The sequence below is a fragment of the Pseudomonas anatoliensis genome, assembly GCF_017976235.1.
GTDB classification, from domain to species: domain Bacteria; phylum Pseudomonadota; class Gammaproteobacteria; order Pseudomonadales; family Pseudomonadaceae; genus Aquipseudomonas; species Aquipseudomonas anatoliensis.
Genome location: NZ_JACVHC010000001.1, coordinates 690112 through 805454, shown reverse-complemented (window position 1 = coordinate 805454; position 115343 = coordinate 690112). Strand labels below are relative to the sequence as shown.

Annotated in this window: 97 protein-coding genes, 3 tRNA genes and 2 riboswitches (2 of these 102 only partly in view); of the genes, 56 read left to right on the top strand and 44 right to left on the bottom strand. The window is 58.4% G+C overall.

What is annotated here, in order from left to right:
• Window positions 1-243, bottom strand: the 5' end (the start) of a protein-coding gene (locus ICA16_RS03575; RefSeq protein ID WP_042559319.1) for a response regulator. It extends 459 nt beyond the left edge of the window; the window shows 243 of its 702 coding nt (coding positions 1-243); its start codon is at window positions 241-243; its stop codon lies off the left edge, out of view.
• 291 nt (window positions 244-534) lie between these two features.
• Here ICA16_RS03575 and ICA16_RS03570 point away from each other — a divergent pair, with 291 nt between their 5' ends.
• The 8 genes from ICA16_RS03570 (at window position 535) to ICA16_RS03535 (ending at window position 11113) form a co-directional block, all read left to right on the top strand.
• On the top strand, window positions 535-1692 hold the full coding sequence (locus tag ICA16_RS03570; protein WP_150603818.1) for an efflux RND transporter periplasmic adaptor subunit: 1158 nt from the start codon (window positions 535-537) through the stop codon (window positions 1690-1692).
• A gap of 15 nt (window positions 1693-1707) precedes the next feature.
• Window positions 1708-4809 (top strand): efflux RND transporter permease subunit, encoded by a 3102-nt coding sequence (locus tag ICA16_RS03565; protein WP_210699939.1) that lies wholly within the window; start codon window positions 1708-1710, stop codon window positions 4807-4809.
• 142 nt (window positions 4810-4951) lie between these two features.
• A complete protein-coding gene (locus tag ICA16_RS03560) occupies window positions 4952-5593 on the top strand; it encodes a DUF1345 domain-containing protein (RefSeq protein WP_150615511.1) in 642 nt (213 codons plus the stop codon).
• A 163-nt stretch (window positions 5594-5756) separates the two neighbouring features.
• Window positions 5757-6782 (top strand): LacI family DNA-binding transcriptional regulator, encoded by a 1026-nt coding sequence (locus tag ICA16_RS03555; RefSeq protein ID WP_338049893.1) that lies wholly within the window; start codon window positions 5757-5759, stop codon window positions 6780-6782.
• Window positions 6783-6943: 161 nt separating this feature from the next.
• The gene (locus tag ICA16_RS03550; protein ID WP_150603810.1) at window positions 6944-7726 is read left to right on the top strand and encodes a sugar phosphate isomerase/epimerase family protein; all 783 of its coding nucleotides are present in this window, start codon (window positions 6944-6946) and stop codon (window positions 7724-7726) included.
• Window positions 7719-8735, top strand: coding sequence for a sugar kinase (locus ICA16_RS03545; RefSeq protein WP_210699938.1), 1017 nt, complete (start codon window positions 7719-7721; stop codon window positions 8733-8735). The genes ICA16_RS03550 and ICA16_RS03545 overlap by 8 nt, the downstream gene beginning before the upstream one ends.
• A gap of 88 nt (window positions 8736-8823) precedes the next feature.
• Window positions 8824-10122: an MFS transporter gene (locus ICA16_RS03540; protein ID WP_042559329.1), complete on the top strand. Its 1299-nt coding sequence runs from the start codon at window positions 8824-8826 to the stop codon at window positions 10120-10122.
• A 13-nt stretch (window positions 10123-10135) separates the two neighbouring features.
• Window positions 10136-11113 carry a 2-hydroxyacid dehydrogenase gene (locus tag ICA16_RS03535; RefSeq protein ID WP_210699937.1) on the top strand — a complete coding sequence of 326 codons (978 nt, stop codon included), beginning with the start codon at window positions 10136-10138 and terminating at the stop codon, window positions 11111-11113.
• Window positions 11114-11255: 142 nt separating this feature from the next.
• Here ICA16_RS03535 and ICA16_RS03530 read toward each other — a convergent pair whose 3' ends face one another.
• From ICA16_RS03530 to ICA16_RS03515, 4 genes are all read right to left on the bottom strand, one after another.
• The gene (locus ICA16_RS03530) at window positions 11256-12443 is read right to left on the bottom strand and encodes a pyridoxal phosphate-dependent aminotransferase (RefSeq protein ID WP_210552821.1); all 1188 of its coding nucleotides are present in this window, start codon (window positions 12441-12443) and stop codon (window positions 11256-11258) included.
• Window positions 12444-12484: 41 nt separating this feature from the next.
• On the bottom strand, window positions 12485-14110 hold the full coding sequence (locus ICA16_RS03525) for a methyl-accepting chemotaxis protein (protein ID WP_210552822.1): 1626 nt from the start codon (window positions 14108-14110) through the stop codon (window positions 12485-12487).
• A 312-nt stretch (window positions 14111-14422) separates the two neighbouring features.
• Window positions 14423-15562 carry a glycerate kinase gene (locus ICA16_RS03520; RefSeq protein WP_210552823.1) on the bottom strand — a complete coding sequence of 380 codons (1140 nt, stop codon included), beginning with the start codon at window positions 15560-15562 and terminating at the stop codon, window positions 14423-14425.
• Window positions 15563-15821: 259 nt separating this feature from the next.
• Complete coding sequence (locus tag ICA16_RS03515; protein ID WP_150615503.1) at window positions 15822-16946, bottom strand: sugar diacid recognition domain-containing protein; 1125 nt, start codon at window positions 16944-16946, stop codon at window positions 15822-15824.
• A 171-nt stretch (window positions 16947-17117) separates the two neighbouring features.
• Between ICA16_RS03515 and ICA16_RS03510 the strand changes: the two genes are divergently transcribed.
• The gene (locus ICA16_RS03510) at window positions 17118-18428 is read left to right on the top strand and encodes an MFS transporter (RefSeq protein ID WP_210552825.1); all 1311 of its coding nucleotides are present in this window, start codon (window positions 17118-17120) and stop codon (window positions 18426-18428) included.
• Between the two features lie 212 nt (window positions 18429-18640).
• Here ICA16_RS03510 and ICA16_RS03505 read toward each other — a convergent pair whose 3' ends face one another.
• Entirely contained in the window at window positions 18641-20593 is a 1953-nt protein-coding gene (locus ICA16_RS03505; RefSeq protein WP_210699936.1) for a hypothetical protein, read from the bottom strand.
• A gap of 209 nt (window positions 20594-20802) precedes the next feature.
• Here ICA16_RS03505 and ICA16_RS03500 point away from each other — a divergent pair, with 209 nt between their 5' ends.
• The 3 genes from ICA16_RS03500 to rarD all read left to right on the top strand — a co-directional run bounded on the left by ICA16_RS03500 (window position 20803) and on the right by rarD (window position 25224).
• Window positions 20803-21816: an aldo/keto reductase gene (locus tag ICA16_RS03500; protein WP_210699935.1), complete on the top strand. Its 1014-nt coding sequence runs from the start codon at window positions 20803-20805 to the stop codon at window positions 21814-21816.
• A gap of 203 nt (window positions 21817-22019) precedes the next feature.
• Window positions 22020-24143 (top strand): acyltransferase family protein, encoded by a 2124-nt coding sequence (locus ICA16_RS03495; RefSeq protein WP_210699934.1) that lies wholly within the window; start codon window positions 22020-22022, stop codon window positions 24141-24143.
• 199 nt (window positions 24144-24342) lie between these two features.
• Window positions 24343-25224, top strand: a complete 882-nt coding sequence (gene rarD, locus ICA16_RS03490; RefSeq protein ID WP_150603801.1) for an EamA family transporter RarD — start codon at window positions 24343-24345, stop codon at window positions 25222-25224.
• A gap of 124 nt (window positions 25225-25348) precedes the next feature.
• Here the strand turns inward: rarD and hppD are convergent, their stop codons facing one another.
• Both hppD and ICA16_RS03480 read right to left on the bottom strand, forming a co-directional pair.
• The gene (hppD, locus tag ICA16_RS03485) at window positions 25349-26425 is read right to left on the bottom strand and encodes a 4-hydroxyphenylpyruvate dioxygenase (protein WP_150615500.1); all 1077 of its coding nucleotides are present in this window, start codon (window positions 26423-26425) and stop codon (window positions 25349-25351) included.
• 245 nt (window positions 26426-26670) lie between these two features.
• Window positions 26671-27618, bottom strand: a complete 948-nt coding sequence (locus ICA16_RS03480) for a DMT family transporter (protein WP_210699933.1) — start codon at window positions 27616-27618, stop codon at window positions 26671-26673.
• A gap of 76 nt (window positions 27619-27694) precedes the next feature.
• On the opposite strand from ICA16_RS03480, the gene ICA16_RS03475 reads away from it, so the two are divergent.
• From ICA16_RS03475 to ICA16_RS03465, 3 genes are all read left to right on the top strand, one after another.
• A complete protein-coding gene (locus tag ICA16_RS03475) occupies window positions 27695-28567 on the top strand; it encodes a LysR family transcriptional regulator (RefSeq protein ID WP_210699932.1) in 873 nt (290 codons plus the stop codon).
• A gap of 115 nt (window positions 28568-28682) precedes the next feature.
• On the top strand, window positions 28683-30218 hold the full coding sequence (locus tag ICA16_RS03470) for an EAL domain-containing protein (protein ID WP_210699931.1): 1536 nt from the start codon (window positions 28683-28685) through the stop codon (window positions 30216-30218).
• A 234-nt stretch (window positions 30219-30452) separates the two neighbouring features.
• The gene (locus ICA16_RS03465; protein ID WP_150603796.1) at window positions 30453-30818 is read left to right on the top strand and encodes a histone-like nucleoid-structuring protein, MvaT/MvaU family; all 366 of its coding nucleotides are present in this window, start codon (window positions 30453-30455) and stop codon (window positions 30816-30818) included.
• A gap of 214 nt (window positions 30819-31032) precedes the next feature.
• Here ICA16_RS03465 and ICA16_RS03460 read toward each other — a convergent pair whose 3' ends face one another.
• Complete coding sequence (locus ICA16_RS03460; RefSeq protein WP_210699930.1) at window positions 31033-31551, bottom strand: DUF4946 domain-containing protein; 519 nt, start codon at window positions 31549-31551, stop codon at window positions 31033-31035.
• A gap of 138 nt (window positions 31552-31689) precedes the next feature.
• On the opposite strand from ICA16_RS03460, the gene gloA reads away from it, so the two are divergent.
• Window positions 31690-32211, top strand: a complete 522-nt coding sequence (gloA, locus tag ICA16_RS03455) for a lactoylglutathione lyase (RefSeq protein ID WP_150603794.1) — start codon at window positions 31690-31692, stop codon at window positions 32209-32211.
• Between the two features lie 228 nt (window positions 32212-32439).
• Here the strand turns inward: gloA and ahpF are convergent, their stop codons facing one another.
• From ahpF to ICA16_RS03440, 3 genes are all read right to left on the bottom strand, one after another.
• Window positions 32440-34002, bottom strand: a complete 1563-nt coding sequence (ahpF, locus tag ICA16_RS03450) for an alkyl hydroperoxide reductase subunit F (RefSeq protein ID WP_210699929.1) — start codon at window positions 34000-34002, stop codon at window positions 32440-32442.
• Window positions 34003-34131: 129 nt separating this feature from the next.
• Complete coding sequence (gene ahpC / locus ICA16_RS03445; RefSeq protein WP_007958941.1) at window positions 34132-34695, bottom strand: alkyl hydroperoxide reductase subunit C; 564 nt, start codon at window positions 34693-34695, stop codon at window positions 34132-34134.
• Window positions 34696-34833: 138 nt separating this feature from the next.
• Window positions 34834-35772 (bottom strand): site-specific integrase, encoded by a 939-nt coding sequence (locus tag ICA16_RS03440; protein ID WP_210699928.1) that lies wholly within the window; start codon window positions 35770-35772, stop codon window positions 34834-34836.
• Between the two features lie 176 nt (window positions 35773-35948).
• On the opposite strand from ICA16_RS03440, the gene ICA16_RS03435 reads away from it, so the two are divergent.
• Window positions 35949-36965 (top strand): DNA-binding protein, encoded by a 1017-nt coding sequence (locus ICA16_RS03435; protein WP_210699927.1) that lies wholly within the window; start codon window positions 35949-35951, stop codon window positions 36963-36965.
• Here ICA16_RS03435 and gorA read toward each other — a convergent pair.
• On the bottom strand, window positions 36962-38320 hold the full coding sequence (gene gorA / locus ICA16_RS03430) for a glutathione-disulfide reductase (protein WP_150602360.1): 1359 nt from the start codon (window positions 38318-38320) through the stop codon (window positions 36962-36964). The genes ICA16_RS03435 and gorA overlap by 4 nt on opposite strands.
• A 129-nt stretch (window positions 38321-38449) precedes the next feature.
• Entirely contained in the window at window positions 38450-39289 is an 840-nt protein-coding gene (gene galU / locus ICA16_RS03425; protein WP_150591994.1) for a UTP--glucose-1-phosphate uridylyltransferase GalU, read from the bottom strand.
• A gap of 258 nt (window positions 39290-39547) precedes the next feature.
• On the opposite strand from galU, the gene ICA16_RS03420 reads away from it, so the two are divergent.
• Window positions 39548-39733, top strand: a complete 186-nt coding sequence (locus tag ICA16_RS03420; RefSeq protein WP_007912238.1) for a hypothetical protein — start codon at window positions 39548-39550, stop codon at window positions 39731-39733.
• A gap of 149 nt (window positions 39734-39882) precedes the next feature.
• Entirely contained in the window at window positions 39883-40170 is a 288-nt protein-coding gene (locus ICA16_RS03415) for a hypothetical protein (protein ID WP_080896026.1), read from the top strand.
• 3 nt (window positions 40171-40173) lie between these two features.
• Here the strand turns inward: ICA16_RS03415 and ICA16_RS03410 are convergent, their stop codons facing one another.
• A complete protein-coding gene (locus tag ICA16_RS03410) occupies window positions 40174-40404 on the bottom strand; it encodes a hypothetical protein (protein ID WP_150602362.1) in 231 nt (76 codons plus the stop codon).
• Window positions 40405-40475: 71 nt separating this feature from the next.
• The gene (locus ICA16_RS03405; protein ID WP_150602363.1) at window positions 40476-40832 is read right to left on the bottom strand and encodes a hypothetical protein; all 357 of its coding nucleotides are present in this window, start codon (window positions 40830-40832) and stop codon (window positions 40476-40478) included.
• 210 nt (window positions 40833-41042) lie between these two features.
• Here ICA16_RS03405 and ICA16_RS03400 point away from each other — a divergent pair, with 210 nt between their 5' ends.
• From ICA16_RS03400 to ada, 4 genes are all read left to right on the top strand, one after another.
• The gene (locus tag ICA16_RS03400; RefSeq protein ID WP_042559354.1) at window positions 41043-41345 is read left to right on the top strand and encodes a DUF1883 domain-containing protein; all 303 of its coding nucleotides are present in this window, start codon (window positions 41043-41045) and stop codon (window positions 41343-41345) included.
• Window positions 41346-41373: 28 nt separating this feature from the next.
• Window positions 41374-41550, top strand: coding sequence for a hypothetical protein (locus ICA16_RS03395; RefSeq protein WP_191626414.1), 177 nt, complete (start codon window positions 41374-41376; stop codon window positions 41548-41550).
• Window positions 41551-41591: 41 nt separating this feature from the next.
• Window positions 41592-42257, top strand: a complete 666-nt coding sequence (gene alkB / locus ICA16_RS03390) for a DNA oxidative demethylase AlkB (RefSeq protein WP_210699926.1) — start codon at window positions 41592-41594, stop codon at window positions 42255-42257.
• An 87-nt stretch (window positions 42258-42344) separates the two neighbouring features.
• Entirely contained in the window at window positions 42345-43412 is a 1068-nt protein-coding gene (gene ada, locus ICA16_RS03385) for a bifunctional DNA-binding transcriptional regulator/O6-methylguanine-DNA methyltransferase Ada (RefSeq protein WP_210552836.1), read from the top strand.
• Window positions 43413-43426: 14 nt separating this feature from the next.
• Here the strand turns inward: ada and acuI are convergent, their stop codons facing one another.
• Window positions 43427-44410: an acrylyl-CoA reductase (NADPH) gene (gene acuI, locus ICA16_RS03380; protein WP_210699925.1), complete on the bottom strand. Its 984-nt coding sequence runs from the start codon at window positions 44408-44410 to the stop codon at window positions 43427-43429.
• Between the two features lie 187 nt (window positions 44411-44597).
• Between acuI and ICA16_RS03375 the strand changes: the two genes are divergently transcribed.
• The 15 genes from ICA16_RS03375 to ICA16_RS03305 all read left to right on the top strand — a co-directional run bounded on the left by ICA16_RS03375 (window position 44598) and on the right by ICA16_RS03305 (window position 57964).
• Complete coding sequence (locus tag ICA16_RS03375; protein WP_210699924.1) at window positions 44598-47057, top strand: autotransporter; 2460 nt, start codon at window positions 44598-44600, stop codon at window positions 47055-47057.
• 112 nt (window positions 47058-47169) lie between these two features.
• A complete protein-coding gene (locus ICA16_RS03370; RefSeq protein WP_210699923.1) occupies window positions 47170-48234 on the top strand; it encodes an NAD(P)H-dependent flavin oxidoreductase in 1065 nt (354 codons plus the stop codon).
• A 168-nt stretch (window positions 48235-48402) separates the two neighbouring features.
• On the top strand, window positions 48403-49170 hold the full coding sequence (gene modA, locus ICA16_RS03365) for a molybdate ABC transporter substrate-binding protein (RefSeq protein WP_210699922.1): 768 nt from the start codon (window positions 48403-48405) through the stop codon (window positions 49168-49170).
• Window positions 49171-49851 carry a molybdate ABC transporter permease subunit gene (gene modB, locus ICA16_RS03360; protein ID WP_047301428.1) on the top strand — a complete coding sequence of 227 codons (681 nt, stop codon included), beginning with the start codon at window positions 49171-49173 and terminating at the stop codon, window positions 49849-49851.
• A 3-nt stretch (window positions 49852-49854) separates the two neighbouring features.
• Window positions 49855-50934: a molybdenum ABC transporter ATP-binding protein gene (gene modC / locus ICA16_RS03355; RefSeq protein ID WP_210699921.1), complete on the top strand. Its 1080-nt coding sequence runs from the start codon at window positions 49855-49857 to the stop codon at window positions 50932-50934.
• Window positions 50935-51006: 72 nt separating this feature from the next.
• Window positions 51007-52044 carry a DNA topoisomerase IB gene (locus tag ICA16_RS03350; RefSeq protein ID WP_210699920.1) on the top strand — a complete coding sequence of 346 codons (1038 nt, stop codon included), beginning with the start codon at window positions 51007-51009 and terminating at the stop codon, window positions 52042-52044.
• 144 nt (window positions 52045-52188) lie between these two features.
• Entirely contained in the window at window positions 52189-53826 is a 1638-nt protein-coding gene (locus ICA16_RS03345; protein WP_210699919.1) for an ABC-F family ATP-binding cassette domain-containing protein, read from the top strand.
• Window positions 53827-53897: 71 nt separating this feature from the next.
• Window positions 53898-54128 (top strand): hypothetical protein, encoded by a 231-nt coding sequence (locus tag ICA16_RS03340; protein ID WP_150615478.1) that lies wholly within the window; start codon window positions 53898-53900, stop codon window positions 54126-54128.
• Between the two features lie 121 nt (window positions 54129-54249).
• The gene (locus tag ICA16_RS03335; RefSeq protein ID WP_150615477.1) at window positions 54250-54480 is read left to right on the top strand and encodes a hypothetical protein; all 231 of its coding nucleotides are present in this window, start codon (window positions 54250-54252) and stop codon (window positions 54478-54480) included.
• Window positions 54481-54740: 260 nt separating this feature from the next.
• Window positions 54741-55025, top strand: a complete 285-nt coding sequence (locus ICA16_RS03330; RefSeq protein ID WP_210552845.1) for a hypothetical protein — start codon at window positions 54741-54743, stop codon at window positions 55023-55025.
• 450 nt (window positions 55026-55475) lie between these two features.
• Complete coding sequence (folE, locus tag ICA16_RS03325; protein WP_210699918.1) at window positions 55476-56033, top strand: GTP cyclohydrolase I FolE; 558 nt, start codon at window positions 55476-55478, stop codon at window positions 56031-56033.
• A gap of 82 nt (window positions 56034-56115) precedes the next feature.
• Entirely contained in the window at window positions 56116-56658 is a 543-nt protein-coding gene (locus ICA16_RS03320) for a DUF3833 domain-containing protein (RefSeq protein ID WP_210552846.1), read from the top strand.
• Window positions 56655-57365, top strand: coding sequence for an SDR family oxidoreductase (locus tag ICA16_RS03315; protein WP_210552847.1), 711 nt, complete (start codon window positions 56655-56657; stop codon window positions 57363-57365). Before ICA16_RS03320 ends, ICA16_RS03315 begins: the two co-directional genes overlap by 4 nt.
• Window positions 57366-57379: 14 nt before the next feature.
• On the top strand, window positions 57380-57685 hold the full coding sequence (locus ICA16_RS03310) for a DUF6482 family protein (RefSeq protein ID WP_150602380.1): 306 nt from the start codon (window positions 57380-57382) through the stop codon (window positions 57683-57685).
• Between the two features lie 36 nt (window positions 57686-57721).
• Window positions 57722-57964 (top strand): hypothetical protein, encoded by a 243-nt coding sequence (locus tag ICA16_RS03305; protein ID WP_228734121.1) that lies wholly within the window; start codon window positions 57722-57724, stop codon window positions 57962-57964.
• A gap of 40 nt (window positions 57965-58004) precedes the next feature.
• Here ICA16_RS03305 and ICA16_RS03300 read toward each other — a convergent pair.
• From ICA16_RS03300 to ICA16_RS03270, 7 genes are all read right to left on the bottom strand, one after another.
• Window positions 58005-58091, bottom strand: a tRNA-Leu gene (locus ICA16_RS03300).
• Between the two features lie 196 nt (window positions 58092-58287).
• A tRNA-Cys gene (locus tag ICA16_RS03295) sits at window positions 58288-58361 on the bottom strand.
• A 45-nt stretch (window positions 58362-58406) separates the two neighbouring features.
• Window positions 58407-58482 (bottom strand) — tRNA-Gly (locus ICA16_RS03290).
• A 60-nt stretch (window positions 58483-58542) separates the two neighbouring features.
• Window positions 58543-59103 (bottom strand): CDP-diacylglycerol--glycerol-3-phosphate 3-phosphatidyltransferase, encoded by a 561-nt coding sequence (pgsA, locus tag ICA16_RS03285; protein WP_150592577.1) that lies wholly within the window; start codon window positions 59101-59103, stop codon window positions 58543-58545.
• A gap of 32 nt (window positions 59104-59135) precedes the next feature.
• Complete coding sequence (uvrC, locus tag ICA16_RS03280) at window positions 59136-60959, bottom strand: excinuclease ABC subunit UvrC (RefSeq protein WP_042562105.1); 1824 nt, start codon at window positions 60957-60959, stop codon at window positions 59136-59138.
• A 1-nt stretch (window position 60960) separates the two neighbouring features.
• Entirely contained in the window at window positions 60961-61602 is a 642-nt protein-coding gene (gene gacA / locus ICA16_RS03275) for a response regulator transcription factor GacA (RefSeq protein WP_016984198.1), read from the bottom strand.
• A 127-nt stretch (window positions 61603-61729) separates the two neighbouring features.
• Window positions 61730-62173, bottom strand: a complete 444-nt coding sequence (locus ICA16_RS03270) for a GNAT family N-acetyltransferase (RefSeq protein WP_210552850.1) — start codon at window positions 62171-62173, stop codon at window positions 61730-61732.
• Window positions 62174-62811: 638 nt separating this feature from the next.
• Between ICA16_RS03270 and ICA16_RS03265 the strand changes: the two genes are divergently transcribed.
• A complete protein-coding gene (locus ICA16_RS03265; RefSeq protein WP_210552851.1) occupies window positions 62812-63888 on the top strand; it encodes a 3-deoxy-7-phosphoheptulonate synthase in 1077 nt (358 codons plus the stop codon).
• Window positions 63889-63942: 54 nt separating this feature from the next.
• Here ICA16_RS03265 and ICA16_RS03260 read toward each other — a convergent pair whose 3' ends face one another.
• Window positions 63943-65034: a hypothetical protein gene (locus ICA16_RS03260; protein ID WP_228734120.1), complete on the bottom strand. Its 1092-nt coding sequence runs from the start codon at window positions 65032-65034 to the stop codon at window positions 63943-63945.
• 324 nt (window positions 65035-65358) lie between these two features.
• On the opposite strand from ICA16_RS03260, the gene ICA16_RS03255 reads away from it, so the two are divergent.
• From ICA16_RS03255 to ICA16_RS03210, 10 genes are all read left to right on the top strand, one after another.
• The gene (locus ICA16_RS03255; protein WP_150615471.1) at window positions 65359-66228 is read left to right on the top strand and encodes an esterase/lipase family protein; all 870 of its coding nucleotides are present in this window, start codon (window positions 65359-65361) and stop codon (window positions 66226-66228) included.
• Window positions 66229-66324: 96 nt separating this feature from the next.
• The gene (locus ICA16_RS03250) at window positions 66325-66606 is read left to right on the top strand and encodes a peptidylprolyl isomerase (protein ID WP_150615470.1); all 282 of its coding nucleotides are present in this window, start codon (window positions 66325-66327) and stop codon (window positions 66604-66606) included.
• A gap of 133 nt (window positions 66607-66739) precedes the next feature.
• Entirely contained in the window at window positions 66740-68608 is a 1869-nt protein-coding gene (locus tag ICA16_RS03245) for an extracellular solute-binding protein (RefSeq protein ID WP_210699917.1), read from the top strand.
• Entirely contained in the window at window positions 68608-69669 is a 1062-nt protein-coding gene (locus ICA16_RS03240; protein WP_150602444.1) for a microcin C ABC transporter permease YejB, read from the top strand. The genes ICA16_RS03245 and ICA16_RS03240 overlap by 1 nt, the downstream gene beginning before the upstream one ends.
• On the top strand, window positions 69669-70691 hold the full coding sequence (locus ICA16_RS03235) for an ABC transporter permease (protein ID WP_150615468.1): 1023 nt from the start codon (window positions 69669-69671) through the stop codon (window positions 70689-70691). The genes ICA16_RS03240 and ICA16_RS03235 overlap by 1 nt, the downstream gene beginning before the upstream one ends.
• Window positions 70692-70700: 9 nt before the next feature.
• The gene (locus ICA16_RS03230; RefSeq protein ID WP_210699916.1) at window positions 70701-72275 is read left to right on the top strand and encodes an ABC transporter ATP-binding protein; all 1575 of its coding nucleotides are present in this window, start codon (window positions 70701-70703) and stop codon (window positions 72273-72275) included.
• A 166-nt stretch (window positions 72276-72441) separates the two neighbouring features.
• Window positions 72442-73857: a sigma-54 interaction domain-containing protein gene (locus ICA16_RS03225; RefSeq protein WP_210552855.1), complete on the top strand. Its 1416-nt coding sequence runs from the start codon at window positions 72442-72444 to the stop codon at window positions 73855-73857.
• A gap of 283 nt (window positions 73858-74140) precedes the next feature.
• Window positions 74141-75532 (top strand): GntP family permease, encoded by a 1392-nt coding sequence (locus ICA16_RS03220; protein WP_150615464.1) that lies wholly within the window; start codon window positions 74141-74143, stop codon window positions 75530-75532.
• A gap of 7 nt (window positions 75533-75539) precedes the next feature.
• Window positions 75540-76313, top strand: a complete 774-nt coding sequence (hbdH, locus tag ICA16_RS03215) for a 3-hydroxybutyrate dehydrogenase (RefSeq protein WP_210552857.1) — start codon at window positions 75540-75542, stop codon at window positions 76311-76313.
• A gap of 156 nt (window positions 76314-76469) precedes the next feature.
• Window positions 76470-78425 carry an acetoacetate--CoA ligase gene (locus tag ICA16_RS03210; RefSeq protein ID WP_210699915.1) on the top strand — a complete coding sequence of 652 codons (1956 nt, stop codon included), beginning with the start codon at window positions 76470-76472 and terminating at the stop codon, window positions 78423-78425.
• A 56-nt stretch (window positions 78426-78481) separates the two neighbouring features.
• Here ICA16_RS03210 and ICA16_RS03205 read toward each other — a convergent pair whose 3' ends face one another.
• Together ICA16_RS03205 and ICA16_RS03200 are read right to left on the bottom strand one after the other, a co-directional pair.
• Window positions 78482-82174 (bottom strand): hypothetical protein, encoded by a 3693-nt coding sequence (locus ICA16_RS03205; RefSeq protein WP_210699914.1) that lies wholly within the window; start codon window positions 82172-82174, stop codon window positions 78482-78484.
• Between the two features lie 146 nt (window positions 82175-82320).
• A complete protein-coding gene (locus ICA16_RS03200) occupies window positions 82321-83427 on the bottom strand; it encodes a PilT/PilU family type 4a pilus ATPase (protein ID WP_210699913.1) in 1107 nt (368 codons plus the stop codon).
• 127 nt (window positions 83428-83554) lie between these two features.
• Here ICA16_RS03200 and ICA16_RS03195 point away from each other — a divergent pair, with 127 nt between their 5' ends.
• A complete protein-coding gene (locus ICA16_RS03195) occupies window positions 83555-86092 on the top strand; it encodes a PAS domain-containing hybrid sensor histidine kinase/response regulator (protein ID WP_210699912.1) in 2538 nt (845 codons plus the stop codon).
• Between the two features lie 51 nt (window positions 86093-86143).
• On the top strand, window positions 86144-86419 hold the full coding sequence (locus ICA16_RS03190) for a peptidylprolyl isomerase (RefSeq protein ID WP_007912322.1): 276 nt from the start codon (window positions 86144-86146) through the stop codon (window positions 86417-86419).
• A gap of 130 nt (window positions 86420-86549) precedes the next feature.
• On the opposite strand, the gene kdgK is transcribed toward ICA16_RS03190, so the two are convergent.
• From kdgK to cobW, 13 genes are all read right to left on the bottom strand, one after another.
• Window positions 86550-87485, bottom strand: a complete 936-nt coding sequence (gene kdgK / locus ICA16_RS03185; RefSeq protein ID WP_150602453.1) for a 2-dehydro-3-deoxygluconokinase — start codon at window positions 87483-87485, stop codon at window positions 86550-86552.
• 135 nt (window positions 87486-87620) lie between these two features.
• Window positions 87621-88835 carry an amino acid deaminase gene (locus ICA16_RS03180; protein WP_210699911.1) on the bottom strand — a complete coding sequence of 405 codons (1215 nt, stop codon included), beginning with the start codon at window positions 88833-88835 and terminating at the stop codon, window positions 87621-87623.
• 43 nt (window positions 88836-88878) lie between these two features.
• The gene (locus ICA16_RS03175) at window positions 88879-89643 is read right to left on the bottom strand and encodes an IclR family transcriptional regulator (RefSeq protein ID WP_150602502.1); all 765 of its coding nucleotides are present in this window, start codon (window positions 89641-89643) and stop codon (window positions 88879-88881) included.
• Window positions 89644-89773: 130 nt separating this feature from the next.
• Window positions 89774-90163, bottom strand: a complete 390-nt coding sequence (locus ICA16_RS03170; protein WP_007912330.1) for a RidA family protein — start codon at window positions 90161-90163, stop codon at window positions 89774-89776.
• 21 nt (window positions 90164-90184) lie between these two features.
• Window positions 90185-90982 carry an amino acid ABC transporter ATP-binding protein gene (locus ICA16_RS03165; protein ID WP_210699910.1) on the bottom strand — a complete coding sequence of 266 codons (798 nt, stop codon included), beginning with the start codon at window positions 90980-90982 and terminating at the stop codon, window positions 90185-90187.
• Window positions 90979-91641: an amino acid ABC transporter permease gene (locus ICA16_RS03160; RefSeq protein WP_150615455.1), complete on the bottom strand. Its 663-nt coding sequence runs from the start codon at window positions 91639-91641 to the stop codon at window positions 90979-90981. Before ICA16_RS03160 ends, ICA16_RS03165 begins: the two co-directional genes overlap by 4 nt.
• 9 nt (window positions 91642-91650) lie before the next feature.
• Complete coding sequence (locus ICA16_RS03155) at window positions 91651-92313, bottom strand: amino acid ABC transporter permease (RefSeq protein WP_126362776.1); 663 nt, start codon at window positions 92311-92313, stop codon at window positions 91651-91653.
• A gap of 51 nt (window positions 92314-92364) precedes the next feature.
• Window positions 92365-93213: a transporter substrate-binding domain-containing protein gene (locus ICA16_RS03150; protein WP_150615454.1), complete on the bottom strand. Its 849-nt coding sequence runs from the start codon at window positions 93211-93213 to the stop codon at window positions 92365-92367.
• A gap of 656 nt (window positions 93214-93869) precedes the next feature.
• Window positions 93870-95429 (bottom strand): TerC family protein, encoded by a 1560-nt coding sequence (locus ICA16_RS03145; protein WP_150615453.1) that lies wholly within the window; start codon window positions 95427-95429, stop codon window positions 93870-93872.
• 428 nt (window positions 95430-95857) lie between these two features.
• The gene (locus ICA16_RS03140) at window positions 95858-96598 is read right to left on the bottom strand and encodes a vWA domain-containing protein (protein WP_210699909.1); all 741 of its coding nucleotides are present in this window, start codon (window positions 96596-96598) and stop codon (window positions 95858-95860) included.
• Window positions 96523-97524, bottom strand: coding sequence for a magnesium chelatase ATPase subunit I (locus ICA16_RS03135; protein WP_210699908.1), 1002 nt, complete (start codon window positions 97522-97524; stop codon window positions 96523-96525). Before ICA16_RS03135 ends, ICA16_RS03140 begins: the two co-directional genes overlap by 76 nt.
• Before the next feature lie 254 nt (window positions 97525-97778).
• Entirely contained in the window at window positions 97779-101627 is a 3849-nt protein-coding gene (gene cobN / locus ICA16_RS03130; protein ID WP_210699907.1) for a cobaltochelatase subunit CobN, read from the bottom strand.
• 3 nt (window positions 101628-101630) lie between these two features.
• Window positions 101631-102701: a cobalamin biosynthesis protein CobW gene (gene cobW / locus ICA16_RS03125; protein WP_150602463.1), complete on the bottom strand. Its 1071-nt coding sequence runs from the start codon at window positions 102699-102701 to the stop codon at window positions 101631-101633.
• 101 nt (window positions 102702-102802) lie between these two features.
• Window positions 102803-103013, bottom strand: a riboswitch (cobalamin riboswitch).
• Window positions 103014-103797: 784 nt separating this feature from the next.
• Window positions 103798-104019, top strand: a riboswitch (cobalamin riboswitch).
• A gap of 121 nt (window positions 104020-104140) precedes the next feature.
• Here cobW and ICA16_RS03120 point away from each other — a divergent pair.
• From ICA16_RS03120 to cobM, 4 genes are all read left to right on the top strand, one after another.
• Entirely contained in the window at window positions 104141-104338 is a 198-nt protein-coding gene (locus ICA16_RS03120; RefSeq protein WP_150602464.1) for a CbtB domain-containing protein, read from the top strand.
• Window positions 104339-104349: 11 nt separating this feature from the next.
• Window positions 104350-105051, top strand: a complete 702-nt coding sequence (locus ICA16_RS03115; protein WP_150615448.1) for a CbtA family protein — start codon at window positions 104350-104352, stop codon at window positions 105049-105051.
• Entirely contained in the window at window positions 105048-105461 is a 414-nt protein-coding gene (locus ICA16_RS03110; protein WP_150602466.1) for a cobalamin biosynthesis protein, read from the top strand. The genes ICA16_RS03115 and ICA16_RS03110 overlap by 4 nt, the downstream gene beginning before the upstream one ends.
• Before the next feature lie 79 nt (window positions 105462-105540).
• Entirely contained in the window at window positions 105541-106287 is a 747-nt protein-coding gene (gene cobM, locus ICA16_RS03105) for a precorrin-4 C(11)-methyltransferase (protein ID WP_210699906.1), read from the top strand.
• 151 nt (window positions 106288-106438) lie between these two features.
• Here cobM and nfuA read toward each other — a convergent pair whose 3' ends face one another.
• Both nfuA and ICA16_RS03095 read right to left on the bottom strand, forming a co-directional pair.
• A complete protein-coding gene (nfuA, locus tag ICA16_RS03100; protein ID WP_042559410.1) occupies window positions 106439-107023 on the bottom strand; it encodes a Fe-S biogenesis protein NfuA in 585 nt (194 codons plus the stop codon).
• Window positions 107024-107274: 251 nt separating this feature from the next.
• Window positions 107275-109566, bottom strand: coding sequence for a fatty acid cis/trans isomerase (locus ICA16_RS03095; RefSeq protein WP_210699905.1), 2292 nt, complete (start codon window positions 109564-109566; stop codon window positions 107275-107277).
• A gap of 155 nt (window positions 109567-109721) precedes the next feature.
• Here ICA16_RS03095 and metH point away from each other — a divergent pair, with 155 nt between their 5' ends.
• Window positions 109722-113432, top strand: a complete 3711-nt coding sequence (gene metH / locus ICA16_RS03090) for a methionine synthase (RefSeq protein ID WP_210699904.1) — start codon at window positions 109722-109724, stop codon at window positions 113430-113432.
• A 67-nt stretch (window positions 113433-113499) separates the two neighbouring features.
• Here the strand turns inward: metH and ICA16_RS28155 are convergent, their stop codons facing one another.
• Entirely contained in the window at window positions 113500-114438 is a 939-nt protein-coding gene (locus ICA16_RS28155) for an NEL-type E3 ubiquitin ligase domain-containing protein (RefSeq protein ID WP_338049889.1), read from the bottom strand.
• A gap of 23 nt (window positions 114439-114461) precedes the next feature.
• On the bottom strand, window positions 114462-115343 hold the 3' end of the coding sequence (locus ICA16_RS03085) for a leucine-rich repeat domain-containing protein (protein WP_228734119.1). Its footprint extends 5352 nt past the window's final position; only the last 882 of its 6234 coding nucleotides appear in the window; its start codon lies off the right edge, out of view; it ends in the stop codon at window positions 114462-114464.

The following is a 115343-nucleotide window of genomic DNA, read 5'->3' as shown; positions in this document are numbered from 1 at the left end:
GGCGGTGAGCATCAGGATCGGCAGCGTCGCCGAATCGGCGCGCAGCAAACGGCAGACTTGCAGCCCGTCGAGCCCCGGCAGCATCAGGTCAAGGATAACCAGATCCGGCGGATTGACCCGTGCCCGTTCACGCACATGGTCGCCCCGACCAATGACGCTGACGGAATAACCGTTGCGTTCCAGGTAGCTGGAAATCAGTTCGGCGAGGGCGGTGTCGTCTTCGACCAGGAGGATGTTGGGCATGGGTGATCCAGAAAGTGCTGTGGCGACGGGTCGGGCCTCATCGCGAGCAGGCTCACTCCCACATTGGAACTGTGTCAGCCACAAATTCTGTGACCAACACAAACACTGTAGGAGTGAGCCTGGTCGCGATAGCTATTTAACTGTCGCAATAAATTTCAATGGCTTAAGGATATACGCCCTCAACCGTCCCTGAGTAAAACCCTTACACAATTTCACACAGCGCCTACAAAGCTTCACCGCTACTCTCGGCAACTGCCCGTAGGATGCGGGCATCAATATTGGGGGTAGTAAATGTCGAACAAACTGCTGGCCGGGCTCGGCCTGATCGCCGTGGCGCTGACGCTGAGCGCCTGTGACTCTTCTTCGAAGGCCGAAGAGCAGGCACCGCCAGCAACCGTGCGCATCGAAACCATTGAAGCGCGCCCACTGTCGATCAGCAGCGAACTCAGCGGCCGGATCGCTGCTCCGCGGATTGCCGAAGTCCGCGCCCGTGTGCCCGGCGTTGTGCTGCAACGTAACTTTCGCGAAGGCAGCGACGTGAAGAAAGGCGACGTGCTGTTCCGCATCGACCCGGCGCCGTTCAAGGCTGACCTGGACAGCGCCGAAGCAGCGTTGCGCAAAGCCGAGGCCAATGCGTTTCAGGCGAAGCTGCAGGAACAACGCTACGCCCAGTTGATCGACGACAAAGCCATCAGCGCTCAGGATTATGACAACGCCCGCGCCAATACCCGGCAAACGGCCGCTGATGTCGCCGGCAACAAGGCTGCGGTGGAACGGGCCAGATTGAACCTGGGTTACGCCACCGTCACCGCGCCAATTTCCGGCCGTATCGGCCGCGCGCTGGTCACCGAAGGCGCGCTGGTCGGGCAGAACGAAACCACGCCACTGGCGCTGATTCAGCAACTCAATCCGATCTATGCCGACCTCACCCAATCGACCCGCGAGCTCAACGAACTGCGCCGGGCATTCCGCTCCGGACAATTGCAGGAAGTCGGTCAGGATCAGGTCAAAGCGACCCTGATTCAGGATGACGGCAGCCTGTATCCGTTGCCGGGCAAACTACTGTTCAGCGACATCACCGTCGACCCGGGCACCGGCCAGATTATTCTGCGCAGCGAGTTCCCCAATCCCGATCTCGACCTGCTGCCCGGAAGCTTCATTCGCGTGCGCCTGCAACAGGCAACTATCCAGAACGGCATCACCGTGCCACAACGCGCCGTGCAGCGTGACAGCGCCGGTATTGCGCAAGTATTGACCGTCGATGAGCAAATGCGTGTAGCCGAACAAACGGTGCAACTGGGCGCCGTGCAAAACAATCGCTGGATCGTCACCGGTGGCCTCAAGCCCGGCGACCGCATCGTTATTGAAGGCCTGCAACACGCCCGCCCCGGTGACAAGGTGCAGATTGACGACACCCCTCTTCCACTTGCCCAGACCTCTGGTCAGTAAGCAGGACGCTTTTATATGCCGCAGTTCTTTATCGATCGCCCCGTATTTGCCTGGGTGGTCGCCTTGTTCATCCTGTTGGCCGGTGCGCTGGCCATCCCGCAATTGCCGGTGGCGCAATACCCCGACGTCGCGCCGCCACAGATCGAAATCTACGCCGTGTACCCTGGCGCATCGGCGCAAACCGTCGATGAGAGCGTGGTCAGCCTGATCGAGGAAGAGCTTAACGGCGCGGATCACCTGCTTTATTTCGAATCGCAGAGCAGTCTGGGCAGCGCCACGATCAAAGCGACTTTCCAGCCGGGCACCAACCCGGAACTGGCACAGGTCGACGTGCAAAACCGTCTGAAAGTGGTCGAGTCGCGCTTGCCGCAAGCCGTGAACCAGCAGGGTTTGCAGGTGGAGAAAGTCTCCTCGGGTTTCCTCTTGCTGATCAGCCTGACGTCCAATGACGGCAAGCTCGATGACGTTGCGCTCAGTGACTATCTGGCGCGCAACGTGATGAACGAAATCAAGCGTCTGGACGGCGTCGGCAAGGCTCAGCTGTACGGTGCCGAGCGGGCCATGCGTATCTGGATCGACCCGCAGAAACTCATCGGTTTCAACCTGACCCCGGCTGACGTCAACGCCGCCATTGTGGCGCAGAACGCCCAGGTGTCGGCGGGCAGCATCGGTGACTTGCCCGGCCCGTCGACTCAGGAAATCACTGCAACAATTTTGGTCAAAGGCCAGTTGTCGACGCCGCAGGAGTTCGCCGACATCGTGCTCAAGGCCAACCCGGACGGTTCCACCGTGCGTATTGGTGATGTGGCGCGGGTCGAGATCGGCAGTCAGGACTATCAGTTCGGCACACGCCTCAACGGCAAGCCGTCCACCGCTGTCGGCGTGCAATTGTCGCCGGGCGCCAACGCGCTGAGCACCGCGACGCTGGTGCGGGCGAAGATGGATGAGCTGGCGCGCTACTTCCCGGCCGGCGTGGAATACAAGATCCCGTATGACACTTCGCCCTTCGTCAAAGTCTCGATCACCAAAGTGATCTACACCCTCGGCGAGGCGATGCTGCTGGTGTTTGCGGTGATGTTCCTGTTTCTGCAAAACGTGCGCTACACGCTAATCCCGACACTGGTGGTGCCGGTGGCGCTGATGGGCACGTTTGCAACCATGCTGGCGCTAGGTTTCTCGATCAACGTGCTGACCATGTTCGGCATGGTGCTGGCCATCGGCATTCTGGTGGACGACGCGATTGTCGTGGTGGAAAACGTCGAACGGATCATGGCCACCGAGGGCCTGTCGCCCAAGGAGGCCACGCGCAAGGCGATGACGCAGATTACCGGCGCCATCATCGGCATCACCCTGGTGCTGGTGGCGGTATTCATCCCGATGGCGTTCATGCAGGGTTCGGTCGGGGTGATCTATCAGCAGTTTTCGCTGTCGATGGCGACGTCTATTCTGTTCTCCGCATTCCTCGCCCTGACGCTGACGCCAGCGCTGTGCGCGACACTGCTCAAGCCAATCGCCAAGGGCGAGCACCACGAGAAGTCGGGATTCTTCGGTTGGTTCAACCGCCGCTTCGAGCAACTGACCGAGCGCTATCAAGGCTGGGTCGGTTACGCGCTGAAACGCACCGGGCGATATCTGCTGATCTATGGCGTGTTGCTGGTGGGTCTGGGGATTTGCTTCATGCGTCTGCCCTCCTCGTTCCTGCCGGTCGAGGATCAGGGTTACACCATCACCGATATCCAACTGCCGCCCGGCGCGACCAAGAACCGCACGGTGCAAGTGGCCGAACAGCTTGAGGCACATAACGCCGGTGAGCCCGGTATCAGTGACAGCGTGGTGATTCTCGGTTTCAGCTTCTCCGGTAGTGGACAGAACGCGGCATTGGCGTTCTCTACCCTGAAGGACTGGTCGCAACGCGACAGCGAAGATTCGGCCAGCTCGATTGCCGACCGCGCCAACATCGCACTGAGCCAGATCAAGGACGCCATGGCGTTCTCGGTTCTGCCGCCGCCCGTGGATGGCCTCGGTACTTCCAGCGGTTTCGAGTTCCGTTTGCAGGATCGCGGTGGCCTCGGTCATGCAACGTTAATGCAAGCGCGCACGGAACTTCTGGCAGCCGCCGAGAAAAGTCCGGTGCTGATGAATGTGCGTGAAAGCGCACTGGCCGAAGCGCCGCAAGTGCAACTCGAAGTGGATCGCAAGCAAGCCAATGCCTTGGGGGTGTCGTTCGCCGACATCGGCAACGTGCTGTCCACTGCCGTGGGCTCGGCCTATATCAATGATTTCCCCAATCAGGGACGTATGCAGCGCGTGGTGGTGCAGGCTGAAGGCGATCAACGCAGTCAGGTCGATGATTTGCTGAAAATGCACGTGCGCAACAGTGCCGGAAAAATGGTACCGCTGTCGGCATTCGTCCAGGCCAACTGGATTCAAGGGCCGGCGCAACTGACCCGATACAACGGTTATCCGGCGATTGCGATCTCCGGCGAACCGTCACCCGGCCACAGCACCGGCGAAGCCATGGCCGAGATTGAACGCCTTGTCGCGCAGGGACCGAAGGGTCTGGGACAAGAATGGACCGGCCTGTCGTTGCAGGAGCGTTTGTCCGGCAGTCAGGCGCCGATTCTGCTCGGCCTGTCGCTGCTGATCGTGTTCCTGTGTCTGGCGGCGCTGTATGAGAGCTGGTCGATTCCGACCTCGGTGTTGCTGGTGGTGCCGTTGGGTGTACTCGGTGCGGTGCTGGCAGTGACGCTGCGCGGGATGCCCAACGACGTGTTCTTCAAGGTCGGGTTGATCACCATCATCGGCCTGTCCGCGAAGAACGCGATCCTGATCATCGAGTTCGCCAAGAGCCTGTATGACGAAGGTCACGACCTGATCGACGCCACGTTGCAAGCCGCCCGCCTGCGCCTGCGTCCGATCGTGATGACGTCGCTGGCATTTATCCTCGGCGTGGTGCCCTTGGCGATTGCCACCGGCGCCAGTTCGGCGAGCCAGCAAGCGATCGGTACAGGGGTGATCGGCGGGATGATCACCGCGACGTTGGCGGTGATCTTCGTTCCGGTGTTCTTCGTCGTGGTCATGAAGCTGGTAAAAAGATTCAGCAAACCCCACCTGTAAAAATGTAGGAGCTGCCGAAGGCTGCGATCTTTTGATCCTGGGTTTAAAAAACAAAGTCAAAAGATCGCAGCCTTCGGCAGCTCCTACAAAAGCCACATGGCGTGCGCTATGGTGCAGGGATCGACCACCAAAGTGAGTCCCCATGCGCTTCCTCGCCCGCACCCACCCTCGCCTTTCCGCAGCTGCCCTGCTCGGCCTCGCCGTGGGCCTGCTTTCGCCCGTCGACTCCATCGTCAGCAAAATCCTCTACGGCTGGAACGCCGGCGTATGGACTTACCTGATCCTGATGCTCTGGCTGACCGCGCGCTCCAAGGCCCCGGACGTGAGACGCATCGCCGAAGTCGAAGATGAAAATGCCGGCCTGGTGTTGTTCGTAGTGTGCATCGCCGCGCTGGCAAGTCTCGCCACCATCACCTTCGAACTGGCCGGCAGCAAGGATCTGGACACCACCCACAAACTGATGCACTACGGCTTCACCGCCCTGACGGTGATTGGTTCGTGGCTACTGATCGGGGTGATTTTCTGTGTGCACTATGCACGCCTGTTTTACACCTGGGACGGCAAGGAACCCGCACTGCGTTTCGCCGAAGGTCTGACCACACCCAACTACTGGGACTTCTTGTACTTCTCTTTCACCATCGGCGTGGCTGTGCAAACTGCCGACGTCGGCGTGGCGACACGAGACATTCGTAAAATCGTCCTCGCACAGTCGTTGATCGGTTTCGTGTTCAACACGGCGATTCTCGGATTCTCCATCAATATCGCGGCAGGCTTATTCGGCTGACGGGTGCAAGGGCGGCCTGATTTCCAGCGCCGCCCGTCAGGACCTGACAAATATCAGACGATCCTTCACTTGACGGACGATTGGGTTCTGGTGTTTCCTGAAACCGGTTTCAGCGCTACACCAGCGACTGAACCTGATAAATCCAATAATAAGGTTTCAGACCGTGAACGACTTCTCCGCCGCCCAGCGCAGCCGCGTCACCATGCTTGATGTCGCCGAGCGCGCGGGCGTTTCCAAGGCCAGCGTCTCGCGTTTCATCGGCGACGACCGCGCCCTGCTTTCCGATGCAATCGCCTTGCGCATCGAGCAGGCTATCGATGAACTCGGCTATCGCCCAAACCAGATGGCCCGAGGCCTCAAGCGCGGGCGCACTCGCCTGATCGGCATGCTGGTGGCCGATATCCGCAACCCATATTCAATTGCCGTGATGCACGGGGTGGAAACCGCCTGCCGTGCGCACGGCTACAGCCTGGTGGTATGCAACACCGACCGCGATGACGAGCAGGAACGCCAGCATCTGGCGCTATTGCGCTCGTACAACATCGAAGGGCTGATCGTGAACACCCTCGGCCATCACCGTGACGAGTTGCACGAGTTGCGCCGCGAGATGCCGCTGGTGCTGGTCGATCGCAAGGTCGATGGGCTCGACAGCGACATGATCGGGCTGAACAACCCGCAGGCAGTGGAAATGGCCCTGGCCCACCTGGAACAACGTGGCTATTGCGACGTGTTGTTGGTAACCGAGCCCTATGACGGCACCAGTTCGCGGATCGAACGAGTCAGCAGTTTTCAGGCGCAGATACAGCAGCGCTCGGGATTGATCGGGGCAGTGGTGGAAACCGGCGACGATCTTGCGACGCATCTTCAAACCTATTTACACAAACCCGATGTCGGCCCGAAAGCGCTGTTTTGCGCCAATGGCGTGGCAGCGTTGGCCGCCACTCATGCGTTGCGCAAGATCGGTTCGCGGCTGTTCGAGGATATAGGGCTGATTGCCCTGGATGATCTGGATTGGTATCCGCTGGTAGGCAGCGGGATTACAGCGCTTGCCCAACCAACGCAAGCGATTGGCGCGCGGGCGTTCGAGTGTTTGCTCAAGCGTTTGCGAGGGGATGATGAGGCGGCGCGGGTGGTGGATTTTGCGCCGGTGCTGGTTGAGCGTGGGTCGACCCTGAGGGTTTTGCAGTGATTGATCGGGCTCCATCGCTGGCAAGCCAGCTCCCACAATGTCCGTGTCGCTCACTAAACCTGTGGGAGCTGGCTTGCCAGCGATGAGGCCCTCGAAAGCAATACAGCACTGACTGATATTTTTTTGAACAAAAATGAAACCGGTTTCAGAGGTAAACAACAATGAATAAACCTGCCGTTTCCATCAGCCTGTCCAGCTACGGTGCCGAACTTGTGCGCCAACGCGGGCAAGACTTTTTTATCGACGTGCTGGCCGCTGCCGGGGCTGATCGTATCGAGTGGCGCGAAGAGTTACTGACTCGCGAGAACCCCGCACAGTTGAGCGCAGCCACCCAGGCACTGGGCCTGCAAAGCATCTATTCCTCGCCCACCGAACTGTGGCTGGCCGGTCAGTCACGTCCAAATCCCGAGTTGATCACCGCCCTGCAACACGCCGAGGCGTTCGGTTCGAAATGGCTGAAAGTCTCCCTCGGCTACTTCACCGACAATTGCGATCTGACGGTTTTGCAGCAACTGCTCGGCAACAGCCCTGTGCACCTGCTGGTGGAAAACGATCAGACCCTGCACGGCGGGCGGATCGAGCCGTTCCAACGCTTCTTCACGGCTGTTGAACAGCACAACTTGCCGATCAAAATGACCTTCGATATCGGCAACTGGCAGTGGCAGGACCAATCCGCTGCCAACGCCGCACGCCTGCTCGGTCGGCACGTCGGCTATGTGCATTGCAAAGCCGTGGCCCGGCGCGCCGACGGCAAATTGGTAGCCGTGCCGCCCGCCGTCAGCGACCTGCATCTGTGGGAACAACTGCTGCGACACATGGACCAAGGCGTTATGCGCGCCGCCGAATATCCATTGCAGGGCGATGATCTGGTGGAGTTGACCACTGAACACGTCGCCACCCTCGCCCGCCTCGGCCAATCCCGTCTGGAGCCCGCTCATGTCTGAGATCGATATTCTGTCGTTCGGCGAGACCATGGCGATGCTGGTGGCCGAGCAAAGCGGTGACCTGGCGCAGATCGAACACTTCCACAAGCGCATCGCCGGCGCCGACAGCAACGTGGCGATCGGCTTGTCGCGACTGGGTTTCAACGTCGCGTGGCTGAGTCGGGTGGGCAATGATTCGCTCGGCCGTTTTGTCGTCGACACCTTGGCGCGCGAGGGTCTGGATTGCAGCCAGGTTGAAGTCTGCAAAACGCATCCAACCGGCTTCCAGTTCAAGTCCCGTTGCGACGATGGCAGCGACCCGCAGGTCGAGTATTTCCGTCGTGGCTCCGCGGCCAGTCATCTGTCGCCGCAATCGATCACGCCCGAACTGCTGAACGCTCGGCATCTGCATGCCACCGGCATTCCTCCGGCGCTGTCCGGTACGGCGCGGGAAATGTCATCCGAACTGATGACCCGCATGCGCAATGCCGGAAGCAGTGTGTCGTTCGACCCTAACCTGCGCCCGAGCCTGTGGGCCAGCGAGCGCGAGATGATCCGCGAGATCAACCGCCTCGCCGCCCTCGCCCACTGGGTGCTGCCGGGCTTGAGCGAAGGGCGTTTGCTCACGGGTTTCGAAGACCCGGCAGATATCGCTGCGTTTTATCTCGATCAGGGCGCCGAAGCCGTGGCGATCAAGCTCGGGCCGCAGGGTGCCTATTACCGCACGCAGCTGGATCAGGGCTTTGTTGCCGGGGTGCCGGTGACCCATGTCGTCGATACGGTTGGCGCGGGGGACGGGTTTGCGGTGGGCATGATCAGCGCCCTGCTGGAGCACCAGAGTTTTGCCGAGGCCGTGCGGCGCGCGAACTGGATTGGCAGTCGCGCGGTGCAGAGTCGCGGGGATATGGAGGGGTTGCCGACCCGGGCTGAACTCGTCGCTGAATTCAAGGGCCCCAATCGCGAGCAGGCTCACTCCTACAGTGGATCTCTGCCGGCCATGAGTGCCATGGCAAACACATTACCCCTGTAGGAGTGAGCCTGCTCGCGATGAGGCCCGCCCGGACAACTGATTTTTTGAACCTGCTGCGACAAAAACAACAAGCTCAGGAGCAACACCCATGAAAACTGCAACCCTAGCCGCCCGCCGCTGGTGGTACATCATGCCCATCGTGTTCATCACTTACAGCCTGGCGTATCTGGATCGCGCCAACTACGGTTTCGCGGCCGCGTCCGGCATGGCCGAAGACTTGATGATCACACCAGGCCTGTCCTCATTGCTCGGTGCCCTGTTTTTCCTGGGCTACTTTTTCTTCCAGGTACCCGGCGCGATCTACGCGCAAAAACACAGCGTGAAGAAACTGATTTTCGTCAGCCTGATCCTTTGGGGCGGGCTCGCGACGTTGACCGGCGTGGTCAGCAATGCCTATTGGCTGATCGTCATCCGCTTCATGCTCGGCGTGGTCGAAGCAGCGGTGATGCCGGCGATGCTGGTTTACCTGTGCCACTGGTTCACCCGCGCCGAACGCTCACGGGCCAACACCTTTCTGATCCTCGGCAACCCGGTGACCATGCTGTGGATGTCGGTAGTGTCGGGTTATCTGGTGCAGCATTTCAGCTGGCGCTGGATGTTCATCATTGAAGGTCTGCCGGCGGTGCTCTGGGCGTTTATCTGGTGGAAACTGGCCGATGATCGTCCGGCCCAGGCCAAGTGGCTCAGCGACCAGGAAAAACACGATCTCGAAAGCGCCTTGGCCGCCGAACAGGTCGGCATCAAAGCGGTGAAGAATTACGCCGAGGCGTTCCGTTCGCCGAAGGTGATCATTCTGGCCTTGCAGTTTTTCTGCTGGAGCATCGGCGTCTACGGCTTTGTATTGTGGTTGCCGTCGATCCTTAAGGCTGGCGCGCAAATGGACATGATCGAGGCCGGCTGGCTGTCGTCGCTGCCGTATCTGGCGGCCGTGATCGGCATGCTGGTGGTGTCGTGGGGCTCGGACAAACTGCAAAAACGCAAACGCTTCGTCTGGCCGCCGCTGTTGATTGCTTCCATTGCGTTTTACGGTTCGTACGCGCTCGGTGCGGAACATTTCTGGTGGTCGTACACGCTGCTGGTGATCGCTGGCGCCTGCATGTACGCGCCTTACGGGCCGTTCTTCGCGATCGTGCCGGAGATTCTTCCGGCCAACGTTGCCGGTGGCGCGATGGCGCTGATCAACAGCATGGGTGCGCTCGGTTCGTTCGGCGGCTCGTACCTGGTGGGTTACCTGAACAGCTCGACCGGCTCGCCCGGTTCTTCGTATCTGCTGATGAGCGGCGCGCTGCTGCTGTCGGTGGTGCTGACGATTTTCCTCAAGCCCGGCGCCAGTGATCGCGTCGTGGCCAAAGCCGTCGCCACGCCTGCCGTGCCGGCTCACTCCTGAAGAGATCCTTGCCATGAAAAAACAGATCGTTCTGTACAAGAAACTATCGCCCGCGCTGATGGCGCGCCTGCAAGATCAGTTTGATGTGACGCTGATCGAAAGCCTCGATGCCGACGGCCTCATGCAACTGCGTGATGCCCTGCCCCGCGCCCACGGCTTGCTCGGCGCCAGCCTGAAACTCGACGCTGCATTGCTCGATCTGGCGCCACATCTGGAGGCCATTGCCAGTGTTTCGGTGGGCGTCGACAACTACGACATCGATTACCTGACCCGCCGCAAGATTCTGCTGACCAACACTCCGGACGTGCTGACCGAAACCACCGCCGACACCGGTTTCGCATTGATCCTTGCCGCCGCGCGGCGCGTGGTCGAACTGGCGAACATGGTGCGCAGCGGTCAGTGGCAGCGCAACCTCGGCCCGGCGCATTTCGGCACCGATGTGCATGGCAAGACGCTGGGCATCATCGGCATGGGCCGCATTGGCGAGGCGCTGGCCCAGCGTGGTCATTTCGGATTTGGCATGCCGGTGATTTATCACAGCCAGTCACGTAAACCGGCGGTCGAGGCGCGTTTCGATGCGCAGTATCGCAGCCTGGAAGACTTGCTCAAGCAGGCCGATTTCATCTGCCTGACCTTGCCGCTGACGGCGCAGACCGAAGGATTGATCGGCGCCGAGCAGTTTGCGTTGATGCGTCCGGAAAGCATCTTCATCAACATCTCGCGCGGCAAGGTTGTGGACGAGGCGGCGATGGTTGATGCACTGCGCCAGCAACGGATTCGTGCGGCGGGGCTGGATGTGTTCGAGCGTGAGCCGTTGAATCAGGATTCGCCGTTGCTGCAACTGGATAACGTGGTGGCAACCCCGCATATGGGCTCGGCGACGCACGAGACACGCGAGGCGATGGCGCGGTGTGCGGTGGAGAATCTGTTGCTGGCGTTGGGTGGGGAGAAACCTTTGAATCTGGTGAATCCATTGGTTTGGCAGGGCTGAGATTTCCAGTGTCTGGTAGGCCGTCATCGCGAGCAGGCTCACTCCTACAAGGGTCCCGGTGCAAGGTAATTTTGTGTACACCACAAATCACTGTAGGAGTGAGCCTGCTCGCGATGAGGCCAGCCCAGGCACTATCAAAACATCAGGCACTACGCGCCTGTAACAGCTGCGCCGCACACAGTGAAATCCGCGCGCAGGCATCCGCCAGTTTCACTCGATCCACCACCAGCCCGATGCGAATATGCCCCGCCGCACTGGGCCCGAACGCCTCCCCGGCCAGCACCGAAACGCCATACCCTTCCAGCAATCGTTCGGCAAATGCCTGCGCGCCGAGTCCGGTCTGACGCACATCGACCATCACGAACATGCCGCCATCAGGACGCACCGGATGCAGCCCCGGGCAACCTTGCAAGCGCTCGCAAACCAGGTCGCGGCGCAGGCGATACTCATCACGCATCTGCGTCACTTGCGGCAGGTCTGTTTCCAGCGCGACTTCGGCGGCTTTCTGCACGAAATCCGGCAGGCCAAAGAGCATGCTCAACGACAGATTGACCAAGTGCCCCGCCAACGATTTCGGCCCGATCGACCAGCCGATACGCCAGCCGGTCATGGCGTGGGATTTCGACAGGCTGTTGATTGTCGCCGTGCGTTCGGCCATGCCCGGCAGGCTCGCCGGACTGATGTGCTGGCCTTCGTAGAGAAGTTCGCTATAGACCTCGTCGCTGATCAGCCACAAGTCATGACGCACGCACAGCGCGGCCAATTCCTGCCAGATCAGCAACGACAGGCTCGCGCCGGACGGGTTGTTCGGGCTGTTGAGCAACATGGCACGGGTTTTCGCCGTGATGCGCGCCGCGACATCGGCGGGGTCGACGCGAAAGCCGTTTTCCGGGCGAACCGGGACCGGCACCACCGTCGCCCCGCACGCACCGAAAACGGCTTCATAGGTGACGTACATCGGTTCGGCAATGATCACCTCGTCACCCGGATCAAGCAGGCATTGCGCTACCGAATACACGGCGCATTGCGCCCCGGGCATCACGATCACATGGTCGGCATCGACCACTTGGCCGCTGCTTCGCCGATGACGTTCGGCAATCAGCTTGCGCAAGGCCAGGCGGCCACGGATTTCGGAATAATGGGTGTCGCCCGCCAGCAGACTGTCGATCGCGCCGTGGATGATCGGCAGCGGCGTATCGAAATCCGGATCCCCCACACTCAGCAATAAAATGTCGACCCCCTGGGCGCGCAACTCCAACGCCCGGTCGTGAATTTGCCATGCCGCTGCGCCTTCGCCGGCGATTCGTTGGGTCAAGGCTGAATAGCGCATGCACGTCTCCTGATTGCGCAGTGTCCAGCCTTCACCCTATCTCAAATCACAAAACGCGCCACCATGGCGTTCAAATCCACTGCCAGGCGCGACAGTTCGTGGGTCGCTGCGCTGGTCTGGTTGGCGCCGGCGGCCGATTGAGTGGCCAAGTCGCGGATGTTGACCAGGTTGCGGTCGACTTCGCGCGACACCTGCGCCTGTTCTTCCGACGCGCTGGCGATGACCAGGTTGCGTTCGTTGATCTGGTGGATCGACTGGGTGATCTGCTCCAGCGCAACGCCGGCGGCGCGGGCCATTTCCAGGGTGGATTGGGTGCGCTGGTTGCTTTGTTGCATCGACGAAACCGCCTCGCCAGTGCCGTTCTGGATGCCGGCGACCATTTTTTCGATCTCTTGCGTCGACTGCGCGGTGCGATGAGCCAGCGCCCGCACTTCGTCCGCCACCACCGCAAAACCGCGTCCGGCTTCACCAGCACGCGCTGCTTCGATGGCGGCGTTGAGCGCCAGCAGGTTGGTCTGTTCGGCGATGGCGCGGATCACGTCGAGCACCTTGCCGATGTCGCGACCCTGTGCGGCGAGGCCTTCGATCATTTGCGAGGTGTTTTGCACGTCGTGGGTCATGGTCTGGATCGCGTCGACGGTTTTCACCACTTGATCGCGACCTTCGCGGGCGGCGTGAGTCGACTGGTTCGACGCTTCGGAGGTCGACACGGCGTTGCGCGCGACTTCCTCGACAGCAGCGGTCATCTCGTTGACGGCGGTGGCTGCTTGTTCGATTTCATTGTTCTGCTGTTGCAGGCCACGCGAGGCTTCTTCGGTCACGGCGCTGAGTTCTTCGGCAGCGGCACCCAGTTGCGTGGCGGATCCGGCGATCTGTTCGATGGTTTGGCGCAGGTTGGTTTGCATCGCTGCGAGGGCTTCGAGCAGGCGAGCCGGTTCGTCCTTGCCATCGACTTCGATGAGTTTGCTGAGGTTGCCGCCAGCAATGGTTCGCGCTGCTTCAACGGCGCGGTTCAGTGGGGTGACGATGCTGCGGGTCAGCAGCCAGGCCAGCAGCACGGTCGCCAGCGCAGCAACGACGGCGACAATGATGATGCCGGTGATGGCGCTGTCGTAATACTTGCCGGCCTGAATCGACGCGGCTTTTGCATCGGCAGCGTTCATTGCGATCAGCTTGTTGAGCTGCTCGCCCATCTGGTCGGTGCCGTCCTTGATGCGCGTGTTGATCAAGGTGCGCATTTCGTCGAGCTTGTCCTGACGCGACAGCTCCATCATCTGGTTCTGCGCTTGCAGGTAGTTGTCCAGCGTCGTGACGAATGTCTGGTAAAGCGCCCGTTCTTCCGGGCCTGCGGGCAGCGCGGCATAGCTGGCTTGAGCATTGCGCACTTTGTCCACCAACACATTGATGCGGGCCTGCGCCTCTTGCAAACCAGTGGGCTCGCGATTGACCAGTACGCGGAACGATAGAATCCGCAGACGCAGCACGTTTTCCGTCACCACGCTGAGTTGCGTCACGCTGGGCAGTTGCGTTAAGTCCATGTCGATTGACGCCTGGCGAATGATCGACATGCGGTTGACGGCGAACATGCCGAGCACGATCACCAGCAAGGCGATGAAGGCAAAACCGAGGAACGCACGGGGCGCGATATTCAGGTTACGCAAGGACATAGTTGGACTCTCGGAGGATAGAAACTACGAGCATCCATGCCGTGATCATCAGCCCGTGGGGCGGGCTTCAGTGCGGCGTCACTGTTTTTGAGATTTGTTGTGCGCGCCTATTGGCTGTATCGGCCAGGCTTGAGGAAGGATGTGGGTAAAGATGAAATATTTTTCAGGGTGTTACAGCAATGAAACACCTGGCCGCCGATGTCGACAGCGCTTTATGTAGGAGCTGCCGAAGGCTGCGATCTTTTGATCTTGATGTTTGAAAACCAGGATCAAAAGATCGCAGCCTTCGGCAGCTCCTACAGTGCGGATGTCTCAGGGTTTTGCGGCGAGTTGCCACACGCGGGCGATATCGGTAGCGCGTTCGCGCAGCAGTCGTGGTGCTTCGGCGCAAGCTTGTTCGAGCGTCATCGGGCCACTGGTCACGGCGAAAGCGGCATCGATGCCGTGGCCATAGAGTTCTTGATAACCGTCACCCAGGGTACCGGCGATAACGATCACCGGCACTGCATAGTGCTTGGCAATCCGCGCTACGCCGAACGGGGTTTTGCCACGAAGCGTCTGGGCATCGAAGCGCCCTTCGCCGGTAATCACCAGATCCGCGCCCTTGACGGCTTCGGCCAGCCCGACCAGTTCGGCAACCACCTCGACCCCGGCCTGAAACTGCGCGCCGAGAAATGCCTTGGCGGCAAAACCCAATCCCCCCGCCGCGCCGCTGCCCGGTTCATCGCGCACGTCCTTGCCCAGCACCTCCGCGCACAATTGCGCGAAATGGCCGAGGGCCTGATCGAGTTGTTGCACCTGTGCTGGCGATGCCCCTTTCTGCGGTCCGAAAATCGCCGAGGCACCGTGCGGGCCGCACAGTGGATTATTCACGTCCGCCGCGATATCAAACCGCACCTGCGCCAGACGCGGATCAAGCCCGGTCAAATCGACACGCGCCAACTGCGCCAATGCCAAACCGCCCGGCACCAGCGTTTGGCCTTGTGCGTCGAGCAATTTCACACCCAACGCCTGCATCGCCCCAGAGCCGCCATCGTTGGTGGCGCTGCCGCCAATCGCCAGGATCACCCGTTGCGCACCGGCATCCAGCGCGGCGCGAATCAGTTCGCCGGTGCCGAACGTGCTGCTGATGCACGCATCGCGTTGCCCCGGCGGCACCAGTTGCAAACCGCTGGCCTCGGCCATCTCAATGATTGCCGTGTGGTTGTGCGGCAACCAGCCCCACGCGGCATCAACTGCCGTGCCCAGCGGGCCACGCACGCTAGTGCGACGCAGCTCGCCCTCGCACGCCGCCAGAATCGACTCGACCGTGCCTTCGCCACCGTCAGCCATCGGGCATTTGACCAGCGTCGCGTGCGGCCAGACTTGCGCCAGTCCCAGAGCAATGGCCTCGGCAACGCCTTGGGCACTCAGGCTGTCCTTGAACGAATCGGGGGCGATGACGATTTTCATGTGAATTCTCCAGTTCCAATGCCCTTCATGCTGCCAGTCGGCATGCGCATTGACGCCTGTCTGCTGCACAAGTGGCGCAGGCGTTTATTGTTCATTTCTACAAAAGGCCCGGGATTGCTGCTGAATGTTCCGACCCCATCGCTGGCAAGCCAGCTCCCACAGGGGGCCATTGCAAACACAGACCTGTAGGAGCTGCCGCAGGCTGCGATCTTTTGATCTTGGAAAAACAACATCAAAAGATCGCAGCCTGCGGCAACTCCTACAAGAGAGCCGGGTCTGTTTGGGGTAGGAGTTGCACACCCAGATACAACGCCAGCATCCCCTCCAGCCTTAGCGGATCCACCCCGCTGATCTCGGCAATCCGCTCCATTCGGTAGCGCAAGCTGTTGCGATGAATGCCCAACGCATCGGCGCAGGCCTGACTCTGGCCATCGTGATCACACCAACTACGCAGCGTCGCCAGCAATTGTCCGTTGCCGTCCTTGGCGATTACCTTGCGCAGGGGTTTGAGCAATTCATCGAGCGCATCGTCGTTGCGATGGCGCCAGAGCATGACCGGTAGACGATAGCGATTGAGGGTCAACAGGCGCGAATGTGGCAACACCTCGCGGCCATAGGCGAGCAGATCACCGACCCGGCGATAACAACGGCGCAATCCGGTGAGACCATCCGCCTGCCCGCCGACGGCGATGCGCAGGATCTTCCAGCCGAGGCCGTCGAGCTTTTCAAGAAGGCGATCATGCTCGACGTGCTGACTGGCCGGCCGACACCACAGCAGCGACGACTTGGCCGAACTCACGCACCAACTGTCCGGGTATCGCGAGGTCAGCCAGGCACTCAGCGCTTCGACCGTTTGCCCCGGGCCGTGCTCAAGACCCAACTCGAACAGATACGGCACACGCGTCAATTGCGGCTTGAGCCCGAGTTGCTGCGCCTCGTCGACCAGACGCGGTGAATCCCCCGCTTCGCTCAGCAGCAAGGCGAGCAGATCATCGCAACGCTGGCGCCGCCATTGCTGCTCGGCCTGCTGATTGCGTTGGCCCACCAGCATTTCAGCGGTCATGCGCACCAGTTCGGCGTAAGTGCGCAGATGCTCTGGCTCGCCGGTAATGCCCAGCACACCGATCAAGCGCTGATCGAGCCACAGCGGCAGATTGATCCCCGGCTGCACACCCTTCAAATGCATGGCTGTCGGCGCGTCGATCTCGACCACACGACCGTTGGCCAGCACCAACTGCGCACCTTCGTGTCGGGTGTTGATGCGCTCCGGCTCGCCGCTGCCGAGGATCAAGCCCTGGCTGTCCATGACGTTGACGTTGTACGGCAAAATGGCCATGGCCCGGTCGACGATGTCCTGAGCGAGGTCGTGATCGAGTTCGAACATAACGGCTGAAATCCTATTAAACAGGCGCGGACAGTTGGTCACCCGCACAGGGTCTGGTGGCAAACCCTGTGCTCAGGCACAAAGACAATCTGGCCGAAGGTGGCCGAGACTCTCAGGGCGATCAACGTTACCCTTTGCATCGCAAAAAATCATAATAAAGAGAGAGCCGCTATGTCGCAGAGCGCCGCAGCTACCCAGACCATCGACGACGATAAGAACGCCGTTTATAAACGCATTACCCTCCGCTTGATCCCCTTCATTTTCATCTGCTACCTGTTCAACTACCTCGACCGGGTAAACGTTGGATTCGCCAAACTGCAGATGCTCGACGCGCTGAAATTCAGCGAAACCGTGTACGGCCTCGGTGCCGGGATTTTCTTCATCGGCTACGTGCTGTGCGGCGTACCGAGCAATCTGGCCTTGACCAAATTCGGTCCGCGGCGCTGGATTGCGCTGATGATGATCACTTGGGGCACGCTGTCGACCTGCCTGTTGTTCGTCACCACGCCGACCGAGTTCTATACCCTGCGCCTGTTTACCGGTGCGGCCGAAGCCGGGTTCTTCCCGGGCGTTGTGCTGTATCTCTCGCAGTGGTTCCCGACCTTCCGCCGGGGCCGGATCATGGCGCTATTCATGTCGGCGATACCGGTGTCCGGTTTGCTCGGCAGCCCGTTTTCGGGCTGGATTCTCAATCACTTCGCGGCGGGCCAGGGCGGTTTGGCCGGCTGGCAGTGGATGTTTTTGCTGCAAGGCATTCCGACCGTGGTGCTGGGCCTGCTCGCTTACTTCCTGCTGAGCGACAGTTTTGCCAACGCTAAATGGCTGACCGCGCACGAGCGTGCAGTACTGGAAGCGGATCAAGCCGAGGACCTGGCGAACAAACCGAAAACCACCACCGATTCGCTGTTGGCGGTGTTCAAGAACCCGGCGATCTGGGCGTTCGGCCTGATCTACTTCTGCATCCAGAGCGGCGTCTACGCGATCAACTTCTGGCTGCCGTCGATCATCAAGAACCTCGGTTTCAGCGATAACCTGGTGATCGGCTGGTTGAGCGCTATTCCGTATCTGCTGGCGGCCGTGTTCATGCTGGTGGTCGGGCGTTCTGCGGACCTGCGCAAAGAGCGGCGTTGGCATCTGGTGGTACCGATGCTCATGGGTGCGATCGGCCTGGTGATTGCGGTGAATTTCGCCGGCAATCCGGCTATCGCTATCCTGGGTCTGACCATCGCGACCATGGGCGCGCTGACCGGCCTGCCGATGTTCTGGCCGGTACCGACGGCCATGTTGAGTGCGGGCGCTGCTGCCGGTGGGTTGGCGTTGATCAACTCGATGGGGCAGATGGCCGGATTCCTCAGCCCGTACCTGGTGGGTTGGGTCAAAGACAGCACCGGATCGACGGATGCGGCGTTGTATCTGTTGGCGGGCGTGATTGTTGGCGGGAGTTTGTTGGCGTTGCGCATGACGCGGACGTTGCGGGCCTGATTCGGGCAGTATCAAAAAGATCGCAGCCTGCGGTGGCTCCTGCACGGGATTTGTGTATACCGTGTAGATGTTTGCGCAGACTGCGATGTTTTACTTAATAGTTTCAATAATTGCTGATAGCGCAAACAGAATGGGTTGCAGATACAGTCTCTCGTAGTTAAAAATCCTTATATGGCGGAACAATAATATCTGCCGACTACGGGAATTTTGCGTCAAATAGGAACCAAGCACCATGCGGCCCACTTATGAAGTACATAAGTGGTATTGAACGAGTAATTCTCTCGCATGTATACCCCCCAACGCCCTTTTGTTTCACAACACCATAAATACGGATCACGAGCCGGAGGCACGTAGGTGCGAATTAGATCATTTGTAAAGCCGTTATAATGAGTATGGCGTCCTCCCAGCGAAATCCTCCATGCATCGGCCTCATAAAAATCCAACAATGTATTGCTAATTTCCAACCGATAAACATTCGTGACCGCGACTAGATACGAGAGCGTCGTTCCTTCCTGATCGGTGACATAGATACTCGCCACTCCCTGTTTAAGCCCTACGACTTTCCCTGCGGCAGTCACAGGCACAGTCAGCGGATCGGAAGACGCGAAGTCATACGGCGGAACCCCGCCAATGGGTGTTCTTATAGCGGTATTGCCTATCGAGTCCTCCCAGGTTTTCGGCCATTGCGGAACCTTCACCGAAAAACCGTTCAGCTTCATCTGCGTCCGCTCGATACTGAGCGCCAGACGCTCAAGCAACCAACGTTCGGATACAAATTGGTTGCCGTTTTTTTCCTTGACGGTGAAACGACGCTCCCCAATTGCAATCTTGATAAACGAGCTCTGCCACTTATATTTCGAGTCGGTTTGAACTTCCTCAACGAACGTTGTGCCCTCATAAACATGCAACACGGCGCCCGCCAACGCAGTGCCCGCCAACATGACTTTGTTGTCAGAGACTGTCCCGCCGTTTTCCATTTCTTCGCCGAACGAGTTTTTCACCGAAATGATTACGGGTTTCACAACTACTCGCGCCCGCGCATTTTTTGATCGCGCAGTGACTACGCCTGATCGCACCTGTTCGTAAGTCACCCTGACTGCACTGTCGGCAATCACCTTTGCGTTAGGTATAAGTGGTCGATGCACAAATGGAATTCGACCGACAGTAGTTTCAGACACATGTTCGGCCACCACTCCAGCACTCGTCGTTGCGACGTACTTCACGCGGATGGTGTCGTGAAGTGCCCACAAAGGGGCAAATACATGCACTTGAATGGTCAGATCCTTGCTGCCGAGTTTGTTCAGGTCAATGGTATCCGGAGCATCGTAGGGATCGTCCGCGTCTTCAGCGATATCGGGAGGCCCCATCCGGCTGCTGCTGAGGTCTACATCCACCGGAATAGCCGCCGACCATGGCGAGTTCAGATCGGCGCCGTTACCAATCTGATCGCTGACGGTGTAGGAAAAGGAAAACTGCGGATGATCACCGGCGCGCTCGAATACCTCTTTATCGAGTAGCAGGCCAATTTTTGTCGGCACGCTGGTGGGGATAGATGGAGCTTCATCCGGATGAACATCCCGGTAAACATCATGGCCATTGCAATTGAGCAGAATCTTGTCGTACGCCCGGCAATACGGGTATGAGAAATAAACCTGCACTCCCTGTGTCGCGTGATCGGCGTCGATACCATCCTCGATTACATCCCTAGGCAATATGAGTTCCAGTTCGGAATGCCCTTCATCGCCCTTGATCTGATCTTCAATGCCGGGACGTATGGCGTTGTAGAGGATCGTCAAAGGAAATGGCGATGTTTCTTCAGCACCGGTAGTACGCTTGACTGTGTAGGTCAGCTCATTGATATAACCCGGCTCGGATCTCAACTTGTTTTTGGGGATGTGCAGCGTTATCGGATCATCCTTGGAATGGGTCTGCCCGCTGGCGACCCGCAGTTCGCCGTTTAAATTGAGTGACACCGTGTCCAGCGGCTCCTGGCCCAGATAGGGGTTGATAATCACTTTCGCCCCGTTGGGTCTCAGCTCATAAAACGCTATCGCGATACCACAGTCGGCACCGACCACGGACGTATTGCTGTCGGGGAGCTGCGGCGCATAAAGGTTAAGTCCGGTTTCATCCGCTGGCACTGGATCAAATGGTTCAGTTGACATGAAAACGCTCCTGATTTCACACACTGACGCTGACCTTTTTGGTCGATGTCGTCTGGCTCGATCAGGCCTGACTCAACGCACATCTGCCTACTGTCAGATCTGACAGTAGCGACGAGCGGTTATGTGCTGGCTTAGATAGTTATGCGGTTGCCGACATTGGTGATTCTGGTATTTGATTAGCGCTTTCCCACCGACAAAAGGATTTCGGCATGAGCTATCGCACTCTGGGTCACTCGGGCTTGCAGGTCTCCACCCTCACCCTCGGCACGATGATGTTCGGCGAGCAGACCAGCACTGAGGAATCGCTGCGCATCATCGACAAGGCGTGGGATCAGGGCATCAACTTTATCGACACCGCCGACGTGTATACCAATGGCCGCTCCGAAGAGATCGTCGGTGAAGCGATTGCCGGTAATCGCCATGAATGGGTGCTGGCGACCAAGGTCGGTTTCGGCCCGGTGGACGGTGTGCCGAACCGTAGCGGCCTGAGCCGCAAACACATTTTCAACGGCATTGATGCCAGCCTGACCCGGCTCGGCACCGATTACCTCGACATCTATTACCTGCACCGCGAAGACCACAACACGCCGCTGGAGGTCTCGGTGGCGGCGATTGGCGATCTGATTCGTCAGGGCAAGATCCGTTACTGGGGTTTGTCGAACTATCGCGGCTGGCGGATTGCCGAGGTGATTCGCATCGCCGATAAACTCGGCGTTGATCGGCCAGTCATCAGTCAACCGCTGTACAACATCGTCAACCGTCAGGCCGAGACCGAGCAGATTACCGCGGCGCAGACCTATGGCCTCGGCGTGGTGCCTTACAGTCCGCTGGCCCGTGGCGTGCTCAGCGGCAAGTACGCCCCGGATGTAACACCCGACGCCAACAGCCGTGCCGGGCGTCAGGACAAGCGCATTCTGGAAACCGAATGGCGGGTCGAGTCGTTGCGCATTGCTCAGCAAATTAACGAATACACCGAGGGCCGCGGGGTGGGCATGGTTGAGTTTGCAATTGCCTGGGTGCTGAACAACAGTGCAGTGACGTCGGCGATTGTCGGGCCGCGCACGGAAGCGCAGTGGGACGCGTATACCAAGGCGCAGGCCGTCAGAATCACGGCTGAGGATGAAGCGTTTATCGATTCGCTGGTGGTGCCCGGGCATGCATCGACACCGGGGTTCAACGATGTCAGTCATTTTGTGTCGGGCCGTAAACCCCATTCGGTTTGACGTTTTCCCTCCAGCGTGGCGCTCTCACATAATAAATGCGCCGCGCTGACAGGTCGTTTGATTACAAGATCCGAGCTGAACCCAGGCGATTGAAAAAATCTCTGTAACATTTCTGATACCCTGCGCATCCCGCTTTTTTCCTATGAATTGAGCGCAATCAGAAAAACAAATCAGATCGTTCGAGACTGTTTCAGGATAAGTAAATGCTCAATCGCCCTTTTGAGTTTGCATGGAAGCCTTTGCGCGCGATATGGCATAAAGCACTCGGCGCCAATGATAAAACCGCAGAGGCCCCCTCGCCCTCGGCACAGGCCTCTGCGACCCCGCATCGCAAACCTGCCATTGAATACCGCGCAGACATAGACGGGCTGCGGGCGATTGCCGTTCTGCTGGTGTTGATTTTTCACGGCGGTTTAACGCTGTTTCCGTCGGGCTATATAGGCGTGGATATCTTCTTCGTGATCTCGGGGTATCTGACGACCTCGATCATCATGAAGTCGCTGGACAATGGGACGTTCAGCTTTTCGGGGTTCTACACCCGTCGTATCTGGCGATTACAGCCCGCCATCATTGCGTTGCTGATAGTCACACTGATCATCACCACGTTGCTTTACTTGCCCGATGACTATGTCGATTTCCTGAAAAGCGCCAAGTACACCTCGTTACTCCTCTCTAACCAGTATTTTTCCAACGCGACAACCGGCTATGCCACGCCCGATGCGGCGACCCTGCCGCTGCTGCACACCTGGTCGCTGGCCATCGAGTGGCAGTGGTATCTGGTCTTGCCTTTGGGCATCTGGCTGCTCAACCGCTATGTGGCGAAAAAAGCCTTCAAGGCGACCGTTCTTGGTTTAACCGTGGCGGCAATGGCCCTGGCCTTGTACTGGTCTCACACACTGCCGGATAAAAACTACTACCTCTTTACCGCTCGAATTTTCGAATTGATGGTCGGCTCCTGTGCGGTGATTTTCAGCACGGACAAATTCAGGCTCCATCGGTTGGGTGCATCGCTGGTCTGTGCGCTTGCGCTGGCGACGATTCTCTACTGCGCGACGCGAGAAGATATCCTCGCGGGGTTTCCGGGTTACCACGCCATAGCGGTTTGTATCGCGACCGCAGCATTGCTTTTTCGGGGCATTGGCGATGCCAGCGTTACTTCCAGAATACTGGCCTTCAAACCGCTGGTATTTATCGGCACCCTCTCCTACTCGTTGTACTTGTGGCACTGGCCAATCCTGGCGTTCGTGACCTATATCGGCATCACACTTACGCCGATGGTGACAGTCATCTACTTCGCCGCCACGTTTGTGATTGCCTGGCTTTCGTTCGTACTTATCGAAAACAGATTCCGCAAGCCAAGGGCTGGCTTTACCAAAACCCTGATATTGCTGATGCTGGTGCCCGCGATCGGACTTTCGTTACTGCACACTTCCGGCAAGAAGCACGATGGATGGCCCGAGCGTTTTGGCGAAGATTCGATCCAGGTCTTCAGTGGTCTGAAGGCTTATGTGCCCGCCCAACGGGAAAAATGCCTGGGTACCAGTGATGGAACCGACCTTGGCTGCATCATGGGTGCCGCCCAGGCAGACCCGCAGGTATTTCTACTGGGTGATTCGTTTTCGAACCATTACTGGGGATTTGTTGAAACGCTGGCTAAAGACGCCAACCTGTCGGCACTCGCACAGGGTTACCCGGCGTGCCTGGCACTGCCCAAGGTTTACCTCTACGACGCGAAAAAATACAAGGGCGGGCTGTATCAAAAGTGCCATGCCGCCGCTCGGCAATATTACGACCTGATCAGCAAAAGCCATTTCGAGTACGTGATCGTTGGCCAATTCTGGGAGGCCTACCTCAACGCCGACATCGTCACCAAAGAGGATGACCCTCGCAGCCTCGAACTGTCCCGACAACGCCTCGGCGTGGCGATCCGCGAAGCCCTGGATATCATCGTCAAGTCGGGCGCCACGCCCATCTTCCTGATGAACACGCTGCCAATGCCCGCGGGTATCAACGAATGCCTGTTGAAACGAGTCAAGTTGCGGGGCTGGATGGGAAGCACCGAGCAGAGCAGCCTGTGCGCCACCTCACCATGGTCGGGTGGCGAAGATCCGGTATTGGCGAAACTGTTCAGCGAACTGCAGGATGAGTACCCGGGCTTGATTGTTATTGATCCGAAAGGTGTTCAATGCCAGGACGGCAATTGCGCGACGGTCATCGACGGTTTTCCGGTCTATCGTGACATTGGCCACGTGACCGACTATGCCTCTTACAAGCTCGGCCAAATGTACCTCAAGCGCTTCAGTAATCCGTTGAAGGCTACTCGGTAAGCTTTCTGCAGGAGGGGCTGCGATCTTTGATTCTGTTTTGGTAAAGCATGATCAAAAGATCGCAGCGTGCGGCAGCTCCTACAATGGATTCGACCCACCGCCGTATCGGATGTGTGGAATATTGAGCACTCGAGCAATATTCAGCACAAAAACCACGTATCCTTCGCGCCCCGTTTGATCACCCACCCGCGAGGACAGTTTGTCTAAAGGTATCGCTTTATCGGTTACAGCCTCGGTGCTGTTTGCCGTCATGTACTACTTCACTTCGTTGCTCACCCCGTTGAGCGGCGTGGAGATTTTCGGCTGGCGGATGCTCCTGACAGTGCCATGTATGACAGTGTTCATGCTGGTCTCCAGCGAATGGCGGCGGGTGTTGGAGTTGATTCGCCTGATGGCGGGCAAGCCAAAACTCATCGCAGGGCTGATCGTTTCGGCCGCGTTGCTCGGCGTGCAGTTGTGGCTGTTCATGTGGGCACCACTCAACGGTTATAGCCTCGACGTGTCGCTGGGCTACTTCCTGCTGCCATTGGCCATGGTGCTGACCGGGCGGATTGCCTATGGCGAGAGCCTGTCGTACCTGCAAAAGGTCGCGGTGTTCTTCGCAAGCCTGGGCGTGTTGAACGAGTTGTATCAGGTCGGCGGGTTTTCCTGGGCGACGCTGGTGGTCGTGGTCGGCTATCCGCTGTACTTCGTGCTGCGCAAATACCTGAAAACCGACCACCTCGGCGGGCTGTGGGTCGACATGACCCTGATGCTGCCGGTCGCGTACTGGTTTGTGCAGAGTGGTGAGCAAGGGCTGGACGTGTTCAATCAATATCCGGGGTTGATGTGGCTGATTCCGCTGCTCGGCTTGATCAGTGCTTCGGCGCTGGTGGTGTACATCATTGCCAGCCGGTTGTTGCCGTTCAGTCTGTTTGGGTTGTTGAGTTATGTTGAGCCGGTGTTACTGCTGGGTGTGGCGCTGATTCTGGGTGAAAGCATCAAATCCACTGAGTGGCTGACCTACATTCCGATCTGGCTGGCGGTAGTGGTGCTGGTGTTTGAAGGGTTCAAGCATCTGATGCGCCAGCGCAGACCTTAAAAAGCAAAAGATCGCAGCCTTCGCCAGCTCCTACATCAGGAAGGTAAATCCCCCTGTAGGAGCTGCCGAAGGCTGCGATCTTTTGATCTGAAAAAGCCTGGCCGATGCCAGGCTTTTTTATCGCTTACTCGGTCGCGAGTACACCACGGCGAACCTGGTCACGCTCGATCGATTCGAACAGTGCCTTGAAGTTGCCCTCACCGAAACCATCATCGCCTTTACGCTGGATGAATTCGAAGAACACCGGGCCCATCAGGGTTTCCGAGAAGATCTGCAGCAGCAGTCGCTTGTCGCCCTGCTCCGATGAGCCGTCGAGCAGAATGCCGCGCGATTGCAGTTGATCAACCGGCTCGCCGTGGTTCGGCAGACGGCCTTCGAGCATTTCGTAATAGGTTTCCGGTGGCGCGGTCATGAAGCGCATGCCGATTTTCTTCAGGTGATCCCAAGTCTTGATCAGGTCATCGGAGAGGAACGCGACGTGCTGGATGCCCTCACCGTTGAACTGCATCAGGAACTCTTCGATCTGCCCGGCGCCCTTGGACGACTCTTCGTTGAGCGGGATGCGGATCATGCCGTCCGGCGCGGTCATCGCTTTGGAGGTCAGGCCGGTGTATTCGCCCTTGATGTCGAAGTAGCGGATTTCGCGGAAGTTGAACAGCTTCTCGTAGAAATTCGCCCAATAAGCCATGCGACCGCGATACACGTTGTGCGTCAGGTGGTCGATGATTTTCAGGCCGGCACCGACCGGATTGCGATCAACACCTTCGATAAACACGAAGTCGATGTCATAGATCGAGCTGCCTTCGCCGAAACGGTCGATCAGGTACAGCGGCGCGCCGCCAATGCCTTTGATCGCCGGCAGGTTAAGCTCCATCGGCCCGGTTTCGATGTGGATCGGCTGGGCGCCGATTTCCAGCGCGCGCTTGTAGGCCTGCTGCGAATCCTTGACGCGGAACGCCATGCCGCACACCGACGGGCCGTGCTCGGCCGCGAAGTAGGAAGCCACGCTGTTCGGTTCGTTGTTGAGGATCAGGTTAATTGCGCCCTGACGATACAGGTGCACATTCTTGGAGCGGTGGGTGGCGACTTTGGTGAAGCCCATGATCTCGAAGATCGGCTCCAGAGTGCCAGGGACCGGCGATGCGAGCTCGATGAACTCAAAGCCCATCAGGCCCATTGGGTTTTCGTATAAATCGGTCATGGTGACGCCTCATCATTTCTTATCAATTAACCAGGGTTATTTGTCAGTAATGAGGTGGATGGGCGGCGCACAGGAGATGCCACGCACACTGCGGGCGAGGAAGTCACCGTAGATCAGTTGAAACCCGAATATCTTCATTGTCGACCCAAGGCTCTTGCGGGCGAGGCTTCTGCTGCCAGAAGACGAATTATTATTGTATGCGTAACCCGATTCTACACAGCGTAAACAGGGTTTGTCTGCCCTCTCTATAAAATCCGCTTTTCTGGCGACGGTGCAAGGGGTTTGTTGCACAGGTAAATGCCCGCCAGGATCAGTACGCCGCCCAGGCCCATGGCCAGCGTCAGTTGTTCGCCAAGCAACAAGGCGCCGAGAATCACCGCAGTCAATGGATTCAGGGCAATGAACACGCCAGAGCGGGTTGCACCGATTTTGCGGATGCCATCGTAGTAACCGATATAGGCCAGTGCCGAGCCGAAGACACCGAGGTAGAAGAGGCTCAGCCACTGCGGTGCGCCGAGCTCAATCAGCACCACCCAACTCAATTCGCCACGCACTGCTGCCAGCGTCCAGAGCATTGCCGTGCCGATCAGGATCGAGTACGTCACCGTCTGCACCGGGCCCAGCGTCTGGTTAAGGCGACGGGAAAACAGCGAATAAACACCCCAGCCGACCACGCACCCCAGAATCAGCAAATCGCCGACCCATGCGTCCGGCGTGGCAGCCAGCAATTGCGGATTACGACTGACGATCACCAGCCCGGCACCGACGATGCAGATTGCGATGCCAGCGACTTTCCCGCGCCCAAGGTGCTCCTTGAACAGCAGCCAGGAAGCGAGACCTATCACCGCGGGATTCAACGCAACAATCAACGAGGCTCGCGAAGCATTGATGTACTGCAAACCATAAAAGAAGCACAGGTTGTAAAAGAAGATGCCGAAGAACCCCAACACTGCCAACTGCAGCCACTCCCGCACAGAAGGTCGGGCCAACGGAATCCGCGCCAGCCATAGAAACCCCAGTAACGCGACACTGGCCAGCAAAAATCGCAGGCTGGCGGCGAAAATCGGATTAAGGCTGCCAGCCAGAAAGCGCCCGGCGACAAATGTTCCACCCCATATCATGGTGACCGCCGCCAGCGTCAGATAAACCTGCATTGCGCAGGGAATTGCGTGGGTTTGCTCAACGTTTCGCATGACACTCCCAAGGGAGAAAGGAAAGATGGCGTATCATTCACCTCATTCCTGATCATCGTAAAATGAGCAATCACTCATGACCCTCACTCAACTGGAGATATTCTCTCAGGTGGCCGAACTGCGCGGTTTCACGCTCGCCGCCCATCATTTGGGGATTTCCCAGTCGGCGGTGTCTCACGCAATGAAGTTGCTGGAGCAGGAACTTGGCGTCGAACTGCTGCGCCGGCATCAGTCGCAAGTGGAACTCAGCGATATCGGCGAGCAATTGCTGCTGCGCGCCCGCGCCATGCTCGGTCTGGCCAATACGATGCGCCAGGAAGCCGCTGATGCCCGCGGCATGAAACGCGGCACGCTGCGCATCGGTTCGTTCGGCCCGACTTCATCAATCAAGTTGTTGCCGAATATTCTGCGGCACTATCGCCAAGCCCATCCGGGCATCGAAGTGCATATTGATGAGGGACCGGATCGGCAAGTCATCCAGTGGCTGGAAGAGCGGCGGATCGACATTGGTTTCGTGGTGCTGCCCGAAGAACGTTTCGACACTTTTGCCTTGATCGAAGATCAGATGGTCGCCCTGCTCCCCGCTGCGCATCCCCTCGCAACACGATCCGAGCTGAGCCTGAAAGCGCTTTGCGCTGATCCGTTCATTTTGACCGAGGCAGGGTCGTCGGAACTGGTGTCGCGATTGTTCAACGCCGCACGCCTGCAACCGAATATTCGTTATCGTTGTTCGCAATTGCTCAGTACGCTCGAGACGGTCAGCCGGGGCGATGCGATCACCGTGATTGCCGAGGCTTCGTTGCCAGACTCGCCCCATCCCGGTTACGTAAAAATACCACTGTCGCCAGCCGTTAAACGCCAAGTCGGTCTCGCCGTCCTCGACCAGCGTCAGGCATCACCGGCAGCACTGGCCTTTATTGCGTTGGCAACACGCTTGAATCCGCAATGAGCGGCGCAAGTGTCATCTGCCATCTATCCTGCCCACTGGCTGAAGTGTTTTTCAGCGGTGCGCCGGTGCCCGGACTAAATTCGGGAGCCTCACTTTTTCGCGACAGGATGCGCCCATGCCGTTGACCGTCAGACCTCGCCGCAAACGTAGCGTGCGCATCGCCATCACCCTGCTCAGTGCCCTGCTGCCAGTCTTGCTGGGTGGCGTGATTCTGTACATGCAGGCCGAGCGCACCCTTGCGCAGAGTTCACAGAAGACTGCCGAAGAAGCGCTGCGCCAGTTCGAGTTGATGCTCGACAGCACAGCCCAGGCGGCCCGGGATCTGCTGCCGCTGGCCGGACAACCGTGTGAAACCGTCAAACTGGCCCTGCGCGAGCAAGTGACCCGCCGCCCTTTCGTGCGATCGACCAATCTTGTGTGGGACAACAATCTCTATTGCAGTTCGTTGTTCGGCGAGTTCAAGGAAGCTGTCAGAGCGGGCGACTATGTTCAGGGCAAGTTGTGGTTGATGAATGGTAATCCGGTCACACCGAACACCGCGCTACTGGTGTATCGACTCAGCGAAGGTCGCGGCGGTGCTCTGACGACACTGGATGGTTATCACCTGAGCAACATGCTGCGACTGATCGGCCGGCAAACACTGCTGTTATTGCAGGTGGGTGATAACTGGATGTCAGCCAATGGCCAGGTCCGCGAAGGCGTCCTGCCCGCGCTGCCAGTGGCGCACACAATGCTGGACTCTTCGCGTCATGCGTTCAGCGTGTCGGCGGGTTTTCCAAAGGGCGAAACCTGGCGCTACATGGCCGAACAGTACCCGCCATTGTTCAGCCTGTTGATGTTCTTCGGTGTGGTGTCGGGCGCTATCGGCCATGTCGTGCAGAAGCGCTCGACTTCACCGAGCCACGAAATGCTACGTGCTTTGGAGGCCGGCGAGTTCATTCCGTACTTCCAGCCTGTGGTGCACGGCGACAGCAAGAAATGGTCGGGCGCCGAAGTGTTGATGCGCTGGAATCACCCCAAGGAAGGCCTGGTGCGCCCGGACCTGTTTATCCCGTTCGCCGAGCACTCCGGGCTGATCGTACCGATGACCCGCGCCTTGATGCGGCAAACAGCGGCGCTGCTCGGGCCCCAGTCATCGACCTTTGCCGCGCCGTTTCACATCGGTATCAACATTACCGCGAGCCATTGCCGGGATCTGCTACTGGTCGCGGATTGCCGTGAGTTTCTCGCAGCTTTTGCGCCCGACAGCGTTAGCCTGGTGCTGGAGTTGACCGAGCGCGAGCTGATCGAGCCCACCGACATCACGCGCCAGCTGTTTGAGCAACTGCATGCACTGGGCGTGATGATCGCCATCGACGACTTTGGCACCGGGCACTCAAGCCTCGGTTACTTGCGTAAATTCAATGTGGATTTCCTCAAGATCGACCAGAGTTTTGTGGCCATGATCGGCGTTGACGCGCTTTCGCGGCACATTCTGGACACCATCATCGAACTCTCGGCCAAGCTTGATCTGGGCATTGTTGCCGAAGGTGTCGAAACACAGGCACAAGCCGATTATCTGACCGCGCATAACGTTAACTTCCTGCAAGGCTATCTGTACGGCAAACCCATGCCGGCAGCAGACTTCATTAGTGCATTAAGTCACCATTAACTAAATGGGCTTAAGCGAGATGCGCCGACAAGGCGCACAAAATTGATACAAAAGACCACTACGGTTACATGAGGACAACATCAGGATTTACTCCTGACGCATTAACAACTACAATTTTTCTTGCCTGTGCAAAGATTGGCAGGCGAGCCACTTATCACCGAGTCGCTACAAGGCTCCAGTTTTAAGCTTTGTTTGCGGTTGGTATCAGCCAAATACACTATTGGAGTAAAGATATTGTCCAGACTCGCTGAATTTCGTGCAGCTGAAAAGGCCCTTCAGGAACAGCTCAAGCAGTTGGAATCGCTGAAGAACGATGCCGGGCTCAAGAAAGAAATCGAATTCGAAGAAAAGCTCCAGGGGCTGATGAAAAACTACGGCAAGGGCCTTAAAGACATCATCGCCATTCTCGATCCGAATCCGGCCAAATCCTCGCTGCAAAGCTCTGCAGCACCAAAAACCCGCCGCGCTCGCGTGGTCAAGGTCTATCAGAATCCGCACACCGGCGAACTGATCGAGACCAAGGGCGGCAACCACCGCGGCCTGAAAGCCTGGAAGGAACAGTACGGTGCAGGCACTGTTGATTCCTGGTTGCGCGGTTAATCCGGCACCCACCAAAGCCCTGCATGACGCAGGGCTTTTTTATTGACAATATCTAACAAATGAAATGAATTTCATCGAGCAAGTTCCCACTCTTGTGTAACGTTACTGAGTCAAAAACCTAAACAATCTGCGGCATCATGTTGCGAGCGGCGCCAACGTTAAACTTTGTGCTTAATCCCTTTGGGCATCTAACACGACGCGAAGAGTACAGAGCCTAAAGTTTCAGGCTGTTTCTGACCGCGACTATCTCTTCTGCGCTCGCCTTATAAGCCTCGGCCTGACCAGCATAGGAAAGTACATAGGCCTTATCCGTCGCGACCGCCGCCACCAGTGTTTGCGATAACACATGCCGACCGTTTTCGGTCACCGTGCAAGCCGTCTCCAGCGCAGACAAAGAACCGAGCGTCGCTGGATGCACCTTGTTGCAGACACTCTGATAGCCACCCCGGAAAAAGTCCTTTTGTATCGACTTGCGCATTTCCAGCAAAACACCCTGCAAATTGACTTGATGACCCGTTTCAACCTGAGTCATGGTCAACTCCATTACCATCACCTGATTGCCATCGGCATCGTTCTTGACCGCCCGCTGGCGAGAAACCTGCGGTGCCGTATCGGCTAGTGCCTCCACCTCCCAGCCTGCGGGCCAGGTGATGCTCGGCTCTTCGGCAAACACGGTAGCGGCGGCCAGAAACAAGCCTAAGAAAACTAACGGAGTTTTAAACAGTCGGATCATTGCCGGGCGCACTCGAAGATAGAGCCGCAAAGTCTGAGCCCCGGCCGCGCGCACGGCAAGCCTGCCCTTTCATTTGGCGATGCCGGCAGGCATGCGTATCATTGCGCCCATCACTCGCCCATAGTTATTGGAGGGCCCATGAGCCTGCACGAACTGAACACTTTCCCCGGCGTCACTGCCACGCCAGACAGCGCAACCCGCAACTTCGTTTTCAACCACACCATGCTGCGCGTAAAGGACATCACCAAGTCCCTGGATTTCTACACCCGCGTGCTGGGTTTCTCGCTGGTTGAAAAGCGCGACTTCCCGGAAGCGGAATTCAGCCTTTATTTCCTGGCGCTGGTCGACAAGGCGCAGATCCCGGCCGACGCCGCTGCTCGCACCGAATGGATGAAGTCGATCCCGGGCATTCTGGAACTGACCCACAACCACGGCACCGAAAACGATGCTGATTTTGCCTATCACAATGGCAACACTGATCCGCGTGGTTTCGGCCACATCTGCATCTCGGTGCCGGATATCGTCGCAGCGTGTGAGCGTTTTGAAGCGCTGGGCTGTGATTTCCAGAAGCGCCTCACCGATGGCCGCATGAAAAGCCTGGCGTTCATCAAGGATCCGGATGGTTACTGGGTCGAGATCATTCAGCCTGCGCCGATGTGAAAGGCGAAAAGCCCCTCACCCTAACCCTCTCCCAGAGGTAGAGGGAACTGACCGAGTTGTTTTTCAGAGCTACGCCGACCTGAGATATCGCGTCGAACTCAGATTTTGAAGAGCATACAAATCGGCTCCCTCTCCCTCGGGAGAGGGCTGGGGTGAGGGGCTGCATTTTCATGCACAATAAAAAACCCCATGATCGCTCATGGGGTTTTGTCTTTTCAGATCTGGCTTTTACGCCGGAGCCGAAGTTCGGATCAAGTGATCGAAAGCGCTCAGCGAAGCCTTCGCGCCCTCGCCCACTGCAATCACGATCTGCTTGTACGGCACAGTGGTCACGTCACCTGCAGCGAAGATGCCCGGGATCGACGTCTCGCCACGGTTATCGACGATGATTTCGCCACGCGGCGACAGCTCGATGGTGCCTTTGAGCCAGTCAGTGTTCGGCAGCAGACCGATCTGCACAAAAATCCCTTCCAGCTCGACAGTGCGCAACTCATCAGTGTTGCGATCCTTGTAGCGCAGGCCGTTGACCTTCTGGCCGTCGCCGGTGACTTCAGTGGTTTGCGCACTGGTGATCACGGTAACGTTCGGCAGGCTGTGCAGCTTGCGCTGCAACACGGCGTCGGCTCGCAATTGCACATCGAATTCCAGCAGCGTCACGTGAGCCACGATACCCGCCAGGTCGATGGCTGCTTCGACGCCAGAGTTACCGCCGCCGATCACCGCGACACGCTTGCCTTTGAACAGCGGGCCATCGCAGTGTGGGCAGTACGCCACGCCTTTGTTGCGATAGTCCTGCTCACCCGGCACATTCATTTCACGCCACCGCGCACCGGTCGCCAGAATCACGCTCTTGGCTTTGAGGGTCGCACCGCTGGCGAAACGGATTTCATGCAGCTCGCCGTTTTTACCCGGGACCAGCTTGTCAGCGCGTTGCAGGTTCATGATATCGACGTCGTACTGCTTGACGTGCTCTTCCAGCGCCGTGGCCAGTTTCGGCCCTTCGGTTTCCTGCACGGAAATGAAGTTCTCGATGGCCATGGTGTCCAGCACCTGACCGCCGAAACGCTCAGCAGCAACACCGGTGCGGATGCCTTTGCGTGCAGCATAAATTGCCGCCGACGCACCGGCCGGGCCACCGCCGACCACCAGCACGTCAAAGGCTTCCTTGGCGCTGATTTTCTCGGCCTGACGCTCGATGGCGCCGGTGTCGAGTTTGGCGAGGATCTCTTCCAGGCCCATGCGGCCCTGGCCGAAGTTTTCGCCATTCAGGTAAATGCTCGGCACGGCCATGATCTTGCGATCGTTGACTTCGTCCTGGAACAGCGCGCCGTCGATGGCGACGTGGCGGATGTTCGGGTTAAGCACGGCCATCAGGTTCAGCGCCTGAACGACGTCCGGGCAGTTCTGGCAGGACAGCGAGAAATAAGTCTCGAAACTGAACTCGCCTTTGAGCGAACGAATCTGCTCGATTACTTCGACACTGGCTTTCGACGGGTGGCCACCGACTTGCAGCAGGGCCAGTACCAGCGAAGTGAATTCGTGGCCCATCGGGATACCGGCGAAACGCAGACTGATGTCGGCGCCCGGACGGTTGATCGAGAACGATGGCTTGCGAGCATCGTCACCGCTGTCGATCAAAGTAATTTGGCTCGAAAGACTGGCAACGTCTTTCAGCAGGTCAAGCATTTCACGGGATTTCGCACCGTCGTCGAGGGAAGCAACGATCTCGATCGGCTGGGTGACCCGTTCCAGGTACGATTTCAACTGGGCTTTAAGATTGGCGTCCAACATACGGGCGATTTCCTTTGATTTGTTTCAGACATAAAAAACGCCCGAGCGAATCTCGCCCGGGCGTTTTATTGGGCGGTGCAGCTAACTTAAGTAGGTGCGGAGTTCCGCCCTGAGTTGCGTGTCACGGACTTAGATCTTGCCGACCAGGTCCAGGGACGGAGCCAGAGTAGCCTCGCCTTCTTTCCACTTGGCTGGGCAAACTTCGCCTGGGTGAGCAGCAACGTACTGAGCAGCCTTGATCTTGCGCAGCAGCTCGGAAGCGTCACGACCAACGCCGCCATCGTTCAGTTCAACGATTTTGATCTGGCCTTCAGGGTTGATCACGAAGGTGCCACGGTCAGCCAGGCCAGCTTCTTCAATCAGCACGTCGAAGTTGCGGGAGATCACCTGAGTCGGGTCGCCGATCATGGTGTACTGGATTTTGCCGATGGCTGGCGAAGTGTTGTGCCAGGCAGCGTGAGCAAAGTGGGTGTCGGTGGAAACACTGTAGATCTCTACGCCCAGCTTCTGGAAAGCAGCGTAGTTGTCAGCCAGGTCTTCCAGCTCGGTTGGGCAAACGAAGGTGAAGTCGGCTGGGTAGAAGAACACCACCGACCACTTGCCTTTCAGGTCAGCGTCCGAGACTTGAACGAAGTCGCCGTTTTTGAACGCGGTAGCTTTGAACGGTTTTACTTGGCTGTTGATGATAGGCATTGATGACTCTCCGTCAGGGGTTATGAAGTTGATGGGGTGAATCCTACCCACTCACTCGACGGATGGCTCATTGGCAAACCTGATGCTGCTGATTTGTTTTCGCTATTAGCTGACTGTATTAATAGAAGAAAACGATCTCTAGGGCGTAACCGGTTTATCCGTAATCCGAGCCATCCCCTGGAATGGGCTGGCTTCAACATAGCGCATGGCTGACTTCATATCCTTCCAGCCGACGTAACTCATCAACGATTTAAGGTCCCAGCCACTTTGATGGGCCCAGGTTGCAAAGCCGCGGCGCAATGAGTGACTGGTGTAGCGTTCGGCGGCAATCCCGGCGCGTTCCAGCGCCTGACGCAATAACGGGATGATGCTGTTGGCGTGCAGGCCCTCCTCGTTCAAATTGCCCCAGCGGTCGATGCTGCGAAATACCGGGCCGCGCACGAGCGCAGCCTCGTTGATCCAGTCGATATAAGCCTGCACCGGACAGAGTTTGAGCAGTGCCGGAGTTTGATACGTCTGACCAAGGTTTTCCCGATCACCCTTGCTGCGCGGCAGATACAAAGTGATGCCGCTGCCGGCGTGCGCCTGTACATGCTCGATCTGCAAGCGGCACAACTCATCGCTGCGAAAGCCGCGCCAGAAGCCCAGCAGAACCAGCGCGCGATCCCGATATGCCTTGAGCAATGACGGACGATCCTGCTGCGCCTTCGCAACCTGAGCTTCTTGCTCCAGCCAGTCGATGACTCTCTGCAAATCCTGCAATTGCAAAGGTTCGGCCTGTTTTTCCTGCGCCGGATGCAGCGCCCGAATGCCTTTGAACACTTTGCGCACCACAGGGGCTTTCGTCGGGTCGGCAAAACCCTGGCTGTTGTGCCACTGCGCCAGTGCCGACAGACGCAGCTTCAACGTATTGATCGCCAGCACACCCGCATGCTCGACCAGATACCGCGCAACGCTGTCGGCTGTGGCCGGTAGAAACCCACCCCACGTAATTTCGAAATGCTCGATGGCGGCGCGATAGCTGCGGCGGGTGTTGTCACGGGTGGCGGCTTGCAGATAGCGATCCAGATCGCTCATGGGCTGTTTCTCGCTGGCGTACTGATTCAAGGGTATCGAAACGCATTTTGCCGTCTGACACTGGGTAATACCAGTATATCCCGCCTCTTAAATATCAAAGATTTAACTTTATTTTAAGCATGGTACACTGCGTACTTTAGTGGCATGTACCACAGTACGTAAACGTAGGAGTTCACATGGCCCGTGGCGGCATTACCAAAGCACTGGTTCAGATCGCGCGCACAGCGATCCTGGCCCGCGGCGAACACCCGAGCATCGATGCAGTACGCATTGAAATGGGCAATACCGGCTCGAAAACCACGATCCATCGTTATCTGAAAGAGCTGGATGACGGCGCTCAGCCAATCGAAGCGTCGGCAGAGCCTATTGATGACGAGCTGACCGCACTGGTTTCGCGCCTTGCTCAGCGCCTTAAAGAGCAGGCGCAAGAACCCATCGAACAGGCTCGCGAGCAGTTTGAGGAGCAACGCGAGGCACTCGAATCCGAACTGAAACAGGTTCGCCACGCTCTCGAGCAACTGGAGCACCAGCACGAGATTCAAGGCGCGGCACTGGAGCGCGAATCGGAAGCGCTGGGCAACACCCGCTCGATGCTGCAAACCGAGCAAACCCGCAATGCCGGGCTGAATCAGGCGTTGGCCGACTTTGAATTGCGCTTGCAGGACAAGGACGAGCAGATCCGCTCGCTGGAAGAAAAGCACCTGCATGCCCGCGATGCACTGGAGCACTACCGCAACGCCACCAAGGAACAGCGCGAGCAGGAGCAGAGCCGCCACGAGGGCCAGGTGCAGCAGATTCAGGCGGAGTTGCGTCAGGCGCAGCAAAGCGCGCTGGTACGCCAGGATGAAATTACCCAACTGCATCGTGACAACGAACGCTTGCTCACCGAGAACCGCGGCACTCAACGCGAACTCAGCCTGATGCAAGATCAGCTCAAGCAGAGCAACCAGCGCCAGGATCAATTGCTGGAGCAAGCCACCCGCGTCGACAGCGAGCGCACCCTCCTCCAGGAACGTCTGCGCGTGGCAACACTGGAAAGCCAGACACTCAAGCAGAGCGTCGAAGAGCAGACGCTGCTGAATCAGTCACTGGAAAAGGAATTGACCAAGGCTCAAGCGAGTCTGGAAGACAGCCTGCGTCTGGCGGCTACCGTTGCGGCAGCGCCAGACTCGGCCAAAGCGAAAGACGCTTAAGCGCCGACCGGTGTACGCATGGTGACAAACTCTTCGGCGGCCGTCGGGTGCACCCCGATTGTGTCGTCGAAGTCGCGCTTGGTTGCGCCAGCCTTCAGCGCAATCGCGAGGCCCTGGACGATCTCGCCCGCGTCCGGACCGACCATGTGGCAGCCAAGAACCTTGTCAGTCTTGCCGTCGACCACCAGCTTCATCAGCGTTTTCTCCTGACACTCAGTCAGGGTCAGCTTCATCGGCCGGAAACGGCTCTCGAAGATCACCACGTCGTGACCCGCTTCGCGCGCCTCTTCTTCGGTCAAACCGACCGTGCCGATGTTCGGCAGGCTGAACACTGCCGTCGCGATCATCTTGTAATCCACCGGACGGTATTGCTCCGGCTTGAACAGACGCCGCGCCACCGCCATGCCCTCGGCCAATGCCACAGGCGTCAGTTGCACACGACCAATTACATCGCCCAACGCCAGAATCGAAGGTTCCGTGGTCTGGTATTGCTCATCGACCTTGATGAAACCTTTGTCGGTGAGCTGGACATCGGTGTTTTCCAGCCCCAGGTTGTCCAGCATCGGACGGCGACCGGTCGCGTAGAAAATGCAATCAGCCTCCAGCACTCGACCATCCTTGAGCGTGGCTTTCAAACTACCGTCCGCCTGCTTGTCGATGCGTGCAATGTCGGCGTTGAATTGCAGATCCATGCCGCGCTTGGTCAGCTCTTCTTGCAAGTGCTTGCGCACCGAACCATCAAAGCCGCGCAGGAACAGATCGCCGCGATACAGCAATGTGGTGTTGGCGCCTAGGCCGTGGAAGATTCCGGCAAACTCGACCGCGATATAACCACCACCCACCACCAATACGCGCTTGGGCAGTTCTTTGAGGAAAAACGCCTCATTGGAACCGATCGCATGTTCATGCCCCGGAACCTCTGGAATCTGCGGCCAGCCACCGGTAGCGATCAGGATATTTTTCGCGGTGAAACGCTCACCGTTGACCTCGACTTCATGCGGACCAACGATCTTCGCGTGCGCTTCGTGCAGGGTCACGCCGCTGTTCACCAGCAGATTGCGATAAATGCCATTGAGGCGATTGATCTCGCGATCCTTGTTGGCGATCAGCGTCGCCCAATCGAAATTCGCCTCACCCAGACTCCAGCCGAAACCGGACGCCTGCTCGAAGTCTTCGGCGAAATGCGCGCCGTAAACCAGCAGCTTCTTCGGCACGCAACCCACGTTGACGCAGGTCCCGCCCAGATAACGGCTTTCAGCCACCGCTACTTTCGCGCCGAAACCAGCAGCAAACCGCGCAGCCCGCACACCGCCGGAACCGGCACCAATCACATAAAGGTCAAAATCGTAGGCCATCTCTATCTCCTCGGCAGGCGATCAGCATACCTGCAGACATCCATTGGGCAAGCACTGCCATCCATATGAGGGCTGAAAATGAAAAAGCCACCCGAAGGTGGCTTTCTCGTACAGACGAATCAAGCGCTCTTAGTAAGCCTTGCCAGTCTTGTAGAAGTTCTCGAAGCAGAAGTTGGTCGCGTCGATGTAGCCTTCAGCGCCACCGCAGTCGAAACGCTTGCCCTTGAACTTATAGGCCATTACGCAGCCGTTCTGGGCTTGTTTCATCAGGGCGTCAGTGATCTGGATTTCGCCGCCCTTGCCTGGCTCGGTCTGCTCAAGCAGGTCAAAAATGTCCGGAGTCAGGATGTAGCGACCGATGATTGCCAGGTTCGATGGCGCATCTTCCGGCTTTGGCTTCTCGACCATGCTGTGAACGCGGTAGATGTCGTCGCGAATCATCTCACCGGCAATTACGCCGTACTTGTGAGTTTCTTGCGGATCGACTTCCTGAATGGCCACGATCGAGCAGCGGAACTGCTTGTACAGCTTGACCATCTGGGTCAGTACGCCGTCGCCTTCGAGGTTGACGCACAGGTCATCCGCCAGTACCACGGCGAACGGTTCGTCACCGATCAGTGGGCGCCCCGTCAGGATGGCGTGGCCCAGGCCTTTCATTTCAGTCTGACGGGTGTAGGAGAACGAGCATTCGTCCAGCAGTTTGCGGATGCCGACCAGGTATTTTTCCTTGTCGGTGCCTTTGATCTGGTTTTCCAGCTCGTAGCTGATGTCGAAGTGGTCTTCCAGGGCGCGCTTGCCACGACCGGTAACAATCGAGATTTCAGTCAGGCCAGCGTCCAGAGCTTCTTCAACGCCGTACTGGATCAGTGGCTTGTTTACCACCGGCAGCATTTCTTTAGGCATGGCTTTAGTCGCTGGCAGGAAGCGAGTACCGTAACCGGCTGCTGGGAACAAGCATTTCTTGATCATATAAGTCCTTGAAAAGGCTGTGTGTACGAGTTTCGGCGCAGTCTAATCAGGCGGCGTGCACCTTACAATGCCCCGCACTGGCTAACCGATGCCAACATAGAGAAATATTCTCGCCGATAGTTCCATCGGCATCTGCAGACCATCGCTCAGCGTAGCTCAAAGTGACCGACGAGCTGGATTACCATACGCTCATCGCCCCCATTGTGAACATTTTGCCGGTATCATGGCGACTTTGAATCAGCGAACGAGACAGATTAGATGGCCGCCGTAAAAATCATCAACGGGTATGTAATCGACAAGAAAGACGGAAAGTGGACGCTCACCACGACCAATGGCGAACACATTGCCGGGCCTTTCGACAGCGAGCAGATGGCGACTGATGTAGCGTCGGTATTCACTGACACCCCTGCGTCGGCAAAGCGCCGCGGCAAAGATCAGGACTGATCTGCTGCGAAGCGCCGCAAGCCCTGCCGTGAGCAGGGCTTTTTTGTGCCTGACACACGACCGTCGAAAACAAGTGGCCAATCGCTATAACCTTTTCATACCGGCGCTGTCAGAGCGTCTAGTCCCCCACCGCTGAAGACGACACAACTATGAACATGAACAGATTTTTGCCACTGATCGCGGTACTGGTATTGAGCGGCTGCGCCACATCCCAACCGACCACCCTGAACAACGGCGAACAGGGGCTGACCATCGACTGCTCCGGTGAAGCCAATTCCTGGGCCACCTGCTATGAAAAGGCTGACGCCTCCTGCGCAGGCACGGGCTACCGCATCGTCGGCACTGACGGCACACCGGCGCCGAAGGAAAGCGAAAAAACTTTGGGCGTCGATGTCGGCAACTACAAAAACCGCAGCGTGGTAGTGGTCTGCAAATAGACTCTACATGTGAATTTCCGCGAACTTGATCCCGAGTCCGCGTACGACTTCGATCAGATCGTCGAGCCGATTGAAAGACTCGACTTCGTCGTTATCGTCCACCAGGAAATAACTGCGCCCGGCGCTTTTCTTGAAAAATACGATCCATTCCCCGGAATTTGCCGGGTTCTGAATGACATGTGTGGCAGAGATCAGGCCCTCTGCATGGCGTTCCCGCACTTGCTCTCGCTTCATCGCGACTCCAGAAATGAAAATGCCGTCACAGCATGACTGTGACGGCATTGATGCTGATGACCAATAGTCTATCAGCCGGAAATACAGGCGTTGGCCGCGTTACGCACATCACGTGGGCGCACCGGCACATTCGACATGCGCTCATGCAGCTTGATACTGCTACCGCCGGAGCGATCTTCGATATCAAACACGGCGGCGGGGCCAGAGGACAGTTTGCCCGGAACAATCACGCGAACCCCCTCCTTTTGCGGCTGTATCTGCAGCGCGCCGCGGCTGTCCGCCAGTTTTTCGGTCAGGCACTGCGCATACTCATGGGGCTTCTTGCCGGAAATTACGCTCACGGTCGGTAGCGTTTCATTGATTTCGGAAACGTTCGCACAACCACCCATAGCCAAAACCAACGGCAGACACACCACACCCCACTTCATAAAAAACCTCCGTTAAAGACCGTCCGACAGCACATATGCCGTTTTTCTCCGGGGCCTTCTGCATTTAACCCGCATCCAATCGCGAATATCTGTTCAAAATTGTCAAACCAACGCCCGACGGCCAGATAATAACCCGTGCAGGCTGATAAACTGCGCCCAATTACAAGCTATCGTTTTGATTTTGTAGAAAAAGCCCTTCTGGAGGCGCCCATGAAATTCATTCACCAGCGCGAACACCTCAACGAAGACGACATCGTCGTCATCCAATGCTCGCAAACCTGCAACATCCGTTTGATGAGCGACGCCAACTTCCGCAGCTTCAAAAATGGCGGTCGTCACTCCTACCACGGCGGCGCTTTCGACACGTTCCCGGCCCGCATCACCGCGCCGAGCACCGGTTTCTGGAACATCACCATCGACACCGTCACCACCCGGGCAATCAGCGTTACACGCAAACCGACGCTGACGCATTCGATCAAGATCATCCGCCGCTCCAGCTCCAAACTCAGCTGAGCCGCCCCGCCCACACAGACAGGTATTCATGACCGTGGCCCAAACGACCAAATACGTCATCAAGTACAAGCTCAACGGCGAGCGCCGTTTCGAGTTCGCGCAACTGGAAAACGGCACCGAGGAAGAAGCCAAGGCTGCTCTCGACGCAATCCACGGGCAGACTGAAGATGTGATCAGCGATATCGCCGTCAGCAAGGCGCTGTAACGCACCGACAGAATGACTGCCGCAAGGTTTTGGTGATCGCCATGCAACCGCACACTTTCGATCTGTTCGCTGACCACGAACCCGCGCCGCAACCCCGCGCCGAACAGATCGGTGAGCAATCGTGGGTACTGCGCGGATTCGCCTTGCGGCTGACCGATCAATTGCTACCGGCGCTGGACGCCGTCCTGCTCGCTGCCCCACTGCGCCACATGGTCACGCCGGGCGGTTTCAGCATGTCGGTGGGCACCAGCAGTTGCGGGCAACTGGGCTGGATCACTGATCGCAGCGGCTATCGTTACTCAAGGGTCGATCCTCTCAGCGGTTTGCCCTGGCCGGAGCTGCCGCCGGTATTTGCCGATCTGGCAGAGGCCGCGGCGCAGGAGGCCGGTTTTTCTGATTTCAAAGCCGACTCCTGCTTGATCAACCGCTATATGCCCGGCGCCAAGATGTCATTGCATCAGGACAAAGACGAAAACGCCTACGCTGCACCGATCGTTTCGCTGTCGCTGGGCTTGCCGGCAATGTTTCTGTTTGGCGGTTTCGCTCGTGGTGACAAGAGCCAGCGGATTCCCCTGCTGCATGGCGACATGGTGGTTTGGGGCGGTGTCGATCGCTTGCGGTTCCACGGTGTTTTACCGATCAAGCAAGGGCAGCATCCGCAGCTTGGTGAACAACGCATCAATCTGACTTTTCGTATTGCCGGATGACCCTTGAAAGTTTGACCGCAAGGCCCGGAGTGTTGTGTTCACCAACGCTGGTTAACCTGAATCAAACAGGTCAACGGATTAGCCATCATGAAAACGTTTTCGACCACGCTCGACATTGAAGACGATCCACGCTGGGCCGCTGTTGTTGCGCGGGATGCGCGGGCGGACGGGACGTTTGTCTATGCGGTGAAAACCACCGGCATCTACTGTCGCCCAAGCAGTCTTGCGCGCTTGCCGAAACCGCAGAATGTGGAGTTTTTCGATACGGCGCTTGAGGCTGAAGCCGCCGGCTACCGGCCGAGCAAAAGGGCCAGCAAGGATCAGAGCGATGTGCTCGCGCAACACGCCGCGGTTGTGGCGGTAGCATGCCGGCAGATCGAGTCCGCCGACACTTTGCCCGCGCTCAATGAACTTGCTGCAACGGCCGGTCTGAGCCCGTTTCATTTTCACCGCGTGTTTAAAGCCGCGACAGGATTGACCCCCAAGGGTTACGCCAGCGCCCACCGCTCGCGCCGCGTGCGTGAACGCCTGGCAGACGGCGGCTCAGTGACCGACGCGTTGTATGACGCAGGTTTCAATTCCAACAGTCGTTTCTATGAAAGCGCCGATCACCTGCTGGGAATGAAACCCGGTGACTACCGCGCCGCCGGGCAAAACAACGACATTCGTTTTGCCGTCGGACAATGCTCGCTCGGGGCGATTCTGGTGGCGCAAAGCGAGCGCGGAGTTTGCGCGATTTTGTTGGGCGACGATCCTCACCAACTGGTGTGTGATCTGCAGGACCAGTTCCGCAAAGCCAATCTGATTGGCGCCGATGCGGAGTTTGAGCAATTGATCGCCAAAGTCGTCGGCTTTATCGAAGCCCCGGCCATTGGCCTCGAGCTACCGCTGGACGTGCGGGGCACGGCATTTCAGGAGCGCGTTTGGCAGGCGCTACGGGAAATCCCGGTTGGCAGCACCGCCAGCTACGCCGACATTGCCCAACGCATCGGCGCACCGACATCCATGCGCGCCGTGGCTCAGGCATGCGGTGCCAATCGGTTGGCCGTCGCGATTCCTTGCCATCGCGTGGTGCGCAGCGATGGCAATCTTTCCGGTTATCGCTGGGGTGTGGAGCGTAAACGGCAACTGCTGGAGCGTGAAACGCAGCCCTGAAGCTGCATGATTCTTCAGCGATTGACGTCCACCACAACGCGTCCGCGAAGCTGCCCTGCGAGCAGTTTCGGCGCGGCATCGATAACGTCGCCTAGAGCTATTTCATGGCTGATCAATGGCAGTAAGGCGAAGTCCAGATCCTGCGCCAGTCGACCCCATGCCTCCACGCGGCGCGCCTTTGGCTGAGTCACGCTGTTGATGCCGGCCAGGGTGACGCCACGCAAAATAAACGGCGCCACCGAGGCAGGGAAATCCATCCCCTGGGCCAGACCGCACGCGGCGACGGTGCCTTCAGCACGCGTACTGGCGCAGGCATTCGCCAGCGTGTGACTGCCGACCGAATCGATTACCGCTGCCCAACGCTCCTTGGCCAGCGGCTTGCCCGGTTCGGACAGAGTCGCGCGGTCGATGATTTCAGTCGCGCCCAATTGCTTGAGATATTCATGCTCGGACACCCTGCCCGTGGACGCCACAACCCGATAGCCAAGCTTGCTCAGCAGCGCGATGGCAAAACTGCCCACGCCGCCATTAGCCCCAGTCACAAGCACCTCGCCCTGCGCAGGCGTCACGCCATTACGCTCAAGCGCCAAAATGCACAACATTGCGGTGTAACCCGCCGTGCCGATCGCCATTGCCTGAGCAGCGGTAAACGCTTTTGGCAAAGGAATCAGCCAGTCGCCGTTGAGCCGGGCCTTTTGCGCCAGGCCGCCCCAATGGCTCTCGCCCACGCCCCAGCCATTGAGCAGCACCTGATCGCCCACTTTGTAATCGGGATGTGAGCTGACCTCGACGGTGCCTGCCAGATCGATCCCCGGCACCAAGGGGAACTTGCGCACCACCGGGCTGCTGCCCGTAATCGCCAAGCCATCCTTGAAATTCAACGTGCTGTACGCAACGGCCACGGTCACGTCGCCCTCGGGCAACTGGTCTTCGTTGATCTGTTGAAGGTTGGCGCGATAACCGCTGTCGTCTTTATTGATCAAAATACCGTTGAACATGATGGCGTCTCATGGATGGGTTTCAGGGGTCATGGCTTTCAAATATCACATCGCAACACGTTGCCACACTCGACTTTCAGCCAATCCGCGAATCGGCCGGGTATTTCCATGGTGGCCGACTATGCTTTTTCGACGGTGGTGCTTTCGCTGTTATTCCTCGGAAAACGGCCAGTCGAAGGAGCGAACCATGTCTTACCCGCGTTCTTTTTCAGTGATGCTGATGCTGTGTCTGCTGGCCTTTAATAATGCATGGGCGGCGCCGGCCACCAAGCCCGGCGAGCCGGCACCCAGTGAGCCATCATGGCCGCAAGTCATCACCAGCGAGAAGGCCAAACTGACCGTATATCAGCCGCAACTCGACAGTTGGGACGGCTACACCCTCAATGCCCGCGCTGCCGTTGAAGCCACCGGCGCCGATGGAAAAACCACTTACGGCATCGTTCAGTTCAGTGCCCATACGCTGGTCGACAAGGCCACGCGCTGGGTTGCACTCGATCAATACAAAATCATCAAAGCCGACTTCCCCGCTGATGCCGCTCAGGCTGACAAATGGCTGGCGGTGCTGGAAAAAGACGCCGAGAGCCGGAAAAAAACCATTTCACTGGATCAACTCGAGGCCGCCGTCGGGGTGCTATCGGCAGAGCAGAAAGCTGACAACGCGCCTCTGGAAAACACTCCGCCCGCGATCATCAGCTCCGACGTCCCGGCGATGCTTGTCTACATCGACGGCGATGCAGCCTATCGTCCGGTTGAGAGCACAGCGCTGCAACGGGTGATCAACACCCGACCTCTGCTGCTGAAGGATGCGCAGGACAAACATTACCTGCATGTCTTCGATGGCTGGATGGTTGCTGACCAGCTCAACGGCGATTACACCCGTCTGCCCACGCCGCCCGCCGAACTGGAAAAAGCCAAGCAGGCCGCAATCGCCAGTCGCCAGGTGGATCTGTTGACAGGGCAGAGTGACCCGAAAGACAAGGTTCCCAGCCTGGCCAAGCCGCCGCAGCCAAAAATCTTTGTCGCCACTACGCCCACCGAGCTGCTTGTCACCGATGGAGCGCCACAGTGGCTGCCGATTGAGGGAACTCGGCTTTTATACGTGACCAATACCACCGGGCACATCTTCAAGGAGATCGGTGATCAGAACAGTTACGTGCTGATTTCCGGTCGCTGGTTCCGCGCCGGTGACATGAACGGCCCATGGACGTTTACATCAGCGGACCAGTTGCCGGCAGACTTCGCCAATATCCCCGACGACAGCCCGAAAGAAAACGTCAAAGCCTCGGTCGCCGGCACGCCACAAGCCAAGGAAGCCGCGATTGCTGCGACCATCCCGCAGACCTCGGCAATCAAGAAAAGCGCGGTGAAAATGACCTCGCCGCAGTTCGATGGCGAACCACAACTCAAAGCCATCAACAGCACTCCGCTGCAGTATGTGGTCAACAGTGCAACGCCGATCATCCGGGTCGACAACAACAGTTGGTATGCGGTGGAAAACGGTATCTGGTTTACCGCCACCACAGTGAATGGCCCGTGGATCGTGGCCAGTTCTGTGCCGGCGGTGATCTACTCAATCCCACCCAGCTCGCCCATGCACTATCTGACTTACGTCAAAGTCTATGAGGCCAGCGGCGATACCGTGGTGGTCGGCTATACACCGGGTTATCAGGGTTCCAATCTAGATCCCGCCACCGGCGTGGTGGTTTACGGCACCGGTTACCCATACACGCCGTGGGTTGGCAGCGTCTGGTACGGGCCGCCAGTGACTTATGGGTTCGGCGTCGCCATCCGTTACACGCCCTGGACTGGCTGGACCTTCGGTTTCGGTTTCGGCTGGAGTTGGGGCAGCAGTACCGTCGCCATGGGTTGGGGCTGGGGTGCATATCCGTGGTGGGGTAATTATGGTTGGGGTTACGCCTGGGGGCCGCGCTTGTATCCGGCACCGCTGGCGTGGGGTGGCGCAGCCTACGGATATCGCGGCGGTGCCGTGGCCTGGGGACCGGGTGGATGGGCCGGCACCACGGGCAACATCTATCATCAATGGGGTGACCGGGCGACGGTCAGCCGCGCTGGTGCCGGTTACAACGCCTGGACCGGCAATCGCTGGGCGGGTCAGGTTGGCTCTTCGTATAACTCGCGCACAGGCGTTGCGGCAGCAGGCCAACGCGGTGCCGTGCACAATGTCTATACCGGTAACTATGCGGCCGGACGCAGTGGTGTGGCGACGGGACCGAACGGTGGCGCGATCGCCGGCCAGAAGGTCACCGCCGGCAATACGCGCAACGGCACTCAAGTCACAGCCAGTCGCGGCGCGGCATATAACCCCAATACCGGTAATACCACCCAATACGGCAGTGTTCGCGGAAAAAACGCCGGCGCCGCACGCGTAGGCGACAACGTGTATGCCGGCCGCGATGGCAATGTCTACAAGAAGACCGATGATGGCTGGCAATCCGTGGTCAAGGGCGGGGCAAACCGCCCAACTCCGATCAATAACAACGCCCAATTGCAAAACCTCAACCGTGAATCCGCCGCGCGCAACCTGGGCAATCAGCGCACCCATAATTTTCAAAACTCCTCACGAAACATGAACCGCTCCTATGGAGGAGGAGGAGGCGGTGGTGGCGGCGGATTTCATCGACGCTGAGAACCTGCGTCAGGCGATGTTCACAATTTCAAAGTGGCCCGGAGCCTGGTTTTGCTGGTAAAAAACCGGCTTCGCCGTCCCTGCCCCGTTTCATCGTTCGGAGTCCGCTTCCATGAGCCAATGGCCAGACACACGTATTCTCGACCTGCTCGGCATTCAATCGCCGATCATTCAGGGCCCGATGGCCGGTGCGACAAACTCATCCATGGTGATCGCCGTGTGCAACGCTGGCGGCCTGGGTTCGATGCCGGCGGCGATGCTGAGCATCGAGCAGTTACGCGAAGAGCTGAAGACGATTCGCGAACACACCGACAAGCCCTTCAATGTGAATTTTTTCTGCCACCAGCCACCCACTGCTCATGAGCAACGCGCACGCGAGTGGAAGAAACTGCTGGAACCTTACTACCGCGAACTGGGTGTCGACTTCGATGCGCCTACACCTATATCCAACCGGGCGCCGTTCGATACGGCGGCGTGCGAAGTGCTGGAAGAATTCCGGCCGGAGGTGGTGAGTTTTCACTTCGGTTTGCCGGAGAAATCCCTGCTCGATCGAGTGAAGGCCACTGGCGCAAAAATCCTCTCCTCGGCAACCACCGTCGATGAAGCGATCTGGCTCGAACACAATGGCTGTGACGCGATCATCGCCATGGGCTACGAGGCCGGCGGTCATCGCGGGATGTTTCTCAGCGAGGACTTGAGCAGTCAAGTCGGCACGTTCGCACTGGTGCCGCAGATCGTCGATGCGGTGACAGTGCCGGTGATTGCCGCCGGTGCAATCGCCGATGCGCGAGGCGTCGCGGCCGCCTTCATGCTGGGGGCGTCAGCGGTACAGGTCGGCACCGCATACCTGTTCACCCCGGAAGCGAAAGTCAGCGCCTCTCATCACAAGGCTCTGCGCACTGCCAAAGAGAGTGAAACCGCGATCACCAACATTTTCACTGGACGCCCGGCGCGGGGCATTCTCAACCGTGTGATGCGCGAACTGGGGCCAATTTCGGCCAAAGCACCGGCATTCCCGTTGGCCGGTGGCGCCCTGATGCCGCTGCGTGCAAAAGATGATGCGCAGTTTGCCAACCTCTGGGCAGGTCAGGCATTCACGCTGGGCCAAGACCTCGGCAGTGCTGAACTGACTCGCCAATTGGCCGAGGGTGCATTGGCGAAGCTGATTGTGCGTTGATGCCGCGCGGGGGATGCGTTTCAGGTCAGGCGGTTCGTCAGGATAAATCCTCTCGCCACACAGTGGGGATCGCTATATATTTCGCTACATAGCGATTTCCCCATTTGCAATGGCGCAGTCCACCTCAAGTAAAACTGCCCTGTGCACCGTCCACAACGGAGCTGCTACATGACCATTCGTGCCTCACGTTTTGCCCCTGTCTGTCTCACCTCACTGCTTGCAGCATTCGCCATCAGTGCTGCTCAGGCTGATGAAGTGCAGGTTGCTGTTGCTGCGAATTTCACGGCACCGATTCAGGCCATCGCTGCCGATTTCGAAAAAAACACCGGGCACAAACTGGTCGCAGCCTATGGCGCCACTGGCCAGCTCTACACTCAGATCAAGAACGGCGCACCGTTCGAAGTGTTTCTCTCGGCGGACGACACCACGCCGGAAAAACTCGAAAAAGAAGGCGATACCGTCAAGGGCTCGCGCTTCACTTACGCCGTTGGCACTCTGGCGCTGTGGTCGGCGAAGGACGGTTACATCGATGCCAAAGGTGAGGTCCTGAAGAAAAACGAATACCAGCACCTGTCCATCGCCAATCCGAAAACCGCGCCATATGGCCTGGCAGCCACGCAAGTGCTGGAAAAACTCAAGCTGACCGAAGCGACCAAAGCCAAGATCGTCGAAGGCCAAAACATCACTCAGGCCTACCAGTTCGTTTCGACTGGCAACGCCGAACTCGGCTTCGTCGCGCTGTCGCAGATCTACAAGGAAGGCAAAGTCACCAGCGGTTCGGCGTGGATCGTACCGGCCAGCCTGCATGACCCGATCAAACAGGACGCGGTGATCCTCAGCAAAGGCAAGGACAACGCCGCGGCCAAGGCACTGGTTGAATACCTCAAGGGCCCGAAAGCCGCTGCGGTGATCAAGTCTTACGGCTACCAACTCTAAATGTCGCTGACGAGTGCCGATTTCGCGGCGATCTGGCTGACCCTGAAACTGGCGTCCCTGACCACCGCGATCCTTTTGGTTATCGGCACGCCGATTGCCCTGTGGTTGTCGCGCACTCGCTCATGGTTGCGCGGCCCGGTCGGGGCGATCGTCGCCCTGCCCCTCGTGCTGCCGCCGACCGTCATCGGTTTTTATCTGTTGCTGATGATGGGACCACACGGTTTTCTTGGCCAGTTCACCCAATGGCTGGGGCTCGGCACTCTGACGTTCAGTTTCACCGGGCTGGTGATTGGTTCTGTGATCTATTCCATGCCGTTCGTGGTGCAACCGTTGCAAAACGCGTTTTCGGCAATCGGCACCCGCCCGCTGGAAGTTGCCGCAACGTTGCGCGCCAATCCGTGGGACACCTTTTTCAGCGTGATCCTGCCGCTGGCCCGCCCCGGTTTCATCACAGCGGCCATCCTCGGGTTCGCACATACCGTTGGTGAGTTCGGCGTCGTGCTGATGATTGGCGGCAATATCCCCGACAAGACCCGCGTGGTCTCGGTGCAAATCTACGATCACGTTGAAGCGATGGAATACGCACAGGCCCACTGGCTGGCTGGCGCGATGCTGGTGTTTTCGTTTGTGGTGTTGCTTGCGCTGTACTCCAGCCGCAAGACCCGCGCGGGCTGGAGCTGATCGATGATTGATGCACGTTTGAAGATGGCCTATTCAGGCTTCAGCCTGGACGTCGATCTGCACTTGCCGGGCCGCGGCGTCAGCGCGCTGTTCGGCCATTCCGGGTCGGGCAAAACCACGTGCCTGCGCTGCATCGCCGGGCTCGAACGCGCGGAGCAAGGCTTTATCCGGGTCAACGACGAGGTGTGGCAGGACAGCGACAACGGTATTTTCGTCCCGCCGCACAAACGCGCACTGGGTTATGTATTCCAAGAGGCCAGCCTGTTTCCACATTTGTCAGTGTTGGCCAATCTGCAATTCGGCCTCAAACGTATTGCCAAGTCCCAGCGCCGGGTCGACATGACGCACGCGACTGAATTGCTCGGCATTGGTCATTTGCTTGAGCGTCATCCCCAGCATCTCTCGGGTGGCGAGCGTCAGCGTGTCGGCATCGCCCGTGCGCTGCTGACCAGCCCGAAACTGCTGTTGATGGACGAGCCACTGGCAGCACTCGACAGTCAACGCAAAAACGAAATCCTGCCCTATCTGCAACGCTTGCATGACGAGCTGGATATTCCGCTGCTGTACGTCAGCCATGCGCAGGACGAAGTCGCGCGCCTGGCCGATCATCTGGTGCTGCTCAGCGACGGCAAGGCCCTGGCCAGCGGGCCGATTGGTGAAACCCTGGCCCGTCTGGACTTGCCGATGGCCATGGGCGATGACGCGGGCGTGATCATCGAAGGTCAGGTCTGCGCCTACGACGCGGATTATCAGCTGCTGAGCCTGCAATTGCCGGCCACCGAAATGAGCATCCGCGTAACGCATGCGCCAATGGCGGTGGGCCAGACCTTGCGTTGCAAGGTACATGCGCGCGACATCAGCCTGACCCTGCAAAACAGCGAATCCAGCAGCATCCTCAATCGCCTGCCGGTCACCGTCATCAGTGAGCAGGCGGCGGACAATGCCGCGCATGTGTTGATTCGTCTCGACGCGGGCGGCACGCCGTTGCTGGCGCGCATTACCAGGTTCTCCCGTGACCAATTGGGCGTGCGTCCTGGCCTTCACTTGTGGGCGCAAATAAAGGCAGTCGCGGTGCTCGCGTAAATCATTCGGCACGACGGCTTCGGCGTGCGGTCAATGGTTTTAACGACCACTGCGCCACCGAAGGAAGCCGCCATGCCCGACACCGAGCTGACCGATGCACTGCCATCCGACCTGCATTACGTCGATGACACACAGCCCGGCATCACCCGCAAAAAACTGCGCGGCAAGTTCAGTTATTTCGAACCGTCGGGCCAACGCATTACCGATGCGGATGAAATCAAACGCATCAACACCCTCGCCGTGCCGCCAGCGTACACCGACGTGTGGATCTGCCCCGACCCGAGCGGTCATCTTCAAGCCACCGGCCGCGATGCCCGTGGTCGCAAGCAATACCGTTATCACGCGCGCTGGCGTGAAGTGCGTGATGCCGACAAGTATTCGCGGCTTCGCGAGTTCGGCCAGGCATTACCGAAGTTACGCAAACAACTGGAAGCACTGTTGGCTGCACCCGGTTTCAGTCGCGACAAGGTCATGGCCACGGTGATCACCTTGCTCGATGCGACTTTGATTCGAGTCGGCAATACGCAATACGCGCGGGATAATCGCTCCTACGGTCTGACCACCCTGCGCAGTCGGCATGTCGAGGTCAACGGCAGCGCGATTCTGTTCCAGTTTCGCGGCAAGAGCGGTATCGAACACCAGATCACCGTGAAGGACCGGCGCCTGGCGCGGGTCATCAAACGCTGCCTGGAACTTCCCGGGCAGAACCTGTTTCAGTATCTGGATGAACATGGCGAACGGCACACCGTCAGCTCTTCTGACGTCAACACCTACCTGAAAACCCTGACCGGCGCCGACTTCACCGCCAAGGACTACCGCACCTGGGCCGGCAGTGCCTTGGCCCTCGCCGTGTTGCGCGAGCTAAAACATGAGTCAGAAACCGAAGCTAAACGGCATGTGGTGGACATGGTCAAAGGCGTTGCCAAACAGTTGGGCAACACGCCTGCAGTGTGCCGCAAGTGCTACATCCACCCTGCCGTGGTGGAAAATTTCATGCTCGGCGCGCTTGCCGAATTGCCGCGCCCACGCGTACGCAAGGGGCTGCGCACCGAAGAAGTGGCGCTCGCGATGTTTCTCGAACGCATGAGCGAGATGGCAGTCGCCCCTTGATCGGCTGTGCGTCGTCCTCTAGGCTAGCCACCTTCCCTCCTCAGGATGATCGCAAACGTGAACAACCCGGCCTTCTAAAAATGTAATCGCGACTTGCCGCTTATTAGCGCTTGTCAGCTTTCACGACATTTTCTGGAGGTGCCGATGACTCACGTCTCGCGTACGTCTGCACTCGTCTCCCTGAATCAAATGGGCTTTCAATTCGCCAATGGCGAGACGATTTTCAACGACCTCAATCTCAAATTCGATCATCTGCCGACGGCTATCGTGGGTCGCAATGGCGTCGGCAAAAGCGTGCTCGCGCGGCTGATAGCCGGACAATTGCAGCCTGGCACCGGCAGTTTGGTGCGTTCAGTTTCGGTGAATTACGTTGCGCAAAACTTCGTCGCCTCCTGCGGGCAAACAGTAGCCGACGCAACAGGCACGGCGCCGGGACTCGCGGCGCTCGAGCGGCTGGAGATGGGTTGCGCCAGTAGCGAGGATTTCGACCTCATCGGCGAACGCTGGGATTTACCGGAGCGCTTGCGTCAGCGACTGGATGAAGCCGGACTGCCCGACATCGTTGCCACCGACCTGACGCAAACGCTCAGCGGTGGCCAGCAGGCCCGAATCGCCCTGATCGGTGCGCTGCTGAACCCCGCGCAATTACTGGTGCTGGATGAGCCGACCAACCACCTCGACCGCGCGGGTCGGCAATGGCTGATGAACACACTGCAAGCATGGCGCGGTGGCCTGATTGTCGTCAGTCACGACCGCCAGTTACTGGAAAAGATGCGTCGAATTGTCGAACTCACGCCATTGGGGGCGACTGTCTTCAGGGGGCGTTATTCAGAATTCACTGAACAGCGCCAGCTCCATCAAGCTGCGGCGCAGGCAAAGCTCGATCAGGCCCGAGTCGAACGCCAGCGCCAGCGTGCACGACTGCAACGCGAGCACGACACAATCCAGCGGCACGCCGCCAGCAGTCGACGCGACGCACAGACCGGCAACATGGCCGGCTTCGAACGGGCGGCGATGAAAGCGGCTGCGCGGGAAATCATGGGCCACGTGCGCCTTGGCCAGCAGTCACATAAAACCGATCTCGATACCCGGGTGCGAGACGCCTTCGCGAAGGTCGTACCTGACGGCGGCGTCTTGATCAATCTGCCGGGATGCATCGTGCCGAGCACGCGCCAGGTCGGCACGCTGATCGACGCCCGTTTGCCGTGGCTACCGATTGACGCGCCATCGACACGGCTGAACCTCGCCATCCACGGGCCGATGCGCATTGCGGTCAGTGGCCCGAACGGCTGTGGCAAATCGACCTTGTTGAACCTGCTAAGCGGTGAACTGAAGCCGTTTTCCGGCACCTGCATCACCTATGTGCCGTTGGCTTTCCTCGATCAGCACCTGACGTTGCTGGATGATCGTATGTCTATCGTTGAACAGCTGAAGGAGCAACAAACACCGCTGAGCGAAGGCACGTTGCGCAGTTACCTGGCACATCTGCAACTCAACGCGCAACGCGTCACCCTGCCCTGCGGTTCACTCAGTGGCGGTGAACGCCTGAAAGCCGCGCTTGCTCTGGCGTTATGGCGCCAGACACCCGCGCAATTACTGTTGCTCGATGAGCCGACCAATCACCTTGATCTGACTTCGGTGGAAGCTTTCGAGCAAGCCTTGCAGACATTTCCCGGGGCGATTGTGGCGGTTTCCCACGATCAGGCGTTTCTACGGGCGTTAAACCCAACCCATGAACTGCAGTGGCACGCCGAAGGATGGCGCCTGCAACCGACGAATTGACCTGACTGTTTTTTGCACAATTGCTTAAGGCTTCTATAGTAGATGTGACACGAATCAACTGCGGTGACGCCATGGAAGACATTTTCGTCGTGAAGCGTTGCAACAAGATCATCATTCACGGGCGACGCGCCACTGATAGCCAGCATGATCCCGCAGAAGCCAAAAGCTGGTTTCGCATCTGCGATACTCGCACTGGCGGTTTCATTGGCGATGGCTACGACGTGGAAGAGGACGCCCGAGACGAATGCAAGCGTCTCAACGCAGCCAGTTCAACCACACCGGCCCGACAGTTATCAAGCTGATGCCGATCAGCAGCGGGTCTATACTGAAACCAGCTGAAGGAGCAGCGCCCCATCGGCAGAAAGCTCGCAACTCGCGGGCTTTTTGCTGCCGCTCAGCGGTTTCAAAGTACGGAGGTGTTTCATGTCCGAAAAAGAGTCCATCACCACCCTCCTCACCCTGCTCGACGCCCGGCAGGCGCGCCTCGCGGCCGCTTGCAAAGAGATAGCCGACTGGGTCGATCATCAAGGCGGGCACCCGACAGCCCTGCGCATCCGCGATCGCCTGAATGACATCGAAAAAGATACTCCGCTGATCCGCAACTCACTGTCGGCGCTCAAGCCTATTGATCGGCCACTGCCTCGCTTCAGATGACAACGGGTTTTCAGCGGTAATCACCCGAGGTGGCACGAGTGTCACTGAAATCCTGCTTGGGCGCGTTTTATCTGGATTGTGAACTGGCGTGGTTCTTTTCACATAACCATCACATCTGCTGGCCTACAGTAGCGTCACTCCTTTAGAAACACCCCTCTCACCCGCCCGCATGCGGGTGTTTTTTTGCCTGCAGAAAACCGCCCCGAACGTCGTTGTATTGAAATGGTCAAAATCTATACACGTCACGAAGGAGACAGTGCATGGTCATCCACTTCAACGTCGACGGGCATCTGGCCTGTGGTCACAAAGGCGAACAACTGAGCGCGAGCAAAGAACTCAATCGCGTGAAGTGCCGCAGTTGCCGCAATACCGATGCCTTCAAACAAGCAAGAAAAGACCAGCGCAATGCGGCCCGCCGCAACGCGCGACACGCAAAAACCTCACACGGCCCAGCAAACTGGCGCGCCGAATGGATTGAACGGCTGACGACGATGGTCGGACTTCAGCGGCTGCCCCGCGGCTTTAGCGGACAAGCCTTTGTTTAGGACAGCATAAAAAGGGCCGATTCTCTCGGCCCTTTTTTCGTGTCTCTGCGTAGATCCATCGCCTCTCATTCGACGGGTCGAAGAATCAAAGAGATGCATCATTCACGCGTTCGTCAAACGCGTTGCTATCGCCTGCTTCACCCTTCTGAGCATTAACACTGAACTCAGGTTCGCCGCCGATACCGCGATGGTTGGCGGCACTGCCATGTAAGTGTTTCCCATCCCAGGTTGTAAGTGCACGTCGTGAGCATTGGCTTCCGAGAAGCTATCCGAGCAACCTCATACATCTGCGATGTGAAGTTTTCGCATCTGCACAAAAAGATTGCCGATTCATTGTCAGATGATTTTTTTCAGCCTATCTTGAATAAAACCTATACAGCGCACTTAGCGGCGTACAACTTTTTAGCTATGGATTGGCCCTCACCCATACCAACGCCACGAGACACTTCAATGAACCCACTACTAGCCAGCCATTACCGTGAAATTCTCGTCGGCGTCGGTGAGAACCCCGAGCGCGAGGGGCTGTTAGACACGCCCAAGCGTGCCGCCAAAGCGATGCAGTATCTGTGCAATGGCTACACGTTGAGCCTGGAAGACGTCACCAACGGTGCCTTGTTCGAGTCGCAGAGCGATGAAATGGTGATCGTCAGCGACATCGAGCTTTATTCCTTGTGTGAGCACCACATGCTGCCCTTTATCGGTAAGGCGCATGTGGCCTACATCCCCACCGGCAGGGTGCTGGGGCTATCAAAGGTCGCGCGAGTGGTTGATATGTTCGCGCGTCGCCTGCAGATCCAGGAAAACCTCACCCGGCAGATTGCTGAAGCCATCCAGCAGATCACCGATGCCGCCGGTGTGGCGGTGGTCATTGAAGCCAGGCACATGTGCATGATGATGCGCGGCATAGAGAAGCAGAATTCGGTCATGACTTCCTCCGTAATGCTGGGCGCCTTCCGTGATAGTTCGACGACGCGGCAGGAGTTTCTGCAGCTGATCGGACGGCGATAAACCTATACATGGCCTGCCCATTGTACAAGCCCATAGTTCGAAACTTCACACTCGTCACCTTTGTACTTCAGGGAGTAAGGCAATGACCCGATTTCTACTGATACTGGCAATGGCCCTCAGCGTCGGGAGTTGCAGCAGTGTGGATGTCGCCCGTTATGCGGATCAGCAACCGGCATTGAATCTGGAGCATTTTTTCAGCCAGCCCGTCAAAGCCTGGGGGATGTTTCAGAAGCGCAGCGGTGAGGTTGTCAAGCGCTTCGAGGTCAACATCGTCAGCCACCGCGAGGGCAACAACCTGATTCTCGACGAGCGCTTCAAATACAGCGACGGCACACGCCAGCGCCGCGTCTGGACCCTCACGCCCGAGGGCCAGGGGCGCTGGAGCGGTCGCGCGGATGATGTGGTGGGTGTCGCCAAGGGCCAAATCGCTGGAAACACGCTGCACTGGCGTTATCGCCTGAACCTCCCGGTCGACGACTCGACCTACGAAATGAGCATGGACGACTGGATGTACCTGATGGACGAGGACACGTTGATCAACCGCACAGCTATGTCCAAGTTCGGGGTAGAGGTCGGCCTGGTGACGCTATTCTTCCGTCGCCAGGGCGCCGGAGCGAGCCAATGAATCGCGTATTGACCATGGCCTCGCTAGGCGACGGTTATCGCGCGCTGGTGATCGGCGCCAGTGGAACCCTCGGCACGGCTTTTTGCGAACAGCTCGAACAGGATCCGCTCTGTGCCGGCGTTCGCGCGCTGGGGCGCCATACCGTTCCGGAGCTGGACCTTGAACGACCCGAAACGATTGCCAGCGCCGCCACCGAGCTGGCATCCGAAGCACCGTATCAACTGATCGTACACGCGGCCGGCCTGCTCCATCGCGACGGAATCAAGCCGGAAAAAAGCCTCAGTGCAATTGAGCCGGAGGCGCTTCAGACCGTGTTTCAAGTGAACGCGCTGGGGCCGGCATTGGTGCTGCGCCACTTTCTGCCGCTGCTCGATCCTATGGGAGCGATGGCGATGCTTTCGGCAAAGGTCGGGAGCATTGGCGACAACCGTTTGGGCGGCTGGTACGCCTATCGCGCCTCCAAGGCTGCACTGAACATGCTGATCAAGACCGCCGCCATTGAACTGGCACGCACTCGCCCGCAGAGCCGCTTGCTCAGTCTGCACCCAGGCACGGTTGTCTCGGGATTGTCGCAACCTTTCCGCGGAGCCTCCAGTGCCCGGCCGGCAGACATTGCCGCGGCCCAATTACTGACCTTGATAGACCAGTTGACGCCGGCCGACAGCGGCCATTTCTTTGCTTACGATGGAGAACGCCTGCCCTGGTAGGCAAGGAGTGAAGCATGAACCTGAAGACCCTCACCGAACACGCGGCCAACAGCGAAATACGCGAGCTGGAACTGCTATCACTCGAAGGTGGTTTTTATCTGGCACGGATCCGCCTGGACCACGGCAAGTTCACCTTGCTTGATGATGCGACCAAGCCGATGCACCTGCGTTCGATCACCCACCTGCGTGACTTGCTGCAGACCGTCCCTGCATTTCCTTGCGTGCTGGTGCAGCAATGCGTGCACGACGAAATGTGCGGCAGGGATACAGGGCCTGTTGAAGAACTGCGCCTTCCGTTTTCGCTCACCACGCCATTATGAATCGGACAACGCCGAGTTCCACTGAATGAATGTTACGTGCCGGTTGCGCCTGAATTCCGCAAGCAGAATTTCAAATTCGGGATACGAGCAAAAGCGAAAGCGGGCGAAGAGGAGCCAACAGAGAGCATCTACGCAGCTCGAGACCAGTTAGGGCATGCATCTGTCGGGCTGAAAGAACAGGATATCCGGACGCGTAAGGGCATGAAGGTAACCCCCTACGAAGTGACAGAAGGGCAGGAATTGCATAAAAGATTTTTTGATTACGGAAAAAAGAACTAAGGGCTTGCATGAGGTATGTCATGCAAGCCCTTGATATAGATGGTGCCCGAAGCCGGAATCGAACCGGCACGCCCTTACGAGCGGGGGATTTTAAGTCCCATGCGTCTACCAGTTTCGCCATTCGGGCGGTAGCGCTGTGTTGCTGTTTCCAGCGGCTTGCTCGCAATCCTGACAGGATGCAGGCTCCAGCAGCTGAGCGGGAAATATATACATCACTTCCCGGTGAAGCAAGTTCGCAATGGCCGTTTTTCAAGACTAAATCTTGCAACGCACTGCAAATAAAAAAGCTCCGTAAATCATGGATCTACGGAGCTTGTTTATAGTGGAGGCCGAGGTCGGAATCGAACCGGCGTAGGTGGATTTGCAATCCACTGCATAACCATTTTGCTACTCGGCCTCAAAGCATCTGCTGTCAGTAGCACAACAACAAACACGTACAAATTGGAGCGGGAAACGAGACTCGAACTCGCGACCCCGACCTTGGCAAGGTCGTGCTCTACCAACTGAGCTATTCCCGCTTGGTGATGCGCATTCTATAGAATTAAGAAGCTCCGTCAACCCCTTGATTCAAAAAAGTTTTATTTCTTTTCTACATCAGTCTTCAGATGCGGCCAGGCGGCGCGCAGGTATTGAACCATCGACCACAAAGTCAGGCCTGCCGACACCAGGAGCAAGGCGTAACCCAAGATAACCCAGAAGTTGAAGTCCTTCGGATGAGCTAACAGAATCACCAACGCGAGCATTTGCGCTGCGGTTTTCCATTTGCCGAGATTCGATACAGCCACGTGGGCGCGCGCACCGAGTTCGGCCATCCATTCACGCAGTGCCGAAACGACGATCTCGCGACCGATAATTACCGCCGCTGGCAGCGTGAGCCAGAGGTTGCCGTGCTCTTGAACCAGCAGCACCAGCGCAACGGCGACCATGAGTTTGTCAGCGACCGGATCAAGAAACGCTCCGAACGGAGTGCTTTGCTCCAGGCGCCGCGCCAGATAACCATCCAGCCAGTCCGTTGCTGCCGCAAAGGCAAACACCGAGGCGGAGGCCATGTAGCTCCACTGATATGGCAGATAGAACAGCAGAATGAAGATCGGGATGAGCAGGACGCGTAGAACGGTAATCAAATTAGGGATATTCATCGGCACAACTGGCTACGAGGTGAAGGGGCATTCTACTCGCTATGCAGGTTCGCATAAATCGACTCTGCGAGCTTTTTACTGATCCCCGGGGCTTTCGCTATCTCTTCGATGCTTGCACGAGTCAGCTCCTGCAATCCACCAAAATGTTTCAACAAGTCGCGACGTCGGGTCGGCCCTACTCCAGCAACGCCTTCCAGCGTTGACGTACGGCGGGTTTTGCCACGACGTGCCCGGTGTCCCGTAATTGCAAAACGGTGCGCTTCGTCGCGTATCTGCTGAATCAGGTGCAGCGCCGGCGAGTCACCGCGCAAGGTGAACTCGTGCGCCGCATCATTCAGATACAACGTTTCGAAACCCGCCTTGCGCGTTGCACCCTTCGCGACACCGAGCAGGATCAAATCCGGTACGGCCAATTCATTAAGCACGTCGCGAGCCATCGATAGCTGACCCTTGCCACCGTCTACCAGCAGAATGTCCGGCAACTTACCCTCGCCGTCCTTGAGTTTGCTGAAACGGCGCGTCAGGGCCTGGTGCATGGCGGCGTAATCGTCGCCCGCCGTGACACCTTCGATGTTGTAGCGACGGTAATCCGATTTGATCGCGCCTTCCGGACCAAAGACCACGCAGGAAGCGACCGTCGCCTCACCACTGGAGTGACTGATGTCATAACACTCAAGCCGTTGCGGTGGCTCATCCAGGTTCAGCACTTCAGCCAAGGCCTCAAACCGCGCCGCTGTGTGCTGACGATTGGCCAGACGCGCACCCAAAGCCTGCTCGGCGTTGGTAACAGCCAATTGCTGCCAACGCGCGCGCGTGCCACGTACCCGATGACTGATGGCCAGTTCGCGACCACGCAATTCATGGATCGCCTCGATCACCGTCGGAAAGTCTTCGTGCATCACGTTGACGATCAGCTCGCTGGGCAGGTCGCGCTCCGGGCTGCTGATGAAGTAATGACCTAGAAACGCCGCCATGACTTCAGAAACGTCTTCATCAATCCCGACCTGCGGGAAGAAGTTCTTGCTACCCAGCACGCGCCCGCCACGGACGCTGATCAAATGCACGCAGGCGCCGCCCGGGTTGACGAAGGCCGCGATGACATCGATATCGCCCGTGCCCCCCTCCATGCTTTGTTGATCCTGCACACGGCGCAGCAGAGCGATCTGATCACGCAGCTCGGCGGCGCGCTCGAATTCGAGGTTGATCGCCGCCTCTTCCATCGCACTGGACAGCTCGTTGGTCAGCGCATGACTGCGCCCTTCGAGGAACATCACCGAATGACGCACGTCGTCAGCATAAACATCAGGCTCGACCAGCCCGACGCAAGGCGCCTTGCAACGCTTGATCTGATATTGCAGGCACGGGCGGGTACGGTTCTTGTAGTAACTGTCTTCACACTGGCGAACGAAGAACGTCTTCTGCAGCAGGCTCAGACTTTCACGGATGGCGCCAGCGCTTGGATAAGGTCCGAAATATTTGCCCTTGGCCTTTTTTGCCCCACGATGAATGCTCAGACGCGGGAACTGGCCATCGGACAAAAATACATACGGATACGATTTGTCGTCGCGCAACAGAATGTTGTACGGCGGCCGCCATTCCTTGATCAGCGTCTGCTCTAATAGCAGCGCCTCGGTTTCATTGGCGGTGATGGTCGTTTCGACCTGAGCAATGCGTCCGACCAGTGCAGCCGTCTTCGGCGCCAGGCCGGTTTTGCGAAAGTAGCTGGCCAGTCGCTTCTTGAGGTTCTTGGCCTTGCCGACATACAACAGGCGCGCATCGCTGTCGAACATGCGGTACACGCCGGGGCGCCCGCTGACGGTCGACAGAAAGGCACTGGAATCGAATGTTTCAGTCATGTCAGAGGCTGGCATCAACCATGCCGTGACGAACCGCCAAAAGTGTCAACTCGACGTCGCTGCTGATCGAAAGCTTCTCGAAAATACGGTAGCGATAGGTGTTCACGGTTTTCGGTGAAAGACACAACTTGTCGGAAATGATCTGTACCTTCTGGCAGCCGACAATCATCAATGCGATCTGGATTTCGCGCTCGGACAAGGCATCGAAGGGTGAGTCATTGGACGGCTGAAAGGACTTGATCGCCAATTGCTGGGCAATCTGCGGGCTGATATAGCGCTGCCCGGCAAATACCAGGCGAATGGCCTGGACCATTTCCGGCAACCCGGCGCCCTTGGTCAGATAACCCGCTGCGCCAGCCTGCAGCAACCGTGTAGGAAAAGGATCCTCTTCACACACTGTAACCGCGACCACCTTGATGTCTGGATGACTGCGCAGCAGCTTGCGCGTGGCCTCCAGTCCGCCGATGCCGGGCATCTTGACGTCCATCAGGACCACATCGGGTTTCAACTCTCGGGCCTTGATCAGGGATTCTTCCCCGGACTCGGCCTGGCCAACCACCTGCAAGCCATCAATATCGGCCAGCATCCGTGTAATGCCCGTACGAACCAGATCATGGTCATCGACCACTAGCACCCTAATCAAGCAGACACCTCGCGATATGGTCTTATTGGGATGCCGGACACCTTAGCAAAAAGTGCCCGACAGACCTAGCGGCAAGCTTCATTTAAAAAGTTTCAAACGATCATTCAAGGCTTGCCGGCCGTGGGTTTCAGAGCACAGGTGTACTGATATCGAGCTGCATTCGCAGGAAACACTCATCCTCACCTTGCACGTGTAGTCCTTTTCGCTCATACAATTTCTTTGCCGGATTATTTTCGAATACCGTCAGACGTAACGCCGGACGCCTTTCCTGTCGGGCCATGCCTATAACCTGATCGATCACCCAGGATCCTGCGCCCTGCCCCCGAAAGGCTTCAGCCATTTGCAATTCACGAATATACAGCGCCCGCACATCCCGACTCAGACTGAAAAAACCCGCCGGTACGTCATCAAGCACTATCAGCCAGTTTTCACGCCCCGACCATGCCACGTCGAACGCCTCGTCCTGCCACAACAGCTCATGATGAATGTAGTAATGCAGCATGTTCTGACAGGTGAGAGCGCGGGCAAACACCAAGTCTTCAGGTGTCGCGCGACACATACGAAATCTCATCTTGCCTCCATCACGGACTTGCCCGCTCCTGCCATCTGCGGGTAACAGCGGAGTGTGTCACAACACATGCCGGACTCAAGCAATAGGTGTTTCATTGGCGGCTCGATAGCATTTTCTGATTGCTGAGGCGTATAGGCCTCTAGTAAGCTCGGCGCATTCATCGGAGACAGACCATGTTCAACGCCCTCTCACAGCTTCATACCGCCAGCGCCCTGCGCTCGGTTGCGGCTGCCCGGGCGAATGACGTTTGCGCTCCAGTCAGCTTTTATTTTGGGTATTGGTTTAGCCACTGGCGCGCCTGATACCCACATGGCGCCCAAGTAAACGGGTCGCCTACCAGAGATTTCTCAACCCCCGGTCGGCCTCCCGACCGGGGGTTTTGTTTTTTCAGGCCACAAACTTTTCAGCCACACACCAGACACTTTGAGGATTCATCAAATGAACTACGCCACTTATTACCGTTACGACAGCTTTAGCGCCTGGCGATTTACCAGCCTCCGCTCGGGACAGCCTGCCGCCTCCGATCGGTCACCTACAGGTGGCAAACCCGAACACGTAGCCAATACGGCCAATTGTCGAACACCCCAGTAGGGCCGAGCGAGCGGGAAGCACCCGCCGCCTGCCCAGGAAGACCGAATATGAACTCGTCCGTTTCTGCACTGCCATTGTCCACCCACACTTGCGCCAACGAAGCCCTGACCCTGCGTCTGCCGAGCTCGTTGCAACTCAAGCAGCAATTGCCATTGAGCCATGCCTTGAGCCGCCAGGTCGCCGCCCACCGCCAAGCGGTTCGCGCGATCCTCAACGGCGAAGACCAGCGCCTGCTGATCATTGTCGGCCCTTGCTCAATCCACGACCCTCAGTCCGCCCTTGAATACGCCGGCAAACTCGCCCGGCTGGCTGAACAAGTCAGCGACGAAGTGCTGCTGGTCATGCGCGCCTACGTCGAAAAACCGCGCACCACTGTCGGCTGGAAAGGCCTGGCCTACGACCCGCATCTGGATGGCAGTGATGACATGGCCGGTGGCCTGGCACTGTCCCGCGAGCTGATGCTGGAAATGATCCGACTGGGTTTGCCGGTGGCGACCGAACTGCTGCAACCGATGGCCGCCGGTTACTTCGACGATCTGCTGAGCTGGGTTGCGATCGGCGCACGCACCACTGAATCGCAAATCCATCGCGAAATGGCCAGCGGCTTGAGCATGCCGGTGGGCTTCAAGAACGGCACCGACGGTGGTGCGACCGTTGCCGTTGACGCCATGCGTTCGGCAGCCCACCCTCATCGGCATTTCGGCGTCGACAGCCAGGGACACCCGGCCATCATTCAGACATCCGGCAACCCTGACACCCATCTAGTGTTGCGAGGCGGCCATCAAGGGCCGAATCATGATCGCGAGAGCGTGGCACGGATTCACGCCGAACTGATCCGCCTGAAGATCCCCAGCCGGATCATGGTCGACTGCAGTCACGCCAACAGTGGCAAGGATCCATTGCGCCAGCCAGGCGTGTTCAACGAAGTGCTTGAACAGCGCTTGCAGGGCGATCGTTCGTTGATTGGCATGATGCTGGAGTCGCATCTGTTCGAAGGTTGTCAGCCACTGAGTGCACCGCTGCAATACGGTGTTTCGATCACTGATGGCTGCCTGGGTTTCAGCGCAACCGAGCAACTGCTGCTCGATGCGGCTCAACGCCTTGGCGCGCAAACCAGAGGCTGATAGCAAGACCTGCCCTCCGGTTGGTTAAAAACCGGAGGGAGAATCGTGTCGCAGCTACGCCTCGACCCGCACCAGTGTTACCGCAGAGGCCTGACTGACATCGTCCAGACGCTCGACCGTGTAGGCGACAGAGACGGTCGACCCATGATGCTCACGCCAGAAGCGCTGTGGAACGATGAAAATCAGCGGCTTGCCTGCGGTTTCCCGGGTGATTTCACGGTCATCCCGATGATTGAAATATGCACCGTCGCACTTGAGGTAAACCAACTCACCCTCTTGCGTTTGGGCATTGCCGATCACCACAGTGACGCCATCGATCGAATCCTCCGTCAGTAGCACACCATCCTCAGCTTCCAGTACATCAGGCGCATCCAGCTCGCCTAGCAGCAACGGCGTGATCAGTATTCGCGCTGGCTCGGATTCGCGCACCACTCCACCCTCCTGCTCGATTCGGTAGCGTACCGAAACCTCGGCACCAAGATGTGCCGCGATGAATTCAGGCTCGACCCAAAATGACAGGACATCGGAGACTGCGAAGGTTTCGACTTTCAATCGATCGCTGAACAACAGGGGTGATGCGTCGCCAGAGCACATTAGCGAAACCTGATCGCCTGCAGCCATGCGGGCGTATGGCTGCAGCGTGATGAGTACGCCTTCAGCGACACGCGCCGGATCCAGCGTCGCGCCACTTGCACCTTCGACGTGCGGCGCCAGCAACTGCGCCCGCGTATCCCCCACAGACAATTGCAGAGGTGCAGACACTGCGGGCTCGGGCAATGTTGCGCTGACGAGTGTCCAGCGGACCTCCAGTGAGCCGCCATCCAAAGCCGCGACGTGTATGCCCTTGATAACAAAAATGACGTCTTTGCCAACCTGAGCTTCGCTGACGAAGCGCACCATTTCATGCTGATAAGCATAGCCCTCGATATCCAGCCCGTCCCAGCTCAACAGCAGTTGATCACCGCTGGCCATGCCTGGATACGCGGCGATACGGACGACGACCTTGCTTTGCGAGGGGTCCAGGACAGTGCCCTGCAACGCATCGAGCGTTGCAGCTGGCAACAATTCACCTGTCTTGCTGGCGCTGGCTGTGTGGCGCATCCGGTAGCAAAACTCGATCTCATGCGTGTTCATTCGCAATTCCATTCCTTGGGCAAAACGCTGTCTTCATTGACGGCGTCGACAGCCAACATTGAACGCGTTTGCGAGCGGTCTCGCTATCAGCCCAATTCGCCGCATCCATGGCGCAAAAGCAATGGGGCCGGTAGGCAACTTACGCAAGATCGAGCAGGTTCCTGCGGGAGACGGCCAGAACTTCCGATTTGGATTTCGACTGTTTCCGAAACTTCTCACGACCACTAGTCCAGATTCAACGGCCAATTGAAGCCTCTTCGTACCTCTTCAACGAGTTGTGTGTTTTAGAGTGGCCCACAGATTCCCCAATGAACTTCTGCGAAAAAAGGTAAGAACATGCAACGGAATGCTGTAACTCGTTATCCCATCCTTCTGGTACACGGCCTGTTCGGATTCGAGCGTATTGGCCATTTCGAGCTGTTTCACGACGTCAAGGTGGCGCTGAAAAACGCTCAAAACCGAGTGTTTGTTCCTCACCTCTCCGCCACCCACAATAACGAAATGAGGGGCGAGCAATTGCTGGCGCAGATTGATCGCGTCCTGCGAGGCACAGGTGTCAGCAAAGTCAACCTCATCGGCCACAGCCAGGGCGCACTGACTGCTCGATACGCGGCGGCGCTTGCTCCGCACGCCGTTGCTTCGGTGACTTCAGTCAGTGGTCCAAACCACGGCTCCGAACTGGCCGACTTCCTGCGCAAGGCTCTGGTTCCGGGTCAGTTGCCGGAAGTGGTCGCGCAAAACGTTGCAACGCTGTTTGCCGACTTCCTTTCACTGCTCAGCGGTAGTGTCAACCTGCCGCAGAACGCGTTGGCGGCGCTCAATGCACTGACCACCGTGGGGGTTGGCGCCTTCAACGACAAATACCCACAGGGGTTGCCCAGCACTTGGGGCGGCGATGGCCCCGGGCAAGTCAATGGCGTGCACTATTACTCCTGGAGCGGAGTGCTACCGGCAAACGGCCTGCCCACTCTCGATCCGATTCAAGGCGTTTACCGGGCGCTATCGCAATATTTCATAACGGAGGGGCAACAGAATGACGGTTTCGTAGGACGCTTCAGCTCCCACCTGGGGCAAGTGATCCGGTCTGACTATCCGCTGAATCACCTGAGCACACTGCGCCGCCCTGCCGATGGCTGCCCCGGCCAACTCGACCCGATTGGTCTTTACGTTGAGCATGCCGCGCGCCTGAAAGCAGCGAATCTGTGATCAGATAGTCGACAATCGCACGGAACTTTGCCGAGAATTCGGCCACTGATTCCGGTAGGCTCCACACTTTACTGAAATAGATTGGAGAGTTTCCCCATGGCTAAAGCCACTGCCCGCCACATCCTTGTTGCCAGCGAAGAAAAGTGCAACGAACTCAAGACCCAGATCGAAGGCGGCGCTGATTTCGCCGAAGTCGCCAAAGCCAATTCCACCTGCCCGTCCAGCCGTCAGGGCGGTGATCTGGGTTCGTTCGGTCCTGGCCAGATGGTCAAGGAATTCGACACCGTGGTCTTCAGCGCGCCGATCAACGTCGTGCAAGGCCCGGTGAAGACCCAGTTCGGTTATCACCTGCTGGAAGTCACCAGCCGTCAGGACTGATCCTTCGTCTGATTGCTATACAACGGCCCGCCTTTTGGTGGGCCGTTGTGTTTCAGTTACACATACGGCTGGCGACTGACGCGCCTCTCGCGTACAACTTGCGCCTATCGATTACCCGGTTCCAAGGCTGACAATGCGACTGGTTTTCCCTACATTGATGCTCACCGCCCTCGCCCTGCTGTCGGGCGCCGCTGGTGTGAACGCTGCACCGCAACATGCGTTGACCGTGTATGGCGAACCCGCCAGATACCCCGCAGACTTCAGTCACTTCGACTACACCAACCCGCTGGCCCCCAAGGGCGGAACGATGCGCCGCTCGGCGCTCGAAATCGGCCACTTCGACCACATCCTTCCTTATATAGACAAAGGCATAGGCGTCAGCCAGATCGACGGCATGCTGTACTCACCGCTGGCACAGCGTTCGATGGACGAGCCGTACACCGTCTACGGTCTGGTCGCGCAAAAAATGGAGCGCTCGGTCGACGGCCTGTCGCTACGGTTCTTTATCAACCCCAAGGCCCGCTTTGCCGACGGTAAGCCGATCACCGCCGAAGACGTGCGTTACACCTTCGATTTGTTGATGACCCAAGGCAGCTTGCGCTATCGCACACAGTTCGCCGACGTCAAAGGCCTCGAAGTGGAAGCACCGCTGACCGTGCGCTTCGATTTCAAAAGCAATGAAAACCGTACCTTGCCACTGGATATCGCGACCCTGCCGGTGTTTCCCGAGCACTGGTGGAAGCGTCGCGATTTTGCCGGCGGCGGTGGTTATGAACCGCCACTGGGCAGCGGACCTTATCGGGTTGGCAAGGTTGACTCGGGACGGAGTATCACGTTCGAGCGCAATGCCGATTGGTGGGGCAAGGATCTGCCGGTCAGCCGCGGTTTGTATAACTTTGATCATTTCAGCATCGAATACTTCGGCGACACCGACGTCGCACGCCAGGTGCTGCGCGGTGGCGCCTATGACTACAACCGCGAGTTTTCCGCCACCGGCTACTCGATCGGTTATGACAGCCCCGCCCTGAGCGACGGGCGGCTGCAAAAAGCCCATCTGGCCACCGAGGCGCCGCAATCTGCCCAGGGATTTGTGTTCAACCTGCAAAAACCGACTTTCCAGGATCGACGCGTGCGTCAGGCATTGGCGATGCTGTGGGATTTCGAGTGGAGCAACCGGCAGATGATGCGCAATCTGTACATCCGCCAGCAAAGCTACTTTTCCAATTCAGATCTGGCGGCGCGGGAGTTGCCCGATGCACAAGAGCTGAAAATCCTTGAACCGTTGCGTGGACAGGTTCCCGACGAGGTCTTCACGAAAGTCTTCGAAGCGCCGAAAACCGATGGCAGCGGCGTGATCCGCGACAAGCAATTGCAAGCCCTCGCATTGCTTGAGCAGGCCGGCTGGAAACCTGACGGCGATCAACTGGTGAATGCCGAAGGCGAGCCGCTGAGTTTTACATTTCTGGTCAGCCAGAACGGCATCGATCGCCTGTTACTGCCCTACAAGCGCACGCTGAAACAGATCGGCATCGACCTCAACATCCGCCGCATCGACGCCTCGCAGTACGTCAACCGCTTGATGAACCGCGACTACGACATGATCGTCACCGGCTACCCTGTCACTACGTCGCCGGGTGGCGAACTGCTCAACTATTTCGGCTCTGCATCTGCCAACGACCCTGGCGCCAATAACTACATGGTGTTGAAAAACCCTGCAGTGGACACCTTGATCAACGGCCTGATCCGCGCCACGACCAAACCCGACATGCTGCACTACGCCCATGCGCTGGATCGGGTGCTGCAATGGAATTACTACTGGATTCCCAACTACTATCCGCCGGGCAGTTCGACGGTCTGGTGGAACCGTTTCGGCATTCCGTCGGTTCAGGCCAGCAATGACGAAGCCATCGAGAGCTGGTGGGAAATCAGCCGCACGCCGCTGACCAATCAACAGATGACCGCCGAGAAAATCACCCGTGGCAGACCCGGAGGGCCGCGCTGATGTGGGGCTACATACTGCGGCGTTTGCTGCTGATCATTCCGACGCTGGTGATCATTCTGCTGGTCAATTTCGTCATCATTCAAGCTGCGCCCGGTGGCCCGGTCGAGCAGGCGATCGCGCACTTGCAGGGCATTGGCGGGACGAATGTCGGCGGCGGTTCGGGCGAGACCATGAGCGGTACATCACGCGCCAGCCGCGGTCTCGACCCGCAACTGATCAAGGACATCGAAAAACAGTACGGTTTCGACAAACCGGCCCATGAACGCCTGTGGCTGATGTTGAAGAACTACGCGCAACTGGACTTCGGCAAGAGCTTCTTTCGTGGCGCGACGGTCACCGATCTGATTCTGGAAAAAATGCCGGTGACCATCTCGCTCGGGCTGTGGGCGACGCTGATCACTTATCTGGTGTCGATCCCGCTGGGGATCCGCAAAGCCGTGCATCACGGCAGCCATTTCGATATCTGGAGCAGCACGGCGATCATCATTGGCTATGCGATGCCGGCGTTCCTGTTTGCGATGTTCCTGATCGTGGTGTTTGCCGGCGGCACGTCGCTGAACTGGTTCCCGGTGCGAGGTCTGGTCTCGGACAACTTCGAATCGTTGTCGACCCTTGGCAAGATCGCCGACTACTTCTGGCATCTGGTGTTGCCGGTCACCGCGCTGGTGATCGGTGGTTTCGCGACATTGACGATTCTGACCAAGAACTCGTTCCTCAACGAAATCACCCGCCAGTACGTGGTCACGGCTCGGGCCAAAGGCTTGAGCGAGCGCCGTGTGCTGTATGGCCACGTGTTCCGCAACGCGATGTTGCTGGTGGTGTCGGGCATTCCTCAAGCCTTTATCAGTGTGTTCTTCGCCGGTTCCCTGCTGATCGAAGTGATCTTCTCTCTCGACGGTCTCGGCCGCATGAGTTACGAAGCGGCCGTTTCCCGGGACTATCCGGTGGTGTTCGGCTCGCTGTTCATCTTCACCCTGTTCGGTTTGCTGATAAAACTGATCGGCGACCTGTGCTACACCCTCGTCGATCCGCGCATCGACTTCGCCGCGAGGAACGCCTGATGTTAAAGCTCTCGCCTCTGGGTCGCCGCCGCTTCGAACGTTTCAAGAAAAACCGCCGGGGCTGGTGGTCGTTGTGGTTGTTTATCGGTCTGTTCGTGGTGACGTTGGGCGGCGAACTGATCGCCAACGACAAGCCGCTGATGGTCAGCTATCAGGGCGAGTGGTATTTCCCGGTATTCAAACGCCACACCGAACAGGAGTTCGGCGGGCAACTGCCCTTCCAGGCCGATTACCGCAGCGACTACGTGCAGAACCTGATCCGCAAGGACGGTGGCTGGCTGCTGTTTCCGCCGATTCCGTTCAGTGACGACACACCCAATTACGACCTCAACAAACCGGCACCCAGCCCACCCACGGCGGTCAACTGGCTCGGCACCGACGACCAGTCGCGGGATGTGTTGGCGCGGGTGATCTTCGGCGCAAGGGTGTCGATTCTGTTTGCACTGATGCTGACGTTTGTCAGCGCCGTGATCGGCATCGCAGCCGGCGCCTTGCAAGGCTATTACGGCGGCTGGGTCGATCTGCTTGGGCAACGTTTGCTGGAGGTGTGGTCCGGGTTGCCGGTGTTGTACCTGCTGATCATCCTCTCCGGTTTCGTCGAACCGAATTTCTGGTGGCTGCTGGGGATCATGGCGCTGTTTTCATGGCTGGCATTGGTGGACGTGGTGCGTGCCGAGTTCCTGCGCGGACGCAATCTGGAATACGTCAAAGCCGCGCGCGCCTTGGGTTTGACTGACCGCAAAGTGATTGTCCGGCACATCCTGCCCAACGCCATGAATGCGACGTTGAGCTATCTGCCGTTCATTCTGACCGGAGCGATTTCCACCCTCACCGCGCTGGACTTCCTTGGGTTCGGTATGCCTGCTGGCAGTGCCTCGCTGGGCGAATTGATCGGCCAGGGCAAGCAGAACTTGCAGGCACCGTGGCTCGGACTGACGGCGTTTTTCACGCTGGCGCTGATCCTTTCTTTATTAGTGTTCATCGGCGAAGCGTTACGTGACGCGTTCGACCCTCGATCCTGAAGCGTGACCATGACTGACAACCTGATTGAAATCCGTAATCTGAACGTCGCCTTCCATGGTCAGACCGTGGTGCGCGACTTGTGCCTGGATATCCGCCCCGGAGAATGCCTGGCACTGGTCGGTGAGTCCGGCTCGGGCAAGTCGGTAACGGCGCATTCGATCCTGCAATTGCTCCCCGAAAGCGACGCGCATACCAGCGGCAGCATTCGCTATCGCGGGCAGGAACTGGTCGGCGCCGATCCCAAGGTCCTGCGTGAACTGCGCGGCAATCGCATCGCGATGATCTTTCAGGAGCCGATGACCTCGCTCAACCCGCTGCACACCATCGAAAAGCAGATCGGCGAGACGCTGTTGCTGCACCGCGGCCTCGGCGGCAAAGAGGCGCAAAAACGCATCCTCGAGCTGCTAGGACTGGTGGGCATCCAGAAACCCAAAGAGCGGCTCAAGGCCTATCCGCATCAGTTATCTGGCGGCCAACGTCAACGGGTGATGATTGCCATGGCGCTGGCCTGCGAACCGGAGTTGCTGATCGCCGATGAGCCAACCACCGCGCTCGATGTCACCGTGCAGCGCAAGATCCTGCTGCTGCTCAAATCCCTGCAACAGCGGTTGGGCATGTCGCTGCTGTTGATCAGCCACGACCTCAATCTGGTGCGCAGCATTGCCCAGCGTGTCTGTGTGATGAAGGCCGGCGAGATTGTCGAGCAGGCGCCCTGCGAAACACTCTTCACCGAGCCGAAGCATCCTTACAGCTGCGTGCTGCTCAACGCCGAGCCTGATGGCGAAGCGTTGCCCCGTGATGAACGCGAGAACGTCCTGGTGGTCGAGGATCTACGGGTCGAATTCCTCGTCGGTGGCGGGCTTTTTCAGCGCAAACAATACCTGCGCGCTGTGGACGGCATCAGCCTGAACATTCAGCGCGGCAAGACCTTGGGCATTGTCGGTGAGTCCGGCTCAGGCAAGTCGACGCTCGGTCAGGCGATCCTGCGTTTGCTCGACTCCGAAGGCAGTATTCGCTTCCAGGGTGAAGCGCTCGACAGTCTCAACCAGAAGCAACTGCGACCATGGCGTCGGCAGATGCAGGTGGTGTTTCAGGATCCGTTCGGCAGCCTCAGCCCGCGGATGTCGGTGGCGCAGATCATCAGCGAAGGTCTGGAAGTGCATTGCGAGTCCACCGCCGACGAATGCGACGCACAAGTGATCCGTGTGCTCAAGGAAGTCGGCCTCGACCCGGACAGCCGTCATCGCTACCCCCACGAGTTTTCCGGTGGTCAGCGCCAACGCATCGCCATTGCCCGGGCGCTGGTACTGAAACCGGCGCTGATTTTGCTCGATGAACCGACCTCGGCACTGGATCGCACGGTGCAGAAACAAGTGGTCGCCCTGCTCCGTGATCTGCAGGAAAAACATGGCCTGACTTATCTGTTCATCAGCCATGACCTGGCGGTGGTACGCGCTCTGGCCCACGACATGATTGTGATCAAGGACGGCAAAGTGGTCGAGCGTGGCGCGAGTCATGAGGTGTTTGATTCGCCGCAGCATCCGTATACCAAAGAGCTGTTGGCGGCGGCGCATCCGGGGTAGGCATAATTGGCGCCCGGCTTGAAATCCAGTCGCGGCTATCGCTGGCAAGCCAGCTCCCACAGGGTTTTCGGTCGTTCACAAATGTTGTGTACACCAATGAAACTGTGGGAGCTGGCTTGCCAGCGATGAGGCCAGCACTGGCAACACACATTCAGGATCAGCCTTCATGAACAGCACGGAAAGCCTCAAGGACTACCAACGGGTTCGCACCCTGGCGATCCGCTCGCTGTTCGAGATCATCGAGCAATCGAGTGAAGGCACGGTGATTGTCGATCGCGACGCCAACATCGTCTGGATGAACGAACGCTACGCCCGACGTTTCGGCCTCGAATCTGCTGCAGGTGCGATTGGCAAACCCTGTGAAAGCGTGATCCCCGGCAGTCTGCTGCGTGAAGTGGTGCGCAGCGGACGGCCGATTCTGCTGGACATGCAGGACACACCGAAAGAGCCGTTGGTGGTGATGCGCCTGCCGATTCACGACGATGCCGGCACGGTGATCGGCGCCATCGGCTTCGCCCTGTTTGATGAGTTGCGCACGCTGTCGCCGATGCTCAAGCGCTACCTGAGCATGCAGGAAGAACTGGCCTCGACCCGCTCATTGCTGCGCGCGCGGCAGACCAAGTACAACTTTGCGCACTTCATCGGCACCAGTGCCGCCAGCCTCGAAGTCAAACGTCGCGCTCGCCGTAGCGCCAGTGCCGACTCGCCGGTTTTGTTGCTCGGCGAAACGGGCACCGGCAAGGAGCTGTTGGCCCAGGCGATCCACAGTGCTTCGCCACGGGCACACAAGGCTTTTGTCAGCATCAACAGTGCGGCGATCCCCGAGGCGCTGCTCGAAGCGGAATTTTTCGGTACGGCACCGGGCGCCTTCACCGGCGCTGACCGCAAGGGTCGCACCGGCAAACTGCAGATTGCTCAGGGTGGCACGTTGTTCCTCGATGAAATTGGCGACATGCCGTTGCCGCTGCAAAGCAAATTGCTGCGCGTGCTGCAAGAGAAAGAGTTCGAGCCGGTGGGCTCCAATGACGTGATCCAGAGCGACGTGCGGGTGATCGCCGCGACATCGACGGACTTGCAAGCGGCGATCAAACGCGGTGAGTTCCGCGCTGACTTGTATTACCGACTCAACGTATTGCCCATCAATGTGCCGCCGTTACGGGACAGGCTCGACGACCTGCCAGCGCTCAGCGAAGCCATCCTCGAAGAGCTGCGCAGCCAGCACGAACTGCACCGCGAAGCCTTGGCGTTGCTCGGGCAGCATGCCTGGCCGGGCAACATTCGCGAGCTGCGCAACGTACTGGAACGGGCGGCGCTGCTCAGTGATGATTTGATGCTTTCAGAGAGCGACATTCGTGCGGCAATCGGCACGTTTACACCGGTGGAGCGAACCGGCACCCCGGTTGTTGAACCGTTGGCCGAGGAAACTTTCGCCCAGGCTCGAGAGAGGTTTGACCGACAGTTGATCCAGTCTGCGCTTGTGCAATGTGGGGGCAAGGTGCCGGAAGCAGCGGCTCGGCTGGGGCTTGGGCGGTCGACGTTGTACAAGAAGATGGTGGCGTTGGGGATTGCCGAGTCTCAATAGCGAGATAAATATCTCCGATGTGAGACGGTTGAATCAAGATCAAAAGATCGCAGCCTTCGGCAGCTCCTACAAGTGTAATTCGCGTCGTCCCTGTAGGAGCTGCCGAAGGCTGCGATCTTTTGATCTCATAAACGTCTCTCTATAGAGACAATGAGCGTGAATTCCTGCAACAAAATCAACCATTCCCCTTACATTTCAATACGTTACGAACTTGGCACGCATCTCGCTATTACTCCTTCCTACATCCGTTTCACCACAAAAATAACAATCGAAGGAGCACACCATGAGTGTGATCATTGCCTTGGCAGCCCTCGCGCTGCTGATGCTCGCGGCCTACCGTGGCTACAGCGTTATCCTTTTTGCCCCGATTGCCGCTCTCGGCGCTGTCCTGTTGACCGACCCTTCCGCCGTCGCCCCTGCCTTCACCGGGGTGTTCATGGAAAAAATGGTCGGTTTCATCAAACTGTATTTTCCCGTGTTCCTGCTCGGCGCCGTGTTCGGCAAGTTGATCGAGCTGTCCGGTTTCTCGCGCTCTATCGTCGCTGCGGCGATTCGTCTGCTTGGCACCAGGCAGGCCATGCTGGTGATTGTGCTGGTTTGCGCCGTGCTCACCTACGGTGGCGTTTCGCTGTTCGTCGTGGTGTTTGCGGTCTACCCGTTCGCCGCGGAGATGTTTCGCCAGAGCAATATCCCCAAGCGCCTGATCCCGGCGACCATCGCCCTCGGCGCGTTTTCGTTCACCATGGATGCCTTGCCCGGCACCCCGCAAATCCAGAACATCATTCCCAGCACCTTCTTCAATACCACCGCGTGGGCAGCGCCGTGGCTGGGTGTGATCGGTACGATTTTCGTGTTCTGTGCCGGCATGCTGTTCCTCCAGCGCCAGCGCAACAAGGCCCAGCGTGCCGGTGAGGGTTATGGCACCGAGCTGCGCAATGAGCCGGAAACGGCCGAAGACCTGAAGCTGCCGAACCCGTGGCTTGCGCTGTCGCCGCTGCTGGCGGTGGGCATCATGAACCTGCTGTTTACCCAGTGGATTCCGCAGTGGTACGGCAAGACCCACAGCCTCGCGCTGCCGGGCATGGCCACGCCGGTCACCACGGAAATCGCCAAACTGACGGCGATCTGGGCGGTACAAGCGGCGTTGCTGATCGGCATCCTCATGGTGCTGGTGTTTGGCTTTAAAGCGATTCGCAGCAAACTGGCCGAGGGCAGCAAAAGTGCGGTCAGCGGCGCGTTGCTGGCCGCCATGAACACCGCCTCCGAATACGGTTTTGGCGCGGTGATTGCCTCGCTACCGGGGTTTCTGGTGTTGGCTGACTGGCTCAAGCAAATCCCCAATCCGCTGGTCAACGAAGCGATCACCGTGACCTTGCTCGCCGGTATCACCGGTTCGGCGTCCGGCGGTATGAGCATTGCCCTGGCGGCGATGTCGGAGCAGTTCATCAGCGCGGCACACGCGGCAAACATTCCGCTGGAAGTGCTGCACCGCGTGGCCGCGATGGCCAGCGGCGGCATGGACACCCTGCCGCATAACGGCGCGGTGATCACGCTGCTGGCGGTCACCGGCCTGACCCACCGCGAAGCCTACAAAGACATTTTCTGTATTACGCTGATCAAGACCCTGGCGGTTTTCGTGGTGATCGGCACTTTCTACGCCACTGGCATTGTGTGAGGTATTGATGACGACTCTTTCGGGCAAAACCGCACTGGTTACCGGCTCCACCAGCGGCATCGGCCTGGGCATTGCCCTCGCGCTGGCCAAGGCCGGGGCCAACGTGATTCTCAATGGCTTCGGCGATGCCGCCAAAGTGATTGCTGAAGTAGCGCAGTCCGGCGGCAAGGTCGGCCATCATCCGGCCGACGTCAGCGACCCGGCGCAGATCGCCGAGATGATTGCGTACGCCGACCGCGAGTTCGGCGGCGTCGACATTCTGGTCAATAACGCTGGCATCCAGCACGTCGCAGCCGTAGAAGAATTTCCGGTCGAGCGTTGGGATTCGATCATCGCCATCAATCTTTCTTCGGTGTTTCACAGCACCCGCCTGAGCTTGCCGGGCATGCGCGCCAAGGGCTGGGGGCGAATCATCAACATTGCCTCCGTCCATGGCCAGGTAGGCTCAACCGGCAAAGCGGCTTATGTCGCGGCCAAACATGGCGTGATCGGGCTGACCAAAGTGGTCGGCCTGGAAACTGCGACGAGTAACGTCACCTGCAACGCTATCTGTCCGGGCTGGGTATTGACGCCGCTGGTGCAGAAGCAGATCGATGATCGCGCAGCCAAGGGCATCGACCCGCAGCAGGCGCAACATGATTTGCTGGCAGAGAAACAGCCGTCACTGGAATTCGTAACCCCGCAGCATCTGGGCGAACTGGTGCTGTTTCTGTGCAGCGAGGCCGGCAGCCAGGTGCGTGGTGCGGCGTGGAATATTGATGGTGGGTGGTTGGCGCAGTAAGCCGCGCACCCTGTAGGAGTGAGCCTGCTCGCGATAGCGGTGGGTCAGTCAAAGCTGTATCAACTGACACACCGCTATCACGAGCAGGCTCACTCCTACAAGGGATCGATGTGCTACCTGAGCCATGTGTATGAATCAGATAAAAAGAGGCAACCAATGTCCGACATCCTCTGGCAACCCGACACCGACCGCATCGCCAAATCGCGCATGGACACGTTCCGGCGCTGGGTCAATCAGCGCCATTCGCTGAACCTTGGCGACTACCCTGCCCTGCACCAGTGGAGCATCGATCAGCGCGAAGTGTTCTGGCAAGCCATCGTTGATTTCTTCGACATCGGCTTCCATACCCAGCCCGACACCGTGCTGCGCGAAGGCACGAAAATGCCCAGCGCCGAATGGTTTCCCGGAGCGACGCTGAATTTCGCCGAACACCTGCTGCGCCGACGTGATGATGCCGTGGCGGTCGTGAGCGTGGCGGAAAATGGTCAGCGCGAGCAATTGACCTGGGCCGAACTGGCCCGCGAGGTCGCGGGGTTTCAGTCCAGCCTGCAAGCGGCTGGTGTTGGCCTCGGTGACCGGGTGACGGCGTGCATGCCCAACACCTGGCAGACCCTGGTGGCGATGCTCGCGACCACCAGCCTTGGGGCAATCTGGTCGTGCTCATCACCGGACTTCGGCACCCATGGCGTGATCGACCGCTTCGGCCAGATCGAACCGAAAGTACTGATCACCTGCGCCGGCTATCGCTACGCCGGCAAAGAGATCGACCAGACGATCAAGCTCAATGAAATCCTTGCGCAACTGCCGTCGCTGCAACAGCTGATCATCGTGCCTTACGCGCGCTCGCAGGCCCGCGTGGAAGATTATCGAACGCACGCCGATGTCACGCTCTGGGATGATTTCTACAAGCCGGGTGGCGAGCCGTTTTTCGTCCCGGTACCGTTCGCTCATCCGCTGTACGTGCTGTATTCCAGTGGCACCACCGGCGTGCCGAAATGCATCGTGCACAGCACCGGCGGCGTGCTGCTGCAACACGTCAAGGAACATGGATTGCACGTCGACCTCGGTCCCGAAGACCGTTTGTTCTACTACACAACGTGCGGCTGGATGATGTGGAACTGGCTGGTGTCGGCCCTCGCGGTCGGCAGCGCTGTGGTGCTGTATGACGGTTCGCCCTTTCACCCAGGTCCCGAGCGTTTGCTGGACCTGCTGGAAGATGAGTGCGTCAGCGTATTCGGCACCAGCCCGAAATTCCTCGCAACCCTGGAAAACAGCGACCTCAAGCCCCGCGAAAGCCATGATCTGAGCGCCCTGAAAACCCTGCTCTGCACCGGCTCAGCCTTGTCGCCGCAGAGCTACGACTTCGTCTACCGCGATTTCAAACCGGACGTCTGCCTGGCCTCGATGTCCGGTGGTACCGATATCGTTTCCTGCTTCGTTAACGGCAATCCGCTGTCCCCTGTGCGGCGCGGCGAGATCATGGGCAAGAGCCTGGGCATGGCGGTTGAAGTCTGGAACGACGCGGGTCAGCCGGTGATCGGTGAGAAAGGTGAGTTGGTGTGCACCCGGCATTTTCCGGCGATGCCGATCGGTTTGTGGAATGACCCGGATGACGAGAAGCTGCGCAAATCCTATTTCAGCCTGTTCCCCGGCGTTTGGGCGCAGGGCGATTACGCCGAACAACTGCAACATGGCGCGATGATGATTCACGGCCGCTCGGACGCCGTGCTCAATCCGGGCGGCGTGCGCATCGGTACGGCGGAGATTTATCGGCAGGTTGAAAAAGTCCCGCAAGTGCTCGACAGCGTAGCTATCGGGCAGCAATGGCAGGACGATGTGCGGGTGGTGTTGTTTGTGCGGCTTCAGGACGGTGTTGAACTGAACGAGGCACTGCAAGCGCAGATCCGCCAGGTCATCCGCGCCAACACCACACCCCGCCATGTGCCAGCGAAAATCGTCGAGGTCACGGACATTCCGCGCACGATCAGCGGCAAGGTTGTGGAGCTAGCCGTGAAAAACGTGGTGCACGGATTGCCTGTGAAAAATACCGATGCATTGGCCAATCCGGAAGCGTTGGAGCAGTTTCGGGATCGATCAGAGCTCAATGATTGAAAGCCTGGGACAGCATATTCGCAGTCCCCCCAGTCAAAACGCAGTATTACCCGGAGTCAGACGGAATTCAGCCTGATCAATACCTCGCTTTTTATGGTTTGCCCCCGGCTGGCGATGACAGCGTCGGTCATGATTTCGAAGTTTTTCTCGAATTGAGCGGGGGCCTGATCCAACTGAGCCAGCAGAGACGCCAAGACAGCAATGGAATCTGCGTTTGATACGGCATCATCACTGTTGTAAAAAGCCCCGGTTCCATCAGATTTTGGTAACCGACCCGCCGCGAGATTCAGTAATGGTGCCACGTTGAGGGCTGGGGCATCGTTTAGACGAGCAGCCTTGGCGGAAACCAGTTCAGTCTTGCGAGGGCCCGCACAAACCATCTCATGAATCAGGTCGTCTGCCACTTCACCGTAGCTAAAGCTCGCTGCATTAAATCGGTCATTAAGATGTTGAGTGCTCACTTGCAAGTATTGAAAATTATCCCGCTCCTGTAACCCGGCCTTTTTCCAATCACTATATTTGCTCTGATCAACTTGAATAATCTGGTTATCGACCTTCGCTATATCTAGAAAAAAGTTACTGATTGATGTGCCATTGAAGTCTAAACGAACAACCTCCATAACAGCCGAAAGCTTGTCGCGCGCCTTGTTCGTGCTACCTAAAAACAGACCGATGGCAAGATCAGTTTTAAGGGCAAACTGCCTCCGCGCCAAGACACTAATGGCGCTTTTCACCTTCATACCTGCTATCGACATACCATTTCGAATTACATGAATCGTGTAATCAATGGGCCGAATGCTTGGAATTAAAACCAAGCTCTTCAAGTCGAAACCATCCAGTGCCTTGCCCCAAGGATTACCGCGACTATTAAGGGCGTACCATCGTTTATTTCTGCTAACGGCGAGCACGCTTGAGATATCAACAGTGGCACCAAGTGCGCGCCATTTGCCTTTTCCGACCCGGGACAGACTGGCAGCCTTCAGCATATCGATGTATTTATGTCGCCCGGTCAATCTAAATATCTGGGCATTAGCCTTGCCCAACAACCGGGCTGCCTGATGACCAAGTTTAATTCCATTTTTTAATTGCTTTAATCCAAACCCGATGAGAAGGGGTAACGCGGCATCGATCGGATTCAAAATCGATACTGTTAGCGCCAAGCAATATTTTGCGGTTTTAAGGAGCTTGGCGGCCAACGAAATGGACTTGGCGGCAATGCCCAAAATTTTTGCTGGAACGCCCAACACCGCAAAGACAATACCGATAGCGTCCATAGTGCAACCGTAAATACCATCGACCAGTAAATCTCTATCCCCTGACCGCAAGTCCTCAACGCACTTTTTAAAAGGTATGGTCAAGTTCACAAGCCACGTCTCAAACCTTTCATATTTTTTGTCCGCCATCTCTTTATCAGTTAAAACGGTAAGACTCTCAACAAGCTCACTGACACTTCCGACAGGTCTATGCATTACAACGAAATTTGCAATATCCTCGAAATGAGGGCTGACAAAATATTGATATATGCTGTTTTTATTTTCGACGGGCCTTGTCGGCGCCAGAATGGCTCCCAGTTTTTCTATGAATACATTCATGAACCCAGTAGGACGTGAGCCATCCCCAACGTATTTTTTTACGTGCAAAGGAGCACGATAAAATTCAGGCAGCGGACCCTTACCCTCACTCCCATACACTAACCTGGCGGGTGCTTCCATTACTCCAGACGACAGCACAAAGTCTCCTAAAGCGTCGTTTCTTCGACACTCCCCGGTCATACTGAACAGCTCATAGCAGCGCATTTTATTATTATCATACGAAGCGATCATGATCACTCCATAGCGGCCTCGCGCCTTATCATTTATGTTGCAAACCTGCACCGTCCTGGAGTTAGCACTTCCTGCACCAAGAACGCCAGAACCGCTGCCTTGCGGGAACTCCTGTTTCGTATCCGGTTCGCGGACTGTAAAGAAGGCAATTGCACTCCTCCCTAGTATTTCGCGATCTTCGCGCGGCATTCCCGCCAAGCCCAACTTTAAATTAGTTTTAATAGCCCTATGAATATTGCCATGGAATTTCCGAACTTCGGTTTCGAAAACGTGTTGATTTTGCGGCAACCCTGCCAGCCCAGGGTTTGCATGCAAAATATGCGGCTCCTGGCTCCAGTTCCAGCCATGCCCGTCTAGCGTACCTTCAATGTACAAATCCAGAATCGAAGCCCTGAAGTCGGAGAAATGATGTGGCCGGAGTATTCGCTGCTCAAAAAAGTCGGTCTCGGCATCGGGTAGTGCCTGCCTCAGCGTTGCCAACGCCAATTGCTTTCGATCCGGTACGGGGGCAAACGCTGTCGCCGTGTTGACCATGGCTTCCAAAAAGGTTTCATAAGCGGCAACCGCACGATCAGAGGCAGCATTGACTGATCCCTCAAGATCACTTCTGGATATCACTTCATTGATCAACGCCCAATCAATAATTGCTTCAATGGCAAGCACACCCTGAAGCTGACCCAATGCATGACTTAGCGAATCTATATCGGCGAACTGCATGACTTCTTTGTAATCAAGGAACCGCACTCCGCCTTTGGAAATAAGTTCGTAAATGCTCACGGCTTGACAGAACGTTACCCAACCGACCGATCCCGCCTTGAGCCAGGACGGAATATTCTTTACCAGCAACCCAGGTGCTGCAGACGACAGCACAAGATGCGAAGCCAAGGGTGCCAACTTGCGCGAAACCTTTTTATTACTGACTAGATGCTCTTCAAAACCCTGGCGAATTTTTTCCAATGTTTCATCGGCTGAGCGACTGGATTCATAAATATCATAACCCGCAATTACGTTCCGCTGCTGACTGCCACCTACCTGGGAATCAAGATCAAGTATGAGCGCCGTATACAGCATTTGTGCCAGGTCTTTATTATCAAGACTCTCGCCAGAGGCGGCACCCCACCAGCCTAATGCCGCAATGTATTTTCTTGCGAGACCATAAGAAAAGGAGTTATAGATGAGCTTATGAATTACATCATCAGCATTTTCCCAGGAAATACCATCATGCAGTACAGGCCTGACCCTTTCGTATAAAGTATCAAGCAAACCTTTTCCACCTTGAACATACTGGGCGGTCATTGCACGGACCTCCTCGTATTGCGAGGCGGTCAACTTAACGCTATCAGCTTCGTGCCCCTCTAACTGTTCCCAGTAACTTTCGATTGCCTCGGGCGCGCGGTACTCCCATTTTAGAAATGCCGCTAATTTTCGGATTTGTTCTCGATCATTAACAGCTGGCACCTTCATGCCGTGAAAGCATAGCCATTGAGCATAACTAGCTTCACCAATAACCGAGGACATGAACCCACCGACTTGATCAGCAACACTCATGAAATAAGTGATATAGGGCTGGGCGTATGGATCGTAGATGACTCTATTTCGAAAGCGGATCTGATCCCAGTCATCGAACTCAGCCACCGCAGGCTCAAAAGATCGATTTGTAACAAGCACTACCCCATCGGGATGATATCGCTTGATAAAATCATTTAGTTCCCTCTTCAAGGGCTTGATCATACAGCCAAGAGAGGAGTGCTCCCGCAACGAAAACCTTTCAGCTTCTAAAGAAATCAGCTCTCCTTCTTTACTGGATACGAGCACTTCAAGCGCATCGGCAATCTCTTTACGCTCCGCCGCATCGGCAAGCAAGCATCGCTCATTATCACGCGTAGTTGAACCATCACTTTCGCTTAAAACACTTCTTGTTTTCACGTCATTTCTCCGCCCAATGTCTTTATTGTTGAAATCAACAGTACAAACATTAACCAGAGAACTGCATTTCTCAATCCGAGATTTATTAACTCAAGTTTCGCTGCCGCGGCAGATCGAGATCCACACCTTCAAAATATCAACCATTTTCACTCTGCCAACTCCCACTCTCCGAACGACTTGTCACCTCCCGCCTTAGACAAATCCAACTTGACTCGTAATCGCAAGTCATTCACAGAGTCTGCGTTTTTCAATGCCTCCTCGACACTCACCACTCCTTCTCCAACCAATTTATGAAGGGAAAAATCAAACGTCCGCATCCCCTCCACCACTGACTTCTCCATGATGACTTTAAGTTCACCCAGTTTATTATTTCTAATTAGATCGCCGATGGTTGGCGTGCCCAGCATTACCTCCACCGCAGCCCTTCGCAGTCCGTCTATCGTCCGAACAAGTCGCTGCGATACACAGGCTTTAAGATTGCTCGCCAATGCCTGCAACAACTGCACCCGACGCTCTTCAGGAAACATATTGATGATTCTTTCCAATGCCTGATTTGCGTTATTGGCGTGCAGGGTCGACAGCACCAGGTGACCGGTTTCGGCAAACGCCAGCGCATGTTCCATGGTTTCTCGGTCACGGATTTCACCGATCAGCACGACGTCGGGAGCTTGGCGCAGGGTATTTTTCAGCGCGGCTTGAAAGCTGCGCGTGTCGACACCGACTTCACGCTGGTTGATGATCGAAAGCCTGTGCCGGTGGATGTACTCGATCGGGTCTTCGATGGTGACGATATGCCCGCTGCTATGGCGGTTGCGGTGATCGATGAGCGCTGCCAGCGACGTTGATTTTCCCGAATCGGTGGCGCCAACAAACAGTATCAGCCCCTGCTTGAGCATCACGGTTTCGAGCAATACTGGCGGCAGCTTTAGATCTTCGAAACGCGGAATATCGAGTTTGACGTTGCGGATCACAATGGATACATCGTTACGCTGTTTAAAGATGTTGACCCGGAAACGGCCGATGCCGGGGCGCGAGATTGCCAGGTTCATTTCCAGATCCCGGTCGAACTCCCGGCGCTGCTCGGCGTCCATCAGGGAGGTGGCAACCGTTGCCACCTCGCCCGGTTTGAACGGGTGCTCGCTAAGCGGCGTCAGTACGCCTTCAAAACGTGCACTGGGCGGCGCGCCCGTGGAGAGGAACAGATCCGAACCATGACGACTCGCCAGTTGTTTGAGCAGTGCATCGATTTCCATGGCTAAAAGCACCTGCGAAGCTTGCAATGAACAGAGAGGACCCGCGCCGTGACGCCGCGAGCCAATGCGCGTCTATCAGACTAGGATAGTAGACGCCGCCCTACCGACTGACGCTCAGGATGCAACGATGAACGCTGTACCAACCAGCAACGACGCCCAGGCACTGATTGCCCATACCGATTGGAGCCGCAGCCCTCTGGGCGCTGCTGGCACCTGGCCGCAGAGCCTGCGAACCGCCGTGGACATCGTGATTCACTCGCCGATGCCGATGTTGCTGATGTGGGGTCCGGAGTTGACGCAGATCTACAACAATGGCTTTGCCCTGCTCGCCGGGAGCAAACACCCACACGCTTTCGGACAGCCGGCGCACCAGATATGGCCAGAACTTCGAGACTTTACCGACCCGATTTACAGCGCCGTCCTACAAGGTCAGGTACGCACCTACAGCGAACAGCGCTTCACCCTGCAACGCGATGGCAAGGATTCAGACTTCTGGCTTGACCTGACGTACAGTCCGATCCGGGATGAACGTGCACAGGTGGCCGGGATCCTGGTCACCGCGATTGAAACCAACGAACGGCGGCGCATCGCTCTGGAGTTGCAGCAGCGTTCGGACGAGAGCCTCAGGGTTCAGCGCGACACCGAAGAGCGACTGCAACTGGCCCTCGCCGCCACCGATGCGGTTGGCACCTGGGACTGGGACATCGGTGAAGATCGCTTTATTGCCGACGCGCACTTTGCCCAGTTGCACGGCATTGACCCGGCACGCGCCGGGCAATTGCCCATCAGCGATTACCTGAACGGCGTTCACCCCGAAGACCGTGCGCTGGTCGCCCGCAGCATTAAACATTGCATCACCCACGGCACGGAGTACGCCGAGGAATACCGCTTGCTGATGCCCGGCGGCGAGCAGCGCTGGGTATTCGCCCGCGGCCGTTGCTACAAGGATCACCATGGCCGGCCGGTGCGTTTTCTTGGCGCAGCGCTGGACCTGACAGAGCGCAAACAAACTGAACAGGCGTTGCGCCAGAGTCAGACCGAATTACAGCTGATCATCAACGCCATGCCGATCCTGATCAGCTATGTCGACCACGAAGAACGCTTTCGCCTGAACAACGCGGCGTATCTCGACTGGTACGGTCTGACGCCGCAAGAGCTTTACGGTCGCACTATTCGCGAGGTGATCGGCGAAGAAGCCTATTTCCTGCGTTCGCCGTACATCGGCGAGGCGCTGGCCGGACGGCCCTGCTCGTTCAGCCTGTACACGCCGCATCGCGACGGCAGCACCCGGCATGCGCTGATGAACTACTTGCCCCGCCACGGCGCGGACGGCGCGGTCAACGGTTTCTACATCTTTGTGATCGACGAGTCAGAGCGCAAGAAAACCGAAGAGGCGCTGCGCAATCTCAACGAAACACTTGAAGAACGCGTCAGCGCTCGCACCGAACAATTGGCCCAAGCCAATGAGCGCTTGCAGAACGAGATGTTCGAACGCGAGCGCGCCGAAGATGCGTTGCGCCATGCGCAGAAAATGGAAGCAGTCGGTCAGCTCACCGGCGGCATCGCCCATGACTTCAACAACATGCTCACCGGGATCATCGGCAGCCTCGACCTGATGCAACGCTACATCGCCAATGGTCGGGCCGACGAAATCGGGCGTTTTACCGAAGCCGCTGTATCGTCCGCCAACCGTGCCGCTGCGCTGACCCACCGCTTGCTGGCGTTTTCACGGCGCCAGTCACTGGATCGCAAAACCCTCGACGTCAACGCGCTGATCCATTCGCTGGAAGATCTGATCCGTCGCACCAAGGGCGATCCGATCGCGCTCACGTTGCGCCTCGCCGAAAACCTCTGGCCGGTCAGCACCGACGTCAGCCAATTGGAAAACGCCCTGCTCAACCTGGTGATCAACGCCCGCGACGCCATGCCCGATGGCGGTGAATTGCTGATCGAAACGGCCAACGTTTATCTCGACGGCAATGACATCACCACGCTGGAACCGGTCAAGGCCGGCGATTACCTGATGCTGGCGGTCAGCGATAACGGCAGCGGCATGACCCCTTCGGTGCGCTCCAAGGCATTCGATCCGTTTTTCACCACCAAACCTATTGGCCAGGGAACCGGTCTGGGATTGTCGATGATTTATGGTTTCGCCCAGCAATCGGGCGGCCATGTCAGCCTCGACAGCCTGCCGGACCAGGGTACTTGTGTGCGTCTGTACTTGCCGCGCTTGCATGGCAGCGAGCCGCAAAGCCCGGAGGCTGACCGCGTTGAGCAACCTGCGCCCATCGCCGCCGGTGAAACCGTGATGGTGGTTGAAGACGACCCGGCGGTGCGCATGCTGGTGCTCGATTTGCTCAGGGAGTTGGGCTACACCGCCTACGAGGCCGAAGACGCCAACACGGCTCTGCCGGTGCTGGAATCGAATGTACGCGTCGATCTGCTGGTCACCGACGTCGGACTGCCGGGCATGAACGGTCGGCAACTGGCGGAAATCGCTCGCCAGCATCATCCGGGGCTCAAGGTGCTGTTCATGACCGGGTATGCGCAGAAAGCCGCCGAGCGTCAGGGCTTTCTCGAGGATGGCATGGACATGGTGGCCAAACCGTTTTCGAATGAGCTGCTGGCCAGCAAGATCCGCACGATGATCAGCCAGACGCCTTGAGTTGAGGCATAATCCGCGCCCCGCCGTCACCCCGTTATCAGGTACCGCACGATGAAAGCCCAAGCCCGCCACATTCTGGTGAAAACCGCCGAAGAGGCCGAACAGCTCAAACAACGCATCGCCAAGGGTGAAGCGTTTGATGTATTGGCGAAAAAATTCTCGACATGCCCGTCCGGCAAACGCGGCGGCGATCTGGGTGAAGTCCGGCCGGGGCAGATGGTCGGTGCGATTGATGCGGTGATCTTCAAGAAGCCACTGCGCACGGTGCATGGGCCGATCAAGAGCAAGTTCGGGTATCACTTGGTGCAGGTGTTTTACCGGGATTGAGCTTCACACGTTCCCTGCTTGAACACCCTCCCTGTAGGAGCTGCCGAAGGCTGCGATCTTTTGATTTTGTTTTTTTCAGGATCAACATCAAAAGATCGCAGCCTTCGGCAGCTCCTACAGGGGTTGTGGTTCAGGTTCTGGGGATGAGTGCTCCGGGGATCTGAATCACCTGGCTTGCCAATCGATGGCCAGCCTCGGCCGCATCGACAGGGCTTGCCCCCAGCAACCGACTCGCCAGATAAGCCGCACTGAACGAATCCCCCGCCGCCGTGGTGTCCACCACCTTCTCGACTTTCTCTGCCGGCACTGCAAAGGCCTCACCGTCACAACGAATCAGGCACGCCTCGGCGCCGCGCTTGAGCACCACTTCTGGTGTGCCAATCTGCGCGTAAGCCTCGAACACCGCGTCGCAGTCACTGAAGCCAAACAGCGCCTGCTCGTCATCCACGGTCAGCAACGCCAGATCGATGTGCGGCAACACGCTGCGATAAGCCGCACGTGCCTCTGCCACTGACGCCCACAGACGTGGCCGGTAGTTGTTGTCGAAGACGATTCGCGCATCACGCTGGCGAGCGTCGATCAGGGTCTGGATCAGTCTTTCCCTGCCCTGCGCGCCGAGCACGGCCAGGGTGATGCCGCTGAAATACAGCACGTCGTAATCCGGCAGCGCTGCCAAAATCGGCTCGGCTGCCGGGGTGGTGAAGCAATCGCGGACGGCCGCCTCGTTGCGCCAGTAGAGAAAGCGTCGCTCGCCGTTGGCGTCGGTCTGGATGCAATACAGACCCGGCAAGCGTCCGGGCAGACGCTGCACGAGATCGAGGCCGATGCCTTCGCTCGACCAACTCTGGCACATGGCGTCGCTGAAGCTGTCATCGCCCAGCGCAGTGACGTAGTCGACTTGCGCTTTGTCGCCCAAGGCGCGCGACAGGTAGACGGCGGTGTTGAGGGTATCGCCGCCGAAGCTTTGCTGCAGGCTGCCGTCGGCGCGCTGCTGGAGTTCGATCATGCATTCGCCGATCAGGGCGATGCGTGGGGTGTTGGGGCCCAAGGGGCTGAGGGTGGTCATTTTTTTATGGTGTCTCTGGTTGATCGATGGTGTCTGATCTGGCCCCATCGCGAGCAGGCTCACTCCTACAATTTGAAATGCGATCCCCTGTAGGAGTGAGCCTGCTCGCGATAGGCCGCAACTCGGTCTAAAGCCCTAGAAACACGTCTCCATGGTTTCGATCACCGCCAACTGCTCATCCACCAGCAAGCCCACACGCCACTTATCGAACGTCAGGCATGGGTGCGATGTACCAAAGGAAATGATGTCACCAACGCGCAGCTCAACGCCCGGTGCCACCGTCATGAACGCATGCTGATCCATCACTGCCGTGACCTTGCACGCGCCAACGTCCTCGCCCACCGCCGGCACCACGCCGGCCCGATAACGCAGCAGCGGCACCGGCAGCCCGGCGTCGTACGCCACGTCACGCTTGCCCAGTGCAATCACCGCAAAACCCGGCTCCGGCAGCGATTGCACGTGCGCCCACACTTCCAGCGCCGGACGCAGGCCTTCGTGCAGATCACTGCGACGATCGAGCACGCAACATTGCGCCTCTTTGTAGATGCCATGGTCGTGCGCCACGTAACTGCCTGGACGCAACACGCTGAGGAATCGCCCAGCAGCGTTCTGGGCTTCGAACGATTCGGCAATCAGGTCGTACCACGCCGAGCCCGAGGCCGTAATGATCGGTTTGGCGATGGCAAACGCGCCGCTGTTCTGCAACTGCACAGCCAGACGTACCAATGACGCGGCGAATTCGCGGATACCGCTGACCGCATGATCGCCGTGGATCACGCCCTCATATCCTTCGATACCGGTCAGTGCCAGCGCCGGTTGCGCGCTGATTGCCTTGGCCAACTCGATGACTTCCTGTTCGCTGCGGCAACCGCAACGACCACCGACCACGCCGTACTCGATCATCACGTTGAGCTTCACACCGCGCGAAGCGAAGTAGGCGCCGAGGTCGGCGACGTTGTCCGGGTGATCAACCATGCAATAGAAGTCGAACGACGGATCCGCCAGCAGATCGGCGATCAGCGCCATGTTCGGCGTGCCGACCAATTGGTTGGCCATCAACACGCGACGCACACCGTGGGCGTAAGCCGCGCGGGTTTGAGTTGCACTGGCCAGGGTGATGCCCCACGCGCCAGCGTCGAGCTGACGCTTGAACAGCGCCGGAGTCATGCTGGTCTTGCCGTGGGGCGCGAGTTCGGCGCCGCTGTCGCTGACGAATGTCTGCATCCAGCGAATGTTGTGCTCCAGCGCTTCGCGGTGCAGCACCAGCGCCGGCAGGCTGACGTCTCGCGCCAGGTGCGCGCCGATGGCGGCGTCGCCCTTTTCCACAGCAGTATTGATGGCAGTCGTCATGGTCAAACTCCTCGCATTCATTCGCGGCCGCAGGCAGCCGCGGTTATTCGTTGATGCGCCGGGCGAGGCTGTTGGCGCTCTCGATCAATACCCGGCGATAGTCGTCGTAATTGTTCCTGGCATCGGCCCGTGGGGCGACGATGCACAATGTGCAAATGGCTACGCCGGAAGGGTCTTTGACCGGTGCGGCGAAGCAGTGGGTGAAGGTGTCGGCGACGCTGTCGAAGGAGAAGAATCCATCGATGCCGGCCTGACGGATTTCCGCCAGAAATCGCTCCAGCGGCAAGCGCTCGCCGTCGGGCAGGATGTAGTCGTCTTCGTCGATCAGGTCGATGATCTGTTGATCGCTCAGATGCGCAAGCAACAGTCGTCCGGAAGCCGTCCACGGGATCGGCGCGTTTTCGCCGATATCGGAAGAGATACGGAAATGCCGCTCGCCCTCCTTCATCAACGCCACCGTGTATTTGCGCCCGTTGAGCAGGCACATTTGCGCGGTTTCGCGGGTCTGGCTAACGATCTCCTGCAAGGCATGATCGGCCTCGCGACTGAGGTCAAAATGGCGCAAATGCGCCTGCCCGAGAAAGTACAACTGCCGGCCCAGATAGACATGACCGTCCTTGCCCACCGGCTCCAGAATCCGTCGTTCCAGCAGGGACGCGACGAGTTCGTAGACCGTGGATTTCGGGCTGCCAATGCCGTTGGCGATGTCGTTCGGACGCAGCGGCTGGCCGATCTCCTTGAGGAAATCGAGAATATCGAACGCTCGATCCAGACCTCGTGCCCGGCGCTTGATGGTGTCTTCGGTCATGTCAGCACTCACTCAAAAATCTCCATGTAGGAGCTGCCGCAGGCTGCGATCTTTTGATCTTGCCTTGTGACATATCCAAAAATGCCAAAAGATCGCAGCCTTCGGCAGCTCCTACAAGAGCCACCGTCGATCAGGCCTTTTTCTTGTATGCAATGCAGTCGATCTCAACCTTGCAATCAACCATCATGCTCGCCTGTACACAGGCCCGCGCTGGCGCGTGCTCCGGTTTGAAGTACTCGCCAAAGACCTTGTTGAAACTGCTGAAATCCCGTGGATCATCCAGCCACACCCCGGCGCGCACCACGTCTTCCAGGCCATAACCGGCCTCTTCGAGAATCGCGATCAGGTTCTTCATGGTCTGGTGGGTCTGCTCGACGATGCCGCCAACAATGATCTCGCCATCCACCGCCGGCACCTGGCCGGAAACGTGCAGCCAGCCATCAGCTTCAACCGCGCGCGCGAATGGACGAGGCTGGCCGCCTGCGGCGGTGCTGCCGGTGCCGTAACGAGTAATGCTCATGGGTGTTTCTCCTGATAAAAATTAAAACCGCGTGTTTTTGAGGAACTCAGCCAGACGCGGCGATTGCGGGCGTTCGAACAGTTCCTTGGGAGGCCCCTGCTCTTCGATCCGCCCCTGATTCATGAATACGATTTTGTCCGAGACCTCGAAAGCGAAGCGCATCTCGTGGGTCACCAGCAGCATGGTCATGCCGTCTTCGGCCAGGCCCTTGATCACGTTGAGCACTTCGCCAACCAGTTCGGGGTCGAGGGCTGAAGTGACTTCGTCGAACAGCATCAGGCTCGGGTTCATCGCAATCGCCCGGGCAATCGCCACGCGCTGTTGCTGGCCGCCAGACAACTGGCCGGGAAAGTGATTGCGGCGCTCCAGAAGGCCGACCCGCTCCAGCCATTTCTCGGCCAGCACCACGGCTTCGTCCTTGTGCATTTTCTTCACCTTGAGCAGGCCCAGGGTGACGTTCTGCAACGCGGTCAAATGCGGGAACAGGTTGAATTGTTGAAACGCCATGCCGGTCATCGCGCGATGACGAGCGATGACTTTTTCGCCATGCCGCACGCGTTTGCCATTGATCTCGTCGTAGCCGATGGACTCGCCGTCGAGCAGGATCTGCCCGCCCTGAAACTCTTCGAGCATGTTCACGCAGCGCAGCAACGTGGTTTTACCCGAGCCGCTGGAACCGATCAGCGTCACGACGTTGCCGCGTTGCATGCTCAGGTCGACACCCTTGAGCACTTCGACCGCGCCGTATTGTTTGTGCAGACCGCGAATATCCAGCAGCGGCTGGCTGTTTGCAGCGTTGGAAAGTTGAGCTTCAGTCATGGCAAGGCCACCCGCTTTTCAATGTGCCGGCCGAGTAATTCGATGCCGTAGTTGATGACGAAGAACAGAAAACCGGCGAACAGATAGAACTCCAGTGTCATGAAGGTCCGGGCGATGATCTGTTGGGTGCTGAGGAGCAATTCGGCCACGCCGATGACCGAGAGCAAGGTCGAGGCCTTGACGATTTCGGTGGACGAGTTGACCCACGTCGGCAGGATCTGCCGCAGCGCTTGGGGCAACAACACATAGCCGAGCGACTGGTAAAACGTCAGGCCAATCGCCTTGCCCGCTTCCATCTGCCCGCGCGGCAGCGCTTGCAATGCACCGCGCACGATTTCCGCAACGTGTGAGCCGCAGAACAGCGTCAGCCCTAACGCACCGGCCTGAAACGCGCTGATCTGCCAGCCGGCCGCCGGCGCCATGTAGAAGCAGGCCAGCACCAGCACAAACACCGGCGTCCCGCGAATGATGTCGACGTAAAACCGAAACGGCGCACGCATCCAGAATCTGCCGTAAGTCAGTACCAGACCGGCGACAACACCGAGCAACGTGCCGAACAAAATCGCCAGCGCCGACACCTGCACGCTGGTCAGAAAGCCCTGCCACAAGGTTTCGCGGGCAATCCACAATTCATTCAACCAACTGGGGGATTCGTACATCACAGCCTCCTATCGGCGGATCGCCAGACGCTGCTCGAGGTAACGCAGCAGCATGGCGATGAGGTAACAGGCCGCGACATACAACGCCGTAGTCACCAGCCAGGTTTCGATCACCCGGTAGCTTTCGACGTTGATCTTGCGCGCGTAATAGGTCAGCTCCGGCACCGCAATCGCGGCGGCCAGCGAGGTGTCCTTGAACAGCGAAATGAAGTTGTTCGACAGCGCCGGCAAGACGTTGCGCAGCATCACCGGTACGGTGACGTAGGCCTTGACCTGCCATTCGCCGAGGCCGATCGCCAGCCCGGCTTCGCGCTGCCCCTTGGGAATGCTCAGCAAACCGCCGCGGAACACTTCGGTCAGGTAGGCGCCGGCATACAACGACAGCGTGATGATGAACGAGGGGATTTTGTCCAGCCGAATCCCGAGACTTGGCAACGCAAAGTAGATCAACAGAATCAACACCAGAATCGGCGTGTTACGGACCACCGTGACGTACACCGATGCCAGCACCCGCAAGGCGCGATGCCTAGACAGTAAGGCAAACGCCATCAGCAGGCCGATCACGCAGCCGATGGCGATCGACACCAGTGCCAACTGCAAGCCCAGACCGAGCCCCGCCAGCAAGGTGTCGAAATCGCGCCACACGGCGGCAAAGTTCAACTGATAGTTCATGGTCAGCAGTACCTTGAGCGGGGCGATTTGAATCGCCCCACTCTCACGGGATCATTTGAATTCGACTGGGAAACCGATCGCGGGCGATGGCAGGTCAACGCCGAACCATTGCTTGAATGAAGCGGCGTAAGTCGGGAACTCAACGCCGGTCATGGCCTCATGCAACGCGGTGTTGACGAAGTTCAGCCAGTCCTGATCGCCGCGTTTGACCGCGCACGCGTAGGTCTGTGGGCTCCACGCATAGGTCGGGCTGCGATAACGGCCAGGGTTCTGCACCATCAGGTATTTGACCGAAGACTGGTCGGTGGCGGCCGCATCGGCGCGACCGGAGTTGACTGCCTGATACATCAGATCAACGCTGTCGTACTGATCGACCTTGGCTTTGGGCAGTGCCTGATGCACCAGTTCTTCGGCGTAGACGTTTTGCAGAACGGCAACAGTGACGCCATCACCTCCCGCCTGCAGGTCTTCGATTTCCTTGTACTTGCTGTTGTTCGGCAGCAGCAGGCCGACGCCTTCGCGGTAATACGGCAGGGTGAACGCCACTTGCTGCGCTCGGCTGGCGGTGACAGTGATGAACTGACAGCTCATGTCGACCTTGTCGGTCAGCAGGTTGGGGATCCGCGCATCGGACGACTGCACGACGAACTCGACCTTGCTCGGATCGTTGAACAAACCCTTGGCCACAATCCGGGCGATGTCGATATCAAAGCCCTGCAACTTGCCATCCGCCCCCTGGAAGTGCCACGGCGCATTGGTGCTGCCGGTGCCGACAATCAATTTCCCACGGGCCAGAACACTGTCGAGCTTGCCATCGGCTGCCTGGGCCATACCCATGACAGCGGACGAAGCCGCGAGAACAAAAACACACGCTTTGAACAAGGAAGGTCGGCGATGCATGGCAAGCACTCCAGGATGATGTTTATTCCGCTATACCGGAAGACGGTTTGTTACTACGGAATAGACAGCAGAAAGTGTGCCACAGGACTCGCGAGGAATCTGCAATGGATTTAAATGTTTTTGGAATCAGGGACATGCACAAATTGCAGAAAAGAGAGTTACGCAGGATTTGGTGCCGGGGCGCTACCATTGGCTACAAGGTGCGGGTAGCGGCTTCCCATTTGGTGCTCGGTGGTCCAATAACGTGCATTGCTGAAGGGTATGGAGTCGTTTAAAAGGGAGGTCAGCGTTTGACCGCGCTTTCGTAAACATCACCCCGCTCTCTTTTGCCATTTTGTAGGCCGCCCCCCGATCCTCTGAGGCGATCTGCGGGAACATGCGGATTAATCAGTCGATCCTTCAGCTTTTTTTGGCGACATGACGTTGCGTGGTTGCGTCAGTCCTTGCGACAGCTTTGCACCATTCCCCGTGGGCGGTCACTTCGAAGCTGCGCGGTACCCATGTAGGAGCTGCGGCACGCTGCGATCTTTTGATCTGTTTTTTTAAACCAACGTCAAAAGATCGCAGCGTGCCGCAGCTCCTACAGGGTTTTGCGTCGTTCAGGGGACCTGTGGGAGCCAGCCTGCTGGCGATAGGGTCAGCGCAGACAGTCAGATTTACGCAGTTTCACGCACCAACAACACCCGCGTCACCCGCCGCTCCTCGACCGCTTTGACTGTCATCTGCCAGCCGGCATATTCCATTCGATCGCCCTTCATCGGTAACCGATCGAGCAAGCTCATCACCAGCCCGGCCATGGTCTGATAATCCTCGGTGGGCTCGGCGCCGAAACCGGTGCGCTGACGCACACGCGTCAGGTTCAATGCACCGCTGACGATGAATCCGCCCTGCTCCTCGACCACGTCCGGGCCTTCGATTTCGCTGGCATCGGGCAGCTCGCCGGCAATCGATTCGAGGATGTCAGTCATGGTCAGCACGCCGACAAAGTCACCGAACTCATTGACCACAAATGCAATGTGGGTCGACGCCGCGCGCATCTGTTCCAGCGCGTTGAGGATCGAATAGCTGTCGAGCAGATTGATCGTCTTGCGCGCCAGGTGTTCCAGATTCGGCTCGGTACCCGCCAGGTATTCCTTGAGCAATTCCTTCTTGTGCACGAAGCCCAGCGGTTCATCCACGGCGCCATCACGGATGAGCGGCAGACGCGAGTAGGACGAGTGCATCAACTTGGTACGAATCGCCTCGGCATCGTCTGCCAGGTCAATACTGTCGACGTCGGCCCGCACGGTCATCAGCTGGCGGATCGGCCGCTCGGCCAGTTGCAGCACACCGCTGATCATCACTCGCTCGCGACGGTCGAACAGCTCGGCGCTCGGCGCATCACCGTTGTCCAGCAAATCGGAAATCTCCTCGCCGACTTCCTCCGCCGCCAGTGTGCGACCTCCCAGCAGACGCATGACCGCGTGGGCGGTGCGCTCACGAATCGGGCGCAGGCCCTGCATCGAGCGTTTGCGTCGAGCGCGGGCGATCTGGTTGAACACCTCGATCAGGATCGAGAAACCGATGGCCGCGTACAAGTAGCCTTTCGGGATGTGGAAGCCCAGACCTTCAGCGGTCAGGGCAAAACCGATCATCATCAAGAAGCCCAGACACAGCATGATTACCGTCGGGTGCGCGTTGACGAAGCGCGTCAGCGGCTTGCTCGCAACGATCATCAGGCCAATGGAGATGATCACCGCGATCATCATCACTGCCAGCTCGTCGACCATACCCACAGCGGTAATCACCGCGTCGAGGGAGAACACGGCATCCAGCACAACGATCTGCGCAACGATCGGCCAGAACAGTGCGTACGCCGTGTTGCTCGTACGCTCGCCGACATGGCCTTCGAGTCGTTCGTGCAACTCCATGGTGGCCTTGAACAACAGGAACACACCGCCAAACAGCATGATCAGGTCACGGCCGGAGAAGCTCTTGTCGAACACTTCGAACAGCGGCTGCGTGAGGGTGACCAGCCAGGAAATACTCGCCAACAGGCCCAGGCGCATGATCAGTGCCAGCGACAGACCGATGATCCGCGCACGGTCACGCTGATGCGGCGGCAGTTTGTCCGCAAGAATTGCAATGAACACCAGGTTGTCGATACCCAGCACCAGTTCCAGCACGATCAAAGTCAACAAGCCTAACCAGGCCGTGGGATCCGCTAACCATTCCATAAAACGTCTCGATCTCTATTCAGTTAATTCAGACTGCCGGACACGGCAAAGCGCAACGCGAAGGCTCTGGGGCCGCGTTATCAACGATAGTCGTGTATCGGAAAACCGGATGCTGCGAGTGCGTCAAGACCGCGCCATGGCGCGAGGGGAACGTGCTTCGTATCTGAAGACTGGGAGGCTCCGAGAGGGTGTTCATGTAGATCCTGAATGAAAAAAGGCCTTGGAGCGTACAGCCTGAAGTGACTTTTCCTACAGCCCGAAATCATTTCAAAATCTGTAACAGCGCCCAAATCCCCCTGTAGGAGCTGCCGAAGGCTGCGATCTTTTGATCTTGTTTTTAAAATCAAAGTCAAAAGATCGCAGCCTTCGGCAGCTCCTATAGGTTTGAATCCGTGAATTCGGGGTCACCTGCTGACGCACAGAGGGCTTCAGGCCGGGACAAGGTCATCAATATGCCGATAATCCGCGTCCAGCGCCCCGGCCAAATCCTTCGCGCGACCCAACCGAATCGGCCCACGCTCGATGTCGATCAACAGCCCCGGGCATTCCAGCGCCGGCAAACCTGTCCACGCTTTCAAACGTCCATCCGTGACCAGCAGCAAGCGCTGCTGCTCGGCAGGAAAGCGCTTGCGCCGCACTGTCAGCCATTGCTGCGCCTGCGACAATGCCGCGACTAACGGCGTACCGCCGCCCGCACCCAAGCCATCAAGCCAGGTGCGCAAATCGCGGGATGCTTTCAAACCCTGCACCTGCCACTTCGGTGTCGCACCACTGGCGGTCAGCAATGCCAACCGCGCGCGCTGTCGATAGGCATCATCAAACAGCTGCGCGAGCAGGCCTTTGGCATCGCTCAATGCCTGATGACGGCGCGTCGACGCCGAGGCATCGACGATCACCAGCCACAACTCATGAGGCGTGCGCGTGCGCAGTTGCAACAGCAGGTCTTCACGACGTTGCGGACGCCCCTTGAGCAACGTTCCCGGCCAGTTCACTGAACCGCTGATGGCCGCGTGACGTTTGCCGTGGCGTCCGTTGTCGAGCCGACCGGCACGGGGTCTGGCATTCGCCCCCGCGTCGGATCGGGGGCGAATGCCTAGGGCTTTTTTGGCCAGCTCGGGATTTCGCGACGGCTGCCAGTGGCGAGCGCCGGGGCCGGCATGTCGCCCCACTGGCCCTGCCCTTCGCTCGGGTTCGCTGCGGAGTTTTCCGGGGATTGCGCAGGTTGTTGAGGGCTTGAAGATGGCTGTTCACGTCGACGATGACGCAAGGCAAATTCGGCCACGGCATCGATGTCCTCTTCGCCAATCGCCTCAGCTGCGCGCCATGCCGCGTGCGCACGCGCCGCACGCAGCCACACCAGATCGGCGCGCAGCCCATCGACGCCAGCGGCAAAACAGCGCTCGGTGATTTGCGCCAGTGCAGCATCGTCCAGAGGAATGCCGGGCAAGGCGCTGCGGGCGTTTTCACAGCGCTCGCACAAGGCTTGTTGCGCGGCTTCCCACTGCATGCAGAACGCTTGCGGGTCGCTGTCGAAGTCGAGGCGTCGACGAATGATCTGCCCGCGCTCGGCCGGCACGGTGTGGCCGCTGAGCGCGACGTTCAGACCAAAGCGATCGAGCAACTGTGGGCGCAACTCGCCCTCTTCCGGGTTCATCGTGCCAATCAGGACGAACTTCGCCGAATGCCGATGGGAAATGCCATCACGCTCGATCAGGTTGGTGCCGCTGGCCGCGACGTCGAGCAGCAGATCCACCAGGTGATCGGGCAGCAGATTGACTTCATCGACGTAGAGCACGCCGCCGTCAGCCTTGGCCAGCACGCCGGGGGAAAACTGCGCGCGACCATCGCTCAGGGCGGCGTCGAGATCGAGGGTGCCGACCAGACGTTCTTCGGTGGCACCCAGCGGCAACGTGACGAACTGACCGCTGGCGAGCAGGTCCGCCAAGCCCCGGGCCAGGGTCGACTTGGCCATGCCGCGCGGGCCTTCGATCAGCACGCCACCGATTTTCGGGTCGATGGCGGTGAGGCACAGGGCGAGCTTCAAGTCATCGGCGCCGACCACGGCGGAGAGCGGGAAATGGGGGGTGTCGGTCATTTGGGCTTTTCTCTTTCGTGGTCGTTGGTGTGCTTGAGCATTTTGGTGTGTCAGGTGGTGTTGCCCTCACCCTAGCCCTCTCCCAGAGGGAGAGGGAACTGAATGGGGGATATTGCCGCTTTACATCGACCTGATCGGTTTTCGATGAATCCATAATCGACTCGGCCTTTCAGGTCGATGCATGCCACAAGACACCTCGGTCGGCCCCCTCTCCCTCTGGGAGAGGGCTGGGGTGAGGGTAGTTTTCGATCGCGCTACACATCTTCCTCTATATCCAGCAACAAGTTTTCCAGCGCCTCTTTATACGCCCCCGGTTCCTGCCACATCCCGCGCTGTTGCGCCTCCAGCATGCGTTCGGTCATATCCCGCAGTGCATGAGGATTATGCTCGCGGACAAATTCGCGCGTTGCCGGATCAAGCAGATAAGCATCAGCGAGCAACGCGTATTGATGATCGTCGATCAACTGCGTGGTGGCATCGAATGCGAACAGGTTATCGACCGTTGCCGCCAGTTCAAACGCGCCTTTATAGCCGTGACGTTTAACCCCGTCGATCCATTTCGGATTGGCCGCACGCGAGCGGATGACCCGATTCAACTCTTCTTTCAAAGTGCGGATCTTCGGCAAGTCCGGCTGGCTGTGATCGCCGTGATAACTGGCCGCCGCTTCACCGCGCAGGGTTTCCACGGCTGCGAGCATGCCGCCCTGGAACTGGTAATAGTCGTTGGAATCAAGCAAGTCGTGCTCGCGGTTGTCCTGATTCTGCAGCACCGCTTGCACCTGACTCAGGCGCTGGACGAACTGTTCGCGGGCGGCGGTGCCCTCGTCGGCACCGCCATACGCGTAAGCGCCCCAGTTCAGGTAAACCTCGGCCAGATCCTCACGACTCTGCCAGAGGCGACCGTCGATGGCGCCCTGCACGCCTGCGCCATAAGCACCGGGTTTGGCACCAAAGATTCGCCAACCGGCCTGGCGCCGTGCGTCCTCTTCATCCAGGCCCGTTTGCAGCAAGGCCTCGCGTTCGGCGCGCACTTTGGCGGCCAGTGGGTTCAGATCGTCGGGCTCGTCCAGCGCCGCCACCGCTTGCACGGCGGCGTCGAACAAACGGATCAGATTGGCAAACGCATCGCGGAAGAATCCGGAGACCCGCAGCGTCACATCGACCCGCGGTCGGTCCAGCAAGCTCAACGGCAGGATCTCGAAATCGTCGACTCGCTGGCTGCCCGTGGCCCACACCGGGCGCACGCCCATCAGCGCCATCGCCTGGGCAATGTCATCACCGCCAGTGCGCATCGTCGCCGTACCCCATACCGACAGGCCGAGTTGGCGCAGATGGTCGCCGTGGTCCTGCAGGTGTCGCTCAAGAATCAGCGTGGCCGACTGGAACCCGATGCGCCACGCGGTAGTGGTCGGCAGGTTGCGCACGTCCACCGAGTAGAAGTTGCGCCCGGTGGGCAGTACGTCGAGACGTCCACGGCTGGGCGCACCGCTCGGGCCGGCCGGGACGAAACGGCCGCTCAAGGCATCGAGCAGGCCGCGCATTTCTGCCGGGCCACAGGCGTCCAGACGCGGGGCGACGACTTCGCGCAGGTTGTCGATGATGGCGTTCACTTCAGCCCAACCCGCTTCCTGTAGGAGTGAGCCTGCTCGCGATAGCGGTGTGTCTATGAAAAAGTCGTCGGCTGACACATCGCCATCGCGAGCAGGCTCACTCCTACAGGGGTTGTGCAAGGTTTGGGAGATCAGTTCGGCGGCGAACAGTTCGAGGCGTTCGCGGGTGTCGCCGGCGGTGCGCCAGACTTCATCGGTCACGGTTTGCAGTTCGATGGGACGCGGGCCGACCCACGGTTCAGCCAGCGCACAATCCAGCGGATCAAAACCCAGTTCAAACGCCTTGGCCAGCGCCCGCAACAGACTCGACTGCGCACCTTTGCCATCGCCGCGCGGAATGCGCAGCAACGCCAACAAGGTATCGATACGCAAACGCCCGGAGGGTGATTCGCCAAAAATGTGCAAGCCATCGCGGATCTGCGATTCCTTCAGATCACACAGATACGTGTCCAGACGCGGCAGCCAGATCGCTGCATCGGCATCGCTGTCCAGCGCGGCATCCAGTTGCAGTTCGCGGTCGATCTGCGTGTCGCGCACCAGTTGCAAAATATCGCGCTGCAACTCGCGAGCACGGCGCGGATCAAGCAACTGCGCTTCGTAATATTCGTCAGCCAACAGCTCCAGATTACGCAGCGGGCCGTAGGTTTCGGCGCGGGTCAGCGGCGGCATCAGGTGATCGATGATCACCGCTTGCGTGCGCCGTTTGGCCTGGGCGCCCTCGCCCGGATCGTTGACGATAAACGGATAGATGTTCGGCAATGGCCCAAGCAACGCGTCGGGCCAGCAGTTTTCCGAGAGCCCGACACCTTTGCCCGGCAGCCATTCAAGGTTGCCGTGTTTGCCGACGTGGATCACGCCGTGGGCGCCGTAGGTGTTGCGCAGCCAGAAATAGAACGCCAGATAAGCGTGCGGCGGCACCAGATCCGGATCGTGATAAACCGCGCTCTGGTCGACCTGATAACCACGCGCCGGTTGGATGCCAACGAACGTCAGGCCAAAGCGCAACCCGGCGATCATCATGCGCCCATCGCGGCACATCGGATCTTTTTGCGGCGGCCCCCAGCGCTCGACCACTGCCGCGCGATTGGCCTCGGGCAGTGCGTTGAACATCATCAGGTAATCGTCCATCGCCAGACTTTGCTGGCACGGGCGCAAATCAATGGTGTCGAGATCATTGCTGACGCCACCGAGCAATTGCTGGATCAGCGCGGTGCCGCTGTCCGGCAACTCGGCCGTTACCGGATAACCCTCGGCCTGTAACGCCCGCAAGATGTTCAGCGCTGCCGCCGGCGTGTCGAGGCCGACACCGTTGCCGATGCGCCCGTCGCGAGTCGGGTAATTGGCGAGAATCAGCGCAATGCGTTTTTCGGCATTCGGCACTCGCGCCAGATCGATCCAGCGTCGCGCCAGCTCGGCGACGAAATCCATGCGTTCGGGTTGCGCGCGATAGCAGACCACATCTGACTGACTGCGCTCGCTGCGCCAGGCCAGATCCTTGAAGCTGATCGGGCGGCTGATGATGCGCCCGTCGAGTTCCGGCAAGGCGATGTGCATCGCCAGATCGCGCGGGCCGAGGCCCTGCTCGCTGTCGCGCCAACCGGGCTCGTTGTCCTGAGCGCAGATCGCCTGAATCACCGGGATGTTGCGGCGAAACGGCCGCAAGTGCGGCGCTTCGGGACTCGACTGGGCGAAACCGGTGGTGTTGAGAATCACCCCTGCCTCGACTTCATCCAGCCAATCCTCGACCACCGACAGGCAGCCGGGTTCTTTCAGACTCGCCACCGCTATCGGCAAAGGGTTCAGCCCCGCCGCTTGCAAGCGCTGGCAGAAAACATCGATGAACGCGGTGTTCGCCGCTTGCAAATGCGAGCGGTAAAACAGCACCGCCGCCACCGGTTGATCGGGCCGCCAATCGGCCTGCCAGTCACTCAGTGCGGCGCTGGTTTTGTGCGGATGGTAAATCGCCGTGCGCGGCAGGGTTTGCGGTTCGCCCCACGGGTAATCGCGGGCGAGCCAACGGCTGGCCAGGCAATGAAAGAAATCCACGGCGTTGCCCATGCCGCCCTGACGCAGGAACTGCCAGAGCCGGTCACGATCTTCGGCGTTGACGGTGCTCAGGTCACTGAGTTCCGGATCGGGGCGATCATCACCCGGCACCAGAATCACCTGCACGCCACGCTCGGACAACTCAATCAAACGCTCGACGCCGTAACGCCAATAGGCAATACCGCCATGCAGCGAGATCAGAATGACTTTGGCGTGGCGCAGCACTTCATCGACGTAGAGATCGACCGAAGCGTGATTCTGCACCTGCATGGGATTGGCCAGGCGCAGGCTCGGATAATCCTCGGGCAGTTGCTGCGCAGCTTCGGCGAGCAGCGCCAGGCTGGAATCGCCGCTGCACAGGATTACCAGCTCGGCGGGGGTTTGCCCCAGGTCCGCGATGTTGTCATCCGAGACGAAACCGCCGGGCTGGGTCCTGAGCAGGTGCATGGGTTAAACGCTGAGCGCAGCGCGCAGTTGCGCTTCGAGTTGCGCGGCGTCGAGCTCCTGACCGATCAACACCAGACGCGTGACGCGCGCTTCATCGGCGCCCCACTGACGGTCGAAATGCTTGTCGAACCGCGTGCCCACGCCCTGAATCAGCAAACGCATCGGCTTGTTCGGGATCGCCGCAAAGCCCTTCACACGCAGGATGCCGTGCTTGACCACCAGTTGCGTCAGCGCGTCGAGCAGCAGGCTTTCGTCGGCTTGCGGCAGTTCGATGGAGATCGAATCGAATGCATCGTGATCGTGGTCATCGTGATCGTCATCACCGTCGTGGTGATGGTCGTGATGGCTGTGACGGCTGTCGATGTGTTCTTCGGAACCGGCGCCAAGGCCGATCAGCACGTCCAGCGGCACACGACCACTGCTGGCTTCGATGATCTTCACCGCTGGCGGCAGTTCTTCGGCGACTTCAAGACGTACGCGCGCCAGGTCTTCAGGGCTGATCAGGTCAGATTTGTTGAGGATGACGAGGTCGGCGCTGGCCAGTTGATCGGCGAACAATTCGTGCAGTGGCGATTCGTGATCCAGGTTCGGGTCGAGTTTGCGCTGGGCATCGACTTGATCCGGGAACGCGGCGAAGGTGCCAGCGGCCACAGCCGGGCTATCGACCACGGTGATCACCGCGTCAACCGTGCAAGCGCTGCGGATTTCCGGCCACTGGAAGGCTTGTACCAACGGTTTTGGCAGGGCCAGGCCAGAGGTTTCGATGAGAATGTGGTCGAGGTCACCGCGACGGGCAACAAGCTCGCGCATTACCGGGAAAAACTCTTCCTGCACCGTGCAGCACAGGCAGCCGTTGGCCAGCTCATAAACGCGGCCCACGGCTTCTTCTTCGGAGCAGCCGATGGTGCATTGCTTGAGGATTTCACCGTCGATGCCCAACTCGCCAAACTCGTTGACGATCACCGCAATACGGCGGCCCTGAGCGTTGTCGAGCATGTGCCGCAGCAATGTGGTTTTGCCCGAGCCGAGGAAGCCGGTGACGATGGTGACAGGGAGTTTGGCCAGTGTTTTCATCGGTATGCCCTTTGGCAAAGTGGCGGGCATACGGGACGAGAACCGGCACCGCGCGTGCGTGCCTGGAGAGTTCGCCACCGGATCACCCCGCCCGGTTGAAATTGAGAATCTGTGACGAGGCAGGTCTCCTGGCTGACGGTGTTCAGGCGCTGGGCCTGGATTCACTGCGCCTTCCCGCGGGCTCTGTGGATTGAGCTTGCAGTGGCGTGGCAGCGAACATCACCGTTCACAGTTGCGGGGGCAGCCGCGGCATTGACCGCGTTCCCTTCTTAGCTTCGGCAATGCCGAAGAACCTCGAAGGCGCAAGGCTACGCATGGTGCAGTGGTGGGTCAATGTTTGGATACGGGGCATATCCGTTGCTGCGGGTGCTGCCGCTGGCGGTTTCGCTCTTACAGCGAGTCCCTTTTTCAAACGCCAAAAAGGAACCAAAAGGCTTTGCCCCCGGCGTACGGCACTTCGCTGAGGCTCAGTGTTCCCTCGCTACGGTGTCCATCCGCTCGGCCTGCCGAAGGGGGCTAAGAGCAAGAGCAACATCAAAAGCCAGATCAAGAGCCAGATCAAGAGCCAGATCAAAAGCCCCTCACCCTACCCGTCTTCCAGAGGGAGAGGGGACTGATCGAGGTGTTTGGGAGAAATACACCGACGTGAAACACCGAGTCGAACACCGATTCCGAAAAGCCCAAAAGTCGCCCCCCCCTCTCCCTCGGTAATGGGCTGGGACGAGGGCAAACCCAACACAAAACCAAAGCCAACCGCACGCTCCTCCCCCACCCAACACAATGAGCGTTAGCTCGAGTGCAGCTTTTGATCTTGATCCGCGGGCGACGTCGGGAGGCTGAGTGGAGGGATTCATCCGGTGAGGACATCGAAAGGAGGTGCAGCGAAGCAAACCGGAATCGATGCCCCGGATGGATTCCGGAGCGAAGGAACCCCGAGCTTTAGCGAGCGGGCCGGACGTAGGAGCAAGCCTTTTTGGTTACTTTTTCGGCGTCTGGAAAAAGTGACCCGCCGTAAGGGCGGAACCATAAGAAGCCACACCCGCAGCAACGGATAAGCCCCCAAAGCAAATTGACTAAAAACCCCACACCATGCTCTCCTACACAACTTGTTACGGGTGCCCTTCACAGGGTGAAACGGGAAACCGGTGAATCATGTGCTTTACTCAGAGCCATGTCAGTCCGGTGCTGCCCCCGCAACGGTAAGCGAGCGAAGCGTCAGATCCACTGTGCCATTGCGGCATGGGAAGGTGACGCTTGCAGGTCGGCCAGACGCCAACCCCTCGTGAGCCCGGAGACCGGCCCGCAACACACAGCGCGCAATTGGCGTGCTGAACATAACAAACCCGCGGTGGGCGGGCGCTGTTTGAACCTCTGCGTGCCCGCGCCGCAGGGGTTTTCATGCGCTCTTGTCCACCCCTGACATTCCAGAGGGACGCGCCATGTCGATCATCACCAGCACCGGCAGCAACACGGACAAAATCTCCAGCACCACCACCCTGAGCCAACGCCTGACCGCCGCTGTTTTCGCGTCGATCCTGGGTGCAAGCCTCGTCTATTTCGCCGGTTTCTCGCACATCGAAGCCGTGCACAACGCGGCTCACGATACCCGCCACAGCGCCGCGTTCCCGTGCCACTGAGACCTGCCGACATGATCAAGCGAATTGCGCAAACCGCAGGTTTCACCGGCCTGCTGGCCGCCCTGCTGCTCACGCTGCTGCAAAGTTTCTGGGTGTCGCCGCTGATTCTTCAAGCCGAAACCTATGAAAAATCCGAGCCTGTTGCCGCGGTTCACGAACACGCGGCCGGCACCGCTGCGCACACCCATGATGCCGAAGCCTGGGAGCCGGAAGACGGCTGGCAGCGCGTGCTTTCGACCACGGGTGGCAATCTGGTGGTGGCCGTGGGTTTTGCCTTGATGCTGGCCGGCCTCTACACCCTGCGCGCGCCGACCAAAACCTCGCAGGGTCTGCTGTGGGGTCTGGCCGGTTACGCGACGTTCGTCCTCGCACCGACCCTGGGCTTGCCGCCTGAACTGCCGGGCACTGCCGCGGCGGATCTGGCTTCGCGGCAGTTGTGGTGGATCAGCACTGCCGCTTCAACCGCTGCCGGTCTGGCGTTGATTGCGTTCAGCCGTCATTGGTTGATGAAAATCCTCGGTGTGGCCATCCTCGCCGTACCGCACGTGATCGGCGCACCGCAACCGGAAGTGCATTCGATGCTCGCGCCAGAAGCACTGGAAGCGCAGTTCAAAATCGCTTCGCAATTGACCAATGTAGCGTTCTGGCTGGCCTTGGGCCTGATCAGCGCCTGGTTGTTCCGCCGCAAGATCGATGGTCAATACCACGCATGACGACTGACAGCGCAGCGCCGACTTTCGTGGTCGGTCTGGGCTGCCAGCGCGGCTGCCCTGCGAGCACGCTGCGCGCGTTACTCGATCAAGCCTTGCAAGCCAATCGCATCGAACTGCATGCCGTGAAGGCTTTGGCCAGTATCGACTTGAAACGCGATGAACCCGGCTTGCAGGAACTCGCGAATCAACTGGCCCTGCCGCTGCTGTACTTCAGCAGTGAAGAATTGGCCAGCTATGCACAGCGACTCAGCCACCATTCGCAGATTGCCTTCGAGCGCACCGGTTGTTATGGCGTAGCGGAAAGCGCCGCGCTGGCACTCGCCGAACAGCTGATTCAGGCACCTGCAAAGCTGCTGATTTCCCGACAAAAATACGCTCAGGCAACGCTGGCATTGGCCGGCGCCGCGTAAATTCCCGATAATCCCCGCCATTCATCATGAGCAATCTTCATCTGAAGCGTTGCCGCGCCTATTTCCCAAGGATTCTACGATGACCGTTTACTTCATCGGCGCCGGCCCCGGCGACCCGGAATTGATCACCGTCAAAGGCCAGCGGCTGATACGCAGTTGCCCGGTAATCATCTACGCAGGCTCGCTGGTACCTGCGGCGGTGCTCGAAGGTCATCAGGCAGAAACACTGGTCAACAGCGCTGAATTGCATCTGGAACAGATCATCGAGCTGATCAAAACCGCGCACGCCAAGGGCCAGGATGTGGCGCGGGTGCATTCGGGGGATCCGAGTCTATATGGCGCGATTGGCGAGCAGATCCGCTATCTGCGTGAACTCGATATCCCGTTTGAAATCATCCCCGGAGTGACGGCGACCGCGGCGTGCGCGGCGTTGTTGGGCGCAGAACTCACGCTGCCTGACGTATCGCAAAGCGTGATCCTGACCCGTTATGCCGACAAGACGGCAATGCCCGCCGGCGAAGAGCTGGGCAGTCTGGCGCAGCATGGCGCGACGATGGCGATTCATCTGGGGGTCAATCATCTGGAAAAGATCCTGACTGAACTGCTGCCGCATTACGGCGCGGATTGCCCGATCGCGGTGATTCATCGCGCGACATGGCCGGATCAGGACTGGGTGGTGGGAACGCTGGCGGATATCGCAGAGAAGGTCACGGCCAAAGGGTTTCGGCGTACGGCGTTGATTCTGGTTGGGCGGGTCTTGGGGAGTGAGGTGTTCAGCGAGTCATCGCTGTATCGCGCCGGGCATGCGCATCTTTACAGACCCTGAAAATCAAAAGATCGCAGCCTTCGGCAGCTCCTACAGGGAAATGTATTCCAATGTAGGAGCTGCCGAAGGCTGCGATCTTTTGATCTTGTACTCCAGACAACGCATTCATCACGGGAAAAATGCGTCGTCGCAATCGCAGTGAACACCGTACTCAGTAGTAGGCGTTTTCTTTCTGCGTATGGTCGGTCACGTCGCGAACACCTTTGAGCTCAGGAATACGCTCAAGCAAGGTGCGCTCGATGCCTTCCTTCAGGGTCACGTCTGCCTGGCCGCAGCCTTGGCAACCACCACCGAACTGCAAAACAGCGATGCCGTCTTCAACCACATCGATCAGGCTGACCTGACCGCCGTGGCTGGCCAGCCCCGGGTTGATTTCGGTTTGCAGGTAATAGTTGATGCGCTCGTTGACCGGGCTTTCGGCGTTGACCATCGGTACTTTGGCGTTTGGCGCCTTGATGGTCAGTTGGCCGCCCATGCGGTCGGTGGCGTAATCGACAACGGCGTCATCGAGAAACGCTTCGCTGAACGAATCGATATAAGCGGTGAAGCTTTTCAGCCCCAGCGCGGTGTCTTCAGGTTTTTCTTCGCCCGGCTTGCAGTAGGCAATGCAGGTTTCGGCGTACTGGGTGCCAGGCTGGGTGATGAAGACGCGGATGCCGATGCCTGGGGTGTTCTGCTTGGAGAGCAGATCGGCCAGGTAATCGTGGGCGGCGTCAGTAATGGTAATAGCGGTCATGGAAACTCCTCGCAGGCTTGTGGCGGAGTTTACGCCAATCGTTGCGCCGGACAAAGTCCTAGTATTTTTGTCAGGAATGATTCTCGACAGGTTCATCGTCTATTTGGGTCCATAACCACTCTGAAATCACCAGCATTCCCTGTCGGAGCTGCGGAACGCTGCGATCTTTTGATCTTGATCCTTAAAAGAAGATCAAAAGATCGCAGCGTTCCGCAGCTCCTACAGGGGGACAGCAGGGCAGGCTCAAACCATCAAAGATTCTCGTAGCGGTTCATGTCCAGCACGCCCTCTTCCACCGGCTCGGTTTCATGGATGTACTGACTCAGATCGTGGAAATAGAACCAGAATTGCGGATGACTGCGACGAATGCCCCAGCGTTCGACGATTTTTTCGAAACGGTTGGCATCCTTGGCATTTTCCATCGCATCGACAAACGCTGGCACCTGATCAGCGGGAATGTTGAAGATGAAATTCGGATAACTGCTGAGCACACCCGGATAAATGGTCAGGGTATCCAGCCCCGGCTGATAGCGCAGGGACTCACCCAGCAGAAACGCCACGTTGCTGTGCGCGCGGTTGCGCATCAGGCTGTAGACCTCGCGTTTACCGTTGGCCGTTTCGATACGCAACATGGTTGCTTCCGGCAATTGATCGATGACCTTCAAGCCGGCCGCCGGGCGTGATGTCAGATGGCTCAGCGCCTGCTCGGCATTTTGCAACGCCGGATCGATATTCGGCCGCGAGCAATAAGCGCCGTCGCAACGGTTGATCGGGTCTGGCCGCGCATTGAGGTCGCCGTAGCGCGCGAGCAACTGCATGGCGAAGTCGTGTTTCGGGTCCTTCTCATCGAGTTTCAGCGCGGTCGGCTTGTCGTCGTCGATGGCTTCGTAATCGAGCCACATCTTGAACTGGCCACCGTTCTGGTACCAGTCGTTGAGGTAATCCTCACGGGAGTCGGCCGGCATCAGGCGCAGGAAGTTCTGCTCGGCACCGTTGCGGATCAGGTCGAAATACAGGCGGGTTTGCGCCTGATGCGAGACATTGCCGAACACATCGAAGTTGACCGCCAACTGGTAATAGGTGCGCTCCAGCAGCGGGTAGTCGAACAGCCACATCGTTTGCGGCACTTCACCAATCAGGCCTTTGGTCACCGAGGCACTGTCGAAGTGGCGGAAGATGCTCAGCAATGCGTTGTCGTTGCCCGCCCACAGGGTCGACCAGCTCGGCGCCGGCAAGTCGGCGTAACTGTCGCGACGCAGGGCTTCGTATTCATTACGTTTGTCACGGTAGTTGCGCCACAGGCTCAGCACGCTGCCGACATCGTCGTTCTGCCCGGGCATGGCCAGCAACGGCGTGGCCTGGCCGCGATAGTTGGGATCGGTGATGTACAGGTCATGTTCCGGCGCCTGGAACAGTGCCCAGAAGTTGTCGCGAATCACGTCGGTAGCGATCTGCCCCCGACACACCGGGCCGCGAATAAACGTGCGGACGAAATATTCAGCGTTATCGAGCATGAACTGATAGCGCGCCTGCGCCGGAATCGCCTCGAACGTGACGAACGGATTGGCCCGGCTCTGCGGACCGTAACCCGGCAGTGCGTTGACCTGCCAGTTGCCGCTATAGAACAGGTTTTTCACCCGCGCCATCTTCGCCGCGCTCAGCGGATACGTAATGTGGGTCTTGTGTACGATCACGCCCTGTACCGGCCACAAGCGGTAATACACCCGCGTGCCGGGATCGTCGTTGGGACGGCGAGTGGCGATCAGGTCGATCGGCTGACCGGGCGGCGTACGCGAGCGCACCCACTGAAAAAAGTGTCCGGGCTCGCCGCCCTTGAAATAGATGTGGGCCAGATACAAGTGCTCGAACAACCAGCGGCCGACCAGACTTTCCCGTGCACCGGGCAGGTTGAGCAGATTTTCCCATTGCACGATCTGCATCGCTTCCTGGGCACTCGGCGCCAGGCCTTGTTCGTCGATTGGCGCACCGGAGGCCAGCCAGCGCTGCAAGGTCTGGTATTGCTGATCGGTCAAGCCAGTGACCGCCAGCGGCATGCCTTCTTTCGGGTGAGCCCCTGCGTAGCCGTCAAATTCGGCAGGCATCGCGCACATGTTCTGGCGGTTGAGACCGAGGACTATGTTTTCCGGCAGTCTGGCGTTAGGCGTTAACGGTGTCTTGTGCCCCAGCTCCAGCATGCGCGCCATCAGCGCAGCCTGACTGCCCTGGGCGTCGAGCACCGAATAAAAGCCTTTCTGCTGCCAGGCGCGTTGGCCGAAAGCGTCGTAGAACAATCGTGTGGTCGGCGCTGCCTGACTGCGCTCGCCGTCGTAGACCGGCATCTTGCTCGCGCCACGCCCCGCGCCTTCGCCACTGCCCAGATTGAGCTGGCAGGCAGAGTCGTAGCACGCATGGCAGGCCACGCACTTCTCGGTAAAGATCGGCTGAATGTCGCGACTATATGAGATGGAAGACGAAGCGGGATCCTGCGCATTGGCGCCCCAGCTGAATAACATCAAAAAGATGCTGATGACGCGGTACGACATGCCCTTGATCCCGATCCTGAAAAAAACGTCGCGATACTACAGTATGACGCCCGTACCAACATGAACGATATTCATGCAAAACCGCCACATGCTCCAAAAGCGCACAGGTTTGTTATGATCCCGCTCCTTCGTAATGGTCTTTCCGAGTAGTCCAAATGTCCGATCGCAGCGTCCGCCTTCAAGCTCTCAAGCAAGCTCTCAAAGAGCGCATCCTGATACTCGACGGCGGCATGGGCACGATGATCCAGAGCTACAAGCTCGAAGAACAGGATTATCGCGGCAAACGCTTCGCGGACTGGCCGAGTGATGTGAAGGGCAACAACGACCTGTTGGTGCTCACCCGTCCTGACGTGATCGGCGGAATCGAAAAAGCCTACCTGGATGCCGGCGCCGACATTCTGGAAACCAACACCTTCAACGCCACGCGCATTTCCATGGCCGACTACGGCATGGAAGAGCTGGCCTACGAATTAAACGTAGAAGGCGCGTGCCTGGCCCGCAAGGTCGCCGACGCCAAGACTGCCGAGAACCCTGAGAAGCCACGCTTCGTCGCCGGCGTGCTCGGCCCTACCAGCCGCACCTGCTCACTGTCGCCGGACGTGAACAATCCGGGCTACCGCAACGTCACCTTCGATGAACTGGTGGAGAACTACACCGAGGCCACCAAAGGTCTGATCGAGGGCGGCGCCGACCTGATCCTGATCGAAACCATCTTCGACACCCTCAACGCCAAAGCGGCGATCTTCGCCGTGCAAGGCGTATTCGAAGAGCTGCACATCGAACTGCCGATCATGATCTCCGGGACCATCACCGATGCCTCCGGCCGCACTTTGTCGGGCCAGACCACCGAAGCGTTCTGGAACTCCGTGGCCCACGCCAAGCCGATTTCGGTCGGCCTGAACTGCGCACTCGGCGCCAGTGAACTGCGTCCCTATCTGGAAGAGCTGTCGAACAAGGCCAGCACCCACGTTTCCGCGCACCCGAACGCCGGCCTGCCGAACGAGTTCGGCGAGTACGACGAACTGCCAATCGAAACCGCCAAAGTCATCGAAGAATTCGCCCAGAGCGGTTTCCTCAACATCGTCGGCGGCTGCTGCGGCACCACGCCCGGCCACATTGAAGCCATCGCCAAAGCCGTGGCCGGTTACGCACCACGGCAGATTCCGGACATTCCCAAGGCTTGCCGCCTGTCGGGCCTGGAGCCGTTCACCATTGATCGCAGCTCGCTGTTCGTCAACGTTGGCGAGCGCACCAACATCACTGGCTCGGCCAAGTTCGCCCGCTTGATTCGTGAAGATAACTACACCGAAGCACTCGAAGTCGCCCTGCAACAGGTCGAAGCCGGCGCCCAGGTGATCGACATCAACATGGACGAAGGGATGCTCGATTCGAAGAAGGCGATGGTCACCTTCCTCAATCTGATCGCCGGTGAACCGGACATCTCCCGCGTACCGATCATGATCGACTCCTCGAAATGGGAAGTGATCGAAGCCGGCCTGAAATGCATTCAGGGCAAGGGCATCGTCAACTCGATCAGCATGAAAGAAGGCGTCGAGCAGTTCATCCACCACGCCAAACTGTGCAAGCGCTACGGCGCTGCGGTAGTGGTGATGGCGTTTGATGAAGCCGGCCAGGCCGACACCGAGGCGCGCAAAAAAGAAATCTGCAAACGCTCCTACGACATTCTGGTCAACGAAGTCGGCTTCCCGCCGGAAGACATCATCTTCGACCCGAACATCTTCGCCGTGGCCACCGGCATCGAAGAACACAACAACTACGCGGTCGACTTCATCAATGCCTGCGCCTACATTCGCGACGAACTGCCGTATGCGCTGACCTCCGGCGGCGTGTCCAACGTGTCGTTCTCGTTCCGTGGCAACAATCCGGTGCGAGAGGCGATTCACTCGGTGTTCCTGCTGTACGCAATCCGCAACGGCCTGACCATGGGTATCGTCAACGCCGGTCAGCTGGAAATTTACGACCAGATCCCTGTCGAGCTGCGTGACGCTGTCGAAGACGTGGTGCTCAACCGCACGCCGAACGGCACCGACGCCCTCCTCGCCATTGCCGACAAGTACAAAGGCGACGGCAGCGTCAAGGAAGCCGAGACCGAAGAATGGCGCGGCTGGCCGGTCAACAAGCGCCTGGAACACGCGCTGGTCAAAGGCATCACCACGCATATTGTTGAAGACACTGAAGAGTCGCGCCTGTCGTTCGCCCGCCCGATCGAGGTGATCGAAGGCCCGCTGATGTCCGGCATGAACATCGTTGGCGACCTGTTCGGTGCCGGCAAAATGTTCCTGCCGCAGGTGGTGAAATCCGCCCGCGTGATGAAACAAGCCGTGGCCCACTTGATCCCGTTCATCGAACTGGAAAAAGGCGACAAGCCGGAAGCCAAGGGCAAGATCCTCATGGCCACGGTCAAAGGCGACGTGCACGACATCGGCAAGAACATCGTCGGCGTGGTGCTCGGTTGCAACGGTTATGACATCGTCGACCTCGGCGTGATGGTGCCGGCGGAAAAAATCCTCCAGGTTGCCAAAGAACAGAAGTGCGACATCATCGGCCTGTCCGGTCTGATCACGCCGTCGTTGGATGAGATGGTCCACGTGGCGCGTGAGATGCAGCGCCAGGATTTCCACCTGCCGCTGATGATCGGCGGCGCGACCACTTCCAAAGCGCACACGGCGGTGAAGATCGAACCTAAATACAGCAACGACGCAGTGGTCTACGTGACCGACGCCTCCCGCGCCGTGGGCGTGGCAACGCAGTTGCTGTCGAAAGAACTGAAGGCCGGTTTCGTTGAAAGAACCCGCGCCGAATACATTGAAGTGCGTGAGCGCACCGCTAACCGTAGCGCCCGCACCGAGCGTTTGAGTTATGCCGCCGCCATCGCCAAGAAGCCGCAATTTGACTGGGCCAGCTACGAGCCGGTCAAACCAACCTTTACCGGTGCCCGTGTTCTGGACAACATTGACCTCAAGGTCTTGGCCGAATACATCGACTGGACGCCTTTCTTCATCTCCTGGGACCTGGCCGGCAAGTTCCCGCGCATCCTCGAAGACGAAGTGGTCGGTGAAGCCGCCACTGCGCTTTACAAAGACGCGCAGGAGATGCTCGCCAAACTGATCGACGAGAAACTGATCAGCGCCCGCGCGGTATTTGGTTTCTGGCCGGCCAATCAGGTGCATGACGACGATATCGAGCTGTACGGCGATGACGGTAAGCCATTGGCCAAACTGCATCACCTGCGTCAGCAGATCATCAAGACCGACGGCAAGCCGAACTTCTCGCTGGCCGACTTCGTTGCACCGAAAGACAGCGAAGTGACCGATTACGTGGGTGGCTTCATCACCACCGCCGGCATCGGTGCCGAAGAAGTGGCCAAGGCTTATCAGGATGCTGGCGACGATTACAACTCGATCATGGTCAAGGCCCTCGCCGACCGTTTGGCCGAAGCCTGCGCCGAATGGCTGCACCAGCAGGTGCGTAAAGAGCACTGGGGTTACGCCAAGGACGAAGTGCTCGACAACGACGCACTGATCAAAGAGCAGTACTCCGGCATCCGCCCTGCCCCGGGCTATCCGGCCTGCCCGGATCACACCGAGAAAGCTGCACTGTTTGCGCTTCTAGATCCTGAAGCAGAAGAAATGCGCGCCGGTCGCAGCGGCGTGTTCCTTACCGAACACTACGCCATGTTCCCGGCTGCGGCGGTCAGCGGCTGGTACTTCGCTCACCCGCAGGCGCAGTACTTTGCTGTCGGCAAGATCGACAAGGATCAGGTGCAAAGCTACACCTCGCGTAAAGCTCAGGAGCTCAGCGTGACCGAACGCTGGCTGGCGCCGAATCTGGGTTACGACAACTGACCAAAGGTGGCGCACGGGAACGAAGCAACTCGCTCCCGTGCGCCACTGACTGTCAAGCGCTGTTACTTCAGGGCAGCCTGGAAGGGCCAGGTTGCGGAGACCGCGGTGCGGGGATCTCCGGATCGCCCGCGGTCGGCTGGAGAACCTCGATTTCCCTGCGCGTCAACTCTGCAAGTTGCTGGTTGCGCTTGTCCTCAATCGTATCCATCGCTTCCCTCATTTCTACCGGGTAATCTGCTTCGTTGAATTCGCCACGCTCGTTGCGCGCTTCAAGTGCGTTGAAGACTTCCAGGCGTTCGTCGTCCAGCGCAGTGTTGATCGCACTGAACTCTTGCGGATAGCGCTCTGCCAGGTGAGCCTTCCAGAAGTCCTGCGTCGCCATGAACAGCGACAGTGCGTCGGAACGCTCTGCTTCGAGGATGGAAGCTCGGACCTTTGCAGCTCGCGCTTCGGAGATAGGAGTGCCGTAGAGCATGTGCGCAGGCTGTCCGGGCAAATCCAGACCGTCGTCCCAGCCGTTTGTCAGACCTATTCGATATTCCAGGCGCACTTCCGCAATGTCGCTGTGCCTCTGAATGGCTCTGTGTTCGGCCAGGGTGTCGACCCTGTAGAGCCGGAACAACCGCCGCAACAGCGGTAAAAGCGCCCTGCCTTTGAGCACCGCATTTCCCGGTGGAATATTGCGCAAAGCGTGATAAGTAAAGACGCGGGTCTCAAGCTGACTAAATGTCAAAATGCGGCCGTCGGCGCACGTTCCATGAGTCTCGGCCTCGAGGAACAGTAGATCTCGCAGTTCGGTATTTTCGCAAGCCGCGCTTATCACCTCCCAGAGCCGACGGGTCAAATCGGCGCGAGCAAATCTGAATTCGGATGTGTTGCGCAATAACCCAATCAGATTAAAAAAACGTTCATTCTGTTCTTCTCCTGCCAGTCGCCGCCACAGCTCGCGCCTGGCCAACGCCTGTTCCGGACTGGAGTCAGCAAGCCAAGCATCCACCGCGCCCACAGCAATCTCGCTCTGCTGCGGGTTCAGCTCTTCAACAGCCTCGACAGCAGGGCGGCAGCTTCACCGCCGCGATCGTTATCGTCGTTACTTCCATCATCACTGTCATGATCGGAACCCGAGCCCTCTGAATTGGAATCGTCCCTAACTTGGTGCCTCTGGGACAGCTCTGATCGGGAAATGCCAGCCACTGCAGCTCTTTCGTGGGTGTCGCTGTAGCCTGAAAGGACGTCGAACGAATATCTGGACAGGTTCATATCAGAGAGGTTCGTGCCGGCCAGCAAGGTGTCATGACTGCCATCGAGCAGCTCCTCCGGAAACCCCCTGATCTCATTGCCACTTAGATCCAGCCTTCGCAACAGCGCAAGATCCAGGGTTCCTCCAGGCCAATCAGTAATGGAGTTGTAGGCAAGATCCAACGCCTCCAGACTTGTAAAGGGTGAACTGTCGAACGAAGCCAGCCGGTTGCTGCTGAGATCGATCCGTTTCAGCAAACGTCCTTGCATCGGCAGCTCGAAATTCGATTCAAGGTCGGAGAAATGGTTGGCCGCCAGCTCCAGCTCGCTCAACTGACTCATGTCTCTGACGGCTTCAGGCAACGCTGCCAGCTCATTGCCGTTCAGACACAACCTGCGTACGCCCGGGAATGCTCTCAGAAAGTCGTTGGAGCCCTGCGCTGTCAGCCTGACGCCGGTCAGATCAAGTGCAGTCACCCCCGGCAACTGAATCCCCAGCGCCGGCAAGTCGCCTGTCTGTATGCCACTGAGGTTCAGGTTCAGCTCCATGCCACCTGGGTGGTCAACGACTGCTTGCCACCACAGCCCGCGGATGCGCGACGCCGCCTGCGATCGTGTTTGCAACGACACAATAGACCTAGACGTCCTGACCTCGGCAATGCAGAGCCAATC

Coding starts and splice junctions, on each gene's coding strand:
- kdgK (WP_150602453.1), bottom strand. CDS start 87,485: ATGACCACCCTCAGCCCCTTGGGCCCCAACACCCCACGCATCGCCCTG.
- ICA16_RS03505 (WP_210699936.1), bottom strand. CDS start 20,593: ATGTCAACTGAACCATTTGATCCAGTGCCAGCGGATGAAACCGGACTT.
- ICA16_RS03110 (WP_150602466.1), top strand. CDS start 105,048: ATGACGACTGACAGCGCAGCGCCGACTTTCGTGGTCGGTCTGGGCTGC.
- ICA16_RS03245 (WP_210699917.1), top strand. CDS start 66,740: ATGCGACTGGTTTTCCCTACATTGATGCTCACCGCCCTCGCCCTGCTG.
- ICA16_RS03220 (WP_150615464.1), top strand. CDS start 74,141: ATGAGTGTGATCATTGCCTTGGCAGCCCTCGCGCTGCTGATGCTCGCG.
- ICA16_RS03520 (WP_210552823.1), bottom strand. CDS start 15,562: ATGAAAATCGTCATCGCCCCCGATTCGTTCAAGGACAGCCTGAGTGCC.
- ICA16_RS03565 (WP_210699939.1), top strand. CDS start 1,708: ATGCCGCAGTTCTTTATCGATCGCCCCGTATTTGCCTGGGTGGTCGCC.
- modA (WP_210699922.1), top strand. CDS start 48,403: ATGACCATTCGTGCCTCACGTTTTGCCCCTGTCTGTCTCACCTCACTG.
- ICA16_RS03500 (WP_210699935.1), top strand. CDS start 20,803: ATGAGCTATCGCACTCTGGGTCACTCGGGCTTGCAGGTCTCCACCCTC.
- ICA16_RS03570 (WP_150603818.1), top strand. CDS start 535: ATGTCGAACAAACTGCTGGCCGGGCTCGGCCTGATCGCCGTGGCGCTG.
- ICA16_RS03460 (WP_210699930.1), bottom strand. CDS start 31,551: ATGATCCGACTGTTTAAAACTCCGTTAGTTTTCTTAGGCTTGTTTCTG.
- ICA16_RS03525 (WP_210552822.1), bottom strand. CDS start 14,110: ATGTCCTTGCGTAACCTGAATATCGCGCCCCGTGCGTTCCTCGGTTTT.
- ICA16_RS03330 (WP_210552845.1), top strand. CDS start 54,741: ATGGTCATCCACTTCAACGTCGACGGGCATCTGGCCTGTGGTCACAAA.
- cobW (WP_150602463.1), bottom strand. CDS start 102,701: ATGAAAACACTGGCCAAACTCCCTGTCACCATCGTCACCGGCTTCCTC.
- nfuA (WP_042559410.1), bottom strand. CDS start 107,023: ATGACCGCTATTACCATTACTGACGCCGCCCACGATTACCTGGCCGAT.
- ICA16_RS03210 (WP_210699915.1), top strand. CDS start 76,470: ATGTCCGACATCCTCTGGCAACCCGACACCGACCGCATCGCCAAATCG.
- ICA16_RS03145 (WP_150615453.1), bottom strand. CDS start 95,429: ATGGAATGGTTAGCGGATCCCACGGCCTGGTTAGGCTTGTTGACTTTG.
- modC (WP_210699921.1), top strand. CDS start 49,855: ATGATTGATGCACGTTTGAAGATGGCCTATTCAGGCTTCAGCCTGGAC.
- ICA16_RS03545 (WP_210699938.1), top strand. CDS start 7,719: ATGTCTGAGATCGATATTCTGTCGTTCGGCGAGACCATGGCGATGCTG.
- metH (WP_210699904.1), top strand. CDS start 109,722: ATGTCCGATCGCAGCGTCCGCCTTCAAGCTCTCAAGCAAGCTCTCAAA.
- hbdH (WP_210552857.1), top strand. CDS start 75,540: ATGACGACTCTTTCGGGCAAAACCGCACTGGTTACCGGCTCCACCAGC.
- ICA16_RS03270 (WP_210552850.1), bottom strand. CDS start 62,173: ATGAGATTTCGTATGTGTCGCGCGACACCTGAAGACTTGGTGTTTGCC.
- ICA16_RS03170 (WP_007912330.1), bottom strand. CDS start 90,163: ATGAGCATTACTCGTTACGGCACCGGCAGCACCGCCGCAGGCGGCCAG.
- ICA16_RS03320 (WP_210552846.1), top strand. CDS start 56,116: ATGACCCGATTTCTACTGATACTGGCAATGGCCCTCAGCGTCGGGAGT.
- ICA16_RS03550 (WP_150603810.1), top strand. CDS start 6,944: ATGAATAAACCTGCCGTTTCCATCAGCCTGTCCAGCTACGGTGCCGAA.
- ICA16_RS03345 (WP_210699919.1), top strand. CDS start 52,189: ATGACTCACGTCTCGCGTACGTCTGCACTCGTCTCCCTGAATCAAATG.
- ICA16_RS03340 (WP_150615478.1), top strand. CDS start 53,898: ATGGAAGACATTTTCGTCGTGAAGCGTTGCAACAAGATCATCATTCAC.
- ICA16_RS03175 (WP_150602502.1), bottom strand. CDS start 89,643: ATGACCGAAGACACCATCAAGCGCCGGGCACGAGGTCTGGATCGAGCG.
- ICA16_RS03160 (WP_150615455.1), bottom strand. CDS start 91,641: ATGTACGAATCCCCCAGTTGGTTGAATGAATTGTGGATTGCCCGCGAA.
- ahpF (WP_210699929.1), bottom strand. CDS start 34,002: ATGTTGGACGCCAATCTTAAAGCCCAGTTGAAATCGTACCTGGAACGG.
- ICA16_RS03310 (WP_150602380.1), top strand. CDS start 57,380: ATGAACCTGAAGACCCTCACCGAACACGCGGCCAACAGCGAAATACGC.
- ICA16_RS03510 (WP_210552825.1), top strand. CDS start 17,118: ATGTCGCAGAGCGCCGCAGCTACCCAGACCATCGACGACGATAAGAAC.
- ICA16_RS03195 (WP_210699912.1), top strand. CDS start 83,555: ATGAACGCTGTACCAACCAGCAACGACGCCCAGGCACTGATTGCCCAT.
- ICA16_RS03395 (WP_191626414.1), top strand. CDS start 41,374: ATGACCGTGGCCCAAACGACCAAATACGTCATCAAGTACAAGCTCAAC.
- folE (WP_210699918.1), top strand. CDS start 55,476: ATGAACCCACTACTAGCCAGCCATTACCGTGAAATTCTCGTCGGCGTC.
- ICA16_RS03420 (WP_007912238.1), top strand. CDS start 39,548: ATGGCCGCCGTAAAAATCATCAACGGGTATGTAATCGACAAGAAAGAC.
- ICA16_RS03200 (WP_210699913.1), bottom strand. CDS start 83,427: ATGGAAATCGATGCACTGCTCAAACAACTGGCGAGTCGTCATGGTTCG.
- ICA16_RS03235 (WP_150615468.1), top strand. CDS start 69,669: ATGTTAAAGCTCTCGCCTCTGGGTCGCCGCCGCTTCGAACGTTTCAAG.
- ICA16_RS03315 (WP_210552847.1), top strand. CDS start 56,655: ATGAATCGCGTATTGACCATGGCCTCGCTAGGCGACGGTTATCGCGCG.
- ICA16_RS03405 (WP_150602363.1), bottom strand. CDS start 40,832: ATGAAGTGGGGTGTGGTGTGTCTGCCGTTGGTTTTGGCTATGGGTGGT.
- ICA16_RS03350 (WP_210699920.1), top strand. CDS start 51,007: ATGCCCGACACCGAGCTGACCGATGCACTGCCATCCGACCTGCATTAC.
- ICA16_RS03150 (WP_150615454.1), bottom strand. CDS start 93,213: ATGCATCGCCGACCTTCCTTGTTCAAAGCGTGTGTTTTTGTTCTCGCG.
- ICA16_RS03115 (WP_150615448.1), top strand. CDS start 104,350: ATGATCAAGCGAATTGCGCAAACCGCAGGTTTCACCGGCCTGCTGGCC.
- ICA16_RS03540 (WP_042559329.1), top strand. CDS start 8,824: ATGAAAACTGCAACCCTAGCCGCCCGCCGCTGGTGGTACATCATGCCC.
- ICA16_RS03415 (WP_080896026.1), top strand. CDS start 39,883: ATGAACATGAACAGATTTTTGCCACTGATCGCGGTACTGGTATTGAGC.
- ICA16_RS03180 (WP_210699911.1), bottom strand. CDS start 88,835: ATGACGACTGCCATCAATACTGCTGTGGAAAAGGGCGACGCCGCCATC.
- ICA16_RS03375 (WP_210699924.1), top strand. CDS start 44,598: ATGTCTTACCCGCGTTCTTTTTCAGTGATGCTGATGCTGTGTCTGCTG.
- ICA16_RS03495 (WP_210699934.1), top strand. CDS start 22,020: ATGCTCAATCGCCCTTTTGAGTTTGCATGGAAGCCTTTGCGCGCGATA.
- ICA16_RS03480 (WP_210699933.1), bottom strand. CDS start 27,618: ATGCGAAACGTTGAGCAAACCCACGCAATTCCCTGCGCAATGCAGGTT.
- ICA16_RS03560 (WP_150615511.1), top strand. CDS start 4,952: ATGCGCTTCCTCGCCCGCACCCACCCTCGCCTTTCCGCAGCTGCCCTG.
- ICA16_RS03440 (WP_210699928.1), bottom strand. CDS start 35,772: ATGAGCGATCTGGATCGCTATCTGCAAGCCGCCACCCGTGACAACACC.
- ICA16_RS03410 (WP_150602362.1), bottom strand. CDS start 40,404: ATGAAGCGAGAGCAAGTGCGGGAACGCCATGCAGAGGGCCTGATCTCT.
- ICA16_RS03400 (WP_042559354.1), top strand. CDS start 41,043: ATGAAATTCATTCACCAGCGCGAACACCTCAACGAAGACGACATCGTC.
- alkB (WP_210699926.1), top strand. CDS start 41,592: ATGCAACCGCACACTTTCGATCTGTTCGCTGACCACGAACCCGCGCCG.
- ICA16_RS03230 (WP_210699916.1), top strand. CDS start 70,701: ATGACTGACAACCTGATTGAAATCCGTAATCTGAACGTCGCCTTCCAT.
- ICA16_RS03250 (WP_150615470.1), top strand. CDS start 66,325: ATGGCTAAAGCCACTGCCCGCCACATCCTTGTTGCCAGCGAAGAAAAG.
- gorA (WP_150602360.1), bottom strand. CDS start 38,320: ATGGCCTACGATTTTGACCTTTATGTGATTGGTGCCGGTTCCGGCGGT.
- ICA16_RS03515 (WP_150615503.1), bottom strand. CDS start 16,946: ATGTTCGAACTCGATCACGACCTCGCTCAGGACATCGTCGACCGGGCC.
- ICA16_RS03165 (WP_210699910.1), bottom strand. CDS start 90,982: ATGACTGAAGCTCAACTTTCCAACGCTGCAAACAGCCAGCCGCTGCTG.
- ICA16_RS03435 (WP_210699927.1), top strand. CDS start 35,949: ATGGCCCGTGGCGGCATTACCAAAGCACTGGTTCAGATCGCGCGCACA.
- ICA16_RS03535 (WP_210699937.1), top strand. CDS start 10,136: ATGAAAAAACAGATCGTTCTGTACAAGAAACTATCGCCCGCGCTGATG.
- ICA16_RS03370 (WP_210699923.1), top strand. CDS start 47,170: ATGAGCCAATGGCCAGACACACGTATTCTCGACCTGCTCGGCATTCAA.
- acuI (WP_210699925.1), bottom strand. CDS start 44,410: ATGTTCAACGGTATTTTGATCAATAAAGACGACAGCGGTTATCGCGCC.
- ahpC (WP_007958941.1), bottom strand. CDS start 34,695: ATGCCTATCATCAACAGCCAAGTAAAACCGTTCAAAGCTACCGCGTTC.
- modB (WP_047301428.1), top strand. CDS start 49,171: ATGTCGCTGACGAGTGCCGATTTCGCGGCGATCTGGCTGACCCTGAAA.
- cobM (WP_210699906.1), top strand. CDS start 105,541: ATGACCGTTTACTTCATCGGCGCCGGCCCCGGCGACCCGGAATTGATC.
- ICA16_RS03190 (WP_007912322.1), top strand. CDS start 86,144: ATGAAAGCCCAAGCCCGCCACATTCTGGTGAAAACCGCCGAAGAGGCC.
- ICA16_RS03470 (WP_210699931.1), top strand. CDS start 28,683: ATGCCGTTGACCGTCAGACCTCGCCGCAAACGTAGCGTGCGCATCGCC.
- ICA16_RS03260 (WP_228734120.1), bottom strand. CDS start 65,034: ATGGAATTGCGAATGAACACGCATGAGATCGAGTTTTGCTACCGGATG.
- ICA16_RS03475 (WP_210699932.1), top strand. CDS start 27,695: ATGACCCTCACTCAACTGGAGATATTCTCTCAGGTGGCCGAACTGCGC.
- gloA (WP_150603794.1), top strand. CDS start 31,690: ATGAGCCTGCACGAACTGAACACTTTCCCCGGCGTCACTGCCACGCCA.
- ICA16_RS03135 (WP_210699908.1), bottom strand. CDS start 97,524: ATGACCGACACCCCCCATTTCCCGCTCTCCGCCGTGGTCGGCGCCGAT.
- galU (WP_150591994.1), bottom strand. CDS start 39,289: ATGATCAAGAAATGCTTGTTCCCAGCAGCCGGTTACGGTACTCGCTTC.
- ICA16_RS03155 (WP_126362776.1), bottom strand. CDS start 92,313: ATGAACTATCAGTTGAACTTTGCCGCCGTGTGGCGCGATTTCGACACC.
- hppD (WP_150615500.1), bottom strand. CDS start 26,425: ATGACCGATTTATACGAAAACCCAATGGGCCTGATGGGCTTTGAGTTC.
- ICA16_RS03255 (WP_150615471.1), top strand. CDS start 65,359: ATGCAACGGAATGCTGTAACTCGTTATCCCATCCTTCTGGTACACGGC.
- cobN (WP_210699907.1), bottom strand. CDS start 101,627: ATGCACCTGCTCAGGACCCAGCCCGGCGGTTTCGTCTCGGATGACAAC.
- ICA16_RS03335 (WP_150615477.1), top strand. CDS start 54,250: ATGTCCGAAAAAGAGTCCATCACCACCCTCCTCACCCTGCTCGACGCC.
- ada (WP_210552836.1), top strand. CDS start 42,345: ATGAAAACGTTTTCGACCACGCTCGACATTGAAGACGATCCACGCTGG.
- uvrC (WP_042562105.1), bottom strand. CDS start 60,959: ATGACTGAAACATTCGATTCCAGTGCCTTTCTGTCGACCGTCAGCGGG.
- ICA16_RS03530 (WP_210552821.1), bottom strand. CDS start 12,443: ATGCGCTATTCAGCCTTGACCCAACGAATCGCCGGCGAAGGCGCAGCG.
- ICA16_RS03120 (WP_150602464.1), top strand. CDS start 104,141: ATGTCGATCATCACCAGCACCGGCAGCAACACGGACAAAATCTCCAGC.
- ICA16_RS03225 (WP_210552855.1), top strand. CDS start 72,442: ATGAACAGCACGGAAAGCCTCAAGGACTACCAACGGGTTCGCACCCTG.
- pgsA (WP_150592577.1), bottom strand. CDS start 59,103: ATGAATATCCCTAATTTGATTACCGTTCTACGCGTCCTGCTCATCCCG.
- ICA16_RS03265 (WP_210552851.1), top strand. CDS start 62,812: ATGAACTCGTCCGTTTCTGCACTGCCATTGTCCACCCACACTTGCGCC.
- ICA16_RS03240 (WP_150602444.1), top strand. CDS start 68,608: ATGTGGGGCTACATACTGCGGCGTTTGCTGCTGATCATTCCGACGCTG.
- ICA16_RS03095 (WP_210699905.1), bottom strand. CDS start 109,566: ATGTCGTACCGCGTCATCAGCATCTTTTTGATGTTATTCAGCTGGGGC.